The sequence below is a fragment of the Streptomyces sp. NPDC102514 genome (assembly GCF_055584525.1).
Genome location: NZ_JBVJLW010000018.1, coordinates 40,919 through 153,905, shown reverse-complemented (window position 1 = coordinate 153,905; position 112,987 = coordinate 40,919). Strand labels below are relative to the sequence as shown.

Sequence of the window (112,987 nt, the reverse complement as noted above, 5' to 3'; positions counted from 1 at the left end):
TGGCGCCCCTGCTGCCGCAGGTCGGGATCGGTACCGACATCCACGCCTTCGAGGAGGGCCGTGAGCTGTGGTGCGCCGGCCTGCTCTGGGAGGGCGAGGGCCCAGGGCTCGCCGGCCACTCCGACGCCGACGTCGTCGCCCACGCCGCGTGCAACGCGCTGTTCTCCGCGGCGGGGCTGGGCGATCTGGGGCAGCACTTCGGTACGGGGCGGCCCGAGTGGTCCGGGGCGTCCGGGGTGACGCTCCTGACGGAGGCCGCGCGGATCGTGCGGGCGGCGGGGTTCACGATCGGCAATGTCGCCGTGCAGGTCGTCGGGCCCCGCCCGAAGATCGGGAAGCGGCGGGGCGAGGCGCAGGCGGTGCTCTCCGAGGCGGTGGGGGCGCCGGTGTCGGTGTCCGGGGCCACGACCGACGGGCTCGGGTTCGCCGGGCGGGACGAGGGGTTGATGGCGGTGGCCACGGCTCTGGTGGCGCGGGTGGGCTGACGGGCTTTTCCTCGCCCCCGCCGCCCCTACCCTTCCCGTCACTGTGTCCTCAAACGCCGGACGGGCTGAAAGGCACCTTTCAGCCCGTCCGGCGTTTGAGGACCGGGGGTTCGGGGGCGGAGCACCCCGAGTCAGTGACGGGAACGGGTAGGGGCGGCGGGGGCGAGGAAAACGCCCATGACGTCATCGACGCGGCACAGATGTCACGAATACGTGTCCCATGCGGGATAAGGGTCGCGGGGCACTGGTCACCGCCCACTACCCTGGTGTGGTGACTATTCGCCTGTACGACACCAGCGCCCGGCAGATTCGCGATTTCACCCCGATCACGCCGGGTTGTGTCTCGATCTACCTGTGTGGCGCCACGGTGCAGGCGGCCCCGCACATCGGCCACATCCGGTCGGGCCTCAACTTCGACATCATGCGCCGCTGGTTCGAGTACCGCGGCTACGACGTGACGTTCGTCCGCAACGTGACGGACATCGACGACAAGATCATCAGGAAGTCCGCGGAGCAGGACAGGCCCTGGTGGGCGATCGGCTACGAGAACGAGCGCGCCTTCAACGACGGCTACACGGCACTCGGCTGCCTCCCGCCGACGTACGAGCCGCGCGCCACCGGGCACATCACCGAGATGGTCGAGATGATGCGCGGGCTCATCGAGCGCGGTCACGCGTACGAGGCCGGCGGGAACGTCTACTTCGACGTACGGTCCCTGCCCGGCTACCTCTCCCTGTCCAACCAGGACCTCGACGAGCTGCGCCAGCCCGCCGAGGACGGCGAGACCGGCAAGCGGGACCCGCGGGACTTCGCCATGTGGAAGGCCGTCAAGCCCGGCGAGCCGTCCTGGGAGACGCCCTGGGGACGCGGCCGGCCCGGCTGGCACCTGGAGTGCAGCGCGATGGCCCACAAGTACCTGGGCGCCGCCTTCGACATCCACGGCGGCGGCATCGACCTGATCTTCCCGCACCACGAGAACGAGATCGCCCAGGCCGTCGGCTTCGGCGACGAGTTCGCGCACTACTGGGTGCACAACTCATGGGTGACCATGAGCGGCGAGAAGATGTCGAAGTCGCTCGGCAACAGCGTGCTCGTCAGCGAGATGGTCAAGGCGTGGCGGCCCATCGTGCTCCGTTACTACCTGGGCACCCCGCACTACCGCTCCACCATCGAGTACAGCGAAGAGGCACTGCGCGAGGCCGAGTCGGCGTTCGCGCGGATCGAGGGCTTCGTGCAGCGCGTGGTGGAGAAGGCCGGGGGGCCGGTCGAGCCCGCCGCCGAGGTGCCGCCGGCGTTCGCCGAGGCGATGGACGACGACCTGGGGGTCCCGCAGGCCCTCGCCGTCGTGCACACCACGGTCCGCCAGGGGAACTCCGCGCTGGCCGCCGACGACAAGGAAGCGGCCGTCGCCCGGCTCGCCGAGGTCAGGGCCATGCTCGCGGTCCTCGGTCTCGACCCGCTCGACCCGCACTGGGCGGGCGAGAGCGACCGCGGCGAGGACCTCCACGGAGTCGTCGACACGCTCGTACGGCTGGTGCTGCAGCAGCGCGAGTCCGCCCGTGTCCGCAAGGACTGGGCCACCGCCGACGCCATCCGCGACCAGCTCAACCAGTCCGGGCTCGTCATCGAGGACGGCCCCCAGGGACCGCGCTGGACCCTCGGCCCGCGCTGACCATTTCTTGATCGATTGTGCCGTCCGGGTGTCCGGGCGGCACACTGCATGGACGTACACCCGTACGTCCATCCGTACGTCTTCACACAGACAGGTAGGTCATGGCCGCTAACAACCGCCGCATGTCCGGCAAGAAGGGCGCGCAGGTCGGCAGTGGCGGCCAGCGACGCAGGGGCCTCGAAGGCAAGGGCCCCACCCCGCCCGCCGAGGCGCGCAAGGGACACAAGAAGAACCGCATCGCCGGCGCCAAGGCCAAACAGCTCGTGCGCAAGCCCTCGCCGCGCGGCGGCCGGGGCGGCAAGGGCACGTCCGAGATGGTCGTCGGCCGCAACTCCGTCGTCGAGGCGCTGCGCGAGGGCGTACCCGCGACGATGCTGTACGTCCAGCAGTTCATCGACAACGACGAGCGGGTGCGCGAAGCGCTGCAGCTCGCCGCGGAGCGCGGCGGCATCCACCTCATGGAGGCCCCGCGCCCCGAGCTGGACCGCATGACCAACGGGCTCAACCACCAGGGTCTCGTCCTCCAGGTCCCGCCGTACGAGTACGCGCACCCGGAGGACCTCGCGGCCGCCGCGTACGACCAGGGCGTGGACCCGCTGATCGTCGCCCTCGACGGGGTGACGGACCCGCGCAACCTCGGTGCCGTCGTCCGGTCCGTCTCCGCGTTCGGCGGCCACGGTGTGGTCGTGCCCGAGCGGCGTGCGGCGGGGATGACCGCCGGTGCGTGGAAGACGTCCGCCGGTGCGGCCGCCCGTACGGCCGTCGCCCGCGCGTCCAACCTGACGCGGGCGCTGGAGGCGTACAAGAAGGCCGGGCTCGTCGTGGTCGGCCTCGCCGCCGACGGTGAGGCCGAGGTCGGTGACCTGGAAGCCCTCGGCGGGCCCGTCGTCATCGTCGTCGGCAGCGAGGGCAAGGGGCTGTCCCGGCTGGTGGGGGAGACCTGTGACTTCCGCGTCCGGATTCCCATGCCCGGTGGGACCGAGTCGCTGAACGCCGGTGTGGCTGCGGGAGTTGTGCTGTACGAGGCCGCGCGGAAGCGGGGTTAGTCGGAGGCTTGGCTGCCTCCGGGCAGTCGGTCGTCCGCAGGTGCGTGGGGGCTGGTCGCGCAGTTCCCCGCGCCCCTTGCGGGCCCCGGGTTGATCTTGACGGGGTCCGGACAGATCCGGCCGGTCAAAGCAGTGTCCTAAACACACGTCACTCGGTTAGATGAGTGTGGACACCAGAACACCCCGCACACCCACGGGGGACAGCTCGTTGGGATTCGACGACGCTCCCGCGCTGAGCATGGTGAAGGTGCCGAGCGATCCGGCGCAGGTCATCGTCAATCATGCGAGCTTCCGCGTGCAGCTGAACACCGCGCCGCGGGCCCAGTCCCCGCGTGGCGCGCGGAACTTGAGCTCGGGCGGCGACACCGCGCGCACCCCCGTCGTCGGCACCGCCGCAGGCACCCGGCGCCGCGCGCCCGTCGTCTGGAGCGGGAAGTCCGCCCCCGACGACACGGGCGCCACCCGGCTGTTGCAGGCCGTGCGGAGCACGAGCCTGCGCCACGGCGCCGAGGCACCGGCGGGCGAAGGCGGCGCGACCCAGGTCATCCCGCGTGTCGACGGCGAAGGACCCGCCGGGTTCGACGTCGACGCCACCGTCGAGACGCCGACCGTCCGCGGCCCCGAGACCCGTCTCCTGCCACAGCAACTGCGCAGCGCGGGCAGCGCCTACGAGGAGCTCGACGAACCCCCGTACGCGGAGGGCGACTTCGAGGACGACTCCTACGAGGACGACGACTACCGGGACGAGGACGACGGGGCGCTCAAGCGGCACGGATCCGCCCCCGTCCGGCACGGCTACTACCCCGGCCGCCGGATGAACCTCGGCGTCGTCCTGCTCCCGATGCGCGTCTTCCTCGGCTTCATCTCCATCTACGCCGGCATGGGCAAGCTCTGCGACCCCGTCTACTTCGACGGTGGCAAGCGCGGCTCCATGGTCAAGTGGCTCAACTCGCTGCACCCCTGGGAACTCGCCGAGCCCCTGCGCGAGTTCGCGCTGCAGCACCCCGTCGGCTCCGGACTCCTCATTGCCTTCTTCCAGGTGATCGTCGGCGTCCTCACCGTCCTCGGTCTGTGGCAGCGGGTCGCGGCGGTCGTCGGCGCGCTGCTGTCGGCGGCACTGCTGCTGACCGTGAGCTGGAAGTCCGTTCCCGTCTACGACGCGCCGGACATCATCTTCCTGGCCGCCTGGTCGCCGCTGATCATCGCGGGCGCCCCCGTCTACTCCATCGACGGCCGCCTCGCGGGCGAGGCCTGGCGCACCCTCGGGCCGCGGGCCGAGATCTGGGAACTGCGCCGTCGCGTACTGCGGCGCGGGGCGCTCGTCGCGGCGATCGTCGTCGGACTCACGCTGCTCATCGGGTCGATGCTCGGCGGCGCCGTCCGCGACTCCGACCGCGTGGTCGTCCCCGGACCGGGCGAGGCCCCGCGCAACGAACTGCCCGGCTCCGCGCTCCCGCAGGAGCCCGGCGCGCGCCGCGACAAGCAGAGCCCCTCGGCGTCGGCCGACTCGCCGACCCGCGGCGCGACCTCGGCGAGCCCGTCGGGCGCCGCGACCTCGCCCGGCGCGACGGCCCGTGAGACGGCCGGCGCCACCGCGGGTCAGCCCAGCCAGACGCAGGGTTCGAACCAGGCCCCGCCGCAGCAGTCGGCGCCCCCGCAGGCGCCCGCCACCACCGCGGGACCGTCCTCCTCGGGCGGCGGCACCACGGGCGGCGGTACGAGCACGGGCGGCGGCACCGGCTCCGGAGGCGGCACGGGCGGCGACACGGGCGGCTCCGGAGGGTCCGGCGGCAAGTCCGGGCTCGTGGGCGGCCTGCTCGGCTGAGGAACCCGTACGACGCCGATGGGGCCCCGCACCTTCCTGGTGCGGGGCCCCATCGGGCTACCTGCTGGTCGTTTCGCTTGTGGCTGCGGGCGGGGTGGGCCGCGCAGTTCCCCGCGCCCCTGAAGGAGCAAAAGCCGGGGCGCAGCCCCGCTTTTGAGGGGCGCGGGGAACTGCGCGACAAGCCCCCACCGGCCCGCAGCCAGGTCGCCGCCCCTGAGGTGTCAGAAGGCGTTCAACGGCCGAGCGCCGCCAGTTCCTTGGCCGCCTCCGTGAGGTCCTTCGCCGTGTCGATGGCCCGCCAGTACGCGCCCTGCGGGATCGGATAGCCGGCCAGGCGGCGCTCACGGGCCAGCCGCGGGAACGTGGAGCGCTCGTGGTCACCGAGGGAGGGCAGCAGATCGGCGAACTCGGGGGAGAACACGTACACACCCGCGTTGATGCCGTGCGCGGTCGGCGGGGCCTCGATGAAGTCCGTGATGTGACCGAAGTCGTCGGTCTGGACGGCACCCCACGGAAGGCGGGGACGGGCCAGCGCGAGGGTCGCCACCGCGTCGCGCTCGGTGTGGAAGTCCGCCATCTCCCGCAGCGAGAAACGGGTCCAGATGTCACCGTTCGTCGCGTACCAGGGGCGGTCGGGGTGGGGCAGGTGCTTCGCGGCGTACTTGAGGCCGCCGCCACGGCCCAGGGGCTCCGACTCGACCACGGTGGTCACGGAGACGGGCAGATCCGTCGCCTCCAGCCATTCCTGGAGGACCTCGGCGAGATGACCGCAGGAGACGACGACGTCGGTGACGCCCTCTTCGGCGAGCCAGGTCAGCTGATGGCCGATGATCGGGGTCCCGGTGCCGGGGATCTCGACCATCGGCTTGGGGCGGTCGTCGGTGTAGGGACGCAGCCTTGAGCCCTGGCCGCCGGCCAGGACGACGGCTTGAACGGGGCGCGACGCTGCGTTCGGATCGGTCATGCCCGAACTTTACGTCGCGCTCCGCAAGATCAGCCGGTGGGGTTTGTGAGGGGCGCGGGGGAGATGGGGATCTGCGGGTGGGGGGAAGGCTGGTCGCGCAGTTCCCCGCGCCCCTTGCGGGGCCCGGGCTCAGGCGTGCTGGGCTGCTACGCCCGTGGCGAAGGACGTGTCGCACACCGGGCGGGCGAACGACTGGGCGCGGACCGGACCGTACGCGCGGACCGCCGCGCGGCCCAGGGCGCGGGCGATGGAGGCGCAGTGCCTGCCGAGGGACGGGCGGCCGTTCACGGCCTCCTGGAGGTGGGTGAGGGCGACCCCCGGGTTCTTGTCCTGGAGTTCCAGCAGGAGCTTGTCGCGCAGCACGTCCTGTGGAGCGCGGGACGGGGCGCGCCGGGAGACGTTCTCGGCGGAGGCGGCGAGGGCCGACGTCGAGGATTCGTTTCCCGACCAGTTGACCCTGGTGACCGCGAGCGTGCCGGAGAGCACCAGGACGACGGGCAGAACGAGGGCGAGGGTACGGCCGATCCGGCGGGCCGGACCGCGGCCGTGTCGGGTCGGTCGGCCGGAGGGGCCGTGGCCGTGTCGCGTCGAGTGGTTAGTGGAGTGCTTCACGCGAGTGAGGGTAGCGCGGGGTGATGATTTGGCGACATTTAGTAATCAGTTCGGGGGACGGGGGAGCGAGCGTTTTCGAGTTTGACGTTGACGAACAGCCGTCGAAATGCCCGGTCTGCCGGGGTATTTGTCGACAACGAAGAAGGCCCCGCAGTGGTCTGCGGGACCTTCTTCGTCAACCTGGGTGAATTCTCCGGGATCCGCCCGGCCGGTCGGCGCGGTTGCGATCAGTCGGTGAGGCGCTCACCGGTGGAGGTCGAGAACACGTGGGTCTCGCCCGCGCGCGGCACGACGTGCAGCGTGGAGCCCTTCTCCGGGACCGCGCGGCCGCTGACGCGGACGACCAGGTCCTTGAGGTCGTCGCCGACCTTGGCGCTGCCGTAGACGTACCCGTCGGCGCCGAGCTCCTCGACGACGTTCACGGTGACGGCGAGGCCGGCCGGGGCGTCCGCGGTCTCCTTCGACAGGCTCGACGCGCCGCCGCCGCCCTGCTCGACGATGTCGAAGTGCTCGGGACGGACGCCGACGGTGACCGTGCGGTCACCCTTGTCGGAGGCGGTCTTGAGGGCCTCGCGGTTGACGGGCACCACGCTGTTGCCGAACTTCACGCCACCGTCGGTGATCGGGACCTCGACGAGGTTCATCGCCGGGGAGCCGATGAAGCCGGCGACGAAGAGGTTCGCCGGGCGGTCGTACATGTTGCGCGGGGAGTCGACCTGCTGGAGCAGACCGTCCTTGAGGACCGCCACGCGGTCGCCCATCGTCATGGCCTCGACCTGGTCGTGGGTCACGTACACCGTGGTGATGCCGAGGCGGCGCTGCAGCGACGCGATCTGCGTACGGGTCGAGACGCGGAGCTTGGCGTCGAGGTTCGACAGCGGCTCGTCCATGAGGAAGACCTGGGGCTCACGCACGATGGCGCGACCCATGGCGACACGCTGGCGCTGACCGCCGGAGAGGGCCTTCGGCTTGCGGGCCAGGTACTCGGTGAGGTCGAGGATCTTCGCCGCGTCCTCGACCTTCTGGCGGATCTCGGCCTTGTTGACGCCGGCGATCTTGAGCGCGAAGCCCATGTTGTCCGCGACCGTCATGTGCGGGTACAGCGCGTAGTTCTGGAACACCATGGCGATGTCCCGGTCCTTGGGCGGCAGGTGCGTGACGTCGCGGTCGCCGATGTGGATGGATCCGCCGTTGACGTCCTCGAGACCCGCGAGCATGCGCAGGGAGGTGGACTTTCCGCAGCCGGAGGGACCGACGAGGACGAGGAACTCGCCGTCCGCGACGTCGAGCTCGAGCTGGTCGACGGCGGGCTTGTCGCCACCCGGGTAGATGCGGGTCGCCTTGTTGAACGAGACAGTGGCCATGGTGAGGGGCCCCCTTCACCGGCAGGAACGTGCCGGACGATCCGTTGTAAAGGTGGTGTACCGCCACGGAACGATCCGTAGTGGTGTAGTCCACATGAGCGGACTGGTTCAGGACGCTACCCCGCGTTCACACGTTCTGTCAGTACTCGGTGGGTAATGAAGTTCGAGGAAATTTTCGCCGGACCCCCACTGTGACGTGGGTACACTGCTTCGGGCGTGCCTGCGAGCACGCACAGGCACGTCCGCGTGCAGGCCTCCTTAGCTCAGTCCGGCCAGAGCAACGCACTTGTAATGCGTAGGTCGTCGGTTCGAATCCGACAGGGGGCTCTTGTTGTGCCGGGAGGTCCGGGTCACTTGGTGGCTCGGGCCTTTTGCGTGGGCAGGCCCGCCGCCTGGGCGATGACCCGGGCCGTGCGCAGGCCCTCCCGGTGGGCGGAGCCGGAGTGGGCGGGGCGGCAGCGGCCCCATTCCGGGGAGTACTCGGCCATGACCGCGCCCGGGTGGTCCGTGGTGAGTTCCGTGAGCGGGGCCTTGCGGCCGGCGGCGGCCAGGACGCGCTGGAACTCGCCCGCGTTGGCGAAGTCGCACACCGTGTCCTCCGTGCCGTGCACCAGGTGGATGGGCAGGGGAGGGGCCGAGGCGCAGACGTCCATGGGGGACGGCAGGCCGAGCAGCGGTTCGGGCTGGTTGTAGCGGGCCGAGATGCCGACCACGGCGGCCGGGCGCCAGCCCTCCGGCGGGTCGGGGCGCAGGGCCGTGGCCATCGCGGCGCGCCCGCCCAGGGACCAGCCGACGAGGACGACCTGTGCCGGATCCCGTACGAAGTCCCAGGTGAAGCGCAGGGACGCGGCGAGCTGCGGACGGCCGCCGTCCTCTGCGTCCGGGTGCCAGTCCGGGACTATCACGGTGGCCCCGAGACGGGCGACCTCCGCGGCGAGGGCGCCGAGGACGTCCCGTTCGGCGGGGCCGCGGCCGTGCCAGAGCAGGACCGTCGGGGCGTCCGGGGCGGCTGCGCGATGGATGTCGAGGAGCTGACCGTCGGACGAGTAGCGGACGGTGTCCATGACTGCGGTGCTCATGGGGTTCCCCTGTCTCTCAGCGGCCCGCGACCCGGTCGGCGATACGCGCGATCCGGGACGACTGTGCGGCATGGGTGGTGACTTCGCGGCGGTCGGCGGCTCGATACGTCGCGTACATGCCGTGTACCCCGAGCCAGCGGAAAGGTTCGGGTTCCCACTTGCGGACCTTGTGTTCGACCCAGGGAAGTGTGGTGAGGTCCGTATCGCCCGACTGGCCCGAGTCCCGCTGGACGAGATCCCTCAGGGTGCGGGCGGCGAGGTTCGCCGTGGCGACCCCGGAGCCGACGTAACCGCCCGCCCAGCCGAGGCCGGTGGCGCGGTCGAGGGTGACCGACGCGCACCAGTCGCGCGGTACGCCGAGCACGCCCGACCAGGCGTGGTCCACGGCGATGCCCGAGAGCTGGGGGAACAGGCGCAGCAGGAGTTCGCGCAGGGCCTCGACCGTCGAGGCCTGCGTGCGCCCGTCGTTGTCCGTACGGGAGCCGAAGCGGTACGGGACTCCGCGGCCACCCAGTGCGATACGGCCGTCGGCGGTGCGCTGGGCGTACATGTACGCGTGGGCCATGTCGCCCAGGGTCTCGCGGCCCTCCCAGCCGACCGATTCCCACTGGGCGGCGGTCAGGGGCTCGGTGGCGATCATCGAGGAGTTCATGGGGAGCCAGGTGCGCCGGTGGCCCTTGAGGGAGGCCGTGAAGCCCTCCGTGCAGCGCAGGACGTAGGGCGCGCGGACGGTTCCGTACGGGGTGACGGCGTGCTTGGGCCTGATCTCCGTGACGGGGGTCGACTCGTGGATCGTGACGCCCAGCGCCTCGACGGCCGCCGCGAGGCCCTTGAGCAGTTTCACCGGGTGCAGCCGGGCGCCGTGCGGGGTCCAGGTGGAGCCCACCGCGTCCGCGACCCGGACCCGGTCGGCGGTCTCGCGGGCCCCGTACAGCTCGCGGTCCTTCTCGCCGTACGAGAGTTCCGTCTCGTGGAAGGCCCGCAGACGGGCCAGCTGGGCCGGGGTGTACGCGACTTCGAGTACGCCGCCCCGGTGGATGTCCGCCTCGATGCCCTCCGCGCCGGCGACCCCGACGACCTCGGCGACCGTGGCGTTCATGGCCTCCTGGAGGCGTACGGCGGCCTCGTGGCCGTGCAGGCGCGCGTAGCGGTCGCGGCCCGCGATGCCGTTGTAGAGCCAGCCGCCGTTGCGGCCGGAGGCGCCGTAGCCGCAGAACTTCTGCTCCAGGACGGTGATCCGCAGGAAGGGCGCGGCCTTCTTCAGGTAGTACGCGGTCCACAGCCCCGTGTAGCCGCCGCCGACGATCACCACGTCGGCGTTCGCGTCACCCTGAAGGGGCTCGCGGGGGGCGGGCAGGCCCTCCTCGGCGTACCAGAACGATATGCCGCCGTTCACGGTGGTGCGGGGCGCGCCCGGTGCCCGCGGCGGCTGCGGCAGGGGCGGTGTCCGGGGCTTGGGGGGCGCGTAAGGCGCGGGGGGTGTGCGGTCCGTGCCGGATGCGCTGTCCGTGCTGGACGCGCTGTCCGGGTCGGACGCGCTGTCCGCGTTCTCCGTGCTGCTCATGCGCGGTGACGTTAGCTTCTCCGGGTGGTGGGTGTCTCCTTCGGATTTCGTGGTTCTGAAGAGGGTGAGGGTGGAGAAGGTGGGACATGGGCGGCTGCTGGAGCGCGGCGGGCGGTTTCTGGAGCGGTGGGGGCTGCGCCAGGAGGGCGCCCCGATGAGCGGGCAGGTCTCGGTGGTGCTGCCCGTGGTGCGCGGCGACGGGACGCGGGCCGCGCTGAAGCTGCAGGACCTCGACGAGGAGACGGCCGGTGAGGGGCTCGCGCTGCGCACCTGGGGCGGCGACGGGGTCGTACGGCTGCTGGACGAGGACGCGGAGAGCGGCACGCTGCTGCTGGAACGGCTCGACGAGGACCGGCCGCTCGCCGAGGTGCCCGATGTGATGAAGGCGACGTCGGTCCTGGCCGAACTGCTGGCGCGGATCACGGCTGTTCCGGCGCCGGTGGGGCTGCGGCGGCTGGACTCCGTCACCGCGGACATGTTCGAGCGGTTGCCCGCGGTGACGCGGTCCCTTGCGGCGGAGGACGACCGGCGGCTGCTCGCGGACTGCGCGGCGGCCGTGCGCGAGGTCGCGGACGAGCCGGGGGACCGGCTGCTGCACTGGGACCTGCACTTCGAGAACATCCTCGCGGCCGACCGCGAGCCCTGGCTCGTCATCGACCCGAAGCCGCTCGCCGGGGACCCCTGCTTCGAGCTGCTGCCCGCGCTCTGGAACCGGTGCGAGGAGGGGGCGTTGGAGCGCCGCTTCGACCTGATGACGGAGGTGCTGGGGGTGGACCGGGGGCGGGCGCGGGCCTGGACGCTGGGGCGGGTGCTGCAGAACTCGCTGTGGCGGGTCGAGGAGGGCGAGGGGCTGGACGAGGACCAGGCCGGTATCGCGCGGCTGCTGCTGGGGCGTTGAGTGGTGTTGAACGGTGCTCAGCGGCGTTGAGGGGCGTTGAGGCCTGGTGGGTGGTCGGCGAGGTCAGGGTTCCAGGATCACCTTGCCGTGGGTGGCCCTGGTCTCCAGGGCGCGGTGTGCGGCTGCCGCTTCCGCGAGGGGGAAGCGGTGGACGTCCGGGACCAGGCGGCCCTCGGCGGCCTCCGTGAGGGCGCGTAGTTCCAGGGTGCGCAGGGGGTTGGGGCCGCCCGCTTTCTGCAGCATGGCCGGGCCGAGGACCGACTGAGACACGCCCTCGACGAGGTACGGGGTGCCGTCGTGCAGGCCGGCGCCCGACCAGCCGAAGACGATGTGCCTGCCGGCGGGGCGGGCGAGGAGCGCGACTGTTTTCTGCGCTGTGTCGCCGCCCACGCCGTCGAAGACGACCGTGGCCGGGCGGTCGCCCAGGAATCGCTTCACCTGGTCCGGCCAGGCGGGGTCCTTGTAGTCGACGGCCAGGTCGGCGCCGTTCTTCCCGACGCGCGCCACCTTGTCCGGGCCGCCCGCCAGGCCGATCACGGTGGCACCCGCGTGCCGCGCGTACTGCACGAGGAGGGTGCCGATGCCGCCCGCCGCGGCGGGGACGAGGACCACGTCGTCGGGGGTCAGGTCGGTGAACTGGAGAATCCCCATCGTCGTACGGCCCGTGCCGATCATCGCGACCGCCTGGGCGAAGTCGAGGTTCCGGGGGATCTCGTGGAGGCGGTCGACGTCGGTGACGGCGAGTTCCGCGTAGCCGCCCGGATTGAGGCCCAGGTGGGCCACCACGCGCTTGCCGAGCCACAGGGCGGCGACTCCCTCACCGAGGGACTCGACCGTGCCGGCGACCTCGCGGCCGGGGATCGTGGGGAGGGCGGGCAGCTCCGGGTACGGGCCCTTGACGCCCGCCCGGAGCGCGGTGTCCAGCAGGTGTACGCCCGCGGCGGCGACCTCGATACGGACCTGGCCGGGGGCGGGGCGGGGGGCTTCCGTTCGCTCGTACGTGAGGTTCTCGGGCGGGCCGAAGGTGTGGAGGCGGGTGGCGTGCATGGGTTCCGGGACGGGATTCGGGACCGGCTTCGTGGTGGGCATGGGGTTCCCCCGGGGTGTGGTGTGTGGCTGCTGAACCCCAGCTTTCGACCTCAAGCATGCTTGAGGTCAAGGTCTGCCCGGGTGCGGATGCCGAAGGCCAGGGACACCGCCTCCAGCGCGCTGTTGAACGACACCTCGGAGAGCACGCCCGGAGCGGCCACCTGGTCGCCCGCGAGGTACACGTCGTCGCCGCGGTTCACGTGCGGGCGGTCGCGCCAGCTCGTGCCGGGGAGGTCGACGGCGCCCGTGCGGCCGTTCGCGAGCGCCTCGCGGCGGTACGTGACCCGCTCGCGCCAGGTCGGCAGCGCGAGGTCGAGGAGCCGCTCGGCGCGGGCGATGCCGTCCGCGCGTGACGCGTGCGGGGCGATCGGGAACTGGCCCTGGAGGAGCTGTTCGCCGGGTGGGGCGAGGGTGCGGTCCTGGGCCGTGAAGCGCTCGATCCAGCCGGGGGCGTCCAGGTCGGAGACGGCGAACGCGTCGCCGCGGCGGGTGCGGACGGCGAGGTCCAGCAGGGCCGTTCGGCCGCTCGGCCAGGTCAGGGAGCTGTCCTGGAGGAGGGTGCGGGCCGCGTCCAGGGAGGTGGCGACGATGACCGGGCCGTGGCCGGCGGGAAGGGCGTCGAGGGTGTCGACACGGGCGAGGGTCTCCATCCGTACGCCGAGGTTCCAGGCGCGGGCCGCCATCCTGTCGATCACGCTCGCCCAGCCGCCGCGGGGGTAATGCGCCTCCGGGGGCAACTTCGTGGCGCGGCGCAGGCGTTCCTGGACGAAGGCTGCGGAGAGCGTGCCGGGGGCGTGGTGGAAGAGGGCGACCGCGGAGTAGTGGGCCGCGGCGGTCGCGCCCTCCTCGCCCACGATGTTCGTGGCCCAGGTGGCGAAGTCCTGGTCGACGGGGGCCTGTTGGGGTGTGCGGCGCAGGAGTCTGAGCATGGCGAGGGGTGGGGTGCGGCGGAGGGCGCCCTTGTGGTGGAGGCGGAGGCGGGCGGCTTCCAGGGGTGGCAGGGGGGCCAGTTCGCCGAGGAGGCCGCGCTGTTTGAGCCAGGTCCAGTGGGGGCCGCCCTTGTAGAGCGCGTGCGGGCCCTCGTTGGTCTTGTACGGGCCCTCGGCGGTGCGGGCCCGGCCGCCGAGGGTGTGGTGGGCCTCGTACACGGTGACCTTGGCGCCTGCTTCCGCGGCGGTGATGGCGGCGGTGAGGCCGGCGAGGCCGGCGCCGATGATCGTGAGGTGCGGTGTGAGGTGCCGTGTGGGGTGTGGTGTGGGGTGGGTGGGGTGCATGTTTTTTTGCCCCTTCGTTGGGGTGTTCTGCGTTGTCCTTACGACTCGTAGCGGGCTCGGAATGTGACATGCGGGGCTTCTTGGCTGGTCAGGGAGGGTGTCAGTGGTGGGGTGCAGGATGGGGGGATGGTGAGCAGAGCGGCGAAGGCTGGTTCCAAGGCGGGCGCGGGGGTCAAGGGTGCGCGGCGGCCCGAGGTGCGGCTGCCGCCGCTGGAGCCGTACGGAGGTGGGGAGCTGGAGCCCGACGGGGACTATGACGGGCTGCTCTTCGGCGAGCTGGATTTCGTGGGGCAGGACGGTGGGGGTGCGCGGTTCATGGACTGCGCGCTGACCGGGTGCGCGGTCGATGAGACGCGGCTGCATCACGCGCGGGTGCTGGATTCCGTGCTCACCGGGTTGCGGGGGGTGGGGACGGACTTCGGGTCGGCGACCTTCCGGGACGTGGAGGTGGTCGATGCCCGGCTGGGCGGGGTGCAGATGCATGGCGCCGTGCTGGAGCGGGTGGTCTTCCGTGGGGGGAAGATCGACTACCTGAATCTGCGGGAGGCGCGGATCCGGGATGTGGTGTTCGAGGGGTGCGTGCTGGTCGAGCCGGACTTCGGGGGTGCACGGCTGGAGCGGGTGGAGTTCGTCGACTGTGTGCTGAAGGGGGCGGACTTCACTGGGGTGTCGCTGACGGACGTGGATCTGCGGCGGGCGGCCGAGCTGGGGTTTGCGCGGGGGGTTGATCGGCTGGCGGGGGCTGTGATCAGTCCTGCGCAGTTGTTGGATCTTGCGGGGGTGTTTGCTGCGGAGGTGGGGGTTCGGGTGGTGGGGGTTGAGGTGTGAGGTTCCCTGCGGGGGGTTTGGCGTGGGCTTGGTGGGGGTGGTGGTTGGGACGGTGGGTGGTGGGAGCGGGCCGTGCCGGTACGTCGAGTCCGCCGCCCCCGTGCATACGGCTCTCGATTGGAGGGTCTGACTTTTTTGCGGGAGCCCTACGCGGCGGACTTTCGACGTACCGGCACGGCCCGCTCCCAGGCCTCGTCGCCGGGTGCCGGGAGTAGGGGGCAGGGTGTCGGATTGCTTCGCGTTTACCTTTTGGGGGCGCCTGTTGGCTGGGGTGGCCGTCGTCTTTTAGCCCGTCCGGCGTTTGAGGACGAGGCCGTTCAGGCCGATGGGGGGTCTGGGGGCGCAGCCCCCAGGGCGTCTGGCTCAGGGCAGGCGGGGGAAGCGGGCCTCTAGGTTCCAGATTGCCGGGTTGTCCCGTAGGCCCTCGTGGAGGTCCGTCAGGTCGGCCAGGACGTCGTGGAGGAAGTCCCGGGCCTCGCGGCGGAGTTCGGTGTGGGAGAACGTGAGCGGGGGCTCCTCCACCGGCATCCAGTCCGACTCGATGTCCACCCAGCCGAAGCGGCGCTCGAAGAGCATGCGGTCGGTGGACTCGGTGAAGTCCAGTTCGGCGCGCTGCGGGCGGGAGGCCCTGCTGCCCATGGGGTCCTGGTCGAGCTGTTCGACGATGTCGCACAGGGCCCACGCGAAGTCGAGCACGGGCACCCATCCCCACCCTGTGGACAGCTCCCGGTCCGCCTTGGTGTCGGCGAGGTAGACGTCCCCGCAGAACAGGTCGTGGCGCAGAGCGTGGACGTCCGCACGGCGGTAGTCGGTCTGCGGGGGGTCCGGGAAGCGGGAGGAGAGGGCGTAGCCGATGTCGAGCACGTGGGTGATGGTGTCACGCCGTTCTAGGATCGCCCCCATGCCCCGGTCTGCTCGCTCTGGTCCTGTTGCCGTTCTGCTGGCTTGCCTGCTCGCCGGCTGCGACGGGGGTGTGGGGGGTGTCGCGGGGGGTTCCGGGGTGGGGGATCCGTACTTTCCCAAGGCGGGGAACGGGGGGTACGACGTGGCCCATTACGGGCTCGCGCTCGACTACGACCCGAAGTCCCGGCGGCTGGTGGGGAAGGCGGAGATCCGGGCTCGGGCCGAGAAGGACCTCAGCGCGTTCAACCTTGATCTCAAGGGAATGGAGGTCCGGTCCGTCGAGGTGGACGGGAAGCCCGCCCGGTTCAATCGCAGTGGTGATCACGAGTTGACCGTTCGGCCGCGCAAGGATCTCGACGGCGGGGATTCCTTTGTGACGGTCGTGCGCTACGAGGGAGTGCCGGAGGTCATCACCGATCCCGACGGGTCGGAGGAGGGGTGGCTGCCCACCGAGGACGGGGCTCTGGGGCTGGGGGAACCCACCGGGTCCATGGCGTGGTTTCCCGGGAACCACCACCCGAGCGACAAGGCGTCGTACGACATCGCGGTTACGGTGCCCGAGGGGCTGGAGGTCGTTTCCGTCGGGGAGTTGCGGAAGCGGACGGTCAAGGGTGGGCTGGCTGTCTTCGACTGGCGGGTTTCGGAGCCTGTGGCCTCCTATGTGGTGACCGTGGCGGTTGGGGAGTTCGATGTTCATCGGTCGATGGCTGGGCGGCTGCCTGTCTATGTGGCCGTGGATCCTGAGCAGGCGGCTGAGAGCGCCGAGGTGCTCGGTCGCATTCCCGAGGTCATGAAGTGGGCCGAGGACAATTTCGGGCCCTATCCCTTCTCGTCTACGGGCGCGATCGTGGAGCGGGAGGACGACGCCGGGTACGCCCTGGAGACCCAGAACCGGCCCGTGTTCCCCGGAGCGCCCGGCGTGGAGCTCCTCGTGCACGAGCTGGTCCATCAGTGGTACGGGAACTCCGTCACCCCGAAGTCGTGGCGTGACATGTGGCTGAACGAGGGCTTCGCCACGTACGCCGAGTGGATGTGGGACGAGGACCACGGCGGGGACTCCGTGCAGGACGTCTTCGACGCGCTGTACGAGGGGGATTACTTTGAGAAGGAGGCGGAGAGCGATGCCGTCTGGGCCTTTCCGCCCGCCCGGCCGGCGAGTGCCGCGCAGATCTCCGACAGTCCTGTGTACGAGCGGGGTGCCATGGTGCTGCACAAGGTGCGGCAGGCGGTCGGTGACGAGGTGTTCTTCGGCATCCTGCGGGGGTGGGCCGCCGAGCGGCGGCACGGCAACGCGGACACCGACGACTTCACCGCCTATGTGGAGAAGTCGGCGCCCGACGAGGATTTCTCGGGGATCTGGGACGACTGGTTGTACGGGAAAGGGCGGCCCGCGCGTCCCTGAGGCGCGTGCCCCGGCAGAGGGACAGAGGGACTGAGGGACAGAGGGACAGAGGGACTGAGGGGCTAGTTGAGGATTTTGCGTAGTACCGCGCAGGGGCGGCCCAGTTGGCGGTCCTTGCGGTGGCCGATCGTCTCGTAGCCGAGCGTCGTCCAGAAGGCGAAGGCGCCGGGGTTGTTGTCCAGGGCCGCCAGGCGCACGGCGTCCCGGCCCGCCTCGCGGAAGCGGTCCTCGATGCGTGCCGCCAGCCGCCGTCCGTGGCCCTTGCCCTGATGGGCCGCGTCGACCAGCAGCAGGCCGATCCACGGGTCGGGGTCGCCCGGGTCCGGATGGTGGGCGAGCGTGATCGCGATCGCGACGAGCTGTCCGGCGCTGCGGGCCTGGAGGACCTCCACGTCCGGGTTCGCCAGCTCGTCCGCCAGCGCCTTCGCGACCTGCTCCGGACGGATGTCGTGCGGGTCGGGGAAGTCGCCGCTGAGGGCGTAGAACGCGTGGTTCGAGGCGTAGAGCGCGGTGAGTTCGGTCAGGAGGGGGCCCGGCAGGTCGTGGTCCGGGGTGAGGAGTAGCGGTTCGAGGATCACGCGGCGAAGGGTAGGCGCTCCGCTGGGGGTCGGGGAGGCGGGTGCGTTCGGTTCGGGTGCGGATTTGGGTGCGGGTCCGGTGGGGGCTGGGCGCGCCGTTCCCCGCGCCCCTTCGGGGCGCCGGTGTGACCGAGACCCGTGTTCCTTTGGGGCGCCGGTGCGGGGGGGGTCTGTATGACCGAGGGGTGGGGGGGGGGGGGGGGGGGGGCCCGCCCCCCCCCGGGGGGGGGGGGGGGGGTTTATGAGTTTTTAGGGTATTATGAGAGGGTTCGCCCGGCCGGGCGCGGGGGGGACCCGGCGCCCCCGCCCCCGCCCCCCTTCGGCGCGCGGGGGTCACTTCTCCCGTGTTCCATTTGGGGCCCGGGTGGGGGGGGGGTCTGTTTGACCGAGGGGTCCGGTCCGGCTGCAGCCGGACCGGACCCCTCGAATGTCGTGCGCGTGCTGGATCAGACGTTGACGCCGAAGTCCTTCGCGATGCCCGTCAGGCCGGACGCGTAGCCCTGGCCGACCGCGCGGAACTTCCACTCGGCGCCGTTGCGGTACAGCTCGCCGAAGACCATGGCCGTCTCCGTGGCCGCGTCCTCGGAGAGGTCGTAGCGGGCGATCTCGGTGCCGCCGGCCTGGTTCACGATGCGGATGTACGCGTTGCGGACCTGGCCGAAGTTCTGCGAGCGCGTCTCGGCGTCGTAGATCGAGACCGGGAAGACGATCTTGTCGACGTCGGCGGGGAGGCCCGCGAGGTTGACGTTGATCGCCTCGTCGTCGCCGGCGCCCTCACCCGTGCGGTTGTCGCCCGTGTGGACGATCGTCTGGTCCGGGGTCTGCTTGTTGTTGAAGAAGATGAAGTGGGCGTCCGAGTAGACCTTGCCCTCGGGGTTGACCGCGATGGCCGAGGCGTCCAGGTCGAAGTCGGTTCCCGTGGTGGAGCGGACGTCCCAGCCGAGGCCCACGGTGACGGCGGTCAGGCCCGGAGCCTCCTTGGTGAGCGAGACGTTGCCACCCTTGGACAGGCTTACAGCCATTGTTGGGAGTCCTTCCCTCGTTATTCGTGCGTACGGATCGTGCGGTGCTGCGCGTCGGGCTTCGTACGGGACGAAGCTACCGCCATCCCTAAGAACGCCGATGGGGGTCCCCAGGGTTCCGCTCCTCTTTACTTTCTTTACCTGCGGGGTCGGCGGGCCGCGACCGGGGGGCCGGGGCGCGGGGCGGGGGCGGGTCGGTGACCGTTCCGGTGCAGAAAAGCTGGTGACGTGGACCGGACAGACAAGGGACCATGGGTCCATGTCCGGTCCCTACGTCATCCGTGGCTCCGTCTCGCTGCCCGAGGCCGAGCTGATGTGGCGTTTCTCGCGCTCCTCCGGGCCGGGCGGCCAGCACGTCAACACGACCGACTCGCAGGTCGAACTGCGCTTCGACCTCGCGAAGACCCGGTCGCTGCCGCCGGTGTGGAAGGAGCGCGCACTCGCCAAGCTCGCCGACCGGCTGGTCGACGGGGTCGTCGCCGTGCGCGCCTCCGAGCACCGGTCCCAGTGGCGCAACCGGGAGACGGCGGCCGTGCGGCTCGCCTCCCTGCTCGCCGAGGCCAGCGCCCCGCCGCCCAGGACCCGCCGCGCCACCCGTATTCCGCGGGGAATCAATGAGCGCCGGCTTCGCGAGAAGAAACAGCGGGGCGACACGAAGCGCGGGCGTTCCGGGCGCGACTGGGGGTGAGGAAAGGGGTGTCGGTAGGCCCGGCACTTCTTCCGGCTCTTCGCCCTGTGCTTCTCCTGGTCCTTGCCCCGGCGCTTCTTCCGGCACCTCTTTCTTCTTGGCGCTCTGCCGCCACGCTTGTACCGCCCGGCGCGTGTTTTCTGACGGCTGAAGAAAAGCCCGGAGAAAAGCGAGGCGGGCACATGCCCGGCTTCACATTCGTACACGGTCGTTCGCGCTCGAATCCCCGGCGGGGTGCCGGGAAAGGCCTAGTCCAACTGCCGGTAGCGGCCCCGGAAATACGCGAGCGGGCCGCCTTCGGAGGTCGGCAGCGAGGACGTCAGGACCCGGCCGATCACCAGCGTGTGGTCGCCCGCGGTGATCCGCTGTTCGGTGCGGCACTCCAGGGTCGCCAGGGCGCCGTCGAGCAGGGGCGCGCCGGACTCCTTCCCGCGGACGTACGGCACGTCGGCGAAGAGCAGGCGGTCCGAGATGCGGTTCTTCATGGCGAAGCGGCTCGCGACGGAACTCTGGCCCTCGGCCAGCAGGGAGACGGCCCACAGGGGCTGTTCGTCGAGCAGGTCGTCCATGCGGGAGCCCTCGCGCAGGCCGATGAGGACGAGGGGCGGGTCCAGGGACACGGACATGAAGGAGGTCGCCGTCATGCCGACGTCCTCGCCGCTCGGGCCGTCCGGGTAGGCCTGCGGCTCGTGCGCGGTCACCAGGACCACGCCGGCGGCCAGCCGGGACATGGCCGCGCGGAACTCGTCGTTGCTCACCCCCACAGCATGCACGGGCGGGGCGGTCGGAGCGGCAGAGGGAGTGTTCAGCACACGAAGACGCTATTCTCCGCCGACGGTGGACACATCCGACCAACGTCGGAACCGGGTCCTAGGACTGAAGTGGGAGTGTGACCCGTATCTCTTACCAGGCGCGCGCACATGTTCCACAAATTTGCGTTCAGTAAACGCACCGCGAAAACACAGAAACTCTACTCAATTGTTCATCTTCACCTGTGACTTGAGTCACAGGTGCCATATTTTGTTGACCCTGTGTACCGAGTGGGCAGCGCGCTGTGATTCAGTGGCGGGGAAGCTGGCAGGGAGTAGGCGGGGAGAGAGCCCTGGAGTTGCTGTCGAGGTCTTCGAGGGGAGGGCGAATGGAGACCGAGTCGGAGCCGTACGTCCGCCTTGCGACCCTGCGGCAGCTGCACACGGTCATGGCGGACATGAACACGGCCCGCAGCCTGGCCGACACGCTGCAGACCGTGGCCGACGGAGTCGTCAACGGCCTCGGCTACGAACTGGCCGCCGTCAACCTCGTCCAGCCCGACGGCGACCTGGTGGTCGCCGCCCTCGCGGGCAACTCCGCCGCCGAAGCGCTCATCACCGGCCGCACGGGCTCCCGCGAATCCTGGGAACGCCGGCTGAACATGGGCGAGGCGTGGGGCGACCTGCGGTTCATACCGCACACCGAGGGCTGGGTCCTCGACGAGGACGACGTCCCGCAGTGGTACACCGACGGCCCCGAACCGCGCTTCGAGGACGAGTGGCACCCCGCCGACCGGCTGTTCGCCCCGATGTACACCCCGAGCGTCCCCGGCGGCTCCTGCGGTGAGCTGATAGGCGTCCTGTCCGTGGACCGTCCGCGCAACGGACGGCATCCGGGCGCATGGGGCCGCGAGGCCCTGCAGATGTACGCGTTCCAGGCCGCCATAGCCATCAGCAACGCGCGTCTGCGAGCCAACATGCAGCGCGCGCTGGTCCGCCTGGAGCGCGAGCAGCAGGCGCTGCGGGCCAGCGAGGAATCCTTCCGGCAGGCCTTCGAGTACGCGCCCTCCGGCATGGCCGTCGCCGAGATGGGCGGCGACCAGCACGGCCGGATCCTGCGGACGAACGACGCGCTGTGCCGGCTCCTGGGCCGCCCCGCCTCCTCGATGCGCCGCTACGCGTTCTCCGACCTCGTCCACCCCGAGGACATCGGCACCCTGCTCAGGACCTCCGCCGAGGGCGGGCGCGCCGAGCTGAGGCTCTGTCGCCGCGACGGTACGTACGTGTGGGTGTCGCTGCGCAACAGCGTGGTCGCGGACGCCGCCGACGGGCCGCGCTTCCTGCTCACCCACGTCGAGGACATCGAGGAGCGCAAGCGCCGCGAGCTGCAGCTCGCCCACCGCGCCTCCCACGACTCGCTCACCGGCCTGCCGAACTCCGCGGAGCTGCGCTCCCGGCTCGCCGCCCGGCTGTGCGCCCGCCCCACGGCGATGGAACCCGGCGTGGTCGACACGATCGACGCGGCGTACGGGGAAGTGGTGGCCGCGCGCAACGCGAGCGCCAACGGCTACGACGTGAACGCCTACGACGTGAACGGGCACGGCTTCGACTACCGGCCGGTCCCGGACGCCCTGGACGCGTACGACCACCATGTGCACACCGTCACCCCCGAGGGGGAGCGCGACGACGGCACGAAGGGGCTCGCGGTGCTCTTCTGCGACCTCGACGGCTTCAAGTCGATCAACGACCGCTTCGGGCACAACGCCGGTGACTACGTGCTGATCGAGGTGGCCCGCAGACTGGGCGGAGCCGTTCGCGACGGGGACACGGTCGCCCGGCTCGGCGGCGACGAGTTCGTGGTGCTCGCCGACGGCCTCGGCCGGGCCGACGCGGAGGACCTCGCGGTGCGGCTGCGCAACGAGATAATCCAGCCGATCAGGGTCGACGGACGGGCCATGCGGGTCGGCGCCAGCTTCGGTATCGGGTGGGCACATTGCGGCATGACGGCGGACGAGGTCTTGCAGTCCGCTGACGAGCGGATGTACGTAGAGAAACGTTCTCGTCCCAAAGCGCACAGGCGTGCGGGCTGATCCGCAGGTCAGCGCTGTCATGCGAGCTGAGTCACCCGTTTGGGGCATCGGAACCGGGTAGGCTCGCCTTTCGATCCCCCGTACCGCATCTGTACCGCACCCGCTAGGAGACCAAGGGATGACGCCCGGCAACAACGGCGCGAGCACGCCCGAGGACGACGACCCGTTCGGCTATCTGTACGAGGACGGGAAGGCCGCCGGAGCCCAGCCGCCGAGCGGCGGTGGTGGTTACGGCTACCCCGGCTCGGTCAACCGGGTGCGTCCGGTCGGTGAGCGCCAGTACGGTCAGTCCGCCGCGCAGGCCGCCGCCGCCCCCACCGCGCAGTACGGGCAGGTGCCGCAGCAGCAGGGCACGTACGGGCAGCAGGGGCAGCAAGGGCAGTACGGGCAGCCGAACGCGAACTACGCCACCTCCGAGAACTTCTCCGGCGGCGCGCCCACCACGCACCAGCAGACGCACGGCGGCCGGGGCGGTGGCGGCCGGGGCCGCGGGCCCAACACCAAGGGGCTGCTGATCGGCGCCGTCGCCGTGGTCGCGGCCGTGGTGATCGGCATCGCCATCGCGATGACGGGCGGTGACTCGGACGACGACAAGAGCGGCGACGACACCGCGGGTCCGACCACGTCGGCCGGCCAGAGCGCCGAGCCGAGCGAGACGTCCAGCAAGGAGGCCGACGAGCCGGCCGAGCTGCCCGACATCGACGCGAAGGCCCTGAAGCTCGGCGCCGGTGTGACGACCGCCTCGGACATCGAGGGCGCGAGCGCGGCGGGCGGCATCTACGTGACCGGCCTCAACCAGGTCGGCGCCGAGGTCACCTGGACCGTCAACGGCATCCCGAAGGCCGGTACGTACACCGTCTTCACGAAGTACAGCGTCCCCGGCAAGGACGCGAAGATGACGCTCACCGTGAACGGCAAGGAGTTCGGCACCAAGCTGAACCTCGGCAACTTCGCGAACGCCAAGGAGAACGAGTGGGAGAAGGGGTGGACGGAGACCTACTCCTGGCCCACTCTCACCAAGGGCACGAACACGATCTCCATCTCCTGCCAGGAGGGCGACGACTGTGACGTGCTCCTCGACCAGCTCCGGCTGAAGGCCGGGCAGGTCAAGAACTGAGCGTTGATTCTGGCGGTTCCGCTTGCCGCGGCGGGGTCCGGATTCGGGTGCGGGTCCGGTGGGGGCTGGTCGCGCCGTTCCCCGCGCCCCCATCAGGGGCGCGGGGAACTGCGCGATCAGCCCCCACCGGCCGGCACGCGGCGGACGAGCCGCGGAGCGCTACGCCGCGGTCGTCTGGCTCGTCACGGATATGCGGGCCAGCAACTCCTCGTAAGCCGCGTGGTCGAACTCCCCGGCCACGGGGGCCAGTACCGTCGCCGCGGACAGCGCGACCGCCCGTGCCAGGCGGTCCGGCCACGGCAGTTTCTCCACCAGGCCCGACAGCAGGCCCGCGACCGCGGAGTCCCCGGCGCCCGTCGGATTGCCGCGGACCGGCCGGGGCGGGGCCGCGCGCCAGTCGCCCTCGGGCGTGCGGGCCAGCAGCCCCTCCGCGCCGAGGGACGCCACGACCGCGTGCGCCCCACGCCGGCGCGCGTCACGCGTGGCCTGCGACGGGTCGTGCGAGCCGGTCAGCTCGGCCAGTTCGTCCGCGTTCGGCTTGACGACGTCGGGGCGGGCCGCGATCCCCCGCCGCAACGGCTCCCCGCTGGTGTCGAGCAGCACCGGAACCGCCAACGCCCGAGCGGTGCGCACGAGTTGGGCGTACGCCCCGACCGGCACCCCGGGCGGCAGGCTGCCGCACAGGGCCACCGCGGAGCAGGACCGCAGCAGAACCTCGTACGTCTCCTGGAAGTCGGCCCACTCGGCGGGGGTGATCTCCGGGCCCGGTTCGTTGAGCTGAGTCGTGTCACCGGTCGTGGTGTCGGCCACCGCGATCGTGCGGCGGGTCGAGCCGCTCACCGGGACCAGCGCGTCGACGACATCCGGTGTCCGCGCGAGCCCGGCCCGCAGGGCCCGCCCGGTGACGCCGCCCACGAAGCCCGTCACGGTCACCTCGTGGCCGAGGGCCGCGAGCACCCGGGCCACGTTCAGGCCCTTCCCGCCGGGCCGTTCGGTCATCTCGTCGACCCGGTGGGACGTGTGGGGCCGCAACTCCCGTACGCGGTACGTGATGTCGAGAGCGGTGTTCAGCGTGACCGTGAGAATCACCTGGGCCTGCCTCCCTCGATGTGGACGCGCTCGCCTGGTGTGCGTGCGGGTGCCACGGGTGTGCTCGTCCGAAAGTCCGATCATGCCAAAGGCAACGGCGGTCGGCCCAGCCCCCGGCTCAGGCGGTCTGAGGTTCGACCAGCCATGCGCCCTGGCGCATCACACCCCTGACCTCGAAAGCGGAGTCCAGGACCACCAGGTCGGCGTCCTTGCCCGGCTCCAGCGAACCCACCCGGTCGTACAGGCCCAACTGCCGTGCCGGATTGGCGGAGATGGCCGCGACGACGTCCTCGACGGGCAGCCGGTCCACGGTCACCGCGCGCTTGAAGGCCCGGTCCAGGGTGAGCGTGGAGCCCGCGATCGAGCCGCCCTCCACCAGCCGCGCCACGCCGTCCGCGACCTCGACCTCCAGCGGGCCGAGCATGTAACGGCCGTCGCCGAAGCCCGCCGCGTCCATCGCGTCCGTGATGAACGCCACCCGCCCGCCGCCCGCGTGATGGAACGCCAACTGCAGGGAGGCCGGGTGGAGATGGACGCCGTCGTTGATCAGCTCGACGGTGATCCGCTCGTCCTCCAGCAGGGCCGCGATCGGGCCCGGGGTGCGGTGGCCGAGCACGGGCATCGCGTTGAACAGGTGCGTCGCCACGGTCGCGCCCGCGTCGATGGCCTCCACCGTCTGCTCGTACGTGGCGTCCGTGTGCCCGATCGCCGCGATGACGCCGTGCTCGACGAGCAGGCGTACGGAGTCGATGCCGCCCGGCAGTTCGGTGGCGAGGGTGACCATACGGGCCTGGCCGCGCGCCGCGTCGATCAGTTTGCGGACCTCCGACGGGTCGGGGTCGCGCAGCAGCTTCTCGGAGTGCGCTCCCTTGCGGCACGGGGAGATGAACGGGCCCTCGAAGTGGACGCCCGCGATGTCGCCCTGCTCGGCCAGTTCGGAGAGCAGTCCCGCGCGCTGGGCCAGACCGTCCATGTCGCCGGTGACCGTGGAGGCGACGAGGGTCGTCGTGCCGTGCGCGCGGTGGGTGCGGATGCCCTTGAGGATCTCCTCGACCGTGCCCGAGGTGAAGGAGGCTCCGCCGCCGCCGTGGTTGTGCATGTCCACGAAGCCGGGGACCACGTAGTGGTTGCGCAGGTCCACCGTGGGGGTGCCCTCGGGAGCGCTCCCGGCGATGCGGGTGCCGTCGATGATCACGCGGCCGTCGGGCACGGTGCCGGTGGGGAGAACCACGGTCGCGCCGGTGAGGATCGTCGGGTGCGGGCCGGTGGGAGACATGCGCTCAGTGGTCATCGGGCGGATACCTCCGAAGTGGTGGCCAGCAGGTCCCAGGCGAGGAGGCCCGCACCGAGGCAGCCGGCCGTGTCTCCGAGTGCCGCGGGGACGATGGACGGCAGTTTCTGGAAGGTGACGCGCCGCTCGACCGCGGCCCGCAGTGGTGTGAACAAGGTTTCCCCCGCCTCGGCGAGACCGCCACCGATGATCAGGATGCGCGGGTCCAGCAGAGTGAGCGCGGTGACGAGTCCGTCGGCGAGCGCGTCCACCGCGTCCTGCCAGACCGCCCGCGCGCGGGGGTCGCCCGAGTCGACGGCCTTCGCGCAGTCCGCCGCGTCCGCGTCCCGGTCGCCGGAGGCCTCGGCCCATGCCTCGCTGACCGCGGCGGCCGACGCGTACCGCTCCAGACAGCCGTGCTGCCCGCACGGACAGGGGGCGCCCCCGGGGCGTACGACGACATGGCCGATCTCGCCCGCGAAACCGTGCGCGCCCGCCTCCACCCGGCCGTCGATGCCGATCGCGCCGGCGATGCCCGTGCCCAGCGGGACGAACAGGAAGCGGTCCGCTCCCCGGCCGGCGCCGATCCGGCCCTCGGCGAGGCCACCGGTGCGTACGTCGTGGCCGAGGGCGACCGGTGCCCCGTACAACCGTTCGCTGAGGAGCTTGCGCAGCGGTACGTCGCGCCAGCCGAGGTTGGCCGCGTAGGCGGCGATGCCGCGGTCGGCGTCCACGATGCCGGGGACGGCGACGCCCGCCGCCGCCGCGGGCTCGCCGAGGTGCTCCTCGCCGTGCGCGCGCAGGTCGGCGGCGAAGGCGAGGATCGACTCGACGACCGAGTCCGGGCCGCGCTCCCGGCCCGTCGAGCGGCGGGCCTGATGCAGCAGCTCGCCGTCCGCCCCCACGAGGGCGGCCTTCATTCCGGTGCCGCCCACATCCAGGGCGATGACGTGTCTCACACGTACAGTGTCGCCCCTTACCCCGTGAGAGGTCTAGTCCACTCACGTGGTGTAGACCTTAGAGCGAAAATTGCGATTCGAAAGTTTGGGATCGCATGAGCGAATCGGTGTGATACGCGGGCACTTGGGCACGCGGACGCCCGGGTGCGCTCATCGGACGAACAGGGTTGGGGACGGCTGTAGTGCAGCGGCGAGTGACAAGTCTGATCGCGGTGGCGTCCGCACTGGGTGTGACCGCGGCCCTCGGAGGCTGCGGAAGTTCCGCCGGATCCGGGGACGTCACACTGAAACTCGTGGCGGCCGACTACGGCGACTCCAAGGCGAACAGCTCACAGAAGTACTGGGACAAACTGACCCAGGCCTATGAGGCGAAGCACCCCGGCGTCGACGTCGAGGTCAGCGTCTACTCCTGGAACGACGTGGACGCCAAGGTCAAGGCCATGGTCGACGCGGGCACCCCGCCCGACCTGGCGCAGGTCGGCGCGTACGCCGACTACGCCGACGCGGGGGAGCTCTACCGCGCGGGCGACGTGCTCTCCATAGACACCCAGGCCGACTTCGTGTCACAGCTGTCCGCGGCGGGAGAGATAAACCGGACGCAGTACGGCATGCCGTTCGCCTCCTCCACCCGGCTGCTCTTCTACAACAAGACCCTCTTCGCCGACGCCGGCCTCACCCCGCCGGAGAGCTGGAGCGACCTCGCCTCCGACGCGGCGGCCCTCAAGGCCAAGGGCGTGAAGTACCCGTACGCGCTGCCGCTGGGGCCGGAGGAGGCGCAGGCCGAGACCCTGATGTGGCTGCTCAGCGGCGGCGACGGGTACACCGACACGGTCGGCTCCTACAGCCTCGACTCCCCGCAGAACATCGACACCTTCACCTGGCTCAAGGAAGAGCTCGTCGACAAGGGCCTTACCGGGCCCGTCGCGCCCGCGAAGCTCAACCGCGCGGACGCCTTCGCGGCGTTCACCCGCGGCGAGGTCGGCATGCTCAACGGCCATCCCACGCTGATGCAGGCCGCCGCGGCGAAGGGCGTGAAGTTCGGCATGGTGCCGATGCCCGGCGCCAAGGGGCGTTCCAAGGCCACGATGGGTGTCGCCGACTGGATGATGGCGTTCAAGAAGAACGGGCACGCGCAGCAGATCGGGGAATTCCTCGACTACGTGTACAGCGACGAGAACGTCCTTGAGTTCTCCCACGAGTACGACCTGCTGCCCGTGACGACGTCCGCGTCCGAGGCGATGGCCCTCGACAAGGACGACGCCGACCTCGTCGACTTCCTCGGCGAGCTGCCCAACGCCGAGCTGTATCCCGTGGGGCAGACGTCCTGGTCCGCGGTCAGCGCGGACATCAAGCAGCGGATCGGTGAGGCGGTGAGTCCGCAGGGGGATCCGGGGGCCGTGCTGGGGCAGTTGCAGCGGGCTGCTTCCGCCGCCCAGAACGCGGGGTGACTCCGTCGGGTGCGGGGATGGGTGGGTGCGGGTCCGGTGGGGGCTGGTCGCGCCGTTCCCCGCGCCCCTAAAGGCGAAAAGCGACAAGATTGCGCCGTTCCCCGCGCCCCTGGAGGGGTGGGGCAGCGGTTAGCTTGTCGGTATGGGCATGGGTGATGAAGGGCTGACCGCGCAGGAGCGGGACGTGCTTGCGTTGGAGGGGCGGGGGTGGGAGTCGCCCGGGGCCAAGGAGCGGGCTGTCCGGGAGGAGCTGGGGATCGCGCCGGTGCGCTACTACCAGTTGCTGAACGCCCTGCTGGACGCGGAGCGGGCCCTCGCGTACGACCCGGTGACGGTCAACCGCCTGCGGCGCGTCCGCGAGGTACGCAGGAGCGAGCGCGAGGCATAAGACGCCACCTCGGCGGATAGGGTCGCAGCATGGCCAGTCACCCCGACCCATCGTCGCTGCCGAGCCCCGTGACCACGGCGGGCCGAGACGGCCTCGCCGCCATCCTCGCGCGGCCCCACAAGGCTGTCCTCGCCTTCGACTTCGACGGCACGCTCGCGCCGATCGTCCCCGACCCCGAACAGGCCCGCGCCCACCCGGACGCCGTACCGGCCCTGGCGGCGCTGGCCCCGAAGGTGGCGTCGGTGGCCGTCGTCACCGGCAGGCCGGCGTCGGTCGCCGTGCGGTACGGCGGCTTCGCCGGTGTCCCCGGCCTCGACCACCTCGTCGTGCTCGGCCACTACGGGGCGGAGCGCTGGGACGCGGTCACCGGTACGGTCCGGGCCCCCGCGCCGCACCCCGGCGTGGCCGCCGCCCGCGCCGAACTGCCCGGCTTCCTCGACGGCATCGGCGCCTGGCAGGGCAGCTGGATCGAGGAGAAGGGCAGGGCCGTCGCGGTCCACACCCGCCGGGCCCAGGACCCGCAGGCCGCCTTCGAGGCACTGCGCGAACCGCTGGCCCGGCTGGCCCAGAAACACGGTCTGATCGTCGAACCGGGGCGGCTGGTACTGGAGTTGCGTCCGGCGGGGATGGACAAGGGCGTCGCCCTCGGCGAGTACGTGCGCGAGGTCGGCGCCGAGTCCGTCATGTACGTCGGCGACGACCTCGGCGACCTGCCGGCCTTCGCCGCCGTGGAAAAACTCCGCTCCGACGGCATCCCGGGCCTCCTGATCTGCAGCGGCAGCAACGAGGTGACGGAACTGACCGACCGCGCAGACCTGGTGGTGGACGGCCCGGAGGGCGTCACCCGACTGCTCACGGCCCTGGCCACCCACTTGGCACCGCCCCGCTAGGGGCGCAGCCCCCAAGGGGCGCGGGGAACGGCGCAGTCTTGTCGCTTTTCGCCTTTAGGGGCGCGGGGAACGGCGCATTCTTTTGCTTTTAAGGGGCGCGGGGAACTGCGCGACCAGCCCCCACCGAGCCCGCAGATCACCACGACCCGGCGTCAGCCAACCGCCCCCGCGGAGCGCAGCGCGTGCAACTGGTCGAGAAACCACTGCGCCGGAGGCAACGCGGTGGCGGCCACAGCCAACCGCTTGGTCCGCTCGGCCCGCTCAGCAAGCGGCACGGTCAACGCCTCGTGCAACGCCTCCGCGGTGGACGAGACGTCGTACGGGTTCACGACAACCGCGTCCTCGCCCAACTCCTCGTACGCCCCCGCCTCCCGCGACAGCACCAGCACGCACCCGTCGTCGGACACGACAGGCACCTCCTTCGCGACGAGGTTCATCCCGTCGCGGATGGGGTTCACGAGGGCCACGTCGGCCAGCCGGTACGCCGCCAGTGAGCGCGCGAAGTCGTCCTTCACGTGCAGTACGACCGGCGTCCAGTCGGCCGTCCCGTACACGGAGTTGATCTCGTCGGCGACCCGCTGCACCTCGGCCGTGTAGTCGCGGTACACCGCCAGGTCCTGCCGCGACGGGTACGCGAACGCCACGTGCACCACCCGCTCGCGCCACTCGGGCCGGTCGTCCAGCAGCTGCCGGTACGCCAGCAGGCCGCGCACGATGTTCTTGGACAGCTCGGTCCGGTCCACCCGGACGATGGTCCTGCGGGCGCTGCCGTCGGGCGCGGTGCCGATCTGCTCGCGCAGCGCGGCCATCCGCTCGTCGACGTCCGCGCGGTGCGAGCGCTCGCGCAGGAAGTCCGCGTCGGCGCCGAGCCCGTGCACGCCGATCTGCGTGTCCGGGGCGAAGTCGTCCCCCAGTACGGCCCGGCAGCACTCCGTGAACGCGTCCGCCCACCGCCGGGTGAGGAACGCGGCCCGGTCGGCGCCGAGGATCCCGTCGAGGACCTTCGCCGCGATGTCGTCAGGGAGGAGCCGGAAGTAGTCCGGCGGGGCCCACGGGGTGTGCGAGAAGTGCCCGATCCGCAGGTCGGGACGGAGCTCGCGGAGCATCCGCGGCACGAGCGTCAGGTGGTAGTCCTGTACGAGGACCGCGGCGCCGTCCGCCGCCTCCTCGGCCAGTGCCTCGGCGAAGGCCTGGTTGTACGTCTCGTAGGCCGCCCACCGGCGCCGGAACTCCGCGTCGAAGACGGGTTCCAGGGGGGTCTGGTAGAGCATGTGGTGGACGAACCACAGCGCGGAGTTCGCGATGCCGTTGTACGCGGCCGCGTGGGTGTCGGCGTCGATGTCGAGCATCCGGACGCCGTCCTCGCCCACGCCGCGCCGGACGGCCTCGCGGTCGCCGTCGTCCAGGGCCGAGCAGACCCACAGGGCGCCGGCGTCGGGGCCGATGGCGGAGAGGCCCGACACGAGTCCGCCTCCGCCGCGCTTGGCGGTGAGCTCGCCGGACTCGTCCTTCGTGTACGAGACCGGGCCGCGGTTGGACGCGACGAGGACGGGGTGTTTGCCGTGGGTGGGAGCCATGACTCGAAATCTAGCCGCAGCGCTATCCGCTCAAACGTTCCCACTGGCCGCGGAGGGGAGACCGTGGGTCGGCGGGGGCGTGCCGCGCAGTTCCCCGCGCCCCTAAAAGCGACAAGACTGCGCCGTTCCCCGCGCCCCTGATGGTGGCGCGGGGAACTGCGCGACCAGCCCCCACCGGGCCCGCGGACGAAGACGGTGCTCTCCGCGGAGTGGTCGGTACCGCTAAGCCGCGCGGCGCGACACGTACTCCCGGATGTCGGCCATCGGAGGACGTTCCTCCATGTCCACCGAGTACGTCCGCGGCTCGAAGCCACTTTCTCCCCGTACGAACTGCGTCAACGACGGCCGGATCATGTGCCCGCGGGCAAGCCGCAGCTGAGCGGTCCGGTAGATCGCCGCGGACATCCGCCCGAGCGCCTGCCCGTCCTGATGCCGGTGCTTGCGCACACCCACGTCGACCTGCGCGAGGGCGTCCAGGCCGACCAGGTGCAGCGAGTCGACCAGCATGCCCAGTTCCACGCCGTAGCCCACGGGGAACGGGAGCCGTTCGAGGAGCGAGCGGCGGGCCGCGTACTCCCCGCCCAGCGGCTGCACGAAGCCGGCCAGCTGCGGCCAGTGCATGTTGAGCAGCGGCCGGGCCATGAGTTCGGTGACCCGGCCCCCCTGACCCGCGGCGGAGCCCAGCGGGCGGTCGTACATCGCCTTGACGAGGTCGACCCCCGGATCCGTGAGCAGCGGACCGACGATCCCGGAGACGAAGTCCGCCGAGAACTCCTTCAGGTCCGCGTCGACGAAGGCCACGATGTCCCCGCGGGTGACGAGCAGCGAGCGCCACAGCACCTCGCCCTTGCCGGGCACGGCCGGGATGCGGGGCAGGATCTCGTCCCGGTGCACCACGCGGGCGCCCGCGGCGGCGGCGACCTCGGAGGTGCGGTCCGTCGAACCCGAGTCGATCACCACGATCTCGTCGACGAGCGGCACTCTCGCGGGCATCAACTCGCGGCGGATCACGGCGACGATCTCGCCGACGGTCTCCTCCTCGTTGAGAGCGGGCAGTACGACACTGACCGTGGAGCCCGTGGACCGCTTCGCGGCGATCAGCTTCTTGAGCGGGCGGTCCTCGACGGACCAGGAGCGCGTGCTCAGCCAGCGCTCGACGTCTTCCAGCACGTGCGGCTCTCCCTTGCGTTCATCGGGATGCGTGCGTCCCGCCGCGATGTGGACCGGTGTGACGGTCATCTCGCGGTTCGGACGGCTTTCTCCACCATCCATGCCGTCGGTTACAGTCTTGAACAACGCTGATGACCATCGCATGTCGGGGGTCGTTGCGTAGACAACTAAATACCGCTCATCCAGAGGGGCAGAGGGATACGGCCCGTTGAAGCCCCGGCAACCCTCCAGCCGGTCTCGTCCTGATCATTGTTGATCAGTGCAGCGAGGCTCCCGGCTCGGGAAGGTGCCAAATCCGTCTCATGGCGAAGTGCGTCGTGAGGAAGATGAGGAAAGGGCCTCGCCTCCATGGCTGCGCAGACAGTTGCAAGCACCACGAACTCCACCCCCTCCGCGGACTCCGCGAACGCCGTCGATCTCGGTCCGGCCGCCGCGCTCTCCTGCCGCGAATGCGGCCACCGCGTACCGCTCGGTCCGGTTTTCGCCTGCGAGGAGTGTTTCGGCCCGCTGGAGATCGCGTACGACTTCTCCGGTTACGACACCGAGGAACTCCGCAAGCGGATCGAAGCCGGTCCGGCGAACATCTGGCGGTACGCGCCGCTGCTGCCCGTCCCCGCGGACGTGGCGGACAAGCCGAACATCAACCCCGGCTGGACCAAGCTCGTCCAGGCCGACAACCTGGCGCGCGAGCTGGGCGTCGACGCCGGCAAGCTCTTCGTCAAGGACGACTCCGGCAACCCGACGCACTCCTTCAAGGACCGTGTCGTCGCCCAGGCGCTGGAGGCCGCGCGCGCGTTCGGCTTCACCACGCTCTCATGCTCCTCCACCGGCAACCTCGCGGGCGCGGTGGGCGCCGCCGCCGCGCGGGCCGGCTTCCGTTCCTGCGTGTTCATCCCGCACGACCTGGAGCAGGGCAAGGTCGTCATGGCCGCGGTCTACGGCGGCGAGCTCGTCGGCATCGAGGGCAACTACGACGACGTGAACCGCTTCTGCTCCGAGCTGATCGGCGACCCGGCCGGCGAGGGCTGGGGCTTCGTCAACGTCAACCTGCGGCCGTACTACGCGGAGGGCTCCAAGACCCTGGCGTACGAGATCTGTGAGCAGCTCGGCTGGCGGCTGCCGGACCAGCTGGTCGTGCCGATCGCCTCCGGCTCGCAGCTGACGAAGATCGACAAGGGGCTGAAGGAGCTGATCCAGCTCGGTCTCGTCGAGGACAGGCCGTACAAGATCTTCGGTGCCCAGGCCGAGGGCTGTTCGCCGGTGTCCGTCGCCTACAAGGCCGGGCACGACGTCGTACGGCCGCAGAAGCCGAACACGATCGCGAAGTCGCTGGCGATCGGCAACCCGGCGGACGGGCCGTACGTGCTCGACATCGCCCGCCGGACGGGCGGGGCCGTGGAGGACGTGAACGACGGCCAGGTCGTCGACGCGATCAAGCTGCTGGCGCGGACCGAGGGGATCTTCGCGGAGACCGCCGGCGGGGTGACGGTGGGGGTGGCGAAGAAGCTGATCGAAGCAGGTCTGCTCGATCCGACGCTGACGACTGTCGTCCTCAACACGGGGGACGGTCTGAAGACGCTGGACGCCGTCGCCTCCGACACGGGGCTGACCGCGACCATCCGTCCGAACCTCGACTCCTTCCATGAGGCCGGGCTCGGTTCCTGATCGCTGTCGCAGTTCCCCGCGCCCCCGAAGAAGGGGCGCAGTACCACAGCCCTACCTGATGGAGGTCCCGTGAGCGTCAACGTCCGTATCCCCACCATTCTGCGTACCTACACGGGTGGCCAGGCCGAAGTGGCCGCCGAAGGGGCGACCCTCGCCGAGGTCATCGCCGATCTGGAGAAGAACCACACCGGTATCGCGGCCCGTGTCCTGGACGACCAGGGCAAGCTGCGGCGGTTCGTCAACGTGTACGTGAACGACGACGACGTCCGCTTCGAGCAGGGTCTTGAGACGGCCACGCCGGACGGCGTCGGGGTCTCGATCATCCCGGCGGTCGCCGGAGGCTGAGCGCCCCGCACGGCGTCCCGTCCGGGGCCCGCTCGGCGCCGCTGATCATTACCCTTGGTAATGTCGAACACGCAGAGTTCATCGAATTGCCCTCTCCGCGACTGAAGCGGAGGGGGCAATTCTGTATGGTTGAGCGCGGTACAGTTGGGGAAGCTGCTTCGCTTCGCAAGGTCGGCGCATATGAGTTCGCGCCCGGGGCCCGACAAGAAGCAGCCAAAGTAACTGGTCCTTTTGAGCCGTTTATGGCATTTACCGGGCCCGACTTGCCCTGAATCTGCGTAAATCCTTCACATATTTCCGATCATCCGTGCCCGGAATTCTCGTCGGATTGACCTGTTGCAGACGGCAGTTGGACGGATACATTCAGCCGCGGTCGACGCGTTCCGGCGCACACCCCCAACCGTTGGGGGGTGAGGTCTGACCCGGATCCGCGAAGTGCGGGTCTGTGCAAGGGCCAGTAATAGGGGAGTTAGGCATGGCTCAGGGCACCGTCAAATGGTTCAACGCGGAGAAGGGGTACGGCTTCATCGCGGTCGACGGTGGTGCGGATGTATTCGTCCACTACAGCGCGATTCAGATGGACGGCTACCGCACCCTGGAAGAGGGTCAGCGGGTCGATTTTGAGATCTCGCAGGGCCAGAAGGGGCCGCAGGCGGACATGGTCCGACTGGCGACCGGCTGAAGCACGCGCCGACTTACTGCAGCGACGTTCTTCTTCCGAAGGGCTCGTACCTCCCGGGTACGGGCCCTTCGGCATGCCGGCGACCCGGGCGCGGGCCCTTCGGCATGCCGGCGCCGGAGTCGTGCGCGGGGCGTTCGGGGGTCGCGCGTGCGCCCCATGGTCATCGAGCGCCCTCTCCCCTCACCCCCTCCCACCTGCGGATCATTGAGAGACGCTTGCACTCGCATGGGTCGAGTGCTAATCATTGGCGTTAGCACTCTGCAGGTGAGAGTGACAACGAGGATCGGGTCAGTGAGGCCCGCAGACCGGGTGGGGCAAGGAACCACGAGGTCTGCAGGCCGTCCGTCGCGGGCGCGGGCGCGGTCCTGGAGATTCCACCCCAGTCCGGGAGGACCACTTCACATGGCCAAGATCATCGCGTTCGACGAGGAGGCACGGCGCGGTCTCGAGCGCGGGATGAACCAGCTCGCCGACGCCGTCAAGGTCACCCTTGGCCCCAAGGGCCGCAACGTCGTCCTAGAGAAGAAGTGGGGCGCCCCCACGATCACCAACGATGGTGTTTCCATCGCCAAGGAGATCGAGCTTGAGGACCCGTACGAGAAGATCGGCGCAGAGCTGGTCAAGGAAGTCGCCAAGAAGACGGACGACGTCGCCGGCGACGGAACGACCACGGCGACCGTGCTCGCCCAGGCGCTGGTCCGCGAGGGTCTGCGCAACGTAGCCGCCGGCGCCAACCCGATGGCCCTCAAGCGCGGTATCGAGAAGGCCGTCGAGGCCGTCTCCGGTGCCCTTCTCGAGCAGGCCAAGGATGTCGAGACCAAGGAGCAGATCGCTTCCACGGCCTCCATCTCCGCCGCCGACACCCAGATCGGCGAGCTCATCGCCGAGGCGATGGACAAGGTCGGCAAGGAAGGCGTCATCACCGTCGAGGAGTCGCAGACCTTCGGTCTTGAGCTTGAGCTCACCGAGGGCATGCGCTTCGACAAGGGCTACATCTCGGCGTACTTCGCCACCGACATGGAGCGTATGGAGGCCGTCCTCGACGACCCGTACATCCTGATCGCCAACTCGAAGATCGCCAACGTCAAGGACCTGCTCCCGCTCCTCGAGAAGGTCATGCAGGGCGGCAAGCCGCTGCTGATCATCGCCGAGGACGTCGAGGGAGAGGCGCTGTCGACGCTGGTCGTCAACAAGATCCGTGGCACCTTCAAGTCCGTCGCCGTCAAGGCTCCGGGCTTCGGTGACCGCCGCAAGGCCATGCTCGGCGACATCGCCATCCTCACGGGCGGCGAGGTCATCTCCGAGGAGGTCGGCCTGAAGCTGGAGAACGCGGGTCTGGACCTGCTGGGCCGTGCCCGCAAGGTCGTCATCACCAAGGACGAGACCACGATCGTGGACGGCTCCGGCTCCGCCGACCAGGTCCAGGGCCGGGTCAACCAGATCCGTGCCGAGATCGAGAACTCGGACTCGGACTACGACCGCGAGAAGCTCCAGGAGCGCCTGGCGAAGCTGGCCGGCGGCGTGGCCGTCATCAAGGCCGGTGCCGCCACCGAGGTCGAGCTCAAGGAGCGCAAGCACCGCATCGAGGACGCCGTTCGCAACGCGAAGGCGGCCGTCGAGGAGGGCATCGTCGCCGGTGGTGGCGTGGCTCTGCTCCAGGCTTCCTCGGTGTTCGAGAAGCTCGAGCTCACGGGTGACGAGGCGACCGGCGCGAACGCCGTGAAGCTCGCCCTGGAGGCCCCGCTCAAGCAGATCGCCGTCAACGGTGGTCTCGAGGGTGGCGTCATCGTCGAGAAGGTCCGCAACCTGCCCGTCGGTCACGGCCTCAACGCCGCGACCGGTGAGTACGTGGACATGATCGCCGAAGGCATCATCGACCCGGCGAAGGTCACGCGCTCTGCCCTGCAGAACGCCGCCTCCATCGCCGCGCTGTTCCTCACCACCGAGGCCGTCATCGCCGACAAGCCGGAGAAGGCTTCGGCCGGCGCCGGCGCCGGTGGCGGCATGCCGGGCGGTGACATGGACTTCTGATCCGGAAACGGATCGGCGGTCCACCGCCGCGGCACCGCTTCACCACAGTTGTACGAACCGAGGGCGGCACCCCATTCCAGGGGTGCCGCCCTCGGGCGTTCCCGGGGTCGTGCCCGGGGCTGCTTCCGGGGTCACGCCGGGATCGTGTCCGGGGTCACAGGGGTGGGTGGGGGCGGAGGAATGCATCGGGCGCCGGGATGGTTGTCCGGGGAGTTATCCATGCGTATGCACATACCCGACGGGATGTGCAATCCCCTCCCTCCCCCCATGAGGAGCCCCCACGTGACTGTCGCCCCCTCCGCCTCCCGCGCCGCCGAGGTCCTTTCCCGGCCCGTCGCCCTCAACGGCCTGACCGTTCCGAACCGGATCGCGATGGCGCCGATGACCCGGCAGTTCTCGCCGGGCGGAGTACCGGGGGAGGACGTGGCGTCGTACTACGCGCGCCGAGCCGCCGCCGGTGTCGGCCTCATCGTCACCGAGGGCACGTACGTGGACCACGAGTCCGCCGGGAACAGCGACCGGGTGCCGCGGTTCCACGGCGAGGAGCAGCTCGCGGGATGGGCGAAGGTCGCCGCGGACGTGCACGCGGCGGGCGGGACGATCGTGCCGCAGCTCTGGCACATCGGCATGGTGCGCTCCGCCGGGGAGCCGCCGTACGCGGACGCGCCCGCGGTCGGCCCGTCCGGCCTGCGCATGGACGGCACCGCCGGCCAGGGCAAGGAGATGACCCAGGCCGACCTCGACGACGTCATCCAGGCCTTCGCCGACGCCGCCGCCGACGCCGAGCGCATCGGCTTCGACGGGGTCGAACTGCACGGCGCGCACGGCTATCTGCTCGACCAGTTCCTGTGGGCGGGCACCAACCGCCGCACGGACGGATACGGCGGGGACCTCGTAGCCCGTACGAAGTTCGCCGCGGAGATCGTGGCCGCGGTGCGGGCGGTAGTCTCGCCTGCCTTCCCTGTCCTCTTCCGCTACTCGCAGTGGAAGCAGGACGTGTACAAGGCGCGCCTGGCGGAGACCCCGGCGGAGCTTGAATCCCTGCTCGCGCCCCTGGCCGCGGCCGGAGTGGACGCCTTCCACGCGTCGACGCGGCGCTACTGGCTGCCGGAGTTCGACGGCTCCGAGCTGAACCTGGCCGGCTGGACGAAGAAGCTCACCGGCAAGCCCGTCATCACCGTCGGCTCGGTCGGCCTCGACGGGGACTTCCTCAAGGGCTTCCGTGGTGAGGGTGCGCCGGTCAAGGGCCTCGACGATCTGCTCGACCGGCTGGAGAACGAGGAGTTCGACATGATCGCGGTCGGCCGCGCGCTGCTCCAGGACCCGGAATGGGCCGTGAAGGTACTGGGCGGACGGTTCGGGGAACTGGCCGCGTTCGACGCGGTGGCGCTGCGCTCGCTCAGCTGAGTCTCGGGCGGGGGCGCCTTCGACTGCGGGTCGGTGGGGGCGGGCCCAAAGGATTGCGCAGTTCCCCGCGCCCCTTGGTGCCTAGGGGCCTAGGGGCGCGGGGAACTGCGCGAAGGGGGCGAGGGGGCGGAGCCCCCATGCGTGGACGACGGGGGAGGGTGGGGGCGGGGTCAGGTCGTCGGGGTCAGGTGTTGGGTTGTCCACCGTTCGAAGGGGGTCAGCTCGATTCCGAGGTCGCGGGCGTACTGGGGACGGCCCGGCTGACCCACCACGTTCAGCCGCTCGTGCGAGGCACCCATCGCCGGCATGCCCGCGGCCAGCGCCTGCTCCTCCGTCATGTCCGGCGCGGGCAGGTGCGTACCCAGTGCCAGGGAGAGGATCTCGGCGATCCGCGCCATCGACAGGTAGTCGCTGGCCAGTTCCAGCTCGACGCGGTCGAACCGTTCCGGCGCGGCGACGGCCGCGGCTGCCGCCGTGCCGATGTCGTCCACGGCGGCGAGCGACAGGTGGGTCGTGGGCTTGAGCACGCTCACGATGCCGCCTTCGACCCCGCGCGGGAACAGGAACCGCATGGAGGGGAGGAAGTTCTCCATGAAGAAGCCCGGCTTGAGCAGCGTCCAGCGGGGGAAGCCCGCCTCGCGGAGCCGGTCCTGGATCTCCCGCTTGGCTTCCAGCGTGGCCGCCGTCGATGCCCACCGGCCCTCGGCCCAGCCGGGGTCCTCGGTGTGCTGACCCGCACCGCTGACGGAGGTGTGCACGAACTGCGGCACCCCGGCCGCCCTGGCGCCCTCGATGAGGTTGACGCCCTGCCGCACCTCCCCGTCGAAGTCGAAGCCGTCCTCCGTGAGGCCGGGCATCTGTACGGAGAAGACCGCGCGGACGCCTTCCGCCGCGCGCGTCACGGAGTCGCGGTCGTGGAGATCGCCGGTGACCAGCTCCGCGCCGAGCGCCTCGACGGCCTTGGCGCGGGCCGTGGCCGGGTCGCGTACCAGCGCCCGTACGGGAATCCCCGCCGTGAGCAGGGCGCGGGCGGTGGCGCCGCCCTGTCTGCCGGTGGCGCCCGTGACCAGGACGGGTGCGGAGTCTGAGCCGGTGTTCTTGGGCATGCGGATGCTCCTCGGAGGCGCTGACGCAGCAAAACGGCGGGGCCCGCCGTTTCCTCTTCGCCTAAGATATGGCGGGGCCCGCCGTTTGACAAAGCACGAGGTGAGATCCGATGCCCGACCATCAGCGCGCCGACGCCAGGCGCAACTACGCGCGCATCCTCGCGGTGGCCGAGGAAGAGGTCGCCGCGCACGGGGCGGACGCGTCCCTGGAGCAGATCGCGCGCACGGCGGGGGTCGGGTCCGCCACGGTCCGCCGGCACTTCCCGACGCGCCGCGCGCTGCTGGAGGCGGTGTCGCGGACGCGGATCGAGGCGCTCTGCGTGCGCGCCGAGGAGCTGACGGACCAGGGCGACAGCAGGGATGCCCTGCTGGAGTGGATGGGCGATGTCGTCGCCTACTGCGTCTCCGCGCGCGGGCTGGCCGCCGCGCTGACGTACGACGGCTCTCCGGCCGACCCGATGCACGAGAACTCGTGCTCGCGGTCGCTGGAGGAGGCGGGCGGCCCACTGCTCCACCGCGCCGCGCGGGACGGCGCGGTGGCGACGGGCGTCACGGTCGCCGACCTGATCACGCTCGCGGTAGGCATCGTGCTGGCCACGGAACACCACCCGAACCCGGCGGCGGAGGCGGACCGCTTGTTCCGCTTGACGGCGGCGGGGCTGAGCCCGCTGGGGTAGGGCGATGGGCCGTGCGGATTTGCGTCAAAATTGCTGACAATTTTGTGGGCGATTCGTTCGGTATGGCGGTGGAGCAGGCAGGACGTGGGCTTTCGGGGTGGTGGCCGGTTCCCTTTGGTGTCGTCGGAGGGGCAGGGAAGTCCTCAGGAACGGCTGGTGCACTGGGTGCTTCGAGCCGTGCTTGAGGACAGGAGACGGACGTGAAGCGCAGAGCAGTGGTCATGGGGGCAACCGCGGCGACGGTGGGGACGGCGGTGGGGTTCGGTTCCGGGGCGCGGGCCGCCGCCTCGCAGGACCGGCGGGCCGGGGCGGGGGGCTCGGCGGATCTCGTCTTCGATCCTGACGCCTACGCCGAGTCGACCCTCACCGTCGAGGACACCGGCGGCGTCGCCCACGAGGTCGTGTACCGCTTCTACAAGGTCGCCTCCTACGTGGCCGCGCCGGTCGACGCGGCCTACCAGTCCCTGAACGTCAGCGTGCCGGTGCGGATCGACGGCACGGCCGTCGACGCCACGGACGCGCCGATCCTCCTCGCCAACGGCATCGGCGGCTACATGCCGTCGTCCGTGGCGAACAACACCGGCATCGTCGCCTCCGGGATGGGCGGCGGAACCAGCCGCCAGGCGCTCGCGCTGGCCGCCGGGTACGTCGTCGTGGAGCCCGGCGCCCGCGGTCGTACGCTCGTCGACGCCTCCGGGGTCTACTACGGGACGGCACCGGCCGTCATCGTCGACCTGAAGGCCGCCGTGCGGTACCTGAAGTTCAACAGGGGCCGCGTCCCCGGCGACGTACGGCGGATCGTCTCGTCCGGTGTCAGCGCGGGCGGGGCGCTGTCCGCGCTGCTCGGCGCGTCCGGGGACAGTCCGCTCTACGAGCCGTACCTGAAGGCGATCGGTGCGGCCGACACGAGCGACGCGATCTTCGCCGCCGGTGCGTGGTGCCCGATCATCGACCTCGAACACGCCGACATGGCGTACGAGTGGTGCTGGGGCGCCAACCCGCTGAGCGGCGGCGCGCAGGTCGATCCGACCGTCTCGGGGGAGCTGAGGGCCGCGTACGCCGAGCACCTGGCCACGCTCGGGCTGCGGGCGAAGGGCTTCGGTGCCCTCACCGCGCGCAACCTGGACGCGTACCTGCTGAAGACACATCTGGAGCCGTCGGCCACGCGGTACCTGGCGGCGCTGCCGGACGCGGACCGGGCCGCCTATCTCGACGCGAATCCCTTCATCACCTGGTCCGGAGGTGGTGTGTCCGGTGGCGGCTCGGGTGGGCGGGCCGCCTTTTCCTGGGACGGATTCCTCACGCACGTGGGCGCCCGGAAGAAGAACGCGCCGTCGTTCGACGGCTTCACCCTGGCCACCCCCGAGAACAACCTGTTCGGCACGGGGACCACGAAGGCCCGGCACTTCACGCTCTACAGCCTGCGGCACGAGAGCGGTGACAGTGCGCGCCTGGACGCCGACATCCCCGCCAAGCTCGACCTGATGAACCCGATGCACCACCTCGTCGAGGACCTCAACCGCGACCGGGCGAAGCACTGGTGGATACGCCTCGGCACCAAGGACACCGACACCTCACTCTCGATAGCCGGCAACCTCTCTGCCCGTCTCACGAGCCTGGGTGACGACGTCGACACCGCGTACTACTGGGACGCGGGGCACGGGGCCGACCAGGATCCGGGTGCCTTCGTCGAGTGGATCGGGGAGGTCTCGGGCCACCGGCCCCGGCGTTAGTTCCGGCTCCGTCCGGCGCTAGAGGTTTCCCATCGGTTCGATGTCGACCTTCACCGGCGTGCCCCAGACGCGCAGCACCTCGTAGTCCGTGAACTCGTGGACCAGCCGGTACGCCATGCTCGGGCGGGGGGTGCGGCGCTGTGCGGCGAGATACAGCTCGGCCTCCTGCTTGTCGCGGCGGGGCGTGCCGCACAGCTGCCAGGCCTGGCCGGTCCACATCTCCGGCAGCCAGCGCTGCTGGGGCTGGGGCCGGTCGCCCCGGACGCCGTAACGGGACGTGGTGCGCTCGGAGTTCTCGTCCGGGGCCGTCGGGCGGCCCTGCGGGTAGGAGTCCTGGAACGAGTTGTTGACGTTCGAGCGGCGCGCGAGGCGGCGGCGGGTCTCGCAGAGCAGGCACAGGTCGGGGGCGTCCTCGTCCACCGGGCCCGTGGGGTGTTCCGCGCAGCGGGTGGTGGGGGCCGCGGTGGTGACGGTCTCGTCCAGGAGGTCCAGGGCGCGCTTCAGATCCGCCTTCACCTCGTGGAGCTTGGCGTCGGGCATCTCGGTGGAGAGGGCGTCTCCGTGCTCGCCCAGCACGCGGAGGGCTCTGCCCAGGGCGGTCAGTTGCGCGTGGTTCACGGCTCTTGGGGTCCCTTCCGATTGGCTTCACGGCTTTATCAGCGTCGCATGTGGTACTGACAGTGTGGGGTGTGGAGTGTGGAGTGTGGAGTGGTTGTCGGGTGCGGGTCCGTGGGGGCTGGTCGCGCCGTTCCCCGCGCCCCTTAGGGGCGAAAGGATTGCGCCGTTCCCCGCGCCCCTGACGGAAAAAGACTGCGCCGTTCCCCGCGCCCCTATGAGCGCCCCTCGAAGCGGGACGTCACGGGCGGTGGGTTGTTGCCAGGGCTTCGCGTAGGTGGCCGTTCGTTGTTTTGAGGAGGTGGGCGGCCGTGGGGGCGTCCACGGTGCCCAGGATCGTGAGGATGGCGTTCTTGACCTCGCCGTCCGTCGCGGCCAGCGCCGCCTCGATCTCCTCGTCGGACGCACCCGTGGCGAGCGCGACGATCCGGCGGGAACGCGCCCGCAGCTTCTCGTTCGAGGCGCGTACGTCGACCATCAGGTTCCCGTACGTCTTGCCCAGGCGGATCATCGTGATCGTCGAGAGCATGTTCAGGACGAGCTTCTGCGCCGTGCCCGCCTTCAGCCGGGTGGAGCCCGTCAGCAGTTCGGGGCCCACCACGACCTCGATGCCGTGCTCCGCCGCTGCCGCCAGCGCGCTGTCCGCGTTGCAGGACAGGCCGACCGTGAGGGCGCCGAGTGCGCGGGCGTGCTCGACCGCCCCGATCGCGTACGGGGTGCGGCCCGAGGCGGAGACGCCGACGACCGTGTCGTCCGCCGTGAGGCCGAGCGCGGACAGGTCCTCGACGGCCAGCTCCGCGGAGTCCTCCGCCCCCTCGGCCGACGTCGTCATCGCGGCCGGACCGCCCGCGATCAGGCCGACGACCTCCGCCGGGTCCGTGTTGAACGTCGGCGGGCACTCCGACGCGTCCAGCACGCCGAGCCGTCCGGCGGTGCCGGCGCCGGCGTAGACGAGCCGGCCGCCGCGCCCCATCCGCTCCGCGATCGCGTCGATCGCGGCCGCGATGTTCGGCAGCTGCGCGGCGACGGCGGTCGGCACGGTGGCGTCCTCGCCGTTCATGATCTTCGCGATGTCCAGCGTCGGCAGTCGGTCGATGTCGGAGTGCTCGGGGCGGAACGCCTCCGTGGTCAGGCCCTCCAACTCGGCCCGCACACTGCGGTACTCGGAGGGCGAGGGGGCGTCGGTGGCGTCGGCGCTTGAGGTCATGTACGGCGACTCTTTCTGGTGCGGGTGCGTTGAGGGGTGTGGGTGGGTTGAGGGGCGCGGGGCTGTGTCGTACATGCGGATCCGCCGCGTGGGCGCGATCGGTCCCACCGGCCCGCGGACGAACCCCGGCCCTCCCTACCGCGGCGTACTCCGATGACGGTGGGCCAACGCCTCGTACGACGCGGACAGCGCCGGCGCCGCCGTCTCGTACGTCCGCTGGGCGACACCGATGAACAGGCAGTCCACCACCAGCAGTTGGCTCGTCCGGGACGACATCGCCGCCGGCCGCAACTCGCTCTCCCGGGCCGTGGACGTGGTCAGGATGTGATCCGCGTACTGGGTCACGGGCCCGTCCGGCCGGCCCGTGATCGCGATCGTCGTGGCCCCGTGCTCGAACGCGACCCGCAACGGCTCGATGACGTCGCCGGTCGCCCCGGAGTGCGTGATCGCGATCGCCACGTCCTTGGCCCGCAACTGCACGGCGTTGGTCACGGCGAGATGCGGGTCGTTGTGGGCGTGGGCTATCAGCCCGATACGCAGCAGCTTCTGAGTGAGGTCCTGGGCGACGAGCCCGGACGCGCCGACGCCGTACACGTCGATACGGCGGGCCGCCGCGAGCGCGCCGACCGCCGCGCCCAACTGGACCGTGTCCAGTGCGGCGGCGGTGTCGGCGAGCGTCTGCTGCTCGTCGTACGCCAGCTTGGCGACGACGTCCGCGATCGGGTCGTCGACCGCGATGTCGGCGGTCACGGCGGGCGCGCGGCCCGACTGCTGCTGGGCGGCGAGTCCGGCGAGGGCGAGGCGCAGGTCGCGGTAGCCGGGGTAGCCGAGGAGGCGGGCCGTGCGGACGACCGTCGCTTCGCTGGTGCCGGTCAGTTCCGCGAGGCCCGTGACCGTGAGGGCCGCGCAGCCTGCGGGGTCTTGGGCCACGGCCTCTGCCACTCGCTGCATGGAGCGGGTCATCGAGGGGGCCAGGGTGCGGACCTTTGCGGCGAGGGCTGCGGGGGGTGGCGGGGGTTCGCCCGCGAAAATTTCCTTCACTTCTTGGGTCACGTATGAAAGATATTTTCGGGTGGGGGGAGGGTCAAGGGGTGGGGTGTCGGGTGCGGGTCCTTGGGGCTGGTCGCGCCGTTCCCCGCGCCCCTTGAAAGACTGCGCCGTTCCCCGCGCCCCTGAAGACGAAAGACTGCGCCGTTCCCCGCGGTCCTGGTGGGTGGGTGCTGCGCCGTTGTTCGTGCGGCTCACCGATTGCGCAGTTCCCCGCGCCCCTGAAGACAACGGACTGCGCCGTTCGCCGCGCCCCTAAAGGCAAAAGACTGCGCCGTTCCCCGCGCCCCTGAGGGACCCGCGCCCCTGAAGGGCCCGCCGTCCCGGGAGATCTGCTGGCGCACAATGGGTGTATGGAATCATCCGTCGCTCCGCTCGAACGGGCTCTTCATGCGGCTCGGGCTCTTGTTATTGCTGATCTTGTGGCGGGGGAGGTCGCCGAGGCCGATGTCGTGTCGATGGTCGAGGAGTCCGTCGTGCAGCGGCGGTGGTGGGTGGAGCAGTGGCCCGAGGGTGTGGAGTACGTGGCCGGGCTGGTCGCCCAGGACGTACAGGACGCGCTGTTGGAGACGTACGGGCGCTGGCCGCTCTGTCCCGTCTGCGGTGACGGCGATCCGCACGCCCTGGAAGTGGAGCCGGAGCTGGGGCCCGACCCGCACTGGGTGTGTCACAAGGCCGGTGTGAGCGTCGCCCCGGTGGGCGCGCTGGGCCCGGCGCTGGGAAGCGGAGCGAGTTCTTCGTGACCGTCTACATCGACCCGCCCGACTGGCCGGGGCACGGGCGCATGTGGTCCCACCTGGTGAGTGACGTGTCGTTCGACGAGCTGCACGCGTTCGCGCGGCGGCTGGGCGCCCCCGCCCGCGCCTTCGAGCGCGACCACTACGACATCCCCTCGCACCGGTACGAGGACGCCGTACGGGAGGGCGCGGTGCAGGTCCGCAGCCGCGAGGTCGTACGCATCCTGCACGCGTCCGGGCTGCGCAGGCCGAAGGGGCGACCGGGCTCAGCCGCGTAGCTCGTACGCGTACTGCTCGCCGTCGTCGTCCACCGTGCCCACCCGGGTGAAGCCCGCGCGTGAGATCACGACCTGGGAAGGGGAGTTGGTGCGGTCCACCGTCGCGAGCAGGTAGGAGACGTCCTCGCGGGCGAGCGCCAGGGCGGACATGGCGCGCAGGGCCTCGGTGGCGTAACCGTTGCCGCGGGCCGATACCGCCAGGTCGTAGCCGACCTCGGCGCGGCCCTCGTCGTCCGGGGCGCCGTGGAAGCCCATGCCGCCGACCGCGCGGCCGTCCGCACGCCGTACGAGGACGAACATGCCCCACTCGGGGCGGTGCACCCCGGCCTCGTACGCCTTGACGACCATGCTGGCTGCGTCGCGTGTCCCCTGGAAGGGGCCGCCCTCGATCCACTCGAAGCCGCCGGTGCCACCCGCGGTGAGGTCGGCGGCGGCTGCGGGGGTGACGCCCTGGAGGGTGAGGCGTTCGGCCGGTATGACGAGGTTGTTGCTCCACCGCCAGGTGGTGAGGGGCGCCCGGCCGGGCAGTTCGCCGCGGCCCGTGGCCCACAGGAGGGTCCGCCAGTGGTCGGGGCCGGGTTCGGGGCGTACGCGCGGGAAGATCCGGGTCAGTACGTCGGCGCAGAGCGCGGCCGGCGGCTCGTACGCGATGCCCAGGCCCTCCGCGATGTCGTGCGTGTGCAGGAGTACTTCGGCGACACCCATCGCGGCGAAGCCCTCACGGTTCGCGCTGCGGAAGGGGTACGGGTGGAAGGCCCGCGCCTCCCGCGGGGTGGTCCGCACGGCGGCGGCGAGGAGGGCGCCGGTCGCCTCGACGACCTGGAGGACGTCCTCGGGGTTCTCGCACTCCTCGAAGGTGATGTCGAAGGGTACGTAGCGGTCGGCGGGGCGGCCCGCCAGCTGGCCCGCGTACGCGATGAGGTCCGACGCGATGTGCTCCGCCGTCCTGCGGCAGCTCCATTCGAGGCGGCCCGCCTCGACGTCCCAGTCCCGGTCGACCGCGCCCCGCAGGGCCGTCACCGCACCCGAGACGGCCTCTTCCACCTGGTCCCCACCCATGGCTCGCATGCCGGTGAGGATAGGTGATCAGTTCGCGGAGCGGTCGGTAATTTTGGCCGCCCCGACCTCGGTCCGGGGTGCGGCCCCGGTGACCACCCGCGACGGTGTCGCGCGCCGGTACAGGCGCAGCGAGATCGCCGTCAGTACGCCCGCCGTGACGGTCAGGGCCGCTCCCGCCCAGGCGGGGGAGGCGAAGCCGAGGCCCGCGTCGATGGCGGCGCCGCCGATCCAGGGGCCGCCGGTGTTGCCGAGGTTGAAGGCGGCCGTGGTGGTCGCGGCGGCCAGGGTGGGGGCGGCGGTCGCGACGTTGAACAGCCGGGCGTTGAGCGCCGGGGCGGTGTAGAAGGCGGAGACGCCGAGGAGGAAGGCGAGGACGGCCGCCGCGACGGCGTACTGGGCGAGCAGGGCCAGCGTCACGAGCAGGACCGTCGAGGCCGCGATGCCGGACAGCAGGACCCCGAAGAGGTGCGCGTCCGCGATCCGGCCGCCGATTGTCGTCCCGATGAGCGCGCCGATCCCGAACAGCGCGAGCACCGCCGGCACCCAGCCCTCGTCGAGCCCGGCCACGTCCGTGAGCAGCGGGGCGAGATAGCTGAACGCGCAGAACACCCCGCCCGCGGAGAACGCGATCAGCGAGATCGTGAGCCAGACCTGCCGGTCGCGGTAGATCCGCAGCTCGTTCCTGAGCCGCGGCTTCTCGTCGGGGAGCGGGATACGGGGGATGAGGGTGGCCACTCCGACGAGCGCGACCGCGCTGGCCGCGCCGACCGCCCAGAACGCCGAGCGCCAGCCGAGACTCTCACCGAGGAAGGCGCCCGCCGGGACGCCGAGGACGTTCGCGATCGACAGGCCGCCGATCATCACGGCGAGCGCGCGGGCACGGGCGTTCACCGGGACCATGGCGACGGCGACGGCCGCGCCGACCGCCCAGAAGCCGGCGCAGGCCAGCGCGCTCACGACCCGGGACACGAAGAGCACGGTGTAGTTCGGGGCGAGGGCGCCCGCGATCTGGCCGAGGCCGAAGACGCTGATGAGCGCGATGAGGGTGGTGCGGCGGGGCAGCCGGAGTGTGGCCACTGCCAGCAGGGGCGCTCCGACGACCATGCCGACCGCGAAGGCGGATATCAGCAGGCCCGCGCGCGGAATGGACACGTGCATGTCGTCCGCGACCGCGGGCAGCAGCCCGGAGAGCATGAACTCGCTGGTGCCCAGGGCGAAGACGGAGAGCCCGAGGATGTAGACGGCCAGGGGCATGGGCGCGGGCTTGGCCGTGGCTGTGGCTTTGGTCGTGGTCTCGGACGGTGGCGTGCGGGCGGGCGTGGGTGAGCCGGAGCTCGTGGGGACGGGCATATCAAGTGCCAACCTCGACGGTGGACAGCCCATTCCACCGGGTGGGGTTCAGGCCGTCAACAGGGTCAGCTCGCTCGTCAGGTTGTGCCGGGCCGGGCCCTCCCATTCCCTTGTCCCGTAAGGGGTGTGGAAGAGGCGCGGCAGATCGAGGAGCTGGCGCAGGATCGCCGCGCGGCCCTCACGGAACGCGTCCGGGGGCACGAAGGAGTACTCCTCGCGGACCGCTGCCGCGTAGGCGGCGTACGCGTCCGGCGGCGAGGCGAGGATCGCGAGGTCGGCGTCGCACAGGACCTGGCCGTTCGGGTCGTCGACGGCCGGGTCGTGTGTGATGGTCAGCCGGACGAGACGGGCGACCTCGGCCGTGGCGGCGGCGGAGAGGCCGGCTTCGGGGAGCGCGCGCTCGGCGAGCCGGGCGGAGCGTTCCTCGTTCTCGGAGCGGTCGGGGAGGTAGACCGCGTCGTGGAACCACGCGGCCAGCCGGACCAGATCCGGGTCGTCCGCGGCCTTCTCCAGCACGTCGACGTGGTCCAGCACCGCCGTGAGGTGATCGAGGGTGTGGTACCGCCGCTGGGGCTCCGACCAGCGGGTGAGGAGGTTGTCGGCGTAGGCCTCCGGCGAGGGGGCGGGGGTGGTGCGGGTGGGGGCGGGGGTCTGCGTTCCACGGGTTCGGTGGAGCGTGTGGGACCAGCGGGTGCGCAGGGCGTCGGGGTCGGCCATGCGGTCCATTGTCCGCCCCGGTGTTCGCCCTGGTGTCCGCCCCGGTGTCTGCCCCCGGTTCGCCGACGGCGGTCGCGTAGGCTGAGTATTGGACTAGACCTGTAGCCCGTCATCCTTAGCCGCCCGAGGGAAGAGGTCCTATGAGCAAGCGTGCAGTCCTGGAGGTGATCGCCCTCGACATCGAGGACGCGGTCGCCGCCGAGGCCGGAGGCGCGGACCGGCTGGAACTCGTCACCGACATGGCCGCCGACGGGCTCACCCCGCCGGTCGAGACCTTCGCCGGGATCCGGGCCGCCGTCGGCATCTCGCTGCGCGTCATGCTGCGTCTGGCGGACGGTTTCGCAGCCGGGGACGTACGGGAACTCGTACGGGCGGCACGGGAGCTGCGGGCGGCCGGGGCGGACGAGTTCGTGCTCGGGTTCCTGGACGGGAACGGGGAGCCCGATCTGGCCACGCTGGAGTCCGTGCTCGCCGAACTCGACGGCTGCGGGTGGACGTTCCACCGGGCGATCGACCGGGCGGCCGACCGGGACGCGCTGCGCAAGCGGCTGTCCGACCTTCCCGGGCTCGACACGTATCTCACGGCGGGAGCCGTGGGAGGCGTGGACGAAGGGCTGCCGACGTTGCTCGCGGAGGCGGGGCGGCGGGGGGAGGCGGGGTACGAGCCTCAGCTCCTCGTGGGCGGGGGGTTGCGTCTCGACCATGTCGCTCGGCTGCGGGCGGGGGGTGTGGACGCGTTCCACATCGGGGGTGCGGCGCGGGTGGGGGGTTGGGCGGGGGTGGTGTCCGCGGCGGCGGTTCGTGAGTGGCGCTCCGCGCTGGATGCGGGGTAGTTGGCGCCGCGTTGCTTCTGCGGGTCGGTGGGGGCTGGTTGCGCCGTTCCCCGCGCCCCTTGAGGGGCGAAGGTTGCGCCGATCCCTGCGGCCGTCGGGGGGGTGGGGGGGCAAGGATTGCGCCGTTCCCCGCGCCCCTGAATGCCGAAGGCCGAGGGTTGTGCCGTTCCCTGCGGCCCTCGGGGGGTGGGGGCCAAAGATTGCGCCGTTCCCCGCGCCCCTGAAGGGGGAAGGCCGAGGGTGCGCCGTTCTCCGCGGGCCTCGGGGGGTGGGGGGCAAGGATTGCGCAGTTCCCCGCGCCCCTAAAGGCAAAAGACTGCGCCGTTCCCCGCGCCCCTGAGGGGTAAAGGTCAACGCCGGTCTGTGTGGGGGTCAGGGGGTGACCGGGTCTCCCACCGTTCCTCCTGTGGCTTCTCGGACCGCGTGGGCCAGGCGTTGGGGGGCGTCGGCGAACTGGGCGGGGTCCGCGCCGTCCAGGAGGGCCGCGCCGATCTCCTCGTTGAGGACGCGGATCGCGGCGGAGGCGGCCGCGGCGTGCAGGCGTACCTGGAGGTCGGTGGCCGGGCGGCCCAGCCGCTTCGCGATGATCCCGGCCATCTCGCGCTCCACCTGGTCGCAGGCCATCAGCCAGGCGGTCCGCAGGGCGGGCTCCGTGTCGGCGAGCCGGATCATGCGGATCGCGAGCCCGTTGTCGGCCAGTTCGACGGCACTGGACTCACGCTGGAACCGGAGCGCCTCCGTACTGAAGCGCTCTTCGAGCGAGAGCTCGGCGGGCCAGTCGCGCAGTGTGCTCATCTCCCATTCCACCCCCTGCGTGACGATGGGTTCCGCGCAGCTCTCCTTGCTGCGGAAGTGACGCCAGATGGTGCGGGTGGACAGGCCCACCGCCTCGGCGATCTGGTCACCGCTGGTGGCGTCCACTCCCTGTTCCCAGAACAGCCGGGACGCCTCCCGGGAGATCTCCAGGCGCAGCCGGTGGCGCCGCTGCTCACTCATGCCGCTCCTGCCGCGCTTGGCGGTCTCCATGCGGGTCACCTCCGCTCGTGTCCGTGTGTCTCTGTCCGCGACGGCTGTCCGTGACGCCGACAGGTCAGTGACATATTGACACCAAGTGTCGCTGAGGAGTCAGCCCCGTTCGGCGGGCAGCATGCCGATGGCCGTCAGGCGCTTGTTCGAGCTGCGGGCGGCCCAGGCGACCACCAGGAGGGCGAGGGCGAGCAGCGGGAAGCCCATGGCGATCTTGGCCGCGCCCAGCGAACCGACCTGGTCGGTCGCGTAGAAGTACTCCTGGACGGCGAACCGGGCACCGAAGACGGCGGCCAGCACGAGCGTGGCGACGTCGTAGTAGAACCGCGAGCGCTTGTCCGCGCGCCAGGCGTGGCCCTTGCCGGTGGCCGCGTTCCAGAGCACGCCGGCCAGCGGCCACCGGACCAGGACGGAGGCGAGGAACAGGACGGCGCCCGCCAGGCTCGCCCAGATGCCGATGAGGAAGTAGTCCTTGGCGGAGCCGGTGAACCAGACGACGCCGGCAGCGACCACGACGCCGAACACACCGCCGATCGCGGGCTGCACCGACTCCCCGCGCACCAGGCGCAGTACGCCGATGGCCACCGCGACGCCGAGGGCGGCGGCGATCGACACCGCGGTGCCGCTGAAGTTGTGGGCGACGACGAACGCCAGCGCGGGCAGGGCCGAGTAGACGATCCCCTTGGTGCCTCCCGCCTGGTCGAGGACCGAGGGCTGCTGCCGGGGCGCCGTCGGTTCCGCCTGCGTTCCGGGCTGCTCCGCCTGCGTGCCGGACGGGTCGGACTGTGTCTCCAGGAAGCTCTTGGTCCTCATGGTGGTCAGTTCTCCCGAGTCGTCTGGGGTGAGGTGCACTGTCGATTGTCGCTTAATGACGGGTTGGCAGTAAGTGACATTTCTACACCTGGAACCAGGTGTGACCTGGGTCACGTACTGGGCGGAGGTTTGGGTGGGTGGGCTTGAAGCAGATGTCACTCAACGCAGATGTCACTAAGTGACATCTGGAGGCAGCCGGAGACAGCCAAAGGCATCCGGAGGTAACCGGAGACGGACGGAAGGGACCCACATGACACAGCGGGAGACCATCTCGGTCGAGGAGTTCTTCAGCCCGCCGCCCCGCGCGAAGACCACCCTGTCGCCGGACGGCAGGACCATGGCGTACCTGGCGCCGTGGAAGAACCGGATGAACGTCTGGATCGAGAGCGTCGACGCGCAGGGGGACGCCCGGTGCGTGACCACCGAGGACCGCGGAGTGGTGAGCTACCACTGGACCCATGACCCGCGCCTGCTCCTCTACTGCCGCGACCAGGGCGGCGACGAGAACCTGCACCTCTACCGCGTCGACCTGGACGACCCGGACGCCCCCGCGGTGGACCTCACGCCCTGGCCCGGGGTGCGGGCCGTCGGCGTGGACCTGCCCGCCGGGCGGCCCGGCAAGGTGATCACCCAGCTGAACCTGCGCGACCGCGCCCGGTTCGACCTGGTCGAACTGGACCTCGCCACCGGCGACCTCACGACCCTCGCCCACAACCCCGGGCACGACGACGAGCGAAACGACGTCGACGGGTGGCTGTACGGCGAGCGCGAAGTGTTCGCGACGGCGACGACGGCCGAGGGCGACATCGAACTGTCCCGGTGGGACGCGGCGACGAGTACGCCGACCCCCGTCGCACGGTTCACCGGGCGTGACGCCCCGCTGGGCATCTACCCCCTGGAGGTCACCCCGGACGGCACCGGGGTGTGGCTCGGTTCGCACCGGGGGAGCGACCGCCTGCGCCTGGCCCGGCTCGACCTGGCCACCGGTGAGGAGCACGAGGTCGACTCCCACCCGCGGTACGACCTGGACACCCGCGCCCGGGTCTTCCCCGCCCTGCCCTCCCCGCTGATCCGCAGCCGCCGGACGGGCGACCTGCTCGCGGTCCGCCACCTCGGCGAACGACAGGTCGTACACGCCCTGGACCCGCACTTCGCCGACGTACTGGAGAACCTGGAGAAGCTGTCCGACGGTGATCTCGCCGGGGTGTCCTCCGACGAGAGCGGGCAGCGGTGGGTGGCCTCGTTCACCCACGACCGCGACCCCGGCGTCACGTTCCTCTACGACCACGCCACCGGCGAGAGCCGTCTGCTCCACCGGGCCAAGCCGGACCTCGACCCCGAAGCGCTGGCACCGATGCGCACGCTGTCGATCACCTCCCGCGACGGACTGACCCTGCCCGTGCACCTGACGCTGCCGGTCGGCGTCGAGCCGGCCGGGCTGCCGATGGTGCTGTTCGTGCACGGCGGTCCCTGGAGCCGGGACAGCTGGGGGTACAACCCGGCCGCGCAGCTCTTCGCCCACCGCGGCTGCGCGGTGCTGCAGGTCGACTTCCGGGGTTCCACCGGCTACGGCAAGGCCCACACCAGGGCCGGTATCGGGGAGTTCGCGGGCAGGATGCACGACGACCTCGTCGACGCCGTGCGGTGGGCCGTCGACCAGGGGTACGCGGATCCGGACCGCGTGGCCATCATGGGCGGTTCCTACGGCGGCTACGCGGCACTGGTCGGCATCACGTTCACCCCGGACGTCTTCGCCGCCGCCATCGACGTCGTCGGGGTCTCGGACCTGGCCAACTTCATGCGCAGCCAGCCCGACTTCGTCAAACCGATGCTCGCCCACAACTGGTTCACCTACGTGGGCGACCCCGCCGACCCGGAGCAGGAGGCCGACATGCTGGCCCGCTCCCCGATCAGCCGCGTCGACCAGGTCCGCACCCCGCTGATGGTGGTGCACGGCGCCAACGACGCGCGGGTCGTCCTCGCCGAGTCGGACCGGTTCGTCGAAGCGCTGCGTGCGCGGGACGTCCCCGTCGAGTACATCGTCATGGAGGACGAGGGCCACGCCATCGAGAACCCGGAGAACGTGATCGCGCTCTACACCGCGGCGGAACGCTTCCTGGCCGAACACCTGCGCTTCGAGACGGAGACGACATGATCCAAGGTCTGCCGCAACACCTCTATCTGCTCTGCTACACCGTGGACAAGGGCAAGTTCCAGCTCGACAACCTGCAGGGCCGCGGCCAGTTGCTGCGCGCCGGCGCCCTGACCGAGCTGGCCCGCGACGGGCTCCTCGACGCCACCGGCGGAAAGGTGATCCGCAGATCCGGGAGGACGCCGGACGACTCCTTCCTCGCCTCGGTCTGGCGCGACCTGCCCGACAACAGGCCCAAGAGCTGGCTCCAGTTCGTGCACAACAAGGCGCACACCGCGGAGAAGCCGGTACGCGATCAGCTGGCCGCGGCGGGAGAGGTCACCGTCACCCGCAACAAGGTGCTCGGGCTCGTCCCGTCCGACCGGATCACCGTCACCCAGCCGGAGAACGTGCGCGCCCTCCAGCAACGGGTGCGCGGCACCGTCCTCGACCGGACCGATCCGGCGGCGATCCCGCTGGAGGAACTGGCCATGGCCGTGCTTTCGGTCGAGCTGGAGGTCACCTGCGTATGGAGCCGCGCGGATCTGCGCGCGCACAAGCCGGCGCTCAAGGCCCTTGCCGCCCGGTACGACGAAACGATCCCCGGCCTGCGCAAGGCGCTCCGCGACTCATACCTCGCGAGCCGGGCGGTAGGCGGAGGCTGGAGCGGCTGAAACCTCTGCGCAGTTCCCCGCGCCCCTAAAGACGAAAAGACTGCGCAGTTCCCCGCGCCCCTAGGCGGGTGGGGGCTGGGGCGCAGCCCCGCCCCTCAGGGGCGCGGGGAACGGCGCGGCCAGCCCCCACGGGCCCGCACCCGGTCACCGGCCGGTCTTTCAGGGGCGCGGGGAACGGCGCGAGCAACCCCCACCGACCCGCACCGGGCCACCGGCCGGTCTTTGAGGGGCGCGGGGAACGGCGCGAGCAACCCCCACCGGCCCGTCAATCCCCCAGCTGTGCCGGCAAGGCGTCCGCGTGGGTCACGATCAGGCCCGACACCGCCCGCGTCAGCGTGACGTACAGGCGCCGCAACCCCGTCCGTTCGTCCGGTTCACCGTCGACGACGGCCTGGGGTTCGTCCAGGACCACGTAGTCGTACTCCAACCCCTTCGCGAGCGACGCAGGCACCAGCGTCAGCCGGGCGGAGGCGGTCGTCTCCTCGCCGGGAGCGAGATGGTCGAGCCCTGCCTTCGCCAGCGCCTCGGCCAGCACCGGCACCCGCCCGTCGGCGGCGATCAGCCCCACCGACCCCTCCCGCGCAAGCAACTCCTCGCAGGCCGCCACCACTTCGGCGGCAGTGGTGTCCACGGCAGCCGCGCGGACCGCGCGGACCTCGAAGAACCCCGGGTTCTCCCGGACCGACGCCACCGGCGCCAGCCCCGGCGCGATGTACGGAAGCAGCCGGGACGCGTACGTGATCACGTCGGTCGGGACGCGGAAACCGGCCGTCAGTTCCTCCACCACCGCCTCCGACTTCCCCAGGTGCGCCAGCGCCTCCTCCCAGCTCCGCGTCGCCCACGGCGTCGTACCCTGCGCGAGATCCCCGAGTACGGTCGCCGAACCGGTCGTGCAGCGCCGCCCCACCGCCCGGTACTGCATCGGCGACAGGTCCTGCGCCTCGTCGAGCACGACATGCCCGAGGGAGTGCGTGCGCTGTACGAGGTCGGTGGCCTCGTCGATCAGCACGGCGTCCGCGGCGGCCCACTTGACGGACTTCACCGACCGGACCGGCTTCGCCCAGCGGATCGTCTCCTGCTCGTCCTCCGTGAGGACACCCTCCGCGTGCAGCGCCAGGAAGTCCGCGTCCGAGAGCAGCCGGAAGACCAGCTTCGCCGGGTCCACCGGCGGCCAGATCGCCTTGACCGCCGCCTTCACCGCGGGGTTGCGGGCGACGGCGTCCTGCACCCGGTCGTCCGGCGCCTCGCCGGACCGTTCCATCTGCACCAGCACGGCGTGCGCGATGCGCTGCGGCAGGGCTTCGCGGGCGGCGCCGTACCGGATGTCCCGGTCCAGCAACTCCTGCACGATGGAGGTCAGTTCGTACTCCGGTACGCGCCAGCGCCGGGAGCCGCGGACCACGACGACCTGCTCGGTGGGCGGGGTCACGTGTGCGCGGACCGCCCGGCGCAGCACCTCGGCCATCCGCGCGTCGCCCTTCAGGACGGCGGTCGCCGCCTCGTCCGCGCCCCGCACCTCGACGTGCGCGACCAGGTCGGCGACGGTGGCCTGCTTGACCTCCAGTTCGCCCAGCGCGGGCAGCACCTGTTCGATGTAGTGCAGGAAGGACGCGTTGGGCCCGATGACGAGGGTGCCGGTGCGGGCGAGGCGGTCGCGGTGGGCGTACAGGAGGTACGCGACCCGGTGCAGGCCGACGGCCGTCTTGCCGGTGCCGGGACCGCCCTGGACGCAGACCGTGCCGCCCAGGCCGGACCGTACGATCTCGTCCTGTTCGGGCTGGATCGTCGCCACGATGTCGCGCATGGGGCCCACGCGCGGGCGTTCGATCTCCTGCTGGAGCAGCTTGCTCGTGGCGGCGGTCTCCGCGGGGTCGGAGAGGTGTTCGTCCTCGTACGCGGTGAGGTCGCCGCCGGTGTAGCCGAAGCGGCGGCGCAGCCCGATGTCCATCGGGGTCTTCTTGGAGGCCCGGTAGAACGGCTGGGACACGGGGGCGCGCCAGTCGATCACCATCGGGTCGCCGCCGGCGTCGTGCACGTGCCGGCGCCCGATGTAGAAACGTTCGCCCTCGGCGCCCTCCGCCTGCTCGGCGCCCGGGGCGTGCAGGTAGTCGAGGCGGCCGAAGAAGAGCGGGGTGTGGGACAGGTCGGCGAGGGCCTTGATGCGTTCGTCGATCTGGCGGGTCAGGACTTCCGCGTTGACCCAGTTCGCGGTGACGTCCCGGATGTCGAGGGACTGGACGTCCTCGCGCATCGAACGCAGTGCGGCACGGGAGTGCGCGAGGTGGGCGCGTTCGCGGGAGAGGGGATCGTCGGACGGCATGGCGGAGTCGGACGGGGTGGACACGGGTGTTGCCTCCGGGCCTGCGGGAACCGCGGGGCCGGGCGGGCCCCGCTGACTGTGGCGGTGAACCGACCGGTTTCCGTCCGGACGGCGGCGCTCCACGACGGGAGGCGGGCAAGAGCGGAGATCTTAGGCGAGCGGGCCCACCCGAGGCCAACCGTTTTCACACCCCCGGCCTCCGTACCCCAGGCCTCCGGGCTCTTGAACCCCCGGCCCCCCCCCGCGACCCCTAGGGGACACCGACCCCCACCTCCGGGGTGGAGGTCGCCCCGAAGTCGTACGCGGGGACGACCCGGGCTCGGTCCGCAGGCCGATGGAAGCGGGGCGCGGACGTTGCACCATGGATGCATGAGTACAGCGACCTTCACCCAGGCCCCCGCCCGCCCCCGTCCGCCGAACGGCGCGACCGCCCTGCGGGGCAGTCACCGCCATCGCGTCGGCGACGCCCTGCGGGCCGTCAAGGTCTTCGCCGGCGCCGCCCTCGGAGTGGTCCTCCTCGGCGAGTACGGCGAGGAGGCGGGCGTACGCCGCCGGTAGCGCCCCCTCCGGAGCGCCGACCGGCCACGCGCTAGTTGTCGGCCAGCAGCTCGTCCGCGTCCACGATCCGGTACGCGTAACCCTGCTCGGCCAGGAAACGCTGGCGGTGGGCCGCGAAGTCCTGGTCGATGGTGTCGCGGGCCACGACCGAGTAGAAGTGCGCCTGGTGGCCGTCCGCCTTCGGACGCAGCACCCGGCCGAGGCGCTGGGCCTCCTCCTGGCGGGAGCCGAAGGTGCCCGACACCTGGATGGCGACCGTCGCCTCCGGCAGGTCGATGGAGAAGTTGGCGACCTTCGAGACGACCAGCACGCTGATCTCCCCCTCACGGAACGCGTCGAAGAGCTTCTCGCGCTGCGCGTTCGACGTCTCGCCCTTGATGACCGGCGCGTCCAGATGCTCGCCCAGTTCGTCGAGCTGGTCGATGTACTGGCCGATGACCAGGGTCTGCATCCCCGCGAACCGACGCACCAACGCCTCGGTGACCTTGCGTTTCGTCGCCGTCGTCGCACAGAAGCGGTACTTCTCCTCCGCCTCGGCGGTCGCGTACGCCAGCCGCTCGGAGTCCGTGAGGTTCACCCGGACCTCGACGCAGTCGGCCGGCGCGATGTAGCCCTGCGCCTCGATCTCCTTCCAGGGCGCGTCGAAACGCTTCGGCCCGATCAGGGAGAACACGTCCGACTCGCGGCCGTCCTCACGCACCAGCGTGGCCGTCAGACCGAGCCGGCGGCGCGCCTGGAGGTCGGCGGTGAACTTGAAGACCGGCGCGGGCAGCAGATGCACCTCGTCGTAGATGATCAGCCCCCAGTCGCGGGAGTCGAACAGCTCCAGGTGCTGGTAGACACCCTTCCGCTTGGTCGTCAGCACCTGGTACGTCGCGATGGTGACCGGGCGGATCTCCTTGCGCGTACCGCTGTACTCGCCGATCTCGTCCTCGGTCAGACTCGTGCGCTTGACCAGCTCGTGCTTCCACTGCCGGGCCGAGACCGTGTTCGTGACGAGGATGAGCGTGGTGGCCTTCGCCTCGGCCATCGCGCCCGCGCCGACCAGCGTCTTTCCGGCGCCGCAGGGGAGCACGACCACGCCCGACCCGCCGTGCCAGAAGTTCTCCACCGCCTGCTTCTGGTACGGCCGCAGGGACCAGCCGTCCTCGGCGAGCCCGATGGGGTGCGCCTCCCCGTCCACGTACCCGGCGAGGTCCTCGGCCGGCCAGCCCAGCTTCAGGAGCGTCTGCTTGATCTGTCCGCGCTCGGAGGGGTGCACGGCCACGGTGTCCGGGTCGAGCCGGTTGCCCACGAGCGGGGTGATCCGCTTCGAACGCAGGATCTCCTCGAGGACGGGCCGGTCGGTGGTGGTCAGGACGAGCCCGTGGGCGGGGTGCTTGCTCAGGGTGAGCCGGCCGTAGCGGCCCATCGTCTCCGCGATGTCGACCAGCAGCGCGTGCGGCACCGGATAGCGGCTGTACTGCACGAGCGCGTCCACGACCTGCTCGGCGTCGTGTCCGGCCGCGCGCGCGTTCCACAGGCCGAGCGGGGTCACCCGGTAGGTGTGGATGTGCTCGGGCGCGCGCTCCAGCTCGGCGAAGGGAGCGATGACCCGGCGGCACTCGTCCGCCAGCTCGTGGTCGACCTCCAGGAGCAGGGTTTTGTCGGACTGGACGATGAGTGGACCATTCACGCGCGTCCCCTTCTGCACAGCCGTGCGATGTGCACGGCCAAACGTCCAGTGTGCCTGATCGTCGCCACCCGCCGCCGCGAACGCCCGGCGCCCCCGGCCCTGTCCTACTGAATGTCTATTCATTCCAATGAGTGGTGTGAATTCAGATTTACGGTCGCTGCCCCGAAGAATGGCGATCCCGCAGGTCACTGCGCAGGTCACCGCCCGGTTCGCCGCCCAGGGAGAGCTCACTGTTGTCTCATCACAGCCATGCCCCGCCGCCCGAGCCGCAGCCCGAGACGCCGCCCCCCTCGCAGCCGAGCGCGACTCTCGGCTACTCGCTCTTCGCCACCCGCTGGCTCCAGGCCCCGCTGTACTTCGGACTGGTGGCCGCACAGGGTGTGTACGTCTACAAGTTCTTCAGAGAGCTGTGGACTTTAATCCTCCGGAGCGTGACCGGGCAGGCGAACGAGACGTACGTCATGCTCGCCGTGCTGAAACTGGTCGACGTCGTCATGATCGCCAATCTGCTGATCATGGTGATCGTCGGCGGGTACGAGACGTTCGTCTCGCGCATCGGCCTCCAGGGCCACCGCGACCAGCCGGAATGGCTCTCGCACGTCAACTCCAACGTGCTGAAGGTGAAGCTCGCCACCGCCATCGTGGGCATCTCGTCCGTGCACCTGCTCCAGATGTTCGTGGACGTGCACCACACCTCGCACCACTCGCTGCTGTGGGGGACGGTCATCCACATGGCGTTCATCGCCTCGGCCGCGATCCTGGCGTACATGTCGGGCCCGATGGCGACGCACGGGGAGCGCCCGCACAAGGGGCATGGGCAGGCATCCGCGCAAGGGCATGTGCCGGGGCTGGAGCACGGGCACGGGCAGGAGCGAGGGTTCGGGCAGGCGTATGCCTCAGGTGCGGGGTCCGGGGTCGAGAGCGCCGGCAGGCCGGCCGGCGGGATGACGGGGTCCTCCGTCCCGGCCGAGTTCGCGTTCGCGGCCAAGACCGCGCCCGCCGCCCGGATTCCCGTCCAGCTCACGGGCCCGTCCGCCACGCAGACCGGCACGCAGGCCGGCACCCAGCCCACCGCACAGGCCGCGGCGCAGATCGCCGCGCAGGCCACCGCCCCGATCCCGGTGCAGACGGTCTCCGCCCCGTACGACGCGCACGAGTCCGTCGACCCGCACGACTCCTCGGAGCCCGGTGTCGAGGCCCGCATCCGTGACGCCCGGTTCCCCGCCCGGAAGCTGCTGGAGGAGTTCGACGAGGAGTACCCCCGGGTGCTCGACCGGGAGGCCGTGTCCCGGCTCGGCAGCCTGGACTTCGTCGCGGCCCGGCGCAACGTGGTGTTCGTCGGCCCGCCCGGCACCGGCAAGACGCATCTCGCCGTCGGCCTCGGCGTACGGGCGTGCCAGTCGGGGCACCAGGTGCTCTTCGCGACCGCGGCGCAGTGGGCCGCGCGGCTGGCCGGGGCCCGGTCGGCCGGCCGCCTCGGTGAGGAACTGGCGGACCTCGACGCCCGCCCGCTGCTCATCGTCGACGAGGTCGGCTACACACCGCTCGACCCGGACACCGCCCACCTCTTCTTCCAGCTCGTCGCGCACCGCTACGAGCGGTCCTCCCTGATCGTCACCACCGACCGTCCGCTCGGCCGCTGGGAGGAGGTCTTCGGCGGCGCGGCCCCCGCGATGGTCGACCGGCTCGCGCACCACGCGGAGATCGTGCGTCTCGAAGGCGACAGCTACCGCATGCGCCGGGTCACCTCAGCGTGGGCAGAGTGATGTTGTTGATCAGCGGCCCCTCGATGCTGACCCCCTCGGTCACCAGCGGTTCGACGGCGGCCACCGGCAGAGGCAGCGGAAGCGCGGAGGGGGTGGCCGGGGCGGACTGAGGTGCCCGCGCGGCCGTCCGGGCCGCGGCGGCCTGCGGGGCGAGTACGCCGATGAGCACGGCCGAGGCGATGAGGGCGACCGTGGCGGCGGTGCGCGCGCGGTGGCTACGGCGCTCCGGACCCGCGGGACTTACGGCGGGAACGGAGGGCACGGACGGCACGGAGGCCGTGGGGCACACGGGTTGCAGCGTGAGGCGGAGGGGACGCATGGGAGCCACGGAACCTTTCGGGTGCTGCTGAGCTGGGGCAGAGCCCACGGAACGGGGCCCACGGAACGGGGCCCACGGAGGGAACGGGCCGGACCCGGGACGGCCGGGTCCGGCCCGCGGACTGGGCGTACGAGACGGGACGGGGCTTACGGGGTGTGACGCGCCGCGCGAGCGCGGCTCAGAACGTCACGCCCCCGCCGAGATCGATGCCGATCGCCGCGGCCTGTGAGGCGAGTGCGCCGAGCAGCGCGGCGGTACCGATCAGGACGGTGGCGACACGACGGGCAGTACGCATGGGATTCCCTCTTCTTCACGTGGGTTCGTTGCGTGAGCAGGACGCCCAGTGGCTGCCCAGCGGCCGGCGCGGGAATGCCGGAGAACCCACAAGGTCCCTCATGGGTGGGAAGCGCCCGGCGTGGCGTGCATGAACCACCGCCTACACCCGAACGAGTGAGGCGGAGACCGGCGGGCGAGGGTGCGCGGACTCAGGCCTGTTCGTCCGCCAGTTCCGCTTCGTCCGCCAGTTCCGCCACGCCCGTCACCCGGTGCAGCGGATACGTCCGTACCTCGTCCGCGGTGTGGTCGTACGCCGTGACGAAACCGCCCTCCACCCGGACGGGGGCGATGACGCGCTGGCTCGCGGAGCCCTCGGCGTTCACGTAACCGATCCACAGGGTGCCGCCGGTGAGGACGGCGGCCTGCATGGTGGCGAGGGTCTCGGCGGAGGTGGTGCGCGGGAGGGCGCCGTTCCGCCCGCCGCCTGAGAGGCCGGAGCCGGAGTCGGAAGAGCCGGCGGAACCGGCGGATCCGGAACCGGACGGCTTGCGCGGAGTCGTGGAGGCCAGGTCGCCCGCACGGATGGCCCGGATCGCGGCGCCCAGCAGGGTGGTGTCGGGGGACGGCGGACCGTCGGGGACCGGCTCGGGCGCCGTGCGCGGGGGCGTGCGGTGCGCGAGCGCGCGGGTGATCAGCACATCGCCCTCGGCGGACTCGGCGGCCGGCGCGAAGCCCATCGCGCGCAGCCCTTCGAGGAGTGTGGCCGGGTCGGCCTGGGCGGCCAGCACCGTGGGCGCGAGGCGGCGCAGCCGCAGCCCCTGCGAACGCTTGTCGGCGATGATCTCGTTCAGGACCGCGTCGTCGTCGCAGCGCACGTACGCCGACGCCGCGCCGATCCGCAGGTGGCCGTGTCTGCGGGCCACGTCGTCGATCAGGTAGGCGAGCGGCTGCGGTACCGGCGTACGGGAGTGGGCGGTGAGGAACGCCTGGAGGTCGGAGGCCGAGCGGCCCGCGTCCAGGGCGCGGCGGACCGAGCCCGGGGTGAAGCGGTAGACCGTCGCCCCGCCCTTCGACTCGACGTCCGCGAGGACGTCCAGCACATCGGCCAGCGGGCGGCGCAACGGACCCGGGGCCACCGCCGTCAGGTCCGCCTGGAGGAGGACGTGGTCGAGGGGTTCGGGAAGCAGCGGGGCCAGCAGCCGGCCGGCGAGGGCGGCGGCGGAGGCCACCTCGGCGGGCGAGCGGGGGTCCGGCGCGGGCACCGGATGGTGGGGATGCCGGTGGTGGACGGGCAGTTTGTCGCCGGGACCGGAGGCGGGACCGGTCGCGGATGCGGATGCGGACGCGGGGGCGGGGGCGGGTGCGCCGGGCGGCGCCCCCATGAGCGCCCGTCCGTGCGCGGACAGCGCGCCCCGGCCGGTGATGCCCAGGGACTCGGCCTCGGTCAGCGTCCACCGGGCGATCCGCGACCGCAGATCGTCCGTGGAGGCGGTTCCGCGCAGGGCACGCTCCCAGTGGAGGCGGGCGACGAGGGCGTCGGGGGACGTGGAGCCGCCCTCGGGCAGCGCGGCGAGGAGCGAGAGGACCCGGTGCCGGACCTCGGGCGCCGCCGAGCGGTCCAGGCCGGGGCCCAGCGCCGCCAGCGTGCGCTCCTTGGTGTCGCGTCCGCCGACCACGCCCGCCGTACGGGTCGCCGACAGCCACGCCGTGGCCAGCCGGGTCCAGCGCTCGGCCGCCGGGAGCTCCAGCCATTCGTCGTAGGCGGGCGTCGCCGCGTACCGCTCGTCGGCCTCGCCGTCCGGGGCCAGCAGGCCCGCCGCGTAGGCGAGTTCGACCCAGAAGGCGGCGACCGGCTCCGGTACGTCGAGGGCCACGGCCGTCCGCTTCAGGTCGCGCACGCTCAGACCGCCCGCGCGCAGCGCCGACGGACCGCCCTCGTCCCAGTCCTTCAGCAGCTCCTCGACGGTGGCGAGCGCCGTGTACGCCTGCCCGGCCGCCGTGCTGTCCACAACCTGTGGACGGTGTACGGAGGTGGGCTCGACCGGCGGAGGAAGTGGTTCCGTCCGCTGGTGCGCCCGCCCCTCGCGCAGATGGAGGGCCACCTCGCGGGGCAGTACGACCGTGCCGGGCGCCGTCGGCAGCAGCAGTCCGCGGTCGAGGAGCCAGCGCAGCCGGGTCGCCGGATCGGCGGTCACCTGACCGTACGGCGGCCCCCAGACCAGCCGCGAAAGGACTTCGAGGGAGTCCGGCGGGGCCGTGTCGAGCAGGGCGGACATCCGGGCGCGGTCGGTGAAGAGCCCCGTGAGCGACTCCACCGCGGACACCGCGTCGTGCGTCGTGGGCAGTCCGGCCGTCGTCAGGAGCTCCTGGATCCGGCCCGGGGACATGCCCGTGGTGGCCTCCGCGACCGTCGGGCCGAGTCCCGTCGGGGAGGGGTGCTGCGGTGAGGGCGCGAGCAGTTCGCGGGCCGTGCGCACCAGCCGCAGCCGGTCGTCCGAGCCCCACACCAGTGCCTGTTCGCGCAGGACGGCCACGGCACGCGGGAGCGCCTCGACGACCACCGGATCGTGCCCGTCACCCGCCAGCAGGTCCCGGAGCGTGCCGTACGGCGCCGGTTCCGGGGCGACGGCCAGCGCCTCCGCGGTCTGCAGGGCGAACCGGTCCAGGCGTTCCAGCGCCCGGATCACGGAGGCCCGCGTACCGGCCCGGGTGGCCAGCTGGGTCAGGTCGGTCGGTACGGGAGTGATGAGGTCCGGGCGGGCCCGCAGCAGCGCGGACAGGGAGGAGTCGTCGCGGGCCCGCAGGTCCTCCGCGAGGGAACGAGGGTGTGCCCCGGCGGGGGCGGGCTCCTCTGCGGACGCCCCGCCGGGCTCCTCTGACGACTGCTCCTGGACGCTCATCCGATCCACGGTAGCGGGTGGGCCCCCACCGCCGGTCCCGTTGGCGTGAGCCGCGGCCGTGCCGGGGCCCGCCACCGGCGGCGGGCGCGGTACCGTCGGTCGCACGGGAAAACGCAACGTGGGCGTCCCGGAGGGGACTTCGTGGGGATCGAGAGCGACCAGCTCGTATTCGACTATCTGAGCCGGGTCGGCGACCTGGCCCAGCAGAGGCAGCTGCCGTCGGGGACGCGGATGCGGCTCGTGTCCGAGCTGCGCGGCGAGATCGACCGTCGCCGGACGAAGGCGACCCTCGACAGCCCGGCCGCGGTCCGCCGCATCCTGGATCGCATCGGCACCCCCGAGTCGGTGGTCGCGGCGGCCAACTCCCCGACCGACAGCGGCGCGGGCACAGGTGGCGGCACCGGTACAGGTACCGGCACGGACAAGGCCGCCGGTACGCAGTCGTCCCCGCCGAAGCGGTCCGCCGTCCCCGCCCAGCGCGCACAGGAACCGGCGGCCCGTCCCCGGCGCCTGCGCCGCGCGGTGCCCCGGCCGCGTACCGCCAACCCCGAGGTGGCCGAGTCGGAATCGACCGGGATGGTCGGCTCCCCGCCCACTCCGCCGCACCTCGCCAGCACGGAGGAGCTGGGCACCGGGCCCCAGCCCGACTGGTGGCGGGTGGAGAGCGGCCCGTTCGGCTCGACGGACAGCGTGCCGGGCTTCACGGGCGGCATCGAGATCCCGGAACTGTTCAAGCCGCCACCGGACGACGACCCCGACAAGCTCGACAAGCCCGGCAAGGAGGGTGAGCCCGAGCCGAAGTCCGCGGCGGCGGACGTCGTCGAGGTACCCGTACCCGCCGGGCGCGCACGCCGTCGCCTCGTACCCCGCCTGCGCCCCCTCGGCGGCGGTGGTGGCGGTGGCGGCGGGGGCTGGTCCAACCCGCTCCTCCTGCTCGCCGCCGCCCTCCTGGTCGCCGGCGCGGCCATCGGCAACCTCGTCATGCTGGGCCTCGGCTGGCTCATCGCCTACCTCTCGCGCAGGCTGAGCCCCACCGAGGCGAAGTGGGCCGTCCTCGTCCTGCCCGGCATCGTCGCCTCGGGGGGCATCGTCTGGATCTGGGGCCGTTCGGACGGGCGCTGGGGCGAGCCCATCGCGCAGGACCGGATGAGCGACGCGATCGCCGAGACCTGGCCGTGGGTCCTGCGCGGCGCGGCTATCGCTTCGGCGCTGTATCTGGTGTGGCGGTCGCAGCGCCGGAAGTGACGGCGTCCTCCGGCGCGGGAACACCGGCCCGCCCCTTCCCGGACAAGGACGAGGGCGGGGAGGCGGACGAGGACGCGGCACTCCAGGGCGCCCCCGGCACCACCAGCGGCGACCCGGTCACCGGATCGGGCACGACGACACACTCAAGACCGAAGACCTCCCGTACGAGACCGGCCGTGACGATCTCCGACGGCGGGCCCGAGGCGACGATCCGGCCCTCCTTCATGGCCACGAGGTGGTCGGCGTAGCGGGCGGCCTGGTTGAGGTCGTGCAGGACCAGGACGACCGTGCGGTCCCGGCCGCCCTCGGGAGCGGACGCGGCCAGCCTGCGCACCAGATTCAGGACCTCCACCTGGTGCGCGATGTCGAGATACGTCGTCGGCTCGTCCAGGAGCAGCAGTTCCGTCTCCTGCGCCAGCGCCATCGCGATCCACACGCGCTGCCGCTGCCCGCCCGACAGCTCGTCCACGGGACGGTCGGCGAGCGCCGCCACGTCCGTACGCTCCATCGCCTCCGTCACGGCCCGCTCGTCCGCGTCGGACCACTGCTGCCACCAGCTCTGATGCGGCTGACGGCCGCGCGAGACGAGGTCCGCGACGGTGATCGCCTCGGGCGCGACCGGAGTCTGCGGCAGCAGCCCGATCTGCTGCGCGATCCGCCGGGTGGGCAGTTCGGCCAGCGAGATCCCGTCGAGGAGCACGGCACCGCCGCGCGGCTTCAGCAGCCGCCCCAGCGCACGCAGCGTGGTGGACTTCCCGCAGGCGTTGGGCCCCACGACGACCGTCACCCGCCCGTCAGGGACCGCGAGGTCGAGACCGCGCACCACGGTCCGGTCCTCGTACGCGAGCGTCAGCTCCCGCGTCGACAGCCTGCTCATGCCCTGCCTCCAGAACGAACGGAACCGGCGGAACGAACGGAACCGGCGGAACGAACGGAACCGGCGGAACGAACGGAACGGCTCCGGACGATGAGCCAGATCAGATACGGCGCCCCGACGGCCGCCGTGAGCACCCCCACCGGCACCTCGGTCGGCGAGAACAGCCGCCGCGCCAGCAGATCGGCCAGTACGACGATGACGGCACCCAGCAGCGCCGAGCAGACGAGCGGGATCTGCGTGGTACGGGCCGTGCGGCGCGCGATCTGCGGGGCCAGCAGCGCCACGAAGTCCACCGGCCCGGCCGCGCCGGTCGCCACCGACGCGAGTACGACCCCGAGTACCACGAGCCCCAGCCGCACCCGGTTCAGCCGCACCCCGAGGGCCGTCGCCGTGTCGTCGTCCACGCCGACCGACCGCTGCGCCCGCGCCGCCCACGCCAGGGCCGGTACGAGGACGAGCAGCGTCCAGCCCAGCGGCGCGGCCTCCGCCCAGCCGCGGCCGTTCAGCGAGCCCGTCATCCAGATCTGCGCCTGCTGGGCGACGAGATAGTCGCCCTTCGTCATGAAGAGGGTGGTCACCGAGCGCAGCGCGATGGCGAAGCCGATCCCGATGAGCACGAACCGGGTGGCGTGCAGCCCGCCGCGCCACGCGAACGCGTACACGAGCCCGGCCGCCAGCAGCCCGCCCACGACGGACAGGTACGGCAGGACGGCGTACGAGGTCACGCCGAACGTCATCGCGCCGACCGTGAGCGCGCTCGCGCCCTGGCTGACGCCGATGATGTCCGGGCTGGCGAGGGGGTTGCGGGCGACGGTCTGGATCAGCGCGCCCGCCACTCCGAAGGCCGCCCCGACGAGCAGTCCGACCACCAGCCGGGGCGCCCGCAGCGTCCCGACGACCAGTTCGTCGGGCGAGGGCCGGCCGGTCAGGACCTTCAGCACCTCCCCGGGCGCGACGAAGCTCTCGCCCACACAGAGGTACGCGAGACAGGCCGCCGCGAGCAGCACGGTGAGGACCGCGCCCACGGTGGCCGCCCGCCGGTGCAGCAGGAAGGTGGCGTGCCGGACGCGGAGTACGGAGTAGCCGGCGGCGGAGGCGGTGGTGCGTGTCCTCGGCGTGGCCGGTGCGGCCGGGGTGTCCGCCTGGGTGGCCGTCACGCCGGTACCGCCTTCCTGCGCACGAGCCCCACCAGGAACGGCACGCCGATCAGTGCCGTCATCACGCCGGCCGGGACCTCGCCCGGCGGGAACAGCACCCGGCCGACGGTGTCCGAGACCAGCAGCATCGCCGGGCCGAGGAGCGCGGCGAGCGGCAGCACCCAGCGGTGGGAGGGGCCCACGATCGCGCGGGCGAGGTGCGGGACGGCCAGTCCGATGAAGGCGAGCGGGCCGGCGGCGGCGACTCCGACGCCGGTGAGCACGGTGGCGCCGACGCCGCCGACGATCCGTACCGTCCCGACGCGCTGGCCGAGGCCCTTGGCCACGTCCTCGCCCAGTGCGAGCGCGTCCAGGCCGCGGGCCACCGACAGGACGAGGACGGCTCCGGCCAGCAGGAACGGCCACACCTGGCCGGCGATCTCCGCGTCACGGCCCGACAGGGAGCCGACCTGCCAGAAGCGGAACTCGTCCAGCGCGGAGGCCCTGGTGGTGAGGACCGCGGTGGTGACGGAGACGAGGAGCGCGTTGATCGCGGCGCCGCCGAGGGCGAGTTTCACGGGGGTCGCGCCGCCCCGGCCGCTCGACGCGATCGCGTACACCGCGACCGAGGCGATCGCCGCGCCCGCGAAGGCGAACCAGACGTAACCGGTGAGGGTGTGGACGCCGGCGAAGGCGATGGCGAGGACGACTCCGACGGCGGCGCCCTGGCTGATGCCGAGGATGCCGGGGTCGGCGATGGGATTGCGGGTGATGCCCTGCAGGGCGGTTCCGGCCAGGGCGAGGCCCGCGCCGACCATCAGGCCGATGAGGGTGCGGGGGAGTCGTAGGGCGCGTACGACGTCCGCGTCCGCGGTGTCGGCGTTGTGCAGGAGGGCGTCCAGGACCGTGGACGGGGGGATGGGGCGGGCGCCCACGGTGAGGCTGAGCAGGACCGCCAGCAGGAGGGCCAGGGCTGCCGCCGTCAGGGCGGCGATGCGTCTGGCTTGCATGGCTGCGTGCTCCGGGGGTGGCTGATTGTCGATGACTTGTTCGGTAAGGCTGGCCTGAGTCTATGCGGGTGGGTGGGGCGGGAAGTGTGCCGGGTGCGGGCCGGCGGGGGCTTGTGCGCAGTTCCCCGCGCCCCCGGAAAAGGGATGGCCGGGGGCGGCTGCCGGGTGCGGGTGCGCTGTGGCCTGTCGCGCAGTTCCCCGCGCCCCTGAAAGGGGGCCGGGGTGGGCACAATGGCTCATATGACTTCTCGTGTGTTGACCGTCGGGTTTGACCTCGACATGACCCTTATTGACTCCCGGCCCGGGATCCGGGCCTGTTATCAGGCGCTTTCCGTGCGGACGGGCACTTTCATCGACGCCGATCTCGCCGTCACCCGGCTCGGGCCGCCGCTCGCGGAGGAGTTGGTCAACTGGTTTCCGGCCGAGGAGGTCGCGGCCATGGCGGACGTCTACCGGGAGATGTACCCCACCCACGCCATCGCCCCGACGCCCGCGATGGCCGGCGCCCGCGAGGCGATCGCGGCGGTGAGGGCCGCCGGGGGCCGGGCGATCGTCGTCACCGCCAAGTACGAGCCGAACGCCAAGCTGCATCTCAGCCATCTCGGCATCGACGCCGACGCGGTCATCGGCGACCTGTGGGCCGAGCGCAAGGCGGAGGCCCTGCGCGAGTACGACGCGGGCGTCTACGTCGGCGACCACACCGGCGACGTACGCGGCGCGCGGACCGCCGGAGCGCTGTCCGTCGCGGTGGCCACCGGCCCGTGCGACGCGGAGGAACTGCGCGCGGCGGGCGCCGACGTGGTCCTCAAGGACCTGCTGGAGTTCCCGGGTTGGCTGGCGGCCCACCAGTAGGGGACCGGCGGGCGGTCACGAACTTCCGCGTGCCTGCCGGCGGCCGTCGGCGATCGACTGGAACACCCCCGCTCCCGCGATGAGGAATCCGACGCCCATCAACATGCTCAGACCGAACATGTACGTAGGAAAGGGCGTCGTGTCGAGCAGCAGCGGGGCCACGGTGACCAGAGTGGCCACAGCTCCGACGAAGAACACGATGGCACCGGCACGGATGAGTCGTTCTCCGGCCGCGGCGGAATTCGGTTGGGTTTTGTCACGCACTCGACCAGGGTAGTTCCCTGCCCGGAGGAACAATCCGGCGACGTCTTGTCAGCAGCCGCCGGACCATTAGCCTTGGTACAGGCGGGTCCGACGACCCGCTGTAGTGCTGTACGGACCTGTTTCCCGAGCAGTTTCAGCCGAAGTCTTGAAGTCTTTCCGACGCAGTTTCCGACGAGTACGAGGACGAGGACAGACGTGCCTACCGGCAAGGTCAAGTGGTTCAACAGTGAGAAGGGCTTCGGCTTTCTCTCCCGCGACGACGGCGGCGACGTCTTCGTTCATTCCTCGGTCCTGCCCGCCGGAGTCGATGTTCTCAAGCCGGGGCAGCGGGTGGAGTTCGGTGTGGTCGCCGGACAACGCGGTGACCAGGCGCTTTCGGTGACGCTCCTGGACCCCACGCCGTCGGTCGCGGCAGCCCAGCGCCGCAAGCCCGACGAACTGGCCTCCATCGTCCAGGATTTGACGACCCTCCTGGAAAACATCACGCCAATGCTGGAACGGGGCCGCTACCCCGACAAGGCCTCAGGCGCAAAGATCGCAGGCCTACTGCGCGCGGTGGCGGACCAGTTGGACGTATAGCCGACCCGGGCTGCGCCCTCATGGGCGCAGCCCGCACGAGGGGCGCGGGGAACGGCGCGGCCAGCCACAGCGCACCCGCACCCGGCAGCCGCCCCCAGCCACCCCTTTTCTGGGGGCGCGGGGAACGGCGCGACCGGCCCCCACCGGACCCGCACCCACAATCCGCACCCGCCCACCGACCCCGCACCTCCCGGCGAGGGACCCGCTAGGGAAAGTCCAGCGCCCCCGGCGCAAGCGCGGGCACAAGCCCTTCCGCCGCCGCCCGCGTGAGAAGGCCCCGGATCGCCGCGTACCCGTCCTCACCGAGATCCGCCGTGAACTCGTTGACGTACAGCCCGATGTGCTGATCGGCGACCGCCGCGTCCATCTCCTGCGCATGCGCGAGCACATACGCCCGCGAGGCCTCGGGATCGTCCCAGGCGGCCCGCACGGACGCCCGGACGGACTCGGCGAGCAGCCCCAGCGCGGCCTCGCCCAGCGACCGCCTGGCGATGATCGCGCCCAGCGGGATCGGCAGCCCCGTCGTCAGCTCCCAGTGCTCGCCCATGTCCGCGAGCTTGTGCAGCCCGTAGTTCTGGTACGTGAATCGGGCTTCGTGGATGACGAGTCCGGCGCCCACCTTCCCGTCCCGTACCGCGGGCATGATCTCGTGGAACGGCATGACCACGATCTCGCCGACCCCGCCGGGAACCGTGTCGGCGGCCCACAGGCGGAACAGCATGTACGCGGTCGACCGCTCGCTGGGCACGGCGACGGTACGGCCGGTGAGGTCCACGCCCGGCTCCCGGGTGAGGACCAGCGGCCCGCAGCCGCGCCCCAGGGCGCCCCCGCAGGGCAGCAGGGCCCATTCGTCCAGGACGTACGGCAGGACGGCGTACGACACCTTCAGGACGTCGAACTCGCCGCGTTCGGCCATGCCGTTGGTGATGTCGATGTCCGCGAAGGTCACGTCCAGCTCGGGCGCCCCCGGGATCCGGCCGTGGGCCCAGGCGTCGAAGACGAAGGTGTCGTTGGGACAGGGCGAGTACGCGATCTTCAGAGGCTGCGTCTCGGAGGACTGCGAGGGCTGCGAGGGCTGAGGCGTCTGCGAGGGCTCAGTGGGTGAGGTCATGTGGGTTCCAACTCTCCAGTACGGGCGCAAGCTTCCCGAAGGCCCCGGTGAGTGCCGTGAGGGCCTCGCCGATCCGCCAGGCGGCGCGGTCCCGGGGGCCCACGGGATTGGACACGGCACGGAGTTCCAGGACGGGGACGCCGTGCGCCGCGGCGGCCTCCGCCACCCCGAAGCCCTCCATGGCCTCGGCGAGCGCGCGCGGGTGGCGCCGGCGCAGTTCCACCGCGCGTGCGGCGCTGCCGGTCACCGTGCTGACGGTCAGGACAGACCCCTGACGTGCTCCTGTGACGGCCGCGATCTCTCGTACGAGTGAATTCGGCGGCCGGTGCGTGACGGTCCCGAACCCCAGTTCGGTGACCGGAAGGAACCCTTGGGCGGTCTCGGCGCCGAGGTCCGCGACCGTGATCTCGTCGGCGAGGACGAGCGAGCCGACGGGCGCGTCGGGCAGGAATCCGCCGCCGATACCGGCGGAGACGACCAGGCCGTACGGCTCACCGCCCAGCGCGGCGATGGTGAGCGCGGCGGCGGTCGACGCGGCGGCCGCGGCCGGTCCCACGCCACCGGCGAGAGGATGGAGCACCAACGACGCCGATGCCGGCGCCGTGAACGCCGCGGCCACCGCGTCCCGTTCGGCGGGGACGGCGGTGGTTACGAGGACACGCATGAGCGGCGCTCCCTGAGGATCGGGCGGCTCAGCGGCGGCTCAGGCGTCCGCGTTCTCAAGCTTGAAGTTCCAGACACCCTGGACCTGCGTACCGGCCTTGTTCTGCTGGACGACGCTGATGTAGATCGTCTTCGGGGCGGCCTGGCCCGACTGCTCGGCGAAGAGGTCGACGCCCTCGAAGGCGTAGTACGTCTTCTTGAAGGGGGACGTGACCTGCTGGCCGTTGAGCCACAGGGCCCAGCCCTCGTCGGCGATCTCAGGGTCGACACCGATGCGCAGCGTCTCACCCTGCGAGACGCTGATCGTGTCGGAGGACTTCTTGAGGGCGCACTTGGTCGCTTCCTCCTTGCCGATGGTCTTGCCGTCCTCGTAGCACTCGGCCTCGACACTGACCGAGTTCTTGCCGACCGTGACCGTGGCCATCGGCGTCGGCTTGTCACAGGCGGACAGCACAAGAAGTCCGGCGGAAACGGCACTTGCGGCGGCGACGGCGCGGCGACGGCGCGCAAGGGGACGCTGGGAGCTCATGGGCGAAGGTTATCGGGCGGGTCGCGCGGCCCGGCTATGTGGGTGGGCTACGCGGCGTGCCGCGGGCCCGGATCACTCCGGCGAGCAGGTGACGGCCGGGCCGGGACAGGGCGGCTGGCAGACGGTGGCCGGGCGGGGATCGGGCCGACGGCGGGTGGGGTCCGGGCGGTTCAGGCGAGGTGCGCGTGCTGCCTGCCGCCGTGCCGGGCCGTGCTCAGCAGCCCGCGGACCGTGGTGAGCCAGCCGAGCGCGATGATCCCGGAGGCCACCGCCATCCCGAGCGAGCCGATGAGCGGCAGCGCGATACCGATCGCCCCGCCGACCACCCAGGCCATCTGGAGGATCGTCTCCGAGCGGGCGAACGCCGACGTCCGCACCAGTTCCGGCACGTCCCGCTGGATCAGCGCGTCCAGGGACAGCTTGGACAGTGCCTGGGCGAACCCGGCGAACGCGGCGAGCACCGCCACCAGGAGCACCCCGAAGAACACCGCCGCCGTGATCGCCACGCCGAGCACCACCGCGACCACGGTGACGATGATCAGCTCCGGCGCCCGGGACCGCAGGGCCGCCCCGACCGCCGTGCCCAGCGCGTTGCCCACGCCCGCCGACACGCCCACGATCGTCAGCGAGACCGCCGCGCTGGCGCCCGCGAGGGGGTGTTCGCGCAGCAGGAACGCCAGGAAGAAGATCAGGAACCCGGAGAGTCCGCGCAGCGCGGCGTTCGCGGCGAGCGCGTGCGTGACCGCCGTGCCGACCGTGCGCAGCCCCGGACGCTTGGGCTGTTTGAGGTGCGGACCGTGCAGATGCTGCTCGTCCGCGGCGAGCAGGGCCTTGTCCTCGCCCTTGGCGGAGTCGACCTTGTGCGGCAGGGAGAACGACAGGAACGTACCGGCCACGAAGATCAGGAAGGCGCCGTAGAGCGGATAGCGGGGGCCGAGGGCCTGCAGGCCCGCTCCGATCGGGGCCGCCACGCCCGTCGCCAGCAGACCGCCGAGCGTGACCCGTGAGTTCGCCTTGACCAGGGAGAACGCGGGGGGCAGGAGCCGGGGCACCACGGCGCTTCTGACCACGCCGTACGCCTTCGAGGCCACCAGGACGCCGAGGGCGGCCGGGTACAGCTCGATGCTGCCCGTGACGACCGCGCCCGACAGCAGCAGGGCCATGAACGCGCGCGCCATGAACGCGCCCGCCATCGCGGCCCGGCGGCCGTGCGGGAGGCGGTCCAGGAGAGGGCCGATGACCGGGGCGAGCAGCGTGAACGGGGCCATCGTGATCGCCAGGTAGAGCGCGACCCGGCCGCGGGCCTCGTCCGTCGGGACCGAGAAGAAGACCGTCGAGGCGAGCGCGACGGTGATCAGCATGTCGCCGGCGCCGTTCACCCCGTGCAGTTCGATCAGTTTGCCGAGGCCCGACTCGCCCGCGCCGTGCGCGTGTGTAGCTTTTCTGATGCCTCTCGCCGTACCGCTGAACGGCAGGCGCAGGGCATGCCCGACGGAACGGACGGCCCCGCGCACCGGACCCGACCCGCTCTTACGTCCTGCCCCGGCCTCACCGATTCCGGTGGCGCCTTGGGGCGACCTTGCGGCTGCCACTCCGCAATAGTGCCCCGAGATTGGCGGAACTAGCGCAGTTACCGCCCGTATAGCGGCGGAGTGGGGGTGGGGGATCGGGTGCCGGACATGCGCGAAGGGCGCTCTGCGCACCGGCCGTGAGCGCCCCGCGCACCCGGTCGGCAGCGGCCTCCGGACCCGGCCGGGACCGCCGTGTGGCCCCTGCCGGAAGCGCCTCGTGGACCCCGTTCGGAGGGTCCCGCGCACCCATCCGGAGCGTCCTGTTCGCCCGGTCGGGGAAACGCCGCGACAGCATGAAGGCAACGCCGGTGTAGGCCCAGCGCCGACGAGACGGTAGCGTGCGTAGCGCGCCCGCGGCGGTTGTTCTCGGCCGCGCGCCTCTCGGTCATCCCGCAGAATGGATGACGTAGGTGCGCCCGAGTGCGATCGGGCGCGGACGTCGACGCGGCCCTCCGGTCCGCTCCGTCCGCACCCCCGTCGAGGGATGGCGCACTCGTGAGACGGCGTAGGAGAGAAGCGATACCTGTGAGCGCGACAACGCGAAGCCGAACCCCCGACCGCCTGTGTGCCGAGGCCGTGGACCTCGCCCGGGCAGCCGCCGAGGAGGCCGCCGCTCCCGGCGTGGTGGGGGAGCACGCGGGACTGGTCAGCGAAGGCGACCGCGTCGTCACGCACTTCTTCGAATGCAAGGAGATGGGCTACCGCGGCTGGCGCTGGGCCGTGACGGTGGCCCGGGCCTCACGGGCGAAGGTCGTCACCCTCGACGAGACCGTGCTGCTGCCCGGCACCGACGCCCTGCTGGCACCCGAGTGGGTGCCGTGGAGCGAGCGGCTCCGGCCGGGGGACATGGGTCCAGGGGACCTGCTGCCCACGGACGCGGAGGACCTGCGTCTGGAACCCGGCTACTCCGGCGAGGACGAACCCGCCCCGAACGCGCCGATCTCCGAGGAGATGGCCCAGCTGGCCGAGGCGGAGGACGCCGAGATCACGGCGCGCACGCCCGCCGCGCTGCCGCTCGTGCCGTCCCGCGGGTCGATCGCGTCCGTGGCCGAGGAACTGGGGATGCGGCGGGCTCGCGTGCTGTCCCGGTACGGGCTGCATGTCGCGGCGGACCGGTGGGAGGAGTCGTACGGGGCGAAGACCGCGATGGCGCAGGCCGCTCCCGCGACGTGTGTCAGCTGTGGGTTCCTGAATCCCGTGGGCGGGTCGCTCGGTCAGGCGTTCGGTTTGTGTGCGAATGAGTTCTCGCCCGCGGATGGACGTGTGGTGTCGCTCTCGTATGGATGTGGTGGGCATTCCGAGGCGGCGGTCATGCCTGCGCCTGCGCGGCCTGCGCCGCCGGTGATCGACGAGACCCGGGTGGATCCGTTCCCGCTTCGGCCCTCGCCGGACTCCGGGTCGGTGCCGGTGGGTCCGGACGGGTCCGCATCGGAATACGGCCACAGCTAGCCTGCGACGCGCGCTCGCGCGCCCCTGAGGGGCCACGGCCCCGGTTGTTCGCCGTCCGCAGGCACGTCGTGGCTGGTCGCGCAGTTCCCCGCGCCCCTTAAGGGCTCGGCTGCGCCTTCGCCCCCTCGGGCCCCGTCAGGGGCGCGGGGAACGGCGCAGTCTTTTGTCTTTGGCTTTTAAGGGGCGCGGGGAACGGCGCAGTCTTTTGGCTTTAGGTCTTTGGGAGCGCGGGGAACGGCGCAGTTTTTTTTGGCGTCCTTCGCTTTTCAGGGGCGCGAGGAACTGCGCGGCCAGCCCCCACCGACCCGCACCCACCCACGCGGCGGAGCCACCCCTTCCGGCCCTGGCCCCCTGCCAAGGGACCCGCGCGGTACCTTCTTGCCGCGGCCGGCCGATGCGCGCGGGCGTACGACGATGAGGGAGTGTCAAGCGTGAGCAACTTCGTGCGGCCGGCAGCCGAGGGCGCGGATCCGTTCGGGACGGCCCGGCTGCGACGCGGGGTGCTGGACGCCTGGGCGACGAGCCCGGCACGGTTCCGGGAGGACGCCAACTCCGAGGAGGACCTCGTCCTCGGCGGCTACCGCGACCGCCTCGTCGTGGAGCTCGCCCAGAACGCCGCCGACGCCGCCTCCCGCGCAGGCGTCCCCGGCCGCCTCCGCCTCACCCTGCGCGACGGAGTCCTCGCCGCCGCCAACACGGGCGCCCCCCTGGACGCCACGGGTGTCGAATCCCTCTCCACCCTGCGCGCCTCCGCCAAGCGCGACGACAGCGACAGCGCGGTCGGCCGCTTCGGCGTCGGCTTCGCGGCGGTCCTGGCCGTCACCGACGAACCCGCCCTGCTGGGCCGGCACGGCGGCGTCCGCTGGTCCCTCGTCGAGGCCCGCGACCTCGCCACCGACATCGCCCGCCACAGCCCCGGCCTCGGCGACGAACTGCGCCGCCGCGACGGCCACGTACCCCTGCTCAGGCTGCCGTTCGCGGCCGAGGGCACCGCGCCGGACTCGTACGACAGTGTCGTCGTCCTGCCGTTGCGGGACCCCGCCGCCGAGGCGCTCGCGGAGCGGCTTCTCGACGGTGTCGACGACGCCCTGCTGCTCGCCCTGCCCGGTCTGGCGGAAGTGGTCGTCGAGAGCGGCGACGGCAGCGTACGGACCGTCCGGCGCCGTACCGAGGAGGACGGCGGCTGCGTGGTCGTCGAGGACTCCCGCGACGGCACGACCCACTGGCGTACCGTCTCCGCGCACGGCTCCCTGGAGCCCGCCCTGCTCGCGGACCGGCCCGTCGAGGAGCGCCTGCGCCCCCACTGGTCGGTCACCTGGGCCGTCCCGGTCGACGCCGACGGCACCCCGGGCCGCCCCCGCACCGGCCCCGTCGTGCACGCGCCCACCCCCAGCGACGAACCTCTCGGCGTGCCCGCGCTGCTCATCGCCTCGCTGCCGCTCGACACCACCCGCCGCCACGCGGCCCCCGGCCCGCTGACCGATTTCCTGGTGCAGCGCGCGGCGGAGGCGTACGTCGAACTGCTCGCCGCCTGGCGGCCGGTGACCGCGGGGATCATCGACCTGGTGCCCGGCCCGCTCGGCAAGGGCGAACTGGACGGGTCCCTGCGGCAGGCGATCCTGGACCGGCTGCCGCGTACGGAGTTCCTGCCGCCCGCGGCCGAACCGGCGGCCGGGACCGGTGAGGACGACGGCGACTCCGATCTGCCCGAGGCCCTGCGTCCCCGCGACGCCGAGGTCGTGGAGGGGGCGGGCGCCGACACCGTACGGGTGCTCGCGGAGGTGCTGCCCAGCCTCCTGCCCGCCGGGCTCGAACGGCGGGCGGAACTGCGCACCCTGGGAGTCGCGCGGGTCCCGCTGGCCGAGGCGGTCGACCGGCTCGCGGGCCTGGAGAAGGCCCCCGAGTGGTGGCGGCGCCTGTACGACAGCCTCGCCGGGGTCGACCCGGACCGGCTCTCCGGGCTGCCGGTCCCGCTGGCCGACGGCCGGACGACGATCGGCCCCCGCCAGGTCCTGCTGCCCACCGCGGACGGCGCCACGACCACGACCACGACCACGGCCACGGCTGCGACCACGGCCGGGGCCGCGCCCGACGCGCTCGCCCGGCTCGGGCTCAAGGTCGCCCATCCGGACGCCGTCCATCCGCTCCTGGAGAAGCTGGGCGCCCTGCCCGCCACCGCGCGGGCCGTCCTGACCACCCCGCAGGTCCGCGCCGCCGTCGCAGGCTCCCTCGACGACGACCGCGGCGCCTGGGACGACGACACCACCCCCGACGCCGAGGAACTGGCCGACACCGTCCTCGCGCTCGTCCGGGACGCCGACCTCGAACCCGGCGACGAACCCTGGCTCGGCGCCCTCGCGCTCCCCGACGACGAGGGCGAACTCGTCCCCGCCGGTGAACTCGTCCTGCCCGGCAGCCCCTTCGCCCAGGTGATGCGCGAGGACGAACTCGCCTCCGTCGACCCCGAACTGGCCGAACTCTGGGGCGAACAGCCCCTCGCCGCCTGTGGCGTCCTCGCGAACTTCACCCTCGTACGCGCCACGGACGTCGTCCTCGACCCCGACGAACTGGAGCCGAAGGACGGCGACTTCGCCGAACCCGACGACGCCGGGCTGCTCGACGCCGTGGACGTGTGGTGCGAGGACGCCCTGGACGGGCTGCCCGACTCACCGGTGCCGCCCGTCGCGACCGAGATCGTGGCCGTGCGCGACCTCGACCTCGTGGACGACGACCGCTGGCCCGAGGCCCTCGCCCTGCTCTCCCGCCCGCCGCTGCGGGACGCCCTCACCCAGCCGGTCCGCGTGCTGCTGCCGGACGGGACCCACGAGATCATCCGCTCGTACACCGCCTGGTGGCTGCGCGGGCACCCCGTCCTCGACGGCCGCCGCCCGGCCGGCCTGCGCGCCGAGGGCGGCGACCCGCTCCTGCACGGCCTGTACGACGCCGCCGACGCGGCCGGTTTCGACGACGAGCAGGTGCTGCGGGCCCTCGGCGTCCGTACGTCCGTGGCCGCGCTGCTCGCAGAACCGGGCGGCGGCGCGGAACTCCTGGACCGGCTCGCCGACCCCGACCGCGAGGTCTCCGCGTCCCAACTGCACGCCCTGTACGGCGCGCTGGCGGACCTCGACCCCGACCAGGTGACCCTGCCGGACGAGGTGCGGGCCGTGGTGGACGGCGAGGTGCGTGTCGTGGACGCGGCCGACGCCGTGGTCGTCGACTCGCCCGATCTGCTGCCCTTCACCGCGGGCACACCCCTGCTCCCGGTACGGCCCGCGCGGGCCGCCGACCTCGCCGAACTGTTCCAGGTCCGGCGGCTGAGCGAGTCCGTCACCGGCGAGGTGACCAGCGAGGGCACGGAACACGACGTACCGGAGTCCGTACGGGTTCTGCTGGGCCCCTCGACCCCCGCGACCTATGTCGAGCACGAGGAACTGGTCGTCGACGGCACCGAACTCGACTGGCGCCGCACCCGTGACGGGGTGCTGCACGCCTCCACGCTGGAGGGCGTCGCCGCGGGCCTCGCGTGGGCGGCCGGCCAGTGGCCCCGCCGCTTCGAGGTCGCCGCACTCCTGGAGGACCCGTCCAGGACGGAGGAACTGGCACGGGACCGCTGGTTCGACTGAGCGCCGCCCGCCGGGGCGTGGCCGCGCGCCGCGCGCCCCGGCGGGCCCTGGAAGTGTTCTGCGTCACATGGTCACAAAATATTCACTCGCCGTACAACCATCGGTCCGCGCGATGTATCTGATCATGCGAGCCAACAGGCTCCAAGATCACTCGGGCCCACGTGAAGACGACCGTCGGGCCCCTTTCTCCACCGGGGGAAACATATGCGCATACGTGCCACCGTGGCCGCAGTCACCGGCGCCCTGGCCCTCTCCGCGCTCGCCGTCCCGGTCGCCCAGGCCGACGACTCCTCGTACCGCGGGACCGCCGCCGCCGCTTTCGAGGCTGCCCACAGCGGCGTGTCCAAGGCGCAGCGCAGCACGGCCGCCGCGGTCGTCGACGGCGACCTGGACGCCTCCTTCTCCAACTTCAAGATCGCCTCGTCGCACAAGGTCGGCACCACCAACCAGGTCTCCACCAAGGTGACCTACAAGCTGACCCACGGCGCCGACGTGGACCTCGGCTCCGCGGACTTCGCCACCGGCCCGTACATCTACAAGGGCTCGTTCGCCACCCCGGACAACGTCATCTTCGGCTTCGACGCGGCGACCTGCACCGAGGCCTCGGCGACCGTCGCCAACTGCACCGGCTACGTCGACATCCTTCCGTCCGAGGGCGAGCTGCTGAACAGCGACGCCGGCTCCTGGAAGGGTGGCGCGCTGCTGCTCAACTACGTCACCGGCTCCTACGCCGACCAGGGCGACCTTGCCACCACCAAGGTGCTGCGCAACTCCCGCCTCACCGTCAACGCCTCTCCCGAGCCCGTGAAGAAGGGCAAGACCATCACGGTCACCGGGGCCCTGACGCGCGCCAACTGGGAGACGAACAAGTACGCGGGCTACACCCAGCAGTCCGTGAAGCTCCAGTTCAAGAAGAAGGGCACGTCCACCTACACGGACGTCAAGACCGTGAAGTCGGGCACCGGCAGCTCCGCGGGCAAGCTGAAGACGACCGTCACGGCTTCCGTCGACGGGACCTACCGCTACGCCTTCGCGGGCACGTCGACCACGCCGGCCGTCAACTCCGCGGGCGACGCGATCGACGTCCAGTAACCTCCGGCTCCACTCCGCTCCACGGCCGACGGCCCCACGCCACCACTGGCGCGGGGCCGTCGGCGTCCCCGGGTCGCGGCCGTTCCGCCACCTGCGGGAGCGTCGTGGCCGGCCGCGCAGTTCCCCGCGCCCCTAAGGGGCACGGCCCCCGGTCGTTCATCGTGTGCGGGTGCGTCGTGGCTGGTCGCGCAGTTCCCCGCGCCCCTTAGGGGCTCGGCTGCGCCTTCGCCCCCTCGGGCCCCGTCAGGGGCGCGGGGAACGGCGCAATCTTTTGTCTTTGGCTTTTAAGGGGCGCGGGGAACGGTGCAGTCTTTTGTCTTTGGCCTTTAGGGGCGCGGGGAACTGCGCGGCCAGCCCCCACCCACCCGCACCCTTTCCTCGTTCTCCCCGCGGCTAGACGGTAAAGCGGCGGTCCACCCATCTCCACACCAGTTCGAGCGCGGCAGCGCCCACCACCGCCACCCCCACCGCGGTCCACGGCATGGTGGCCCCCACCAGCTTCAGCGCGAAGAACGACTGAAGCCACGGCACCACCAGTACCAGCAGGAATGCCAGCCCCATCGCGGCCACCAGGCCGATCCGCCACCACGTGTACGGCCGCGCCACGATCGCCAGTACCCACATCGACACCAGGAACAGCGTCAGCGTCGCCGCGCTGGTCTCCGCGTCCAACGCCCCCTCCCCGGAGTAGTGGTGCCGGGCGAGCAGGTACGTCGTGAACGTGGCCAGCCCCGCCACCACCCCGCCCGGGATCGAGTACCGCATCACCCGCCGGACGAAGTGCGGCCGAGCCCGTTCCTTGTTGGGCGCGAGTGCAAGGAAAAAAGCCGGCACCCCGATCGTCAGCGTCGACAGCAGCGTCAGGTGCCGCGGCAGGAACGGGTACTCCACCTGGCAGCACACCACCAGCACCGCGAGCAGCACCGAGTACACCGTCTTGACCAGGAACAGCGTGGCGACACGGGTGATGTTCCCGATCACCCGGCGCCCCTCGGCGACCACCGACGGCAGCGTCGCGAAGCTGTTGTTGAGCAGCACGATCTGGGCGACCGCCTTCGTCGCCTCGGATCCCGAGCCCATCGCGACACCGATGTCGGCGTCCTTGAGGGCGAGTACGTCGTTCACGCCGTCGCCGGTCATCGCCACCGTGTGTCCGCGGGACTGGAGCGCGCCTACCATGTCCCGCTTCTGCTGCGGGGTGACCCGTCCGAACACGGAGCCCCGGTCCAGCGCCTCGGCCATCTCGTCCCGTTCGGCGGGCAGTCGGCGCGCGTCGACCGTGGCGGAGGCACCGGGCAGACCGAGTTTGGCGGCGACCGCGCCGACCGACACGGCGTTGTCTCCGGAGATCACCTTGGCGCGTACGTTCTGCTCGTCGAAGTACCGCAGGGTGTCCGCCGCGTCGGGCCGCAGCCGCTGCTCCAGGACGACAAGCGCGGTGGGCCGTGCGCCCTCCTGGACCCGGGGGTCGTCGAGTTCGCGGACGGCACGGGCGAGCAGCAGGACCCGTAGCCCCTGCTCGTTGAGCTGTTCGGTCTCGGCGAGTACGGGGTCGCCGTCGGCGAGGAGCACGTCGGGGGCGCCCAGCAGCCAGGTGCTCACCCGGCCCCCGTCCGCGTCCCCGTTCCCGCCTTCGGCGAAGGACGCCCCGCTGTACTTGCGCGCGGAGGAGAAGGGCAGCGCACCCTCGCGGCGCCAGCCCGCGCTGTCCGGGTAGGCGTCGATGATGGCCTGGAGGGAGGCGTTCGGGCGGGGGTCGGACGCACCGAAGGCGCCGAGTACTTCGCGCACGTACGCCTCGTCGACCTCCCCCTCCCCGTCCCCGTCGGCGCCGAGCGGGCGCAGCTCGGTGACGTCCATGCCGCCCTCGGTGAGCGTGCCCGTCTTGTCGAGGCAGACCGTGTCGACGCGGGCGAGGCCCTCGATGGCCGGGAGTTCCTGGACGAGGCACTGCTTGCGGCCGAGCCGGACGACCCCTATGGCGAAGGCGACCGAGGTGAGCAGGACCAGGCCTTCGGGAACCATGGGCACGATGCCGCCGACGGCGCGTGCGATGGAGTCCTTGAAGTCGTTGTCCTTGCTGACGAGTTGCGTGATGGCGAGGCCGACGGCAGCCGGGATCAGCATCCAGGTCACGTACTTGAGGATCGTGGAGATACCGGTACGCAGTTCGGAGTGGACGAGGGTGAAACGGCTCGCCTCCTCGGCGAGTTGCGCCGCGTACGCCTCACGGCCCACCTTCGTCGCGCTGAACGCGCCGCCGCCCGCGACCACGAAGCTGCCCGACATGACCTGGTCGCCGGGCTGTTTGACCACCGGGTCGGCCTCGCCGGTGAGCAGGGACTCGTCGATCTCCAGGCCGTCGGCCTCGGCGCACTCGCCGTCCACGGCGATCTTGTCGCCCGGACCGATCTCGATCAGGTCGCCCAGCACGATCTCCGAGGTGCCGATGGAGGTGGCGGTGCCGTCCCTGCGGACGGTGGGGCGGGATTCGCCGATCACCGCGAGGGAGTCCAGGGTCTTCTTCGCGCGCAGTTCCTGGATGATGCCGATGCCGGTGTTCGCGAGGATCACGTAGCCGAACAGGCTGTCCTGGAACGGGGCGACGAACAGCATGATCAGCCAGAGCACGCCGATGATGGCGTTGAACCGGGTGAAGACGTTCGCGCGGACGATGTCGGCGGTGGAGCGGCTGTTGCGCACGGGGACGTCGTTGACCTCGCCCCGGGCGACGCGCTCGGCGACCTCGGCGGCGGTCAGGCCCTTCGCGGTTCTGCTCGCGCCGGCGGGCAGCGGGACGGGGTGCACGGGATCGAGTTCGGCGCCCGCGTCGATGTGCGTCATGTCTTCGACGGTACGGGGGGATATGCGGCTTCACCCGACGAGTACGGCAAGATCCGACCAGCGGAGGAGCGGGGGTGCTGCCGTGGTAGTACACGACGGCTCCCTACGCCCTTAGGGGCGGGGCCGCCCGACGCCGCCCGCGCAGTTCCCCGCGCCCCAAAGACAAAAGACTGCGCAGTTCCCCGCGCCCCTGGGGGGGTGGGGCCGGGCGTCGAATGTCGCGCGCAGCCCGGAAGCGGCTGGCCGCGCAGTTCCCCGCGCCCCTAAAGGCGCAAAAGCTGGGGCGCAGCCCCGCTTTTAGGGGCGCGGGGAACGGCGCGGGTCACCCCCACTCAGCCGCACTGGACGTACGACCGGAGACGTCAACCCCTACGGTGCGGAGGACGGCGTGGACGCCCGGCGGATCGCCGCTTCGCGGCCCCGTACGTACCAGATCCCGATCAACCCCAGCCCCGCCCCCGCGAGGCACGTCCACAGCCACCACAGGTGCCCGTGGTCGTCGAGCCAGCCGTAGAACGGCAGCTGGACCAGGAAGAGGACGAACCAGAGGATCGCGCCACCCGTGACGGTGGCCACCACGGGCCCCTCCAGCGGTTCCGGTGCCTCGTGTGTCGGTGTCCACTTCGCCATGGGGACAGCTTACGAGCAGGGCACGGGAGCACAGCCGCCCCACCGGTCTACGCGCGGAGATAGCGCCAAAGCCGTCATATGTTCATACTGAATCTGCCTGACCATGGCCACTTTTGCTCGTACGAAACTCCAAAAAGGTCCTCGATGCCCACCTCGGCCCCCGCCAAGGCTTCCGCGCCCGATGAGCCGGACCCCGCGTCCGCCCACAGCGCCCTCGACCGCTACTTCAAGATCTCCGAGCGCGGCAGCACCCTGCCGCGCGAGATCCGCGGCGGTCTCGCCACCTTCTTCGCGATGGCCTACATCATCGTGCTGAACCCGATCATCCTGGGCAGCGCGAAGGACATGTACGGGCACCAGCTCGACAACGGCCAGCTGGTCACCGCGACCGCGCTGACGGCCGCGTTCACCACGCTCCTGATGGGCGTCATCGGCAACGTACCGATCGCGCTCGCGGCCGGCCTCGGTGTGAACACCGTCGTCGCGCTCCAGCTGGCGCCCCGGATGTCCTGGCCGGACGCGATGGGCATGGTCGTACTGGCCGGCCTCGTGGTCATGCTGCTCGTCGCCACCGGTCTGCGTGAGCGCGTCATGAACGCCGTACCGCTCGGCCTGCGCAAGGGCATCGCGATCGGTATCGGCCTGTTCATCATGCTGATCGGCCTGGTCGACTCGGGCTTCGTCTCCCGTATCCCGGACGTCGCCCAGACGACCGTGCCGCTGCAGCTCGGCGCGACCGGCCACCTGAACGGCTGGCCCGTCCTGGTCTTCGTCCTCGGCACGCTCCTGACCCTCGCGCTCATCGTGCGCAAGGTGCCGGGCGCGATCCTCATCTCGATCGTCACGATGACGGTCGTCGCCGTGGTGATCAACGCGATCGCCGAGGTGCCCTCCTGGGGCCTGACCACCCCGAAGTGGCCCGGCAACCCGGTCGCGAGCCCCGACTTCGGTCTCGTCGGCCAGGTCAGCCTCTTCGGCGGCTTCGGCAAGGTCGGCGTACTGACCGGCGTGCTGTTCGTCTTCACGGTCCTGCTGTCGTGCTTCTTCGACGCGATGGGCACGATCATGGGCATCGGCGACGAGGCGAAGCTGACCGACAAGGACGGCAACATGCCGGGCATCAGCAAGGTGCTCTTCGTCGACGGCATCGCGGTCGCCGCGGGCGGCGCTACCTCTTCGTCCGCGACCACCTGCTTCGTGGAGTCCACGGCGGGCGTCGGCGAGGGCGCGCGCACCGGTTTCGCGAACGTGGTCACCGGCGCGCTGTTCGCCGTCGCGCTCTTCCTCACGCCGATCGCCACGATGGTCCCGTCGCAGGCCGCGACCCCGGCGCTGCTCGCGGTGGGCTTCCTGATCCTGTCCGGCTCGGTCCGGCAGATCGACTGGGCCGATCACACGATCGCGATCCCGGCGTTCGTGACGATGCTGATGATGCCGTTCACGTACTCGATCACGAACGGCATCGGCATGGGCTTCGTCACGTTCGTCGTGCTGCGGCTGGCGGCCGGGCGCGGCCAGGACGTGCCGGTCGCCATGTACGTGGTGTCGGCGGTCTTCGCCTTCTACTACCTGATGCCGGCGCTGGGCCTGACCTGATCCCGACCCGGGGTCCGGCCCGAGCGCCGACCCCAGGGCCTACGGAACCCCGTAGAACTTCTCGGTCTCCTCGACCGCGGTCGAGAACCGCTCGTCGAAGTCATCACGAATGAGCGTCCGGACGACATAGTCCTGGACGCTCATTCCCCTTTTCGCCGCGTGCTGCCGGAGCCGGTCGAGCAGCTCCTCGTCTATCCGCAGGCTGAGCACAGTGGTCCCCATGGGTACGAGGGTCGCGGCCGAGGCGTGTCCTGTGTCACTTTCCGCGCCCGCCTCACTCGTTTGGGTGAAGTAAGGGTTGATGTGCGGGTGAGTGGCCGGACTCACGGTCGTTCGCGGGGTGTCGCGGTGGTCTTTAGGAAGAGTAATGAGTTATTCTAAAGAACATGCCTGACCTCACCCATGGCGACGATGTTGCCGCCGTGAACTCCCTGCGCTCCGCCGTGATGCGTCTGTCGCGCCGACTCAAGCACCAGCGGGTCGACGAGTCGCTGAGCCCGACCGAGATGTCGGTCCTGGGCACCCTCGCCCGCTGCGGCACGGCCACACCGGGCGAACTCGCCCGCAAGGAGCACGTGCAGCCGCCCTCGATGACCCGCATCGTGGCGCTGCTGGAGGCGAAGGGCCTGGTCCGCCTCGAAGCGCACCCGGACGACCGCCGCCAGAAGGTCGTCACGCAGACCGAGCGCGCAGAGGCCATGCTTGCGGAGAGCCGCACGAAGCGGAACGCGTGGCTGGCCTCCCTGGTCGACGGCCTCGACGAGGACGAGTGGGCCAAGCTCCGCGAGGCCGCCCCCGTACTGGAGAAGCTCGCGCACCTGTAGGCGGCTGCAGACGCTTGTACCGGCTGCTGTCGGCACAGGCGCCACGGCCGCGGGCCCCCGCAGACACCCGTGAGGCCACACGCACCACCAGCACCACATGAACCATCAGCACTACAAGAACCACCAGCACCACCAGCACTAAAAGAACCACCCGCACCACCACGCAAGGAGGCGAACGCCGTTGAGTACGGGACCCGGAGCAGACTCCGCCCCCGCACCTGCCGCCCACAACACCCCGCACGCCCCCAAGACCCGCTCCTCGATGTTCAGCTCGCTGAAGATCAGGAACTACCGGCTGTTCTTCACCGGCCAGGTCGTCTCGAACACCGGCACCTGGATGCAGCGGATCGCCCAGGACTGGCTGGTGCTGAGCCTCACCGGCTCGTCCGCCGCCGTCGGTTTCACCACGGCCCTGCAGTTCCTGCCGATGCTGCTCTTCGGCCTCTACGGCGGAGTCCTCGTCGACCGCCTGCCGAAGCGCCCCACGCTCCTCGCCACCCAGACCGCGATGGGCCTCACCGGTATCGCGCTCGCCTTCCTGACCCTCACCGGACACGTCCAGGTCTGGCACGTGTACGTCGCCGCCTTCGCCGTAGGCCTCGCCACGGTGATCGACAACCCGGCCCGGCAGTCCTTCGTCGCCGAGATGGTCGGCCCCGGCCAGCTCCAGAACGCGGTCAGCCTCAACTCCGCCAACTTCCAGTCCGCCCGCCTGATCGGCCCCGCCGTCGCGGGCCTGCTGATCACCGGCGTGGGCACGGGCTGGGCGTTCCTGCTCAACGGACTGTCGTTCGTCGCGCCCATCGCGGGCCTGCTCCTGATGCGCTCCAGTGAGCTGAACCAGGTCGAGCGCGCCCCGCGCGGCAAGGGCCAGCTCCGCGAAGGCCTGCGCTATGTCGCCGGGCGCCCCGAACTGATCTGGCCGATCGTCCTCGTCGGCTTCATCGGCACCTTCGGCTTCAACTTCCCCGTCTGGCTGTCGGCCTACGCCGACGACGTCTTCCACGGCGGCGCGGGCGCGTACAGCCTCTTCAACACCCTGATGGCCGTCGGTTCCGTCGCGGGCGCGCTGCTCGCCGCCCGGCGCGGCACGGCCCGGCTGCGTGTGCTGATCGCCGCCGCCGTGGCCTTCGGAGTCCTGGAGATCGTGGCCTCGCTGGCCCCGTCGTACTGGCTCTTCGCCGCACTCATGGTCCCCATCGGGATGGCCGGCCTGACCGTCAACGTCACGGCCAACACCGCCGTCCAGATGGGCACCGACCCCGCCATGCGCGGCCGGGTCATGGCGCTCTTCATGATGGTCTTCATGGGCGGTACGCCGCTGGGCGCGCCCGTGGTCGGCTGGATCACGGACGCGTACGGGCCCCGGGTGGGCTTCGCCATGGGCGGAGTCGTCTCGGCGCTGGCGGCGGCGACGGTCGGCCTTGCGCTGGCCCGGGTGGGCGGCCTGCGCCTGTCGGTGGGCTGGCACCACGGGCATCCGCAGGTCCGGTTCGTACCGCGGGAGCGGGTGCTGGCGACGGCGGCGTAAGCCCTTCCCTGCGAGGCGGTCGGCGGATTTGACTGGGTTCAGGTCCGAGAGTGTCGTGCCGGCCCGGTGGGGGCTGGTCGCGCAGTTCCCCGCGCCCCTTAAGGGCGGGGCTGTGCCCCTGTCCTTGGGGGCCTGTGGGTCGGAGTGTCGGTCCGGGCCGGTGGGGGCTGGTCGCGCAGTTCCCCGCGCCCCTTGGGGGCCCTTGGTCGTTGGTCGGGGCGTGGCAGGGTGGCGGTATGAGACTCTTCGCCGCTGTGCTGCCGCCTGAGGATGTGACGGGCGAGCTCGGTGTGGCGGTCGACGGGCTGCGGCGGTTGCCGGGGGCGGACGACGGAGTGCGCTGGACCACCCGGCCCGGCTGGCACTTCACGCTCGCGTTCTACGGAGAGGTCGACGACGGGCTCGTACCGGAGCTGTCGGTCCGGTTGGAGCGGTCGGCGCGGCGGACGGAACCCTTTTCTCTCTCCCTGCGTGCCGGAGGCCGTTTCGGGGGCCGGGCGTTGTGGGCGGGCGCCGCGGGCGACGTACGGACCCTGGCGCTGCTCGCCGACCGGGCTGTGGCGGCGGGGCGCAGGGCGGGGGTGACGCGGGAGGAGCACCGGGCCTACCGGGCGCACCTCACGCTCGCGCGCAGCAACCGTGAGTCGGCCGACTTCGCCCCGTACGTGTCCGCGCTGGACGGGTTCGAGGGGCGGGCCTGGACGGTGGGCGAGCTGTGCCTGGTGCGAAGTCGGCTGCCCGCGTCGGGGGTGCCGGGGGAGCAGCCGCGGTACGAGGTGCTGGCTCGGTGGCCCCTCGGCGGGCCCGCGGGCGGACCCCGAGGCGGGGTGGCCTGAGGGCGGGCGGTTACGCTCGGTGCGTGGACCCGAAGACGCGGAACCGGATCATGGCCGGTGTGCTGGTGCTGATGTTTGTCGTGGTGGCTTTGGCGGCGGCCGTCGGCGGGTGACGCGGTCGCTGCCGCGGGCGGTTGAGGGGGGCCGTTGTCGGCTGACGGTCCGCTGGGGCTGTCGCGCCCCGCGGCGGAGCCGCATATGGACTCAGCCCCGCGCCCCTTCAGGGCGCCCCTGTCGGGGCGGCCCATCAAGGTGTCGGCTGTCCAAGCTGGGGCTACCAGGCGAAGGCCTCCGGGGACGGCCCCGGGCCCGGGAAGATCTCGTCCAGGCCGGTGAGGACCTCGTCGCTCAGCTCCAGTTCGACGGCTCGGAGCGCGGACTCCAGCTGTTCGGCGGTGCGCGGGCCGACGATCGGGCCCGTGACGCCGGGCCGGGTCAGCAGCCAGGCCAGCGCCGCCTCGCCGGGCTCGATGCCGTGCTTGTCGAGCAGATCCTCGTACGACTGGATCCGCGCGCGGCCCGCGGGGTCGGCGAGGGTGTCGGCGGCCCGGCCGCTCGCCCGGCGCCCGCCCTGGATCTCCTTCTTGAGGACACCGCCCAGCAGACCGCCCTGCAGCGGCGACCACGGGATGACGCCGAGCCCGTACTCCTGCGCGGCCGGGATGACCTCCATCTCGGCGCGGCGCTCGGCGAGGTTGTAGAGGCACTGCTCGCTGACGAGGCCGATGGTGCCGCCGCGGCGGGCGGCGATCTCGTTGGCCTGGGCGATCTTGTAGCCGGGGAAGTTGGAGGACCCGACGTACAGGATCTTGCCCTGCTGGATCAGGACGTCGATCGCCTGCCAGATCTCCTCGAACGGGGTGCTGCGGTCGATGTGGTGGAACTGGTAGACGTCGATGTAGTCGGTACCCAGCCGCTTCAGGCTGGCGTCCACCGCGCGCCGGATGTTGAGCGCGGAGAGCTTGTCGTGGTTGGGCCAGGCGTCGCCCTCGGCGGCCATGTTGCCGTACACCTTGGTGGCGAGCACGACCTTGTCGCGCCGCTCCCCGCCCTTGGCGAACCAGCTTCCGACGATCTCCTCGGTACGGCCCTTGTTCTCGCCCCAGCCGTACACGTTGGCGGTGTCGAAGTAGTTGATGCCCGCGTCCAGTGCCGTGTCCATGATCGCGTGACTGTCGGCCTCGTCCGTCTGCGGACCGAAGTTCATGGTGCCGAGGACGAGTCGGCTGACCTTGAGTCCTGTGCGTCCCAGCTGCGTGTACTTCATGGTTCACAGCCAACGTGGTCGAGTGCGCTCTAGGCAACACCGCACTCCGCGGTGAACGCCGGGACGGGGGCCAGGGGGCTAGGGCCTGTCTGACAATTCCCGTCTGCCGGGCGACGCCATGCACGCTCCCCCAGCCTCCGGCCGGGGGGACCCCCACTCGCCGCACCGGGCACAGAGCCAAGTACGTCCAGTACGAGGCTCTGTGCCCGGCACGGCGAGAGCACGCACCTGACGCCGCCCGGCCGCCCTCCGGGCGACGACGGGAATTGTCAGACAGGCCCTAGCCGCCGAACTCGTCGAAGTCCATGTTCGCGATGGCGAGGTTGCAGTGCATCGCGTGCGGGGTCTCCAGGGCCGGTATGCGGTACGGCGCGGTCTGCTCCTCCGGATCGGGGCTCACCGCGAGGAGCGTCGGCTCCGTGCCCTCCATGCTGGCGCGGTCGGCGAGAAAGACCACCGGCCACCCGCACTCGGCGGAAGCCTCCCCGGCCCCGTCCCCGGTGAGAGCGGCGAGGACGTCGAAGGGGGTCGCGTCCGCCCACGCCGGGTCGTCCACGCGGACGATGTCCTCCTTGAGACGGCCGTTGTCCTCGTCGTCCTCGTCGAAGACCCAGGGCGCGTCGAGGGCGGCCAGCACGCGCTGCCAGCCGTCGTCGTCGCGGTAGTCGGTACGGACGAGCAGCATGGGCGGATAGTCGACGTCGGTCTTCGGCAGAACACGCACGGATCGGCACTCTTTCCAACGGGCGGCACGAGAGGCCGCGTTGACGGTGATCCGAAGAGTAGGGGTCGGGTCTGACAACGGGGTCCGACCACGGGGTCCGACAACCGGGGCCGGTACGTGAGCGTCAGGCAGGATGCTCCTGTGCATCACCTCCTGTGCGGGCTCGCCGCCAATACGGCTCTGCCGCCCGAACTGGTCGACCGGCTGATCTCCCTCGCGGACGACGACCTCGCCGACGACCTCGCCTGTCGCGCGGACCTCAGCCGTGCGCAGGCGGTCGCGCTGGTCGAGCGGGTCGAGGAGAGCGCGGTGCGGCTCGCGTACGAGGGCCGGTTGACCGCCGCCGACATCGACCCCGTTGCCCGGCCCGATGCCGCTCTCGCACTGCTCGACCGAGGCGCCGGCCGCCCGGAGTGGGCGCGACTCCTGGCGACGGACCCGAGCCACGGGCGCCGGGAGAAACTGGCGGCCTGCCCCGGCCTCCCGCCCGACGTGGTGGACACGCTCGCGGCGGACCCGGACGTACGGGTGGTCGCCGAGCTGGCCCTGTGGACGACGACCCCGGACGTCACCGCGAGGCTCGCGACGCATCCGCACGCCGAGGTGCGCAGGGCGGTCGCGGCGAACGAGGCGACACCTCCCGCCGAGCTGGCGACGCTGTTGACGGGAGAGGGACGGCCGGCCGCGCGCGGACGCCTGGTGTGCGACCGGGAGGAGATCCCCTTCGTCCACGATTCGCAGTGCTCGCGCCCCGACTGCGAGCTGTCGGCGGGGGCTTCCTGCGACGGTTCCCACGAGTCCACCGTCCACCGCACGCGGGAGGCGGCGCTGCGCAACCCCGCCACCCCGGCCGAGTCGGTCGCCGCTTTCGCGGACCACCCGTCGATGCTGCTGCGCTGGGCGCTCGCCACCCGCCAGGACCTGCCCCGGCAGTCGTACGTGCGGCTGGCCGCGGACCCGACTCCCGGTGTCCGTACGGACATCGCCGGGAATCCCGCGCTCGACGAGGCCCTGATCCGGGTGATGGCCGACGACCGCGACCCCGCGGTGCGCCGTGCGCTCGCGCACCATCCGCGCGCACCTTTCGACGTACTGACGCGCCTGGCCGCGACCGCGAAGGCCGGCGCCACGCTGTTGCCCCGCGTCGCCGCGGCCTCACCGGCCGAGATCGAAGACCTCGCGTCGTCACCGGACCCGGCGGCCCGCATGCTCGTGGCCCACCGGCGGGACCTGCCGCCCGGGATACGCGACCGGCTGGCCGACGACCCCGACGCGAAGGTGGTCAAGGCTCTGGCTCCCCACCCCGGCCTCACCGAGGCGCGGTTGCGCGCCATGGTCGAACGCCACGGCGTACGTGTCCTGGCCAAGGTGGCGGCCAACCCGGACGCGACCCCGGCCCTGCTGGAGGAACTGACCCGGCACGAACCACCGGTGCAGAAGGCGTTCCGCGAGATCGCCCGGCATCGCGCGGCCCCGGTCGCGGCACTGCTCGCCTGCCTGGAGGACACCCGGGCAAGACCGACAGCCGCCGCTCACCCGGCCCTCCCGCCACAGGTCATCACGGAACTGCTCACCGACACGGACTGCCGGACGGCGGAAGCGGCGGCGTCGAATCCGTCCTTGCCGACTGCGGTGATGGCGGATCTGGCGTGGCGTCGGTGGCGTCGGGATTGACGTGTCGACGGTCCGGATGGCGACCTTGGTGGTTCTGTCGAGGGTCTTCGTTGCGCCGGGAGGCTTTTCGTAGTTCCGCGACGTCAGAGAATCCGTTGGGGAGTGTCCGGATGGCAGATGCCGATGTGGTGCTCACCGAGAGCTTCCCGGTAGGCCAGCAGATCGTCGAGGTCGGTGGTGACGATCAGGGCTCTGCCGTGATGGGCGGCGATCACGAGCACCAACGCGTCCACGACGTCGAAGTCCTTCTTCGCGGGAAGCTTGGCCCGGGCGCCGAGCGCGCCCACGCGCTTGCCGTCGGCCTCCGTGTGTCCGGCCACGCACGGCCGGCAGGCGTGGAGCGGGTCGTCCCACCCCTTGGCGATGAACAGCGGGGCTCGTGAGTCCCGGGCGGCATACACCGTGCACCCTGCGAGCACGGGCTTGAGGCAGGTGTAGTTCCCGGCTCCAGGCCGCCAGACCTGCCCGAGCACGGGCAACGGGACGATGGGCCGGTGCCCTCCGCGTCGAAGGATCTCCTGGTGCAGGCTCACGGCCTTCTTCCGGCCCTGCTCCAGATGGATCAGCATCCCGGCGTCGTAGACCACAGCTGTCATGCGACGCCCCTGTGCCTGGTGCTCGAACCGAAGAAGGCGTCCAGGGAGGCGGAGATCTCCTCGCGCTCGGTATCCGGTACCGAGTCCTGCCCGTGCTCCTTCGGCGGCCGGCCGGTCGTGGCGTCCTGCGCCTCCGTCTCGGCGATCAGGTCGTCGAGGGGCGCGAACGTCCGGGCGACCTGGTCGTCCTGAGCCATCGCGGCGCCCACCGCGGCCATGACGTACGTACTGACATCGACTCCCGCCGCTTCCGCGTAGGAGCGGATGCGTTCTTTGGTCTCCGGGTCCGTGGCAAAGGTGATCATGCTGCGCTTTGCGGCCATACGGTCAACGTACAACACCTTTGTACGTGGCGGCATGCGAAGGATGGGGCTGCGGGGAGGCGGTCCGTGTCCCGGGGTATGGCTATGTCCAGACCGCTAGGCGTGCGCCAGGGGGGCGGGTCGTGTGCGGTGTGTACTCAGCAGATGAAGGGGAACGGTGTGGAGCCACTAGGTCTTCGTCGTGCCGTCGCGGCAGGGCGGGCGGTCGCTTCGGAGCTGGGGTTACGGGTCGACGAGGTGATCGTCGTCCACAACTCGGACCGTGTCGCGCTGCGCCTGCTTCCCTGCGATGTGCTCGCCCGGGTCGCGCCCCTGGGGCATCTGGCCGATTCCGAGTTCGAGGTGGAGGTCGCACGGCGTCTCGTCGACGTCGACGCGCCAGTTGCCGAGCTCGATCCTCGGGTCGAACCGCGTGTCCATGTCCGTGACGACTTCGCCATCTCGCTCTGGACCTACTACGAACCCGTGGGCACGGAGATCCCCCCGGCCGACTACGCGGACGCGTTCGTACGGCACCATGCCGCCCTGCGCCGGATCGATCTGGCCGCCGCCCCGCATTTCACCGACCGAGTCGCCGTGGCGTCGAGGGAGGTGGACGACCGGAGTCGGTCCCCCGAGCTGTCCGACGCCGACCGGGAACTCCTCAGCACCACCCTGAGCGACCTGAGCGCCGCGATCGGCGTCGGCGGAGCCGGTGAGCAGTTGCTGCACGGCGAACCCCATCCGGGAAATCTCCTGAACACGAGGAGGGGGCCGCTCTTCGTCGACCTCGGCACGTGTTGCCGGGGGCCGGTCGAGTTCGACCTCGCTCATGCGCCTGAGGAAGTGGGGAGGCGCTATGCGGGTGCCGACCCTGACCTGGTGCACCGGTGCCGCGCCCTGAACTGGGCGCTGTTCTCGGCTTGGCGCTGGCGCGGGGCCGACCAGATGCCCGACCGGGACCACTGGCGGGCGGAAGGGCTCGACCGGGTTCGTACCGCACTCGATCACTGCGGGCTGGGCTGATCACTTCCGTACGTGGCCGCATACGGGAGGAAGGCGGACCATGTCGCCGGGGCGATGGTGAGGGTGGGGGCGTTGGGGGTTTTGGAGTCGCGGATGAGGATCGTGGGGAGGGAGGTGGTCTGGGGTATGGCTATCTCCAGGCATTCGCCTTGGTTGCCGCTGTAGCTGCTCTTGAACCAGTGCAGGTCGGTACTCATAGTTCGTGTGCCACCTGTTCGATCAACTTGGCGGACTCTTCTGGAGTGAGGGCCTGAGCTCGCAGAGTGCCATACCTGCCGAACAAGTCACCCAAGGAGGGCTGTTCGCTCACGAAGTAGCCGCCGTTCTGGCCTTCGACATAGGCAAGTTGGCGTCGATCCACGGTTTCCAGCAGGATCATCGGTCCGTTCAGCCCGGAATGCGTCTCGCGATCCGACGGCATGACCTGGATCTCGACGTTGCGTCTGCGCCCGACCTCCAAGATGTGGCGCAGTTGCTCTTCTAGGACGTGACGGCCCCCGATCGGGCGCGTCAATGAGATCTGCTCCAGGACGAAGCTGAGGGCAGGGGTGGGTCTGCGTTGGAAGAGCCGTTGGCGGACCAACCGTGCCGCGACCTGCTCCTCGATCTCTTCCTCCTCCAGCGGTGGGTAGTTGCAGCCGATCGCCACCTGGGCGTACGCCTCCGTCTGCAGCAGACCGGGTACTACGTGATTCGCGTACGTATGCAGAGCCGTGGCCTCGGCTTCGATCTCCGCGTAAGTCGCGGTCCAGGCCGGAAGCGGACTCGTCTTCAGCTTCCTTGCCGCCGCAAGAAGTGCACCTTGTGCACTCAGCACCTCGTCCGCGATTTCGACGAGTTTCCCCTTGGGAGCCCGCTCGCCCCGCTCCACCATGGCGACTTGCGACTTGGAGTAGCCGGCGTACCCGCCCAACCCCTCCTGCGTCATCCCGGCCCGTTCGCGGAAGAACCGCAGCAACGAGCCGAACATCTCCAGGGTGCTGGAACCTCGCTCACCCGAGTGCACAACGACCTCCCCAAGTGCACAGCCGTGCACAGCCGTGCACGGACCCTGCGTAACCCTGGTCACAGTATGTGAGCGGACGTAAGCATGTGCTTCATGAACTCGGAAACCGCACCGGGCAGGGTGCATCCCTGGATCCCGGCCTCCGGTCACGGCCTGCGCCATGCCGGTATCCACTTCGACGCCGTGCGCATCGCGGGCGTACTCGCAGAACAAGTGGCGTACGAACTGATCCAGTTCACGGACTTTCAGGCCGGCCCGATCGTCCGCGGGTCAACGGGATGCCGGTACATGTACTTCCTGTTGCCCCCGCAAAGTGCCACCGGCCACCGCTGGCCCAACGGCGTGCGGGCGCTGGGCCGGGACGCGCGGGGCTGGGCGTACGTGGGGGTGCCCGCGCTGGACGGGCTGACCTGGCCGTTGGACTGGCGGTCGGAGCCGACGCCCGAAGTGCCGTTTGTGGAGGCGGGGTTGCTGGCGGAGGTCGTGAGTCGTGTGATCGGTCATGTACCGTGATCGCGACATCACACTCCGTGCGCATTCGCATGCGGAGCGGTCCCCGGAGGTGCTACCAACACCGCCCGAGGACCTTCACCACCAGTGGAAGAACAGGTCCCACCAGAAATGCTTCGTCATGCTATCGCGCCGGTTCGGCGCTACACGAAGGCATCGCACGACGTCGTACGGCACTCGCGGCTCAACAGCGACGCGAAGATCCTGCTCCTGTACGTGCAGGGGCTGCCGGAGGCCGCCGACCCCAGGCCGCTCAGCGAACACGCGGGCAGGCTGGGCATGAAGGGCCGGGCGTACCAGAAGGCCAAGCAACTCCTCGCCGAGTGCGGCTACTTGCACGAGTGGCGTGAGCAGGGCGCGCGGGGCCGCTGGGTCACGGAACAACTCCTCGCCAACGTCACCCTTACGCGTGAGGAGGCGGCCGGGGCCCGCGTGGGGGAGGCGGTGGCCGTCGCGCCACCGGGTGAGCGGCCACCGACGGTCGGCGGACCGGCGGAACGGCCGGTCGGTGACTCTCCCCAAAAAGAAGAACTGGAAGAGAAGAACCTTCCCCACCCCCCACCCGAAGACGACACGGAAGAGCACACGCCCGAACTGGCCGAGGCGGAAGGCGTGTTGCTGTCCCTGCGGTATGTGAACCGGGACCTGCTCCTGGGCGTGCGCGAGGCGCGGCTGCTGGCGGGTGCGGCGGCGGAGTGGCTGCGCAGGGGCGTCTCGGCGGCGGACCTGCGCCGCGCCCTGACGACGGGCCTGCCGACGGACGGCATCCGCTCGGCGGTCGGCTTCCTGCGCCACCGACTGCTCCAAAAACTCCCGGCGACGCAGGCACCCGCCCCCACCCCACGGCCGGAGCGGCCCGCCGCCCCACCCCGCCGAGACTTCGTGACCTGCCCGGGCCCAGGCAGCGAACACGTCTTCCGCCCCCGAACAGACGAAACCCACTGCCTCCGCTGCCGCACGACGGCGGCGTACGAGGTGACTCTCCAGCACTGGGTTCAGGGAGTCAGTCCCGGGGGAACTCGTCCGTCTTCAGCGTGAGGTCGACGATCGTGTTCGTCATGTCGATGTCCGTGCCGAAGATGACGGAGAATTCCGCGAAGTACTCCCCGTCCTTGGGCTGGGTGTAGAGGTGGCACTTGCCCTGGTACGGGTCGACGATGAGATAGACGGCGACCTCGGCGAGGGCGTACGCGGTCTTCTTGGGGCCGTAGTCGTTGGCCGCGGTGCCCCTGGAGATCACTTCGGCGACGAACTGGACGTCCCGGCAGCGCCAGTAACCGGTTTCGGGCTTTGAGGCCCCCTCGGCCATCAACGTGACATCGCTGGCGAAGCCGTTGAGCTTGCCCGGGTAGTCGACACGTACGTCGGACTTCACACGCTTCCGGGGATACTTGGTCCGGAGTTGCTCGTAGAGGTTCGCGATGATCTCCCAGTGAGTGTCACGCTGCGGCGACATGAAGATGGCCCCCTCGACGATCTCAACCTTGTATCCCTCGGGGACGGGCATCCGCTCCAGTTGCTCGAACAGCACGTCGAGCGTGAGGCCCTTGCTCTCGTCGGCCATCTCGATCCTGTCTTCAAGGACGGTCATCGTGGCGCTCCTCCCCGGCTGCCCTCGGACGAGTACAACCGCGCGGTACAACGATACGCACGGTGACCAGGAGACCGGCGGATCCGGTCAGGCGGATTCGGCCAGGTGGGACTCGTACGGGGTGCCCACGTCCCAGTTCTCGCACAGCGTCTTCGCGAACGCCGCCGCCAGTTTGTGTTCGCCCGACGCGTTGGGGTGGGTGCCGTCGTACGTGTCCGTGTGGATGTCGTATCCGTGGGGGAGCGAGGCCAGGAGGAGAGGGGAGTCCGGCTCGTTCAGGTTCGCCGTCGTCTTCGCCAGGAGGTCGTTGAAGAGGGTGACCTCCCGGGCGAAGGGCGCGTCCGATTCCGCCCTTATGTTGGGGATCACGGGGAGGAGCGTCATGGCGATGCGGGGGTTCGCCGAGCGCGCCTCGGTGACGAACGCTCGGACGTTCTCCGACGTCTGCGTCGCGTTCGTGTAGAAGCCGAGGTCTATCAGGCCCAGGGAGACCAGGAGCACGTCCGCCCGCGACGCCCGTACCGCGTCGGCTATCAGCGGGCCCAGGTGGTACCAGCCCTCGCCCCACCCGGCGAGGTGGGCGCGGGGGAAGTCCGGGTCCGCGTACTCGTACGAGTCGGCCGCGCCCGTCGCCTTGTCGTACAGCGTCTCCCGGGGGCCGACGATCTGGAACGGGGCCCCGTGCGTCGCGCGCAGGTGCTGCCACATCCGGTAGCGCCACGTGTGTTCGCCGGCGCTTCCGATCGTCATCGAATCACCGACGGGCATGAACCTGAGCATCCGCTCATGATGGACGATCACCGGCAGGGCCGGGGTGTGAAGCTGGACACGCCCGCCGAACCGTCGGCGGGGTGGCAGGCTGGGGGCATGCGTCGCTCGTTCGTTCTGATTGCCGGGGCCCTTCTCACCGGGGTGCTCGCCGTGTCCGCCGCACCCGCCGTCGCCGCCGACGACGACGGATCGGACGGGTTCACCATCGAGGACCCCCGGATCACCGAGTCCAGCGGGCTCGTCGCCTCCCGCGCCCACCCCGGCGTCTACTGGACCCACAACGACAGCGACGACGGCGCCTTCCTCTACGCCGTCGACAGCAGGACCGGCAAGACCGTCGCGACCGTCACCATGTCGGGCGTCGGACGGCCCCGGGACGTCGAGGCCATCTCCATGGGGCCGAACGGCCATCTGTACGTCGGCGACATCGGCGACAACCTCGGCGGCACCTGGGACCACGTGTGGATCTACGAGCTGCCCGAGCCCAAGGAGCTGAAGGACCAGACGATCCGCGCCACGCAGTACGACGTGAAGTACGCGGACGGGGCCCGGGACGCCGAGGCGCTGATGGTGCACCCCAAGACCGGCCGGGTCTACATCGTCTCGAAGAACGAGGACGGCGGCGGCCTGTACGAGGGGCCCGCCGAACTGTCCGCCTCCGGCACCAACACCTTCAAGCGCACCGCCGACATCGGCCTCTGGGTCACCGACGGCGCGTTCTCGCCCGACGGCAAGCAGCTCGCCGTACGCGGCTACTTCGGCGGTATCGCGTACCAGTGGAACAACGGGAAGCCCAAGCGCCAGGCGCAGTTGAACGTGCCCTTGCAGCGGCAGGGCGAGTCGGTGACGTACACCCCCGACGGATCCACCCTGCTGTACGGGAGCGAGGGCAGCGGGAGTTCCGTCGAGGCGGGGAGCGTGCCGGGCAGGTCTTCGTCCGGCGACGGCAACTCCTCGTCCGGCAGCGGCAGTTCCGCGAACGGCGACGACGGGGCGAACGGCAACTTCAAGATGGGCGCCATCGCCCTCGCGGTCGCCTTCGCCGTCGTCTACGCGCTGAAGCGGCTGTTCCGGCGCCGCGACTAGAGCGTGAGCAAGCTCGTACATGACCGTGAGCAAGCCCGTGCATGGGTGATGGGCCGCGGCCGGGGCCCCGGCGGGCCCGCCTTGGCTACTGTGCACGCGTGACCATCGACCTGATCCTGCTGCCGCGTGTCGCCTGTCGCGGGCAGGAGGTCACCGCGCCCCGCCTGCGCGCCCTCCTCGCACTCCTCGCGGGCGACCCGCGCACGGGCTGCGGCACCGAGCGCCTGGTGGCCGGGCTCTGGCAGCCGGACGAACTGCCGGAACGGCCGGGAAAAGCGCTGCAGGTCCTCGTGTCCAGAGCGCGGGCGCTGCTGGGCGCCGACCTCGTCGTCAGCACCCCGACCGGCTACCGGCTCGGCCTCGCCGAGGACCAGGTGGACAGCTCCGCCCTCCTGCTGCACGCCGCCGCGAGCGCCGACCGGGCCAGGGCCGGGGACCACGCGGCGTCACTGGCCGCCGCCGACGCCGGGCTCGCGCTGTGGCCGGGCACCCCGGACCGGGACGGCGACCCCGACGACCCCGTGGCCGCGCTGCGCGCCGAACGCGCCCCCGTCCACGGCACCCTCGTCCGCGCGCGGGCCCTCGCGCTCGCCCGCCTCGGCCGCCACGCGGAGGCCGCAGGACCGCTGGCCGTCGCCGCCGCGGAGCATCCGCGCGACGAGGAGGTGCTCGCCGAACTGCTGCGCGGCGAAGCGGCGACGGCGGGCCCGTCCGCCGCGCTGGTCCGGTACGAGGCCTACCGCCGCGACCTGCGCGACCGGCTGGGTACGGAACCGGGCGCCGGACTCAGGTCCGTACAGCGGGAGTTGCTGCGCGGCGAGGCCCCCGTGGTCCGGCACGGTGTGCCGCACGAGCCGAACCAGCTGCTGGGGCGCGACGAGGACATCGCGGCGGTGGGGCGGCTGCTGGAGACCTCCCGCGCCGTCACCGTCGTCGGCCCCGGCGGCCTCGGCAAGACCCGGCTCGCGCACGCCGTCAGCCGCCGGGCCGAGCAGCGCGTCGTGTACTTCGTGCCGCTCGCCGGCGTCACCGCGGACGAGGACGTGACCGCCGAGGTGGCCTCCGCGCTCGGCGCGGGCGAGGGACGGCACGGCGCCATGGCCGCCCACACCGCGGCCGACCCGGTGTCCGGCGTACTCGGCGTACTCGGCCCGGGACCCGCCCTGCTGGTCCTCGACAACTGCGAACAGGTCGTCCGGGGCGCCGCCGACCTCGTACAGGCCCTGGTGTCGTCGTCGAAGGACCTGCGGGTCCTCGTCACCAGCCGGGCCCCGCTGGGCCTCACGTCGGAGGCCGTGTACGCGCTGCCGGAACTCGGGCCCGACACCTCGGCCGAACTGTTCACCCAGCGGGCGCGGGCCGCCCGGCCCGGTGTGCGGCTGCCGCCGGACGCCGTGGCCGAGCTGTGCCGCCACCTCGACGGACTGCCGCTCGCCGTGGAACTCGCCGCCGCACGGGTACGCGTCCTGTCGGTCCAGGACATAGCCCGCCGCCTCGGCGACCGCTTCGCGCTCCTGCGCGGCGGGACCAGGAACGTGCCCGAACGCCACCGCACCCTCCACGCCGTCGTCGACTGGAGCTGGAACCTCCTCGACGAGGAGGCCAGGGCCGCGCTGCGCACGCTGTCCGTCTTCCCCGGCGGGTTCTCCGGAGAAGCGGTGGAGCGGGTCCTCGGCGAGGACGCGCTGCTCCTGCTGGAGCAGCTGGCCGGGCAGTCGCTGCTCACCGTCACCGACACCCCGGTCGGCGTGCGCTTCGGAATGCTGGAGACCGTAAGGGAGTTCAGCGCGGCCCGGTGCGCCGAGGCGGGCGAGGAGGAGGTGGCCGTCGACCGGTTCCTCGGCTGGGCACGGGACTTCGGAGTCACGTACCACGACTGGATCTTCGGCCCCGAACCGCGCACCGCGTGGGAGCTGATCAGGACCGAGCAGGACAACCTCGTGGCGGCCCTGCGCCACGCCCTCGCCCGCGACGACGGCCCCACCCTCGCCGCGCTCACCGCCGTCCTGACCGCCCTGTGGTCCACCGGCTCCAACTACCCGCGCCTCGCCGCCCTCGCCGCCGACACCGGCCCGCCCCTGTCGCACTACCGTCCCGAACCCGCATACGTCGAAGTCGCCCGCGCGGCGGCGGTGTTGTGCGCGGTGACCCTGTTCATGGGGTCCGGACCGGTCGCCGTACGCCAGCTCGTCACCCTCCGGCGGCTCCCCGCGGCCCCGCCGGACACACTGCTGCGGGCCTTCGCGGTGGTGCTGAGCGCGGCCCCGGCGATGCGGCCCCCCGACTACGACGTACTGCGGGAACTCTGCGCCAGCGAGCAGCCGCTGCTCGCCGGTGTCGCCGAGTGCGCCGCCACCTACGTCTGGGAGTACGAGCACGACATCGACCGCGCGCTCGCCTCGGCCCGCCGGATCATCGAAGCGCTGGCGCCGGTCGACAACCCGTTCCTCCAGGTCCTGGGCCACGCCCGGCTGAGCGAGCTGTACCTGCAGTCGGAGCAGGGGGACGCCGCGTACGGGCACCTCAAGGCGGCACTTGAGGCACTGCCGCGGCTCGGCGACGCACACGACTCCATCGGCGTACGCGGCGGCCTGGTCCTCGCCTGTCTGCAGCGCGGCGACCCCGACGAGGCCGAGCACTGGCTGCGGCAGGCGGAGGCCGTCGGCATCACGCGCAACGACGACTCCTACAGCGCCGACCTCGGTGCCCGCGCCGAGATCGCGCTCGCCCGCGGACTGACGGAGGTCGGGCTCGGTCTGTGGCGCGGCGCCCTGGACGGGGTGACCGGCGCCGGCCAGACGCACGGCGGCGATCCCTTCCTGGACCGGTGGGTGCTGCAACTGCAGTCGGCGGCGGTGACCGCGCACGCGTACGCCGGCCGCCTCGAACTCGTCGCGGAACCCGTCGCCCGGCTCCGGCAGGGACTGCGGACCATGCTCTCCGCCCCGGCCGGCTCACCCCTGGACCTCCCCGTGTCCGGGACGGTGCTGCACGCCCTCGGCGTGGCGGGGCTCGCCTCCGCAGACGCCTCGGCCGTACGGATGGTGGCGCTGGCGGAACGGCTGCGGGTGCTGCGCGACTACCAGCCGACGATGTCGGCGGAGCGCGCCCGGCGGGCGGCCGGGGAAGCCGACGGGGCGGCGTACGCCGACGCGGTGTCGGAGTACGCCGCCCTGGGGCGCGACGAGTTGCGGGAGGCGGCCCGCACGGTCATGGCCGTCAGTCGGGATCGCGATTGAACCGGGTCGTCGACCAGCGGTAGCCGAGCACGGTCAGGCCTACGCACCAGGCGACCGCGATCCACCCGTTGTGGCCGATCTCGGTGCCGAGCAGCAGCCCGCGCAGGGTCTCGGTGGCCGGGGTGAAGGGCTGGTACTCGGCGATCGGCCGGAACCAGCCCGGCATGGTGTCGGCGGGTATGAACGCGCTGGAGACGAGCGGCAGCAGGATCAGCGGCGTCGCCATGTTGCTGGCGGCCTCGGGGTTCGGGCTGGCCATGCCCATGCCGACCGCGATCCAGGTCAGCGCCAGGGCGAACAGCGAGATCAGTCCGAACGCGGCCAGCCACTCCACGGCCGTGGCGTCCGTGGACCGGAAGCCGATGGCCACGGCCACGGCACTGACGAGGACCAGGCTCGCGAGCACCTGCAGCACACTGCCGACCACGTGCCCGATGAGCACGGACCCGCGGTAGACCGCCATCGTGCGGAAGCGGGCGATGAGGCCCTCGGTCATGTCCATCGACACGGAGATCGCGGCGCCGATCACCGTGCTGCCGACGGTCATCATCAGGAGGCCGGGGACGACGTACGCGATGTAGTCGGAGCGGTCGGCGCCGGCGCCGATGCCCGCGCTCATCGCGCCTCCGAAGACGTACACGAAGAGGAGCAGCAGCATGATCGGCGTGAGCAGCAGGTTGAGGGTCATGGAGGGATAGCGGCGTACGTGCCGGAGGTTGCGCCACAGCATGGTCTTCGAATCGCGGACGGCGAGGGAGAGGGTGCTCATCGGACGGTCTCCTTGATCTGATCGGCGGCCTGATCGGCGGCCTGATCGGCGGTCCGGTTGGGGACGGTGGTGTCGCCTGTCAGGGCGAAGAAGACGTCGTCGAGGTCGGGGGTGTGCACGGTGAGTTCGTCCGCCTCGACGCCCGCGGAGTCCAGCCAGTCGAGGATGGAACGCAGCTCGCGCTGGCTGCCGTCGCTGGGGATCTGCAGCGCGAGCGCCTCGTCGTCGCGGGCGGCTTCGCGCAGGGCGGAGGCGGCGGACCGGTAGGCGTCGGGGTCGGTGAACCGCAGCCGTACGTGCCCGCCGGGGATGAGCCGTTTCAGTTCCTCGGCGCTTCCCTCGGCCGCGATGCGGCCGTTGTTGAGGACGGCGATGCGGTCGGCGAGCTGGTCGGCCTCCTCCAGGTACTGGGTGGTGAGGAAGACGGTGACGCCGGTGGTGACGAGTTCGCGGATGATTCCCCACATGGTGTGGCGGGAGCGGGGGTCGAGGCCGGTGGTCGGCTCGTCGAGGAAGATGATCCGCGGGCTGCCGACCAGGGTCATCGCGATGTCGAGGCGGCGTTTCATGCCGCCGGAGTAGGTGGAGGCGGGCTTCTTTGCGGCCTCGGTGAGGTCGAAACGTTCGAGGAGTTCGGTGGCGGTCCGGCGGCCCTCCTGCTTGGGCAGGTGGTGCAGGTCCGCCATGAGCAGCATGTTCTCCTCGCCGGTGATCAGGCCGTCGACGGCGGAGAACTGGCCGGTTACGCCGATCGCTGCCCTCACCGCATGCGGGTCGGTGGCCAAGTCGTGCCCGCCGACCCGCACTTCGCCCGCGTCCGCGGTGATGAGGGTGGAGAGGATCTTCACGGCGGTGGTCTTGCCGGCCCCGTTCGGGCCGAGCAGGGAGAAGACGGTGCCGGGCGGTACGGCGAGGTCGATGCCGTCGAGTACGACCTTGTCGCCGTAGGACTTGCGGAGTCCTTTGGCCGCGATGGCCAGGGGGTGCTGTGTGGTCGGGGTCATGCCGCAGAGGTTGCGGGAGGGCGCCTTCAGCGGGGTTTCAGGGTGGTTTTAGGGGGTTGAGGGCGGGGGCGAGGGTGAGGGTGTGGAGTGTTGGGTGCGGGCCGGTGGGGGCTGGTCGCGCCGTTCCCCGCGCCCCTGGGGGAGTGGGGGTGAGGGGGCTGGGAGGGCGCGGGTTCGTTGGGGTTGAGCGCGCCGTTCCCCGCGCCCCTTAGGGGGCTGGTGGGTTGGCCTGTGGGGTTGGGTGCGGGGCGGTGGGGGCTGGTCGCGCCGTTCCCCGCGCCCCTGGGGGAGTGGGGGTGAGGGGGCTGGGGGTGTTGTTCGCTGTGGTGTTCAGGTGTTGGCTTGGCGGGTGGCTACCAGTGTTGCCAGGCCGTCCAGGATTCTTTGGAGGCCGAATTCGAAGTGGTCGAAGTCCGCGCCGAAGGAGTCCTCCGAGAGTGCGGCCATCACGGGGTAGCGGCCGCTGGCCATGGCCTTTTCCAGGACCGGGTACTGGGCGGCCCAGAATTCCGCGTCCGTCAGGCCGGTCCTGCGCTCGGCCTCCTGCGCGTACAGCTGGGTGCGGGCGGCCCCGGTGACGTACGAGTCGATCAGGACGACCGCCGAGACCAGCTCCGGGTCGCTCAGGCCCATCGGCTTGATGCGGGAGATCACCTTCTCCATGCCGTCGACGGCGCTGGGGCCGAGCACCGGACGGGACTGGTTGGCCTTCAGCAGCCACGGGTGGCGCCGGTAGAGGGCGAGGTTCTCGCGGCCCAGGGCCTCCAGGGCCGAGCGCCAGTCGTCGCCGAAGACGGACGGGTCGTCGTCCGTGCGCTGGACGCGGTCCAGCATCAGGTCGAGCAGTTCACCCTTGCCGGGGACGTACCGGTACAGCGACATCGTGCCGGTGCCCAGCTCCGTGGAGAGCCGGCGCATCGACACCGCCTCCAGCCCTTCCGCGTCCGCGACCCGGACGGCCGCCTCCACGATCCGGTCGAGGCTGAGACCGGGCTTGGGCCCGCGGCTGGGACGCGGGCCCGTGTCCCACAGCAGGTGGAGCGTGCGGACGATGTCTCCGCTGCCGCTGGTGTCCATTCCGCCCGAGCCGCTTGTCATGTGCCTCAGGATAGGCCCCCTCGAAAAAACTGAGTACGGCGTACTCTGAAAAGGGTACGGTGTACTCAGTTTGGCGAACTCCGGCGAACGTCACGGGTGGAGGAGTGCTGTGGGTGTGAGTGCGAGCGATTACGCGGTACGGGCCGAGGGGCTGGAAAAGAGGTATGGGGAGAAGCGCGCCCTCGACGGCTTCGACCTCGCCGTAAGGAAGGGCACGGTGCACGGCCTGCTCGGGCCGAACGGCGCGGGCAAGACCACCGCCGTCCGCATCCTCTCCACGCTGGTCCGGCTGGACGCGGGAAGCGCGCGGGTGGCCGGTCTCGACGTGGCCTCGCAGCCCCGGGAGGTACGGGCGCGGATCGGGCTCACCGGCCAGTACGCGGCCCTGGACGAGGTGCTGACCGGCCGGCAGAACCTGGAGATGTTCGGACGGCTGTTCCACCTGGGCGGGCGCCGGGCGCGACTGCGGGCGACGGAACTGCTGGAGCAGTTCGACCTCACCGACGCGGCCGGCCAGGGCGTCGGCCAGTACAGCGGCGGCATGCGGCGGCGCCTCGACCTCGCCGCGTCGATGATCCTCACCCCCGCCGTGCTGTTCCTGGACGAGCCCACGACCGGGCTCGACCCGCGCGGGCGGGGCGAAGTGTGGGACTCCGTAAAGGCGTTGGTGTCCGGCGGCACCACCGTGCTGCTGACCACGCAGTACCTGGAGGAGGCCGACAGGCTCGCCTCGCACATCACCGTGATCGATCAGGGGCGGGCCATCGCCGACGACACCCCGGACGGTCTGAAGAGCAGGGTGGGCGGTGACCGGATCGAGGTCGTCGTCGCCGAGCGGGCGGACATCGCGCGGGCGGTGAAGGTCGTCGCCCGCGTGTCGGACGGCGAACCGGAGTCGGACGAGACCGAGTTGAGGGTGCACGCGCCCGTGACCGACCGGGTCGCCGCGCTCACCGAGGTGGCGCGGACCCTGCAGGACGAGGGGGTGCGCGTGGAGGACATCGGACTGCGCAGGCCCAGCCTCGACGACGTGTTCCTGCGCCTGACCGGCCACCGCACGGCCGCCGGCACCGACACCGACACCGACACCGACACGAAGGAGGTCGCGGCATGAGCGGCTTGAACGAGGTGGCCGGGGTGGCCGGGGCGCAAGTGCTTCGCGACCGCGGCCGTGCCTACTGGGCACTCGCCGACTGCTGGAACGTCGTCCGGCGCGGGCTCACCCACTACCAGCGCCAACCCATCAACATCGCGTGGCAGTTGGGCTTCCCGATCCTGTCCGTGCTGCTGTACGGGTATGTCTTCGGCAGCGCGATGCAGGTTCCGGGCGGCGGCGACTACCGGGACTTCCTGATGCCGGGCATGTTCGTGATGACGATGGCCTTCGGGTTCATCAACACGGCCACGCTCGTCGTGCACGACTCCACGAAGGGCGTCATCGACCGCTTCCGCTCCATGCCGATGTCGCCGTCCGCCGTCGTCTCCGGGCGCGGGGTCACCGATCTGATCGTGGCCTGCGCCGAGCTGACGATCCTGATGCTCACCGCGCTGGCCATGGGCTGGCGGCCGGACGGCGGGTTCGCCTTCCTGGGGGCGTTCGGGCTGCTGGTGTGGCTGCGGTTCGCGCTGATCTGGCTCGGGGTGTGGCTCGGCCTGCTCGTGCCCAACCCGGAGGCGGCGGGCGGCCTGTTCGCGGTCGCGTTCCCGCTGACGATGATCTCCAGCATCTTCGTCGCGCCGCAGCTGATGCCCGACTGGCTGGGCCATGTGGCCGCGTGGAACCCGATCTCCTCGACGGCCGCGGCCACCCGCGAACTGTTCGGTACGCCGGTGGGCGGCGGTGACACCTGGGTCGAGCAGCACGCGCTGCTGATGGCGGCCGTGTGGCCGGTGGTCCTGACGCTGGTCTTCGTTCCGCCGGCGGTACGGAGGTTCCAGAAGCTCAGCAAGTGAAGTGACTGGGACAGATGAAGCCGTACGCGTCGTGCGGTGCGTTCGGCTGCGTGCGGCGTCGTGCGGTGTTCGGGACCTCAAGTGTCCCGAATGCCGCACGACTCCTTGACGTGTCCACGCGGAATGCCTTCCATGGGGGAGCGCGGTGCGGTGGGAGCGCTCCCACCCGCGTTCCGGGCCCGCGCCTTCCCGATCTCCCCCGAGAGGAAGCAGCGACATGTTTCGCAGCTTGCGAAGAGCGCTGGGTGCTGCCGTCGTGGCGCTCCTGCTACCGCTGACCGGTGTTCAGGCCGCGCACGCGGATACGGCCGCCGCCCCCGGAGCCGGTTACTGGCACACCAGCGGACGGCAGATCCTGGACGCCGCAGGACAGCCGGTACGGATCGCCGGCATCAACTGGTTCGGGTTCGAGACGTCCAACAACGCCGTCCACGGACTCTGGGCCCGCGACTACAAGAGCATGATCGACCAGATGAAGTCGCTCGGGTACAACGCCATCCGGCTGCCCTACAGCGACGACATCCTCAAGAGCGGTGCCGTCGCCAACAGCATCGACTTCTCCGGCGGCAAGAACGCCGACCTCCAAGGGCTCTCGCCGCTCCAGATCATCGACAAGCTCGTGGCGTACGCGGGTCAGGACGGCCTCAAGGTCATCCTGGACCGGCACCGGCCGGACGCGGGCGGCCAGTCCGCGCTCTGGTACACCGCGGCGGTCCCCGAGACGACGTGGATCACCAACCTCAAGGCCCTGGCCACCCGCTACAAGGGCAACCCGACCGTGATCGGCATCGACCTGCACAACGAGCCGCACGATCCGGCCTGTTGGGGCTGCGGTGACACGACGAGGGACTGGCGGCTCGCCGCCCAGCGCGCCGGGAACGCGGTCCTGTCCGTCAACTCCGAGCTGCTGATCTTCGTGGAGGGCGTGCAGACGGTCGACGGCGTGTCGGGCTGGTGGGGCGGCAATCTGATGGGGGTCGCGCAGTACCCCGTACAGCTGAACGTGGCCAACCGGGTCGTCTACTCCGCCCACGACTACGCCACCAGCGTCGCCCAGCAGAGCTGGTTCAGCGATCCGACCTTCCCCGCCAACATGCCGGGCGTGTGGGACAAGTACTGGGGCTACATCTTCAAACAGAACATCGCGCCGGTGTGGGTCGGCGAATTCGGTACGACACTCCAGTCGACCGTCGACCAGAAGTGGCTCGCGGCGCTGGTGAGCTACCTCCGCCCGACCGGCACGTACGGCGCGGACAGCGTCTCCTGGACCTTCTGGTCGTGGAACCCCAACTCCGGTGACACGGGCGGCATCCTGAAGGACGACTGGACGACCGTGGACACGGTGAAGGACGGCTACCTGGCGAGCGTGAAGGCGCCGGGCTTCCCGGCGGAGGGCGGCGGAAGCGATCCCGGCGACCCCGGTGACCCGGGAGGCGGCACGGCCGCCTGCACCGCCGCGTACACCGTCAGCAGCGACTGGGGCGGCGGCTTCAACGCCGAGGTGAAGGTGACCAACTCCGGTACGACCGCGCTCAAGTCCTGGAAGACGACCTGGACCTGGCCCGGCAGCCAGAAGGTCACGAGCATGTGGAACGCGTCGTACACCCAGAGCTCCGCGACCGTGACGGCCACGAACGCCGACCACAACGGGTCGGTGGCGGTGGGCGGTTCGGCGACGTTCGGGTTCGGGGGAGCGCCGGGGGGCGGGGGTGCGCCGAGCGTGAGCTGCACGGCGACCTGAGCTCCGCGGAATCCGACGGCAGTACCTGAGGGGCCGGGTGGTCGAGGTGCGTGGCGCGGAGGTCACCGATCCGCACACCGCGTCGGCCACCCGGCCCCATGGGGATAGCCGGCCTCACGGGGACACCCGGCCCCATGGGGATGCTTACGCCGCTCTGCCAGCAGCAGAACAGCGGCCGGACCGGGCTCGACGATCACTACATTCCAGTCTCATGACGGCGACGACGGCGACGACGGGCATGGCAGGGATGGCGGGGACGCCGGGGACGCCGGGGACGGCGGGAACGGCGGGAACGGCGGGAACGGCGACGATTGCGACGCGTACGGTCGAGTACCCGGCCGACGGGCTGACGACGACCGGGCACCTCGCGCTCCCGGCCGGTGCCGACCGCCGGCCCGCGGTGCTGCTCGGACCGGAGGGTACGGGGCTCAGCGACGTCGAGCGCCGCCGGGCCGACGCGCTCGCCGAGCTGGGATACGTGGCGCTGGCCTTCGACCTCCACGGCGGGCGCTATGTGAGCGACCCCGAGGAGATGCTGGCCCGCTGCCTGCCGCTGCTCGCCGATCCCGAGCGGATGCGGGGCATCGGCCATGCGGCGCTCGACGTGTTGCGCGCCGAACCGCGGACCGACCCCGACCGGATCGCCGCCGTCGGCTACGGCACCGGGGGCGCCGTCGCGCTGGAACTCGGGCGCGACGGCGTCAACCTGCGGGCGATCGGGACCGTCAACGCGACCACCACGGGCCGGCCGGGCGAGGCGGCGCGCATTCGCTGCCCGGTGTGGGCCGGGGTCGGGTCGGAGGACCCGATCATGCCGCCCGCGCAACGCGAGGCGTTCACCGCCGAGATGCAGGCCGCAGGCGTCGACTGGCGCCTCACGGTCTACGGCGGCGCCCTGCACGCCTTCCACCATCCGCCGGTCGACCACCCCGTGGTCCCCGGCGTCGGCCACCACCCGCGGCACGCGCGGCGAGCCTGGCGCGACGTCGTCGACCTGCTCGCCGAGTGCCTGCCCCTGGAGGAGGATCCGGGGGCATGACGGGGGCCTCCGAATTCCGGACCGGACCGGGACGTGTTTGCGTTGGAGCGCACTTCGACTCCTAGGTTCCGCAGCATGCGATACATCAAGCTCGGAACGACCGGACTGGAAGTCTCCGCCCTCACCCTCGGCTGCATGAGCTTCGGCGAGCCGGACCGGGGCGGCGAGCCCTGGTCCCTGGGCGCGGACGCCGGCCGGGAGATCATCAAGCAGGCCCTCGACGCCGGCGTCAACTTCCTCGACACGGCCAACGGGTACAGCGCCGGAAGCAGCGAGGAGATCGTCGGCCAGGCGGTCAAGGACTTCGCCCGGCGCGAGGAGGTCGTTCTCTCCACCAAGGTCTGGATGCGGATGCGTCCCGGCCCGAACGGTGCCGGGCTGTCCCGCAAGGCGATCTTCGCCGAGCTCGACGCCTCCCTGAAGCGGCTGGGGACCGACTACATCGACCTGTACCAGATCCACCGCTGGGACTACGACACCCCGATCGAGGAAACCCTTGAGGCGCTGCACGACGCGGTCAGGTCCGGGAAGGTCCGCTACATCGGAGCCTCCTCCATGTACGCGTGGCAGTTCGCCAAGGCCCTGTACCTGGCCGACCTGAACGGCTGGACGCGGTTCGTGTCGATGCAGGACCACTACAACCTCATCCACCGTGAGGCCGAGCGCGAGATGCTCCCGCTCTGCGCCGACCAGGGAATCGGCGTGATCCCGTGGAGCCCGCTGGCGCGGGGCAGGCTGACGCGGGCCAGGGACACCGCCACGGCGCGTGCCGACACCGACGAGGGCGGCAGGATCCTCTACCGCGACGGGGACCAGGCGGTGGCCGAGCGCGTCCACGAGATCGCGGGCGAACGGGGTCTGTCCGCGGCCCAGGTCGCCCTGGCCTGGGTCATGCGCAACCCGGCGGTGACCTCGCCCATCGTCGGGGTCACCAAGCCGGCTCAACTGGCCGACGCGATCGCCGCGGTGGACGTCGAACTCGACGAGGACGAGTCTGCCTACTTGGAGGAGCCGTACCAACCGCACACGGTCGCCTACTTGGAGGAGTCCTTCTACAAGTCCCGCCCTGCGGCGGCCTCCCGGTAGTCCGGGCCACCGCCGAGCCTTCGCCGAGTGCCTCGGTCCCGACCTTCAGCGCCTGAGCAGCACGTACAGCCGGACCATGTCGTCCTCGGCCTGCGGGGATGGAGTCCGGAAGCGGGTCGGTGGCTTCCAGCAGGCTTCCTCCGGCAGCAACGGCGGGTAGCAGCCGGTCAGCCGATGGCGTCTGGACCAGCGGCGCCAGCGGGCGTCGTGGGCGCTGGGGAGTCGCCACACGTAGGGGTCCGGCGCTCTCACCTCGCGCGCGAGGTCCCAGTCGCCGGCCTCGGGACGGCGGGGACGCGGTCGGCTGCGCAGGCGGGCGACCGCGTCACGAAGGAACCGGAACACGGGCCCCCGCCTGCTTCTGCGCGAGCGTGAACCGGGCCCATACGCACTTCGTGTACGGGTCCTGCCGGTATCCCCAGGAGTCGGCCGACGACGCCACCAGCGCGAGGCCGCGTCCGCTCTCCTGGTCCGGGGCCGAGTCGCGCGGACGGGGGAGCCCGTCCCTGTCCGGGTCGGAGACCTCCAGGACCAACTCCGGTCCGTCGAGCGTGAGCGTGATCCGGATGCGGGCGCAGGACACCCGGCAGTGCGTCACGGCGTTGGTGGCGAGTTCGTTCGCCGACAGGGTGACTGCGTCGGCGAGTTCACCGGTGATGCCCCAGCCCGCGAGTGTCCTGCGGACGCGTTGGCGGGCGGTGGGGATGTGGCTCTTGTGGCGGGGATGTGGAAGGTCTCGGTCTCGGTTACGGGCATGGGGGTGCCGTACCTCCTGACGTGCCGTCACCTCTGTTCGGTGGCGATGTCGCGAACGTAGGGCCCGATTCGACACTCATGCAATCTAAATCTGCGTATACATGCATGCATGTCCCTCGATCGAGTGATGTACTCGTGAGTTTGCTACCTGTGTGGCATCGTTTCGCGAGGCAGAGGGGGAGGCACACATGCCCGCAGGTGGACGGCCGACCGTGCGTAGCCGGCGCTTGGGTACGGCGCTTCGGCAGTACCGTCAGGCCGCCAAGCTGGACCAGCCGCAGGCCGCCGAGATCATCGCGTCAAGCCAGGCCAAGATCAGCCGTGTTGAGAGTGGGCATTCGACGCCCCGCGTCATCGAGGTGCGGCTTCTGTTGGATGCGTACGGCGTCACGGACCGCGAAGTCCGGGACAAATTGGAGGAGTTGGCAAAGCACTCCAAGAAGCGGGGCTGGTGGCTGGATCATGCCGCACATCTTCGGCCGGACTATCTCGATCACATTGCGCTGGAGGACGACGCGACGTATATCCGACAGTGGCAGCCGGCGCTGATCCCTGGGCTTTTGCAGACTTCGGCCTACGCGAAAGCGATTATCGCGGCGGGGCCCGACTATGTAGCTCCAGAGATGCTTGAGCAGTTGGTGGCGGTCAGGGAAGGGCGTCAGGCGAAGATCGAGGAGGGTGGGGCGTCGTACACCGCCATCTTCTGGGAGGTCGCTGTCGTGCACCCGTTGGTGAGCGTCGACACCCATCGGCAACAACTGTCCGCGATCCTTGCCGCCATGAAGAGGAAGAACGTCACCGTTCAGATCCTGCCGCTCAGTGCGGGAGTGCTCGTGGGCTCGATCCCCGCGTTCTCGTCATTCAGCTTCGATGCCGAGCCTGCTGTCGAAGCTGTGGCCATGGAGAACCTGCGTGGTACGTCGGTGCTCGAAGCACCGGACGATCTCGCGGCTTACGGCAACGCGTTCGACCTACTACGATCGGCGGCACTGGCACCGGAGGTGAGCGCGCGACTCATCCGGGAAGTACTGCGGAGCATGAAGGAAGAAGGATCGTGACCGAGATAGTGGGCACCTTTCGAAAGTCGTCGTACTCCGCACAACAGGGTGACTGCGTCGAGGTCGCCGACACGGCTGTCGGCGGCCGGGCCGTCCGCGACAGCAAGCAGCCGGAATCGGACGCCCCTCTCCTCACCGTCTCCCGCGAGAGCTGGCACGCGTTTCTGCAACAGTTCTGCTAGCGGACTGGCACCGGAGATGAGCGCGCGACTCATCCGGGGCGTACTGCGGAGCTTGAAGGAAGTCGCATCGTGACCGAGGACATAGGCCCTTTCCGTAAGTCGTCGTACTCGGGCGCGGAGAGCAACTGCGTCGAGGTCGCCGACACGGCCGTCGGCGGTCGAGCGGTCCGCGACAGCAAGCAGCCGGAATCGGACGCCCCTCTCCTCACCGTCTCCCGCGAGAGCTGGCACGCGTTTCTGCAACAGTTCTGCTAGCGGAC

Annotated in this window: 104 protein-coding genes, 1 tRNA gene and 1 riboswitch (1 of these 106 only partly in view); of the genes, 52 read left to right on the top strand and 53 right to left on the bottom strand. The window is 71.2% G+C overall.

The features are described from left to right. The 4 genes from ispF to ACZ60E_RS36580 all read left to right on the top strand — a co-directional run. Positions 1-485: the 3' portion of a 2-C-methyl-D-erythritol 2,4-cyclodiphosphate synthase gene (gene ispF / locus ACZ60E_RS36595; protein WP_469446190.1), read on the top strand. Its footprint begins 22 nt before the window's first position; the window shows 485 of its 507 coding nt (coding positions 23-507); its start codon lies off the left edge, out of view; it ends in the stop codon at positions 483-485. A gap of 271 nt (positions 486-756) precedes the next feature. Further along, entirely contained in the window at positions 757-2,157 is a 1,401-nt protein-coding gene (cysS, locus tag ACZ60E_RS36590) for a cysteine--tRNA ligase (protein ID WP_469446188.1), read from the top strand. Positions 2,158-2,258: 101 nt separating this feature from the next. Next, on the top strand, positions 2,259-3,203 hold the full coding sequence (gene rlmB / locus ACZ60E_RS36585; RefSeq protein ID WP_469446186.1) for a 23S rRNA (guanosine(2251)-2'-O)-methyltransferase RlmB: 945 nt from the start codon (positions 2,259-2,261) through the stop codon (positions 3,201-3,203). A 160-nt stretch (positions 3,204-3,363) separates the two neighbouring features. Next, entirely contained in the window at positions 3,364-5,028 is a 1,665-nt protein-coding gene (locus ACZ60E_RS36580; protein WP_469446184.1) for a DoxX family protein, read from the top strand. A 232-nt stretch (positions 5,029-5,260) separates the two neighbouring features. Here ACZ60E_RS36580 and ACZ60E_RS36575 read toward each other — a convergent pair whose 3' ends face one another. From ACZ60E_RS36575 to ACZ60E_RS36565, 3 genes are all read right to left on the bottom strand, one after another. Beyond that, positions 5,261-5,992: a nucleotidyltransferase family protein gene (locus ACZ60E_RS36575; RefSeq protein ID WP_384816381.1), complete on the bottom strand. Its 732-nt coding sequence runs from the start codon at positions 5,990-5,992 to the stop codon at positions 5,261-5,263. Positions 5,993-6,121: 129 nt separating this feature from the next. Continuing rightward, the gene (locus ACZ60E_RS36570; RefSeq protein ID WP_384816378.1) at positions 6,122-6,604 is read right to left on the bottom strand and encodes a hypothetical protein; all 483 of its coding nucleotides are present in this window, start codon (positions 6,602-6,604) and stop codon (positions 6,122-6,124) included. A 227-nt stretch (positions 6,605-6,831) separates the two neighbouring features. Continuing rightward, positions 6,832-7,968 carry an ABC transporter ATP-binding protein gene (locus ACZ60E_RS36565; RefSeq protein WP_469446183.1) on the bottom strand — a complete coding sequence of 379 codons (1,137 nt, stop codon included), beginning with the start codon at positions 7,966-7,968 and terminating at the stop codon, positions 6,832-6,834. A gap of 252 nt (positions 7,969-8,220) precedes the next feature. Between ACZ60E_RS36565 and ACZ60E_RS36560 the strand changes: the two genes are divergently transcribed. After that, positions 8,221-8,295: transfer RNA gene (locus ACZ60E_RS36560), tRNA-Thr, on the top strand. A gap of 23 nt (positions 8,296-8,318) precedes the next feature. On the opposite strand, the gene ACZ60E_RS36555 is transcribed toward ACZ60E_RS36560, so the two are convergent. Beyond that, entirely contained in the window at positions 8,319-9,047 is a 729-nt protein-coding gene (locus tag ACZ60E_RS36555) for an alpha/beta hydrolase (protein ID WP_384816375.1), read from the bottom strand. Positions 9,048-9,063: 16 nt separating this feature from the next. Beyond that, positions 9,064-10,611 (bottom strand): NAD(P)/FAD-dependent oxidoreductase, encoded by a 1,548-nt coding sequence (locus ACZ60E_RS36550; protein WP_469446181.1) that lies wholly within the window; start codon positions 10,609-10,611, stop codon positions 9,064-9,066. Positions 10,612-10,681: 70 nt separating this feature from the next. Here ACZ60E_RS36550 and ACZ60E_RS36545 point away from each other — a divergent pair, with 70 nt between their 5' ends. Further along, positions 10,682-11,509, top strand: coding sequence for an aminoglycoside phosphotransferase family protein (locus ACZ60E_RS36545; protein WP_469446179.1), 828 nt, complete (start codon positions 10,682-10,684; stop codon positions 11,507-11,509). Between the two features lie 63 nt (positions 11,510-11,572). Here the strand turns inward: ACZ60E_RS36545 and ACZ60E_RS36540 are convergent, their stop codons facing one another. Next, the gene (locus ACZ60E_RS36540; RefSeq protein WP_469446266.1) at positions 11,573-12,556 is read right to left on the bottom strand and encodes a zinc-binding dehydrogenase; all 984 of its coding nucleotides are present in this window, start codon (positions 12,554-12,556) and stop codon (positions 11,573-11,575) included. Between the two features lie 92 nt (positions 12,557-12,648). Beyond that, entirely contained in the window at positions 12,649-13,872 is a 1,224-nt protein-coding gene (locus tag ACZ60E_RS36535; RefSeq protein ID WP_469446177.1) for an NAD(P)-binding protein, read from the bottom strand. Positions 13,873-13,998: 126 nt separating this feature from the next. Here ACZ60E_RS36535 and ACZ60E_RS36530 point away from each other — a divergent pair, with 126 nt between their 5' ends. Further along, complete coding sequence (locus tag ACZ60E_RS36530) at positions 13,999-14,700, top strand: pentapeptide repeat-containing protein (protein ID WP_453795448.1); 702 nt, start codon at positions 13,999-14,001, stop codon at positions 14,698-14,700. Positions 14,701-15,063: 363 nt separating this feature from the next. On the opposite strand, the gene ACZ60E_RS36525 is transcribed toward ACZ60E_RS36530, so the two are convergent. Further along, positions 15,064-15,564, bottom strand: a complete 501-nt coding sequence (locus ACZ60E_RS36525; protein ID WP_107015315.1) for a hypothetical protein — start codon at positions 15,562-15,564, stop codon at positions 15,064-15,066. Between the two features lie 37 nt (positions 15,565-15,601). Here ACZ60E_RS36525 and ACZ60E_RS36520 point away from each other — a divergent pair, with 37 nt between their 5' ends. After that, on the top strand, positions 15,602-17,005 hold the full coding sequence (locus ACZ60E_RS36520; RefSeq protein WP_469446176.1) for a M1 family metallopeptidase: 1,404 nt from the start codon (positions 15,602-15,604) through the stop codon (positions 17,003-17,005). A 62-nt stretch (positions 17,006-17,067) separates the two neighbouring features. Here ACZ60E_RS36520 and ACZ60E_RS36515 read toward each other — a convergent pair whose 3' ends face one another. Both ACZ60E_RS36515 and ACZ60E_RS36510 read right to left on the bottom strand, forming a co-directional pair. Next, positions 17,068-17,583 (bottom strand): GNAT family N-acetyltransferase, encoded by a 516-nt coding sequence (locus ACZ60E_RS36515; protein WP_469446174.1) that lies wholly within the window; start codon positions 17,581-17,583, stop codon positions 17,068-17,070. A gap of 446 nt (positions 17,584-18,029) precedes the next feature. Continuing rightward, positions 18,030-18,605, bottom strand: coding sequence for a TerD family protein (locus ACZ60E_RS36510; protein WP_328494927.1), 576 nt, complete (start codon positions 18,603-18,605; stop codon positions 18,030-18,032). A gap of 259 nt (positions 18,606-18,864) precedes the next feature. On the opposite strand from ACZ60E_RS36510, the gene arfB reads away from it, so the two are divergent. Then, a complete protein-coding gene (gene arfB, locus ACZ60E_RS36505; RefSeq protein WP_469446172.1) occupies positions 18,865-19,293 on the top strand; it encodes an alternative ribosome rescue aminoacyl-tRNA hydrolase ArfB in 429 nt (142 codons plus the stop codon). Positions 19,294-19,541: 248 nt separating this feature from the next. Here the strand turns inward: arfB and ACZ60E_RS36500 are convergent, their stop codons facing one another. Further along, positions 19,542-20,105, bottom strand: coding sequence for a flavin reductase family protein (locus ACZ60E_RS36500; RefSeq protein WP_384811126.1), 564 nt, complete (start codon positions 20,103-20,105; stop codon positions 19,542-19,544). Positions 20,106-20,431: 326 nt separating this feature from the next. Between ACZ60E_RS36500 and cdgB the strand changes: the two genes are divergently transcribed. Further along, positions 20,432-22,132: a diguanylate cyclase CdgB gene (gene cdgB / locus ACZ60E_RS36495; protein WP_384811128.1), complete on the top strand. Its 1,701-nt coding sequence runs from the start codon at positions 20,432-20,434 to the stop codon at positions 22,130-22,132. Positions 22,133-22,250: 118 nt separating this feature from the next. Continuing rightward, positions 22,251-23,249 carry a carbohydrate-binding protein gene (locus ACZ60E_RS36490; protein ID WP_384811131.1) on the top strand — a complete coding sequence of 333 codons (999 nt, stop codon included), beginning with the start codon at positions 22,251-22,253 and terminating at the stop codon, positions 23,247-23,249. Between the two features lie 159 nt (positions 23,250-23,408). Here ACZ60E_RS36490 and ACZ60E_RS36485 read toward each other — a convergent pair whose 3' ends face one another. The 3 genes from ACZ60E_RS36485 to ACZ60E_RS36475 form a co-directional block, all read right to left on the bottom strand. Continuing rightward, a complete protein-coding gene (locus tag ACZ60E_RS36485) occupies positions 23,409-24,338 on the bottom strand; it encodes a 1-phosphofructokinase family hexose kinase (RefSeq protein ID WP_469446170.1) in 930 nt (309 codons plus the stop codon). A 118-nt stretch (positions 24,339-24,456) separates the two neighbouring features. Then, complete coding sequence (gene nagA / locus ACZ60E_RS36480) at positions 24,457-25,629, bottom strand: N-acetylglucosamine-6-phosphate deacetylase (protein WP_469446169.1); 1,173 nt, start codon at positions 25,627-25,629, stop codon at positions 24,457-24,459. Next, positions 25,626-26,567, bottom strand: coding sequence for an ROK family protein (locus tag ACZ60E_RS36475; protein WP_453795452.1), 942 nt, complete (start codon positions 26,565-26,567; stop codon positions 25,626-25,628). Before ACZ60E_RS36475 ends, nagA begins: the two co-directional genes overlap by 4 nt. A gap of 182 nt (positions 26,568-26,749) precedes the next feature. On the opposite strand from ACZ60E_RS36475, the gene ACZ60E_RS36470 reads away from it, so the two are divergent. From ACZ60E_RS36470 to otsB, 3 genes are all read left to right on the top strand, one after another. After that, a complete protein-coding gene (locus ACZ60E_RS36470; protein ID WP_469446167.1) occupies positions 26,750-28,015 on the top strand; it encodes an extracellular solute-binding protein in 1,266 nt (421 codons plus the stop codon). A 142-nt stretch (positions 28,016-28,157) separates the two neighbouring features. Further along, positions 28,158-28,403 (top strand): DUF3263 domain-containing protein, encoded by a 246-nt coding sequence (locus ACZ60E_RS36465; protein ID WP_384811141.1) that lies wholly within the window; start codon positions 28,158-28,160, stop codon positions 28,401-28,403. Between the two features lie 29 nt (positions 28,404-28,432). Next, entirely contained in the window at positions 28,433-29,293 is an 861-nt protein-coding gene (gene otsB / locus ACZ60E_RS36460; RefSeq protein ID WP_453795454.1) for a trehalose-phosphatase, read from the top strand. Between the two features lie 152 nt (positions 29,294-29,445). Here otsB and ACZ60E_RS36455 read toward each other — a convergent pair whose 3' ends face one another. Then, on the bottom strand, positions 29,446-30,870 hold the full coding sequence (locus ACZ60E_RS36455) for an alpha,alpha-trehalose-phosphate synthase (UDP-forming) (protein WP_453795455.1): 1,425 nt from the start codon (positions 30,868-30,870) through the stop codon (positions 29,446-29,448). Positions 30,871-31,092: 222 nt separating this feature from the next. Further along, entirely contained in the window at positions 31,093-32,040 is a 948-nt protein-coding gene (locus tag ACZ60E_RS36450; RefSeq protein WP_469446264.1) for a glucosyl-3-phosphoglycerate synthase, read from the bottom strand. A 175-nt stretch (positions 32,041-32,215) separates the two neighbouring features. Beyond that, a riboswitch (SAM riboswitch) is annotated at positions 32,216-32,373 on the top strand. A gap of 15 nt (positions 32,374-32,388) precedes the next feature. Here ACZ60E_RS36450 and thrC point away from each other — a divergent pair. The 5 genes from thrC to ACZ60E_RS36425 all read left to right on the top strand — a co-directional run bounded on the left by thrC (position 32,389) and on the right by ACZ60E_RS36425 (position 38,170). Continuing rightward, complete coding sequence (gene thrC, locus ACZ60E_RS36445) at positions 32,389-33,705, top strand: threonine synthase (protein WP_469446164.1); 1,317 nt, start codon at positions 32,389-32,391, stop codon at positions 33,703-33,705. Positions 33,706-33,774: 69 nt separating this feature from the next. Then, positions 33,775-34,050: a MoaD/ThiS family protein gene (locus ACZ60E_RS36440; RefSeq protein ID WP_210881130.1), complete on the top strand. Its 276-nt coding sequence runs from the start codon at positions 33,775-33,777 to the stop codon at positions 34,048-34,050. 475 nt (positions 34,051-34,525) lie between these two features. After that, positions 34,526-34,732 (top strand): cold-shock protein, encoded by a 207-nt coding sequence (locus ACZ60E_RS36435; protein ID WP_007493268.1) that lies wholly within the window; start codon positions 34,526-34,528, stop codon positions 34,730-34,732. A gap of 402 nt (positions 34,733-35,134) precedes the next feature. Beyond that, a complete protein-coding gene (gene groL / locus ACZ60E_RS36430) occupies positions 35,135-36,763 on the top strand; it encodes a chaperonin GroEL (protein ID WP_107015329.1) in 1,629 nt (542 codons plus the stop codon). 267 nt (positions 36,764-37,030) lie between these two features. Next, complete coding sequence (locus tag ACZ60E_RS36425) at positions 37,031-38,170, top strand: NADH:flavin oxidoreductase (protein WP_469446161.1); 1,140 nt, start codon at positions 37,031-37,033, stop codon at positions 38,168-38,170. Positions 38,171-38,340: 170 nt separating this feature from the next. Here ACZ60E_RS36425 and ACZ60E_RS36420 read toward each other — a convergent pair whose 3' ends face one another. Beyond that, positions 38,341-39,276, bottom strand: a complete 936-nt coding sequence (locus tag ACZ60E_RS36420; protein ID WP_469446158.1) for an NmrA family NAD(P)-binding protein — start codon at positions 39,274-39,276, stop codon at positions 38,341-38,343. A 110-nt stretch (positions 39,277-39,386) separates the two neighbouring features. On the opposite strand from ACZ60E_RS36420, the gene ACZ60E_RS36415 reads away from it, so the two are divergent. Both ACZ60E_RS36415 and ACZ60E_RS36410 read left to right on the top strand, forming a co-directional pair. Then, a complete protein-coding gene (locus tag ACZ60E_RS36415) occupies positions 39,387-39,953 on the top strand; it encodes a TetR/AcrR family transcriptional regulator (RefSeq protein WP_469446156.1) in 567 nt (188 codons plus the stop codon). 200 nt (positions 39,954-40,153) lie between these two features. Continuing rightward, positions 40,154-41,686: a subtype B tannase gene (locus tag ACZ60E_RS36410; RefSeq protein ID WP_469446154.1), complete on the top strand. Its 1,533-nt coding sequence runs from the start codon at positions 40,154-40,156 to the stop codon at positions 41,684-41,686. A gap of 18 nt (positions 41,687-41,704) precedes the next feature. On the opposite strand, the gene ACZ60E_RS36405 is transcribed toward ACZ60E_RS36410, so the two are convergent. The 3 genes from ACZ60E_RS36405 to ACZ60E_RS36395 form a co-directional block, all read right to left on the bottom strand. Further along, positions 41,705-42,304: a hypothetical protein gene (locus tag ACZ60E_RS36405; RefSeq protein WP_469446152.1), complete on the bottom strand. Its 600-nt coding sequence runs from the start codon at positions 42,302-42,304 to the stop codon at positions 41,705-41,707. A gap of 238 nt (positions 42,305-42,542) precedes the next feature. Beyond that, positions 42,543-43,508: an N-acetylmuramic acid 6-phosphate etherase gene (gene murQ / locus ACZ60E_RS36400; RefSeq protein WP_384811168.1), complete on the bottom strand. Its 966-nt coding sequence runs from the start codon at positions 43,506-43,508 to the stop codon at positions 42,543-42,545. Between the two features lie 135 nt (positions 43,509-43,643). Next, on the bottom strand, positions 43,644-44,561 hold the full coding sequence (locus ACZ60E_RS36395) for a MurR/RpiR family transcriptional regulator (protein WP_210881123.1): 918 nt from the start codon (positions 44,559-44,561) through the stop codon (positions 43,644-43,646). A gap of 347 nt (positions 44,562-44,908) precedes the next feature. On the opposite strand from ACZ60E_RS36395, the gene ACZ60E_RS36390 reads away from it, so the two are divergent. Both ACZ60E_RS36390 and ACZ60E_RS36385 read left to right on the top strand, forming a co-directional pair. Beyond that, complete coding sequence (locus ACZ60E_RS36390) at positions 44,909-45,298, top strand: hypothetical protein (RefSeq protein ID WP_385838624.1); 390 nt, start codon at positions 44,909-44,911, stop codon at positions 45,296-45,298. Then, positions 45,295-45,570 (top strand): DUF4031 domain-containing protein, encoded by a 276-nt coding sequence (locus tag ACZ60E_RS36385; RefSeq protein WP_107015337.1) that lies wholly within the window; start codon positions 45,295-45,297, stop codon positions 45,568-45,570. Before ACZ60E_RS36390 ends, ACZ60E_RS36385 begins: the two co-directional genes overlap by 4 nt. Here ACZ60E_RS36385 and ACZ60E_RS36380 read toward each other — a convergent pair. The 3 genes from ACZ60E_RS36380 to ACZ60E_RS36370 form a co-directional block, all read right to left on the bottom strand. Next, entirely contained in the window at positions 45,559-46,638 is a 1,080-nt protein-coding gene (locus tag ACZ60E_RS36380; RefSeq protein WP_469446150.1) for a GNAT family N-acetyltransferase, read from the bottom strand. The two genes, ACZ60E_RS36385 and ACZ60E_RS36380, sit on opposite strands and share 12 nt — an antisense overlap. Before the next feature lie 18 nt (positions 46,639-46,656). Continuing rightward, positions 46,657-47,883: a Cmx/CmrA family chloramphenicol efflux MFS transporter gene (locus ACZ60E_RS36375; protein ID WP_384811177.1), complete on the bottom strand. Its 1,227-nt coding sequence runs from the start codon at positions 47,881-47,883 to the stop codon at positions 46,657-46,659. 144 nt (positions 47,884-48,027) lie between these two features. Further along, positions 48,028-48,696: an HD domain-containing protein gene (locus ACZ60E_RS36370; protein ID WP_469446148.1), complete on the bottom strand. Its 669-nt coding sequence runs from the start codon at positions 48,694-48,696 to the stop codon at positions 48,028-48,030. 140 nt (positions 48,697-48,836) lie between these two features. On the opposite strand from ACZ60E_RS36370, the gene ACZ60E_RS36365 reads away from it, so the two are divergent. After that, positions 48,837-49,529 carry a copper homeostasis protein CutC gene (locus tag ACZ60E_RS36365; protein ID WP_469446146.1) on the top strand — a complete coding sequence of 231 codons (693 nt, stop codon included), beginning with the start codon at positions 48,837-48,839 and terminating at the stop codon, positions 49,527-49,529. A gap of 372 nt (positions 49,530-49,901) precedes the next feature. Here the strand turns inward: ACZ60E_RS36365 and ACZ60E_RS36360 are convergent, their stop codons facing one another. Together ACZ60E_RS36360 and ACZ60E_RS36355 are read right to left on the bottom strand one after the other, a co-directional pair. After that, positions 49,902-50,555: a TetR/AcrR family transcriptional regulator gene (locus ACZ60E_RS36360; protein WP_384811184.1), complete on the bottom strand. Its 654-nt coding sequence runs from the start codon at positions 50,553-50,555 to the stop codon at positions 49,902-49,904. Between the two features lie 99 nt (positions 50,556-50,654). After that, positions 50,655-51,368 (bottom strand): DUF3159 domain-containing protein, encoded by a 714-nt coding sequence (locus ACZ60E_RS36355; RefSeq protein ID WP_469446143.1) that lies wholly within the window; start codon positions 51,366-51,368, stop codon positions 50,655-50,657. 250 nt (positions 51,369-51,618) lie between these two features. Here ACZ60E_RS36355 and ACZ60E_RS36350 point away from each other — a divergent pair, with 250 nt between their 5' ends. Together ACZ60E_RS36350 and ACZ60E_RS36345 are read left to right on the top strand one after the other, a co-directional pair. Then, complete coding sequence (locus ACZ60E_RS36350; RefSeq protein WP_469446141.1) at positions 51,619-53,523, top strand: S9 family peptidase; 1,905 nt, start codon at positions 51,619-51,621, stop codon at positions 53,521-53,523. Beyond that, on the top strand, positions 53,520-54,173 hold the full coding sequence (locus ACZ60E_RS36345; protein ID WP_384811191.1) for a GOLPH3/VPS74 family protein: 654 nt from the start codon (positions 53,520-53,522) through the stop codon (positions 54,171-54,173). Before ACZ60E_RS36350 ends, ACZ60E_RS36345 begins: the two co-directional genes overlap by 4 nt. A 265-nt stretch (positions 54,174-54,438) precedes the next feature. Here the strand turns inward: ACZ60E_RS36345 and ACZ60E_RS36340 are convergent, their stop codons facing one another. Next, entirely contained in the window at positions 54,439-56,493 is a 2,055-nt protein-coding gene (locus ACZ60E_RS36340; protein WP_469446263.1) for a HelD family protein, read from the bottom strand. A 369-nt stretch (positions 56,494-56,862) separates the two neighbouring features. Between ACZ60E_RS36340 and ACZ60E_RS36335 the strand changes: the two genes are divergently transcribed. Next, the gene (locus ACZ60E_RS36335) at positions 56,863-57,051 is read left to right on the top strand and encodes a hypothetical protein (RefSeq protein WP_210881115.1); all 189 of its coding nucleotides are present in this window, start codon (positions 56,863-56,865) and stop codon (positions 57,049-57,051) included. 31 nt (positions 57,052-57,082) lie between these two features. Here the strand turns inward: ACZ60E_RS36335 and ACZ60E_RS36330 are convergent, their stop codons facing one another. After that, positions 57,083-58,726: a DNA repair helicase XPB gene (locus ACZ60E_RS36330; protein ID WP_384811194.1), complete on the bottom strand. Its 1,644-nt coding sequence runs from the start codon at positions 58,724-58,726 to the stop codon at positions 57,083-57,085. Positions 58,727-58,959: 233 nt separating this feature from the next. On the opposite strand from ACZ60E_RS36330, the gene istB reads away from it, so the two are divergent. Then, positions 58,960-60,492: an IS21-like element helper ATPase IstB gene (istB, locus tag ACZ60E_RS36325; protein WP_469446138.1), complete on the top strand. Its 1,533-nt coding sequence runs from the start codon at positions 58,960-58,962 to the stop codon at positions 60,490-60,492. Here the strand turns inward: istB and ACZ60E_RS36320 are convergent. Further along, entirely contained in the window at positions 60,470-60,811 is a 342-nt protein-coding gene (locus ACZ60E_RS36320; protein WP_469446136.1) for a hypothetical protein, read from the bottom strand. The two genes, istB and ACZ60E_RS36320, sit on opposite strands and share 23 nt — an antisense overlap. 485 nt (positions 60,812-61,296) lie before the next feature. Beyond that, entirely contained in the window at positions 61,297-63,987 is a 2,691-nt protein-coding gene (locus ACZ60E_RS36315; RefSeq protein ID WP_469446134.1) for a helicase-associated domain-containing protein, read from the bottom strand. Positions 63,988-64,128: 141 nt separating this feature from the next. Between ACZ60E_RS36315 and ACZ60E_RS36310 the strand changes: the two genes are divergently transcribed. Further along, positions 64,129-65,232 (top strand): hypothetical protein, encoded by a 1,104-nt coding sequence (locus tag ACZ60E_RS36310; RefSeq protein ID WP_469446132.1) that lies wholly within the window; start codon positions 64,129-64,131, stop codon positions 65,230-65,232. On the opposite strand, the gene ACZ60E_RS36305 is transcribed toward ACZ60E_RS36310, so the two are convergent. From ACZ60E_RS36305 to ACZ60E_RS36295, 3 genes are read right to left on the bottom strand one after another with little or no spacing between them, the layout of a single operon-like run. Continuing rightward, entirely contained in the window at positions 65,183-66,109 is a 927-nt protein-coding gene (locus ACZ60E_RS36305; protein WP_469446131.1) for an ABC transporter ATP-binding protein, read from the bottom strand. The two genes, ACZ60E_RS36310 and ACZ60E_RS36305, sit on opposite strands and share 50 nt — an antisense overlap. Beyond that, positions 66,106-67,266: a FecCD family ABC transporter permease gene (locus tag ACZ60E_RS36300; RefSeq protein WP_469446130.1), complete on the bottom strand. Its 1,161-nt coding sequence runs from the start codon at positions 67,264-67,266 to the stop codon at positions 66,106-66,108. Before ACZ60E_RS36300 ends, ACZ60E_RS36305 begins: the two co-directional genes overlap by 4 nt. Then, a complete protein-coding gene (locus ACZ60E_RS36295; RefSeq protein ID WP_384811206.1) occupies positions 67,263-68,255 on the bottom strand; it encodes a FecCD family ABC transporter permease in 993 nt (330 codons plus the stop codon). The genes ACZ60E_RS36300 and ACZ60E_RS36295 overlap by 4 nt, the downstream gene beginning before the upstream one ends. 231 nt (positions 68,256-68,486) lie before the next feature. Here ACZ60E_RS36295 and ACZ60E_RS36290 point away from each other — a divergent pair, with 231 nt between their 5' ends. After that, the gene (locus ACZ60E_RS36290; RefSeq protein WP_384811208.1) at positions 68,487-69,107 is read left to right on the top strand and encodes an HAD family hydrolase; all 621 of its coding nucleotides are present in this window, start codon (positions 68,487-68,489) and stop codon (positions 69,105-69,107) included. Positions 69,108-69,122: 15 nt separating this feature from the next. On the opposite strand, the gene ACZ60E_RS36285 is transcribed toward ACZ60E_RS36290, so the two are convergent. Next, positions 69,123-69,371, bottom strand: a complete 249-nt coding sequence (locus ACZ60E_RS36285; RefSeq protein ID WP_189771853.1) for a hypothetical protein — start codon at positions 69,369-69,371, stop codon at positions 69,123-69,125. A 195-nt stretch (positions 69,372-69,566) separates the two neighbouring features. On the opposite strand from ACZ60E_RS36285, the gene ACZ60E_RS36280 reads away from it, so the two are divergent. After that, positions 69,567-69,950 (top strand): cold-shock protein, encoded by a 384-nt coding sequence (locus ACZ60E_RS36280; RefSeq protein ID WP_107015351.1) that lies wholly within the window; start codon positions 69,567-69,569, stop codon positions 69,948-69,950. Positions 69,951-70,155: 205 nt separating this feature from the next. Here ACZ60E_RS36280 and ACZ60E_RS36275 read toward each other — a convergent pair whose 3' ends face one another. The 4 genes from ACZ60E_RS36275 to ACZ60E_RS36260 all read right to left on the bottom strand — a co-directional run bounded on the left by ACZ60E_RS36275 (position 70,156) and on the right by ACZ60E_RS36260 (position 73,845). Continuing rightward, positions 70,156-71,061 (bottom strand): 1,4-dihydroxy-6-naphthoate synthase, encoded by a 906-nt coding sequence (locus ACZ60E_RS36275; RefSeq protein ID WP_469446127.1) that lies wholly within the window; start codon positions 71,059-71,061, stop codon positions 70,156-70,158. Beyond that, entirely contained in the window at positions 71,045-71,725 is a 681-nt protein-coding gene (locus ACZ60E_RS36270) for a futalosine hydrolase (RefSeq protein WP_469446125.1), read from the bottom strand. Before ACZ60E_RS36270 ends, ACZ60E_RS36275 begins: the two co-directional genes overlap by 17 nt. A gap of 39 nt (positions 71,726-71,764) precedes the next feature. Then, positions 71,765-72,253, bottom strand: a complete 489-nt coding sequence (locus tag ACZ60E_RS36265) for a hypothetical protein (protein ID WP_107015354.1) — start codon at positions 72,251-72,253, stop codon at positions 71,765-71,767. Positions 72,254-72,423: 170 nt separating this feature from the next. Continuing rightward, entirely contained in the window at positions 72,424-73,845 is a 1,422-nt protein-coding gene (locus tag ACZ60E_RS36260) for an MFS transporter (RefSeq protein ID WP_384811218.1), read from the bottom strand. Positions 73,846-74,349: 504 nt separating this feature from the next. Here ACZ60E_RS36260 and ACZ60E_RS36255 point away from each other — a divergent pair. From ACZ60E_RS36255 to ACZ60E_RS36245, 3 genes are all read left to right on the top strand, one after another. After that, positions 74,350-75,273: a DUF3027 domain-containing protein gene (locus ACZ60E_RS36255; RefSeq protein ID WP_366785445.1), complete on the top strand. Its 924-nt coding sequence runs from the start codon at positions 74,350-74,352 to the stop codon at positions 75,271-75,273. A gap of 431 nt (positions 75,274-75,704) precedes the next feature. Next, positions 75,705-78,896: a sacsin N-terminal ATP-binding-like domain-containing protein gene (locus tag ACZ60E_RS36250; RefSeq protein ID WP_469446122.1), complete on the top strand. Its 3,192-nt coding sequence runs from the start codon at positions 75,705-75,707 to the stop codon at positions 78,894-78,896. Positions 78,897-79,100: 204 nt separating this feature from the next. Next, positions 79,101-79,988 (top strand): hypothetical protein, encoded by an 888-nt coding sequence (locus tag ACZ60E_RS36245; RefSeq protein ID WP_384815047.1) that lies wholly within the window; start codon positions 79,101-79,103, stop codon positions 79,986-79,988. Positions 79,989-80,381: 393 nt separating this feature from the next. Here the strand turns inward: ACZ60E_RS36245 and ACZ60E_RS36240 are convergent, their stop codons facing one another. Together ACZ60E_RS36240 and ACZ60E_RS36235 are read right to left on the bottom strand one after the other, a co-directional pair. After that, a complete protein-coding gene (locus ACZ60E_RS36240) occupies positions 80,382-82,832 on the bottom strand; it encodes an HAD-IC family P-type ATPase (RefSeq protein ID WP_469446120.1) in 2,451 nt (816 codons plus the stop codon). A gap of 369 nt (positions 82,833-83,201) precedes the next feature. Further along, the gene (locus ACZ60E_RS36235) at positions 83,202-83,462 is read right to left on the bottom strand and encodes a DUF2530 domain-containing protein (RefSeq protein ID WP_384815051.1); all 261 of its coding nucleotides are present in this window, start codon (positions 83,460-83,462) and stop codon (positions 83,202-83,204) included. 144 nt (positions 83,463-83,606) lie between these two features. Here ACZ60E_RS36235 and ACZ60E_RS36230 point away from each other — a divergent pair, with 144 nt between their 5' ends. Beyond that, positions 83,607-85,058, top strand: coding sequence for an NCS2 family permease (locus ACZ60E_RS36230; protein ID WP_469446118.1), 1,452 nt, complete (start codon positions 83,607-83,609; stop codon positions 85,056-85,058). A 39-nt stretch (positions 85,059-85,097) separates the two neighbouring features. Here the strand turns inward: ACZ60E_RS36230 and ACZ60E_RS36225 are convergent, their stop codons facing one another. Beyond that, positions 85,098-85,280: a ribbon-helix-helix protein, CopG family gene (locus ACZ60E_RS36225; RefSeq protein WP_210881101.1), complete on the bottom strand. Its 183-nt coding sequence runs from the start codon at positions 85,278-85,280 to the stop codon at positions 85,098-85,100. Positions 85,281-85,444: 164 nt separating this feature from the next. On the opposite strand from ACZ60E_RS36225, the gene ACZ60E_RS36220 reads away from it, so the two are divergent. The 3 genes from ACZ60E_RS36220 (at position 85,445) to thpR (ending at position 88,249) form a co-directional block, all read left to right on the top strand. After that, on the top strand, positions 85,445-85,882 hold the full coding sequence (locus tag ACZ60E_RS36220) for a MarR family winged helix-turn-helix transcriptional regulator (RefSeq protein ID WP_107015362.1): 438 nt from the start codon (positions 85,445-85,447) through the stop codon (positions 85,880-85,882). A 181-nt stretch (positions 85,883-86,063) separates the two neighbouring features. Beyond that, a complete protein-coding gene (locus tag ACZ60E_RS36215; RefSeq protein WP_384815057.1) occupies positions 86,064-87,413 on the top strand; it encodes an MFS transporter in 1,350 nt (449 codons plus the stop codon). A 236-nt stretch (positions 87,414-87,649) separates the two neighbouring features. Further along, on the top strand, positions 87,650-88,249 hold the full coding sequence (thpR, locus tag ACZ60E_RS36210; protein WP_469446116.1) for an RNA 2',3'-cyclic phosphodiesterase: 600 nt from the start codon (positions 87,650-87,652) through the stop codon (positions 88,247-88,249). Between the two features lie 274 nt (positions 88,250-88,523). Here thpR and ACZ60E_RS36205 read toward each other — a convergent pair whose 3' ends face one another. Continuing rightward, positions 88,524-89,516, bottom strand: a complete 993-nt coding sequence (locus tag ACZ60E_RS36205; protein WP_469446115.1) for an aldo/keto reductase — start codon at positions 89,514-89,516, stop codon at positions 88,524-88,526. Positions 89,517-89,796: 280 nt separating this feature from the next. After that, entirely contained in the window at positions 89,797-90,240 is a 444-nt protein-coding gene (locus ACZ60E_RS36200) for a DUF6924 domain-containing protein (protein WP_469446114.1), read from the bottom strand. Between the two features lie 141 nt (positions 90,241-90,381). Between ACZ60E_RS36200 and ACZ60E_RS36195 the strand changes: the two genes are divergently transcribed. After that, positions 90,382-91,914: a hypothetical protein gene (locus ACZ60E_RS36195; protein WP_469446112.1), complete on the top strand. Its 1,533-nt coding sequence runs from the start codon at positions 90,382-90,384 to the stop codon at positions 91,912-91,914. 83 nt (positions 91,915-91,997) lie between these two features. On the opposite strand, the gene ACZ60E_RS36190 is transcribed toward ACZ60E_RS36195, so the two are convergent. Together ACZ60E_RS36190 and ACZ60E_RS36185 are read right to left on the bottom strand one after the other, a co-directional pair. Then, entirely contained in the window at positions 91,998-92,510 is a 513-nt protein-coding gene (locus ACZ60E_RS36190) for a hypothetical protein (protein ID WP_469446110.1), read from the bottom strand. Beyond that, a complete protein-coding gene (locus tag ACZ60E_RS36185; RefSeq protein WP_469446109.1) occupies positions 92,507-92,833 on the bottom strand; it encodes a hypothetical protein in 327 nt (108 codons plus the stop codon). Before ACZ60E_RS36185 ends, ACZ60E_RS36190 begins: the two co-directional genes overlap by 4 nt. A 159-nt stretch (positions 92,834-92,992) precedes the next feature. Here ACZ60E_RS36185 and ACZ60E_RS36180 point away from each other — a divergent pair, with 159 nt between their 5' ends. Then, positions 92,993-93,838, top strand: coding sequence for a phosphotransferase (locus tag ACZ60E_RS36180; protein ID WP_469446107.1), 846 nt, complete (start codon positions 92,993-92,995; stop codon positions 93,836-93,838). On the opposite strand, the gene ACZ60E_RS36175 is transcribed toward ACZ60E_RS36180, so the two are convergent. Together ACZ60E_RS36175 and ACZ60E_RS36170 are read right to left on the bottom strand one after the other, a co-directional pair. Beyond that, on the bottom strand, positions 93,820-94,035 hold the full coding sequence (locus tag ACZ60E_RS36175) for a DUF397 domain-containing protein (RefSeq protein WP_469446105.1): 216 nt from the start codon (positions 94,033-94,035) through the stop codon (positions 93,820-93,822). The genes ACZ60E_RS36180 and ACZ60E_RS36175 overlap by 19 nt on opposite strands. Next, entirely contained in the window at positions 94,032-94,808 is a 777-nt protein-coding gene (locus tag ACZ60E_RS36170; protein WP_469446104.1) for a helix-turn-helix domain-containing protein, read from the bottom strand. The genes ACZ60E_RS36175 and ACZ60E_RS36170 overlap by 4 nt, the downstream gene beginning before the upstream one ends. 129 nt (positions 94,809-94,937) lie before the next feature. Here ACZ60E_RS36170 and ACZ60E_RS36165 point away from each other — a divergent pair, with 129 nt between their 5' ends. Together ACZ60E_RS36165 and ACZ60E_RS36160 are read left to right on the top strand one after the other, a co-directional pair. After that, entirely contained in the window at positions 94,938-95,357 is a 420-nt protein-coding gene (locus tag ACZ60E_RS36165) for a hypothetical protein (RefSeq protein ID WP_384815075.1), read from the top strand. 108 nt (positions 95,358-95,465) lie between these two features. Further along, positions 95,466-96,392 (top strand): hypothetical protein, encoded by a 927-nt coding sequence (locus tag ACZ60E_RS36160; RefSeq protein ID WP_469446102.1) that lies wholly within the window; start codon positions 95,466-95,468, stop codon positions 96,390-96,392. Here ACZ60E_RS36160 and ACZ60E_RS36155 read toward each other — a convergent pair. Continuing rightward, a complete protein-coding gene (locus tag ACZ60E_RS36155; RefSeq protein WP_469446100.1) occupies positions 96,358-96,945 on the bottom strand; it encodes a Uma2 family endonuclease in 588 nt (195 codons plus the stop codon). The two genes, ACZ60E_RS36160 and ACZ60E_RS36155, sit on opposite strands and share 35 nt — an antisense overlap. 87 nt (positions 96,946-97,032) lie before the next feature. Further along, positions 97,033-97,725: a GDSL-type esterase/lipase family protein gene (locus ACZ60E_RS36150; RefSeq protein WP_469446099.1), complete on the bottom strand. Its 693-nt coding sequence runs from the start codon at positions 97,723-97,725 to the stop codon at positions 97,033-97,035. An 87-nt stretch (positions 97,726-97,812) separates the two neighbouring features. Between ACZ60E_RS36150 and ACZ60E_RS36145 the strand changes: the two genes are divergently transcribed. Next, entirely contained in the window at positions 97,813-98,802 is a 990-nt protein-coding gene (locus tag ACZ60E_RS36145) for a WD40 repeat domain-containing protein (RefSeq protein ID WP_453793971.1), read from the top strand. A 98-nt stretch (positions 98,803-98,900) separates the two neighbouring features. Continuing rightward, positions 98,901-102,041 (top strand): ATP-binding protein, encoded by a 3,141-nt coding sequence (locus ACZ60E_RS36140; RefSeq protein ID WP_469446098.1) that lies wholly within the window; start codon positions 98,901-98,903, stop codon positions 102,039-102,041. Here ACZ60E_RS36140 and ACZ60E_RS36135 read toward each other — a convergent pair. From ACZ60E_RS36135 to ACZ60E_RS36125, 3 genes are all read right to left on the bottom strand, one after another. Beyond that, complete coding sequence (locus ACZ60E_RS36135) at positions 102,022-102,810, bottom strand: ABC transporter permease (protein ID WP_469446096.1); 789 nt, start codon at positions 102,808-102,810, stop codon at positions 102,022-102,024. The genes ACZ60E_RS36140 and ACZ60E_RS36135 overlap by 20 nt on opposite strands. Continuing rightward, positions 102,807-103,814, bottom strand: coding sequence for an ATP-binding cassette domain-containing protein (locus tag ACZ60E_RS36130; RefSeq protein WP_469446094.1), 1,008 nt, complete (start codon positions 103,812-103,814; stop codon positions 102,807-102,809). The genes ACZ60E_RS36135 and ACZ60E_RS36130 overlap by 4 nt, the downstream gene beginning before the upstream one ends. A gap of 330 nt (positions 103,815-104,144) precedes the next feature. Continuing rightward, complete coding sequence (locus ACZ60E_RS36125; RefSeq protein WP_384815088.1) at positions 104,145-104,912, bottom strand: TetR/AcrR family transcriptional regulator; 768 nt, start codon at positions 104,910-104,912, stop codon at positions 104,145-104,147. 115 nt (positions 104,913-105,027) lie between these two features. On the opposite strand from ACZ60E_RS36125, the gene ACZ60E_RS36120 reads away from it, so the two are divergent. The 5 genes from ACZ60E_RS36120 to ACZ60E_RS36100 all read left to right on the top strand — a co-directional run bounded on the left by ACZ60E_RS36120 (position 105,028) and on the right by ACZ60E_RS36100 (position 110,731). Then, positions 105,028-106,026 carry an ATP-binding cassette domain-containing protein gene (locus ACZ60E_RS36120; protein WP_469446092.1) on the top strand — a complete coding sequence of 333 codons (999 nt, stop codon included), beginning with the start codon at positions 105,028-105,030 and terminating at the stop codon, positions 106,024-106,026. Next, on the top strand, positions 106,023-106,865 hold the full coding sequence (locus tag ACZ60E_RS36115; RefSeq protein ID WP_469446090.1) for an ABC transporter permease: 843 nt from the start codon (positions 106,023-106,025) through the stop codon (positions 106,863-106,865). Before ACZ60E_RS36120 ends, ACZ60E_RS36115 begins: the two co-directional genes overlap by 4 nt. Before the next feature lie 217 nt (positions 106,866-107,082). Beyond that, on the top strand, positions 107,083-108,606 hold the full coding sequence (locus ACZ60E_RS36110) for a cellulase family glycosylhydrolase (RefSeq protein WP_469446088.1): 1,524 nt from the start codon (positions 107,083-107,085) through the stop codon (positions 108,604-108,606). A 247-nt stretch (positions 108,607-108,853) separates the two neighbouring features. After that, positions 108,854-109,645 (top strand): dienelactone hydrolase family protein, encoded by a 792-nt coding sequence (locus ACZ60E_RS36105; RefSeq protein WP_469446262.1) that lies wholly within the window; start codon positions 108,854-108,856, stop codon positions 109,643-109,645. A 75-nt stretch (positions 109,646-109,720) separates the two neighbouring features. Then, on the top strand, positions 109,721-110,731 hold the full coding sequence (locus tag ACZ60E_RS36100; RefSeq protein WP_469446087.1) for an aldo/keto reductase: 1,011 nt from the start codon (positions 109,721-109,723) through the stop codon (positions 110,729-110,731). Positions 110,732-110,776: 45 nt separating this feature from the next. Here the strand turns inward: ACZ60E_RS36100 and ACZ60E_RS36095 are convergent, their stop codons facing one another. Beyond that, positions 110,777-111,076 carry a hypothetical protein gene (locus ACZ60E_RS36095; protein WP_469446085.1) on the bottom strand — a complete coding sequence of 100 codons (300 nt, stop codon included), beginning with the start codon at positions 111,074-111,076 and terminating at the stop codon, positions 110,777-110,779. Next, positions 111,057-111,518 carry an ATP-binding protein gene (locus ACZ60E_RS36090; RefSeq protein ID WP_469446084.1) on the bottom strand — a complete coding sequence of 154 codons (462 nt, stop codon included), beginning with the start codon at positions 111,516-111,518 and terminating at the stop codon, positions 111,057-111,059. Before ACZ60E_RS36090 ends, ACZ60E_RS36095 begins: the two co-directional genes overlap by 20 nt. Positions 111,519-111,675: 157 nt before the next feature. On the opposite strand from ACZ60E_RS36090, the gene ACZ60E_RS36085 reads away from it, so the two are divergent. The 3 genes from ACZ60E_RS36085 to ACZ60E_RS36075 all read left to right on the top strand — a co-directional run bounded on the left by ACZ60E_RS36085 (position 111,676) and on the right by ACZ60E_RS36075 (position 112,982). Beyond that, positions 111,676-112,545, top strand: coding sequence for a helix-turn-helix domain-containing protein (locus ACZ60E_RS36085; RefSeq protein ID WP_469446082.1), 870 nt, complete (start codon positions 111,676-111,678; stop codon positions 112,543-112,545). Then, the gene (locus tag ACZ60E_RS36080; protein WP_469446080.1) at positions 112,542-112,727 is read left to right on the top strand and encodes a DUF397 domain-containing protein; all 186 of its coding nucleotides are present in this window, start codon (positions 112,542-112,544) and stop codon (positions 112,725-112,727) included. Before ACZ60E_RS36085 ends, ACZ60E_RS36080 begins: the two co-directional genes overlap by 4 nt. A 69-nt stretch (positions 112,728-112,796) precedes the next feature. Then, positions 112,797-112,982, top strand: a complete 186-nt coding sequence (locus tag ACZ60E_RS36075; RefSeq protein ID WP_469446079.1) for a DUF397 domain-containing protein — start codon at positions 112,797-112,799, stop codon at positions 112,980-112,982. Positions 112,983-112,987 lie beyond the last annotated feature (5 nt).

Coding starts and splice junctions, on each gene's coding strand:
- ACZ60E_RS36320 (WP_469446136.1), bottom strand. CDS start 60,811: ATGCGTCCCCTCCGCCTCACGCTGCAACCCGTGTGCCCCACGGCCTCC.
- ACZ60E_RS36240 (WP_469446120.1), bottom strand. CDS start 82,832: ATGACGCACATCGACGCGGGCGCCGAACTCGATCCCGTGCACCCCGTC.
- ACZ60E_RS36265 (WP_107015354.1), bottom strand. CDS start 72,253: ATGAGCTCCCAGCGTCCCCTTGCGCGCCGTCGCCGCGCCGTCGCCGCC.
- ACZ60E_RS36275 (WP_469446127.1), bottom strand. CDS start 71,061: ATGACCTCACCCACTGAGCCCTCGCAGACGCCTCAGCCCTCGCAGCCC.
- ACZ60E_RS36335 (WP_210881115.1), top strand. CDS start 56,863: ATGAGTACAGCGACCTTCACCCAGGCCCCCGCCCGCCCCCGTCCGCCG.
- ACZ60E_RS36085 (WP_469446082.1), top strand. CDS start 111,676: ATGCCCGCAGGTGGACGGCCGACCGTGCGTAGCCGGCGCTTGGGTACG.
- ACZ60E_RS36360 (WP_384811184.1), bottom strand. CDS start 50,555: ATGGAGACCGCCAAGCGCGGCAGGAGCGGCATGAGTGAGCAGCGGCGC.
- ACZ60E_RS36100 (WP_469446087.1), top strand. CDS start 109,721: ATGCGATACATCAAGCTCGGAACGACCGGACTGGAAGTCTCCGCCCTC.
- ACZ60E_RS36370 (WP_469446148.1), bottom strand. CDS start 48,696: ATGGCCGACCCCGACGCCCTGCGCACCCGCTGGTCCCACACGCTCCAC.
- ACZ60E_RS36175 (WP_469446105.1), bottom strand. CDS start 94,035: ATGAGTACCGACCTGCACTGGTTCAAGAGCAGCTACAGCGGCAACCAA.
- ACZ60E_RS36205 (WP_469446115.1), bottom strand. CDS start 89,516: ATGAAGTACACGCAGCTGGGACGCACAGGACTCAAGGTCAGCCGACTC.
- ACZ60E_RS36465 (WP_384811141.1), top strand. CDS start 28,158: ATGGGCATGGGTGATGAAGGGCTGACCGCGCAGGAGCGGGACGTGCTT.
- thpR (WP_469446116.1), top strand. CDS start 87,650: ATGAGACTCTTCGCCGCTGTGCTGCCGCCTGAGGATGTGACGGGCGAG.
- ACZ60E_RS36110 (WP_469446088.1), top strand. CDS start 107,083: ATGTTTCGCAGCTTGCGAAGAGCGCTGGGTGCTGCCGTCGTGGCGCTC.
- ACZ60E_RS36315 (WP_469446134.1), bottom strand. CDS start 63,987: ATGAGCGTCCAGGAGCAGTCGTCAGAGGAGCCCGGCGGGGCGTCCGCA.
- ACZ60E_RS36165 (WP_384815075.1), top strand. CDS start 94,938: ATGAACTCGGAAACCGCACCGGGCAGGGTGCATCCCTGGATCCCGGCC.
- ACZ60E_RS36365 (WP_469446146.1), top strand. CDS start 48,837: ATGAGCAAGCGTGCAGTCCTGGAGGTGATCGCCCTCGACATCGAGGAC.
- ACZ60E_RS36230 (WP_469446118.1), top strand. CDS start 83,607: ATGCCCACCTCGGCCCCCGCCAAGGCTTCCGCGCCCGATGAGCCGGAC.
- ACZ60E_RS36155 (WP_469446100.1), bottom strand. CDS start 96,945: ATGACCGTCCTTGAAGACAGGATCGAGATGGCCGACGAGAGCAAGGGC.
- ACZ60E_RS36290 (WP_384811208.1), top strand. CDS start 68,487: ATGGCTCATATGACTTCTCGTGTGTTGACCGTCGGGTTTGACCTCGAC.
- ACZ60E_RS36535 (WP_469446177.1), bottom strand. CDS start 13,872: ATGCACCCCACCCACCCCACACCACACCCCACACGGCACCTCACACCG.
- ACZ60E_RS36425 (WP_469446161.1), top strand. CDS start 37,031: ATGAGGAGCCCCCACGTGACTGTCGCCCCCTCCGCCTCCCGCGCCGCC.
- ACZ60E_RS36510 (WP_328494927.1), bottom strand. CDS start 18,605: ATGGCTGTAAGCCTGTCCAAGGGTGGCAACGTCTCGCTCACCAAGGAG.
- murQ (WP_384811168.1), bottom strand. CDS start 43,508: ATGACCTCAAGCGCCGACGCCACCGACGCCCCCTCGCCCTCCGAGTAC.
- ACZ60E_RS36145 (WP_453793971.1), top strand. CDS start 97,813: ATGCGTCGCTCGTTCGTTCTGATTGCCGGGGCCCTTCTCACCGGGGTG.
- ACZ60E_RS36555 (WP_384816375.1), bottom strand. CDS start 9,047: ATGAGCACCGCAGTCATGGACACCGTCCGCTACTCGTCCGACGGTCAG.
- ACZ60E_RS36220 (WP_107015362.1), top strand. CDS start 85,445: ATGCCTGACCTCACCCATGGCGACGATGTTGCCGCCGTGAACTCCCTG.
- ACZ60E_RS36520 (WP_469446176.1), top strand. CDS start 15,602: ATGCCCCGGTCTGCTCGCTCTGGTCCTGTTGCCGTTCTGCTGGCTTGC.
- ACZ60E_RS36390 (WP_385838624.1), top strand. CDS start 44,909: ATGGAATCATCCGTCGCTCCGCTCGAACGGGCTCTTCATGCGGCTCGG.
- ACZ60E_RS36160 (WP_469446102.1), top strand. CDS start 95,466: ATGCTTCGTCATGCTATCGCGCCGGTTCGGCGCTACACGAAGGCATCG.
- ACZ60E_RS36115 (WP_469446090.1), top strand. CDS start 106,023: ATGAGCGGCTTGAACGAGGTGGCCGGGGTGGCCGGGGCGCAAGTGCTT.
- ACZ60E_RS36185 (WP_469446109.1), bottom strand. CDS start 92,833: ATGGCCGCAAAGCGCAGCATGATCACCTTTGCCACGGACCCGGAGACC.
- ACZ60E_RS36135 (WP_469446096.1), bottom strand. CDS start 102,810: ATGAGCACCCTCTCCCTCGCCGTCCGCGATTCGAAGACCATGCTGTGG.
- ACZ60E_RS36380 (WP_469446150.1), bottom strand. CDS start 46,638: ATGCGAGCCATGGGTGGGGACCAGGTGGAAGAGGCCGTCTCGGGTGCG.
- ACZ60E_RS36550 (WP_469446181.1), bottom strand. CDS start 10,611: ATGAGCAGCACGGAGAACGCGGACAGCGCGTCCGACCCGGACAGCGCG.
- ACZ60E_RS36130 (WP_469446094.1), bottom strand. CDS start 103,814: ATGACCCCGACCACACAGCACCCCCTGGCCATCGCGGCCAAAGGACTC.
- ACZ60E_RS36455 (WP_453795455.1), bottom strand. CDS start 30,870: ATGGCTCCCACCCACGGCAAACACCCCGTCCTCGTCGCGTCCAACCGC.
- ACZ60E_RS36565 (WP_469446183.1), bottom strand. CDS start 7,968: ATGGCCACTGTCTCGTTCAACAAGGCGACCCGCATCTACCCGGGTGGC.
- rlmB (WP_469446186.1), top strand. CDS start 2,259: ATGGCCGCTAACAACCGCCGCATGTCCGGCAAGAAGGGCGCGCAGGTC.
- ACZ60E_RS36170 (WP_469446104.1), bottom strand. CDS start 94,808: ATGTTCGGCTCGTTGCTGCGGTTCTTCCGCGAACGGGCCGGGATGACG.
- ACZ60E_RS36190 (WP_469446110.1), bottom strand. CDS start 92,510: ATGACAGCTGTGGTCTACGACGCCGGGATGCTGATCCATCTGGAGCAG.
- ACZ60E_RS36305 (WP_469446131.1), bottom strand. CDS start 66,109: ATGAGCAGGCTGTCGACGCGGGAGCTGACGCTCGCGTACGAGGACCGG.
- ACZ60E_RS36435 (WP_007493268.1), top strand. CDS start 34,526: ATGGCTCAGGGCACCGTCAAATGGTTCAACGCGGAGAAGGGGTACGGC.
- ACZ60E_RS36530 (WP_453795448.1), top strand. CDS start 13,999: ATGGTGAGCAGAGCGGCGAAGGCTGGTTCCAAGGCGGGCGCGGGGGTC.
- ACZ60E_RS36235 (WP_384815051.1), bottom strand. CDS start 83,462: ATGGCGAAGTGGACACCGACACACGAGGCACCGGAACCGCTGGAGGGG.
- ACZ60E_RS36345 (WP_384811191.1), top strand. CDS start 53,520: ATGATCCAAGGTCTGCCGCAACACCTCTATCTGCTCTGCTACACCGTG.
- ACZ60E_RS36575 (WP_384816381.1), bottom strand. CDS start 5,992: ATGACCGATCCGAACGCAGCGTCGCGCCCCGTTCAAGCCGTCGTCCTG.
- ACZ60E_RS36420 (WP_469446158.1), bottom strand. CDS start 39,276: ATGCCCAAGAACACCGGCTCAGACTCCGCACCCGTCCTGGTCACGGGC.
- ACZ60E_RS36490 (WP_384811131.1), top strand. CDS start 22,251: ATGACGCCCGGCAACAACGGCGCGAGCACGCCCGAGGACGACGACCCG.
- ACZ60E_RS36225 (WP_210881101.1), bottom strand. CDS start 85,280: ATGGGGACCACTGTGCTCAGCCTGCGGATAGACGAGGAGCTGCTCGAC.
- ACZ60E_RS36150 (WP_469446099.1), bottom strand. CDS start 97,725: ATGCTCAGGTTCATGCCCGTCGGTGATTCGATGACGATCGGAAGCGCC.
- thrC (WP_469446164.1), top strand. CDS start 32,389: ATGGCTGCGCAGACAGTTGCAAGCACCACGAACTCCACCCCCTCCGCG.
- ACZ60E_RS36105 (WP_469446262.1), top strand. CDS start 108,854: ATGGCGGGGACGCCGGGGACGCCGGGGACGGCGGGAACGGCGGGAACG.
- ACZ60E_RS36540 (WP_469446266.1), bottom strand. CDS start 12,556: ATGCACGCCACCCGCCTCCACACCTTCGGCCCGCCCGAGAACCTCACG.
- ACZ60E_RS36375 (WP_384811177.1), bottom strand. CDS start 47,883: ATGCCCCTGGCCGTCTACATCCTCGGGCTCTCCGTCTTCGCCCTGGGC.
- ACZ60E_RS36295 (WP_384811206.1), bottom strand. CDS start 68,255: ATGCAAGCCAGACGCATCGCCGCCCTGACGGCGGCAGCCCTGGCCCTC.
- groL (WP_107015329.1), top strand. CDS start 35,135: ATGGCCAAGATCATCGCGTTCGACGAGGAGGCACGGCGCGGTCTCGAG.
- ACZ60E_RS36580 (WP_469446184.1), top strand. CDS start 3,364: ATGAGTGTGGACACCAGAACACCCCGCACACCCACGGGGGACAGCTCG.
- ACZ60E_RS36415 (WP_469446156.1), top strand. CDS start 39,387: ATGCCCGACCATCAGCGCGCCGACGCCAGGCGCAACTACGCGCGCATC.
- cdgB (WP_384811128.1), top strand. CDS start 20,432: ATGGAGACCGAGTCGGAGCCGTACGTCCGCCTTGCGACCCTGCGGCAG.
- ACZ60E_RS36340 (WP_469446263.1), bottom strand. CDS start 56,493: ATGCCGTCCGACGATCCCCTCTCCCGCGAACGCGCCCACCTCGCGCAC.
- ACZ60E_RS36350 (WP_469446141.1), top strand. CDS start 51,619: ATGACACAGCGGGAGACCATCTCGGTCGAGGAGTTCTTCAGCCCGCCG.
- ACZ60E_RS36355 (WP_469446143.1), bottom strand. CDS start 51,368: ATGAGGACCAAGAGCTTCCTGGAGACACAGTCCGACCCGTCCGGCACG.
- otsB (WP_453795454.1), top strand. CDS start 28,433: ATGGCCAGTCACCCCGACCCATCGTCGCTGCCGAGCCCCGTGACCACG.
- ACZ60E_RS36245 (WP_384815047.1), top strand. CDS start 79,101: ATGCGCATACGTGCCACCGTGGCCGCAGTCACCGGCGCCCTGGCCCTC.
- ACZ60E_RS36270 (WP_469446125.1), bottom strand. CDS start 71,725: ATGCGTGTCCTCGTAACCACCGCCGTCCCCGCCGAACGGGACGCGGTG.
- nagA (WP_469446169.1), bottom strand. CDS start 25,629: ATGACCACTGAGCGCATGTCTCCCACCGGCCCGCACCCGACGATCCTC.
- ACZ60E_RS36125 (WP_384815088.1), bottom strand. CDS start 104,912: ATGACAAGCGGCTCGGGCGGAATGGACACCAGCGGCAGCGGAGACATC.
- arfB (WP_469446172.1), top strand. CDS start 18,865: ATGTCCGGTCCCTACGTCATCCGTGGCTCCGTCTCGCTGCCCGAGGCC.